The sequence below is a fragment of the Anabaena azotica SJ-1 genome (genome assembly GCF_047275885.1).
GTDB lineage: Bacteria > Cyanobacteriota > Cyanobacteriia > Cyanobacteriales > Nostocaceae > Trichormus_B > Trichormus_B azotica_A.
In genome coordinates this window covers 1728976-1844318 of the sequence record NZ_CP178454.1, presented here as the reverse complement: position 1 = coordinate 1844318, position 115343 = coordinate 1728976, and the positions used below count along the sequence as shown (strand labels likewise).

General features: G+C 39.3%; 126 protein-coding genes, 1 tRNA gene and 1 CRISPR repeat array (2 of these 128 only partly in view). Of the genes, 88 read left to right on the top strand and 39 right to left on the bottom strand.

Annotated features, from left to right (window positions below; genetic code table 11):
• From ACLLO5_RS08150 to ACLLO5_RS08120, 7 genes are all read left to right on the top strand, one after another.
• On the top strand, positions 1-1095 hold the 3' portion of the coding sequence (locus ACLLO5_RS08150) for a DNA cytosine methyltransferase (RefSeq protein ID WP_413174961.1). Its footprint begins 87 nt before the window's first position; the window shows 1095 of its 1182 coding nt (coding positions 88-1182); its start codon lies off the left edge, out of view; the stop codon is at positions 1093-1095.
• Between the two features lie 344 nt (positions 1096-1439).
• Complete coding sequence (deoC, locus tag ACLLO5_RS08145; RefSeq protein ID WP_413176035.1) at positions 1440-2120, top strand: deoxyribose-phosphate aldolase; 681 nt, start codon at positions 1440-1442, stop codon at positions 2118-2120.
• An 85-nt stretch (positions 2121-2205) separates the two neighbouring features.
• Positions 2206-3114, top strand: coding sequence for a DNA repair protein RecO (gene recO / locus ACLLO5_RS08140; protein ID WP_413174960.1), 909 nt, complete (start codon positions 2206-2208; stop codon positions 3112-3114).
• Complete coding sequence (locus ACLLO5_RS08135) at positions 3101-4744, top strand: MFS transporter (RefSeq protein ID WP_413176034.1); 1644 nt, start codon at positions 3101-3103, stop codon at positions 4742-4744. Before recO ends, ACLLO5_RS08135 begins: the two co-directional genes overlap by 14 nt.
• A 314-nt stretch (positions 4745-5058) precedes the next feature.
• Positions 5059-6207: a glycosyltransferase family 4 protein gene (locus ACLLO5_RS08130; RefSeq protein ID WP_413174959.1), complete on the top strand. Its 1149-nt coding sequence runs from the start codon at positions 5059-5061 to the stop codon at positions 6205-6207.
• Between the two features lie 490 nt (positions 6208-6697).
• The gene (locus ACLLO5_RS08125) at positions 6698-7666 is read left to right on the top strand and encodes an orange carotenoid protein N-terminal domain-containing protein (RefSeq protein WP_413174958.1); all 969 of its coding nucleotides are present in this window, start codon (positions 6698-6700) and stop codon (positions 7664-7666) included.
• A gap of 172 nt (positions 7667-7838) precedes the next feature.
• Positions 7839-8288 carry a DUF29 domain-containing protein gene (locus ACLLO5_RS08120; RefSeq protein ID WP_413174957.1) on the top strand — a complete coding sequence of 150 codons (450 nt, stop codon included), beginning with the start codon at positions 7839-7841 and terminating at the stop codon, positions 8286-8288.
• Positions 8289-8372: 84 nt separating this feature from the next.
• On the opposite strand, the gene ACLLO5_RS08115 is transcribed toward ACLLO5_RS08120, so the two are convergent.
• The 3 genes from ACLLO5_RS08115 to gpmI form a co-directional block, all read right to left on the bottom strand.
• Positions 8373-9167: a peptidase gene (locus ACLLO5_RS08115; RefSeq protein ID WP_413174956.1), complete on the bottom strand. Its 795-nt coding sequence runs from the start codon at positions 9165-9167 to the stop codon at positions 8373-8375.
• Positions 9168-9173: 6 nt separating this feature from the next.
• The gene (gene secG / locus ACLLO5_RS08110) at positions 9174-9407 is read right to left on the bottom strand and encodes a preprotein translocase subunit SecG (protein ID WP_413174955.1); all 234 of its coding nucleotides are present in this window, start codon (positions 9405-9407) and stop codon (positions 9174-9176) included.
• A gap of 234 nt (positions 9408-9641) precedes the next feature.
• On the bottom strand, positions 9642-11240 hold the full coding sequence (gpmI, locus tag ACLLO5_RS08105) for a 2,3-bisphosphoglycerate-independent phosphoglycerate mutase (RefSeq protein ID WP_413174954.1): 1599 nt from the start codon (positions 11238-11240) through the stop codon (positions 9642-9644).
• A gap of 329 nt (positions 11241-11569) precedes the next feature.
• On the opposite strand from gpmI, the gene ACLLO5_RS08100 reads away from it, so the two are divergent.
• Both ACLLO5_RS08100 and ACLLO5_RS08095 read left to right on the top strand, forming a co-directional pair.
• Positions 11570-11782 carry a type II toxin-antitoxin system RelE/ParE family toxin gene (locus ACLLO5_RS08100; RefSeq protein ID WP_413174953.1) on the top strand — a complete coding sequence of 71 codons (213 nt, stop codon included), beginning with the start codon at positions 11570-11572 and terminating at the stop codon, positions 11780-11782.
• Positions 11754-12035, top strand: coding sequence for a helix-turn-helix domain-containing protein (locus tag ACLLO5_RS08095; protein WP_413174952.1), 282 nt, complete (start codon positions 11754-11756; stop codon positions 12033-12035). Before ACLLO5_RS08100 ends, ACLLO5_RS08095 begins: the two co-directional genes overlap by 29 nt.
• 364 nt (positions 12036-12399) lie before the next feature.
• On the opposite strand, the gene ACLLO5_RS08090 is transcribed toward ACLLO5_RS08095, so the two are convergent.
• Positions 12400-14094, bottom strand: a complete 1695-nt coding sequence (locus ACLLO5_RS08090; RefSeq protein ID WP_413174951.1) for an ABC-F family ATP-binding cassette domain-containing protein — start codon at positions 14092-14094, stop codon at positions 12400-12402.
• 704 nt (positions 14095-14798) lie between these two features.
• Here ACLLO5_RS08090 and ACLLO5_RS08085 point away from each other — a divergent pair.
• From ACLLO5_RS08085 to ACLLO5_RS08075, 3 genes are read left to right on the top strand one after another with little or no spacing between them, the layout of a single operon-like run.
• Positions 14799-17042, top strand: a complete 2244-nt coding sequence (locus ACLLO5_RS08085) for a cation:proton antiporter (protein ID WP_413174950.1) — start codon at positions 14799-14801, stop codon at positions 17040-17042.
• Between the two features lie 7 nt (positions 17043-17049).
• Entirely contained in the window at positions 17050-17562 is a 513-nt protein-coding gene (locus ACLLO5_RS08080; RefSeq protein WP_413174949.1) for a hypothetical protein, read from the top strand.
• 5 nt (positions 17563-17567) lie between these two features.
• Positions 17568-18314 carry an AMIN domain-containing protein gene (locus ACLLO5_RS08075; RefSeq protein WP_413174948.1) on the top strand — a complete coding sequence of 249 codons (747 nt, stop codon included), beginning with the start codon at positions 17568-17570 and terminating at the stop codon, positions 18312-18314.
• Positions 18315-18403: 89 nt separating this feature from the next.
• Here the strand turns inward: ACLLO5_RS08075 and ACLLO5_RS08070 are convergent, their stop codons facing one another.
• Positions 18404-18946 carry a DUF3172 domain-containing protein gene (locus ACLLO5_RS08070; protein ID WP_413174947.1) on the bottom strand — a complete coding sequence of 181 codons (543 nt, stop codon included), beginning with the start codon at positions 18944-18946 and terminating at the stop codon, positions 18404-18406.
• Positions 18947-19084: 138 nt separating this feature from the next.
• Positions 19085-19234 carry a hypothetical protein gene (locus ACLLO5_RS08065; RefSeq protein ID WP_413174946.1) on the bottom strand — a complete coding sequence of 50 codons (150 nt, stop codon included), beginning with the start codon at positions 19232-19234 and terminating at the stop codon, positions 19085-19087.
• 63 nt (positions 19235-19297) lie between these two features.
• Between ACLLO5_RS08065 and ACLLO5_RS08060 the strand changes: the two genes are divergently transcribed.
• A complete protein-coding gene (locus tag ACLLO5_RS08060) occupies positions 19298-19756 on the top strand; it encodes a hypothetical protein (protein ID WP_413174945.1) in 459 nt (152 codons plus the stop codon).
• A gap of 69 nt (positions 19757-19825) precedes the next feature.
• Here the strand turns inward: ACLLO5_RS08060 and ACLLO5_RS08055 are convergent, their stop codons facing one another.
• Positions 19826-20302: an NAD(P)H-quinone oxidoreductase subunit N gene (locus ACLLO5_RS08055; protein WP_413174944.1), complete on the bottom strand. Its 477-nt coding sequence runs from the start codon at positions 20300-20302 to the stop codon at positions 19826-19828.
• An 857-nt stretch (positions 20303-21159) separates the two neighbouring features.
• On the opposite strand from ACLLO5_RS08055, the gene rplC reads away from it, so the two are divergent.
• The 34 genes from rplC to ACLLO5_RS07885 all read left to right on the top strand — a co-directional run bounded on the left by rplC (position 21160) and on the right by ACLLO5_RS07885 (position 44883).
• Positions 21160-21795 carry a 50S ribosomal protein L3 gene (gene rplC, locus ACLLO5_RS08050; protein WP_413174943.1) on the top strand — a complete coding sequence of 212 codons (636 nt, stop codon included), beginning with the start codon at positions 21160-21162 and terminating at the stop codon, positions 21793-21795.
• Positions 21796-21861: 66 nt separating this feature from the next.
• Positions 21862-22494 carry a 50S ribosomal protein L4 gene (gene rplD, locus ACLLO5_RS08045; protein WP_413174942.1) on the top strand — a complete coding sequence of 211 codons (633 nt, stop codon included), beginning with the start codon at positions 21862-21864 and terminating at the stop codon, positions 22492-22494.
• Positions 22487-22801 carry a 50S ribosomal protein L23 gene (locus ACLLO5_RS08040; protein ID WP_413174941.1) on the top strand — a complete coding sequence of 105 codons (315 nt, stop codon included), beginning with the start codon at positions 22487-22489 and terminating at the stop codon, positions 22799-22801. The genes rplD and ACLLO5_RS08040 overlap by 8 nt, the downstream gene beginning before the upstream one ends.
• A gap of 131 nt (positions 22802-22932) precedes the next feature.
• Positions 22933-23796, top strand: coding sequence for a 50S ribosomal protein L2 (rplB, locus tag ACLLO5_RS08035; RefSeq protein ID WP_413174940.1), 864 nt, complete (start codon positions 22933-22935; stop codon positions 23794-23796).
• Between the two features lie 142 nt (positions 23797-23938).
• Positions 23939-24217: a 30S ribosomal protein S19 gene (gene rpsS / locus ACLLO5_RS08030; protein ID WP_013191473.1), complete on the top strand. Its 279-nt coding sequence runs from the start codon at positions 23939-23941 to the stop codon at positions 24215-24217.
• 52 nt (positions 24218-24269) lie between these two features.
• Positions 24270-24629, top strand: a complete 360-nt coding sequence (rplV, locus tag ACLLO5_RS08025; protein WP_413176033.1) for a 50S ribosomal protein L22 — start codon at positions 24270-24272, stop codon at positions 24627-24629.
• A 55-nt stretch (positions 24630-24684) separates the two neighbouring features.
• Positions 24685-25440 carry a 30S ribosomal protein S3 gene (gene rpsC, locus ACLLO5_RS08020; protein WP_013191475.1) on the top strand — a complete coding sequence of 252 codons (756 nt, stop codon included), beginning with the start codon at positions 24685-24687 and terminating at the stop codon, positions 25438-25440.
• A gap of 86 nt (positions 25441-25526) precedes the next feature.
• Positions 25527-25952 (top strand): 50S ribosomal protein L16, encoded by a 426-nt coding sequence (gene rplP / locus ACLLO5_RS08015; protein WP_413174939.1) that lies wholly within the window; start codon positions 25527-25529, stop codon positions 25950-25952.
• Between the two features lie 3 nt (positions 25953-25955).
• On the top strand, positions 25956-26183 hold the full coding sequence (rpmC, locus tag ACLLO5_RS08010; protein WP_413174938.1) for a 50S ribosomal protein L29: 228 nt from the start codon (positions 25956-25958) through the stop codon (positions 26181-26183).
• Between the two features lie 6 nt (positions 26184-26189).
• The gene (gene rpsQ, locus ACLLO5_RS08005) at positions 26190-26441 is read left to right on the top strand and encodes a 30S ribosomal protein S17 (RefSeq protein ID WP_413174937.1); all 252 of its coding nucleotides are present in this window, start codon (positions 26190-26192) and stop codon (positions 26439-26441) included.
• 42 nt (positions 26442-26483) lie between these two features.
• Positions 26484-26852: a 50S ribosomal protein L14 gene (rplN, locus tag ACLLO5_RS08000; protein WP_413174936.1), complete on the top strand. Its 369-nt coding sequence runs from the start codon at positions 26484-26486 to the stop codon at positions 26850-26852.
• Positions 26852-27199 carry a 50S ribosomal protein L24 gene (gene rplX, locus ACLLO5_RS07995; RefSeq protein WP_413174935.1) on the top strand — a complete coding sequence of 116 codons (348 nt, stop codon included), beginning with the start codon at positions 26852-26854 and terminating at the stop codon, positions 27197-27199. The genes rplN and rplX overlap by 1 nt, the downstream gene beginning before the upstream one ends.
• A 123-nt stretch (positions 27200-27322) precedes the next feature.
• The gene (rplE, locus tag ACLLO5_RS07990; protein ID WP_413174934.1) at positions 27323-27871 is read left to right on the top strand and encodes a 50S ribosomal protein L5; all 549 of its coding nucleotides are present in this window, start codon (positions 27323-27325) and stop codon (positions 27869-27871) included.
• A gap of 20 nt (positions 27872-27891) precedes the next feature.
• Positions 27892-28293: a 30S ribosomal protein S8 gene (gene rpsH / locus ACLLO5_RS07985; protein ID WP_013191482.1), complete on the top strand. Its 402-nt coding sequence runs from the start codon at positions 27892-27894 to the stop codon at positions 28291-28293.
• 147 nt (positions 28294-28440) lie between these two features.
• Positions 28441-28989 carry a 50S ribosomal protein L6 gene (gene rplF / locus ACLLO5_RS07980; protein ID WP_413174933.1) on the top strand — a complete coding sequence of 183 codons (549 nt, stop codon included), beginning with the start codon at positions 28441-28443 and terminating at the stop codon, positions 28987-28989.
• A gap of 2 nt (positions 28990-28991) precedes the next feature.
• Positions 28992-29354 (top strand): 50S ribosomal protein L18, encoded by a 363-nt coding sequence (rplR, locus tag ACLLO5_RS07975; protein ID WP_413174932.1) that lies wholly within the window; start codon positions 28992-28994, stop codon positions 29352-29354.
• 119 nt (positions 29355-29473) lie between these two features.
• A complete protein-coding gene (gene rpsE, locus ACLLO5_RS07970) occupies positions 29474-29998 on the top strand; it encodes a 30S ribosomal protein S5 (protein ID WP_413174931.1) in 525 nt (174 codons plus the stop codon).
• Positions 29999-30047: 49 nt separating this feature from the next.
• Positions 30048-30491, top strand: a complete 444-nt coding sequence (gene rplO, locus ACLLO5_RS07965; protein WP_413174930.1) for a 50S ribosomal protein L15 — start codon at positions 30048-30050, stop codon at positions 30489-30491.
• A 115-nt stretch (positions 30492-30606) separates the two neighbouring features.
• Entirely contained in the window at positions 30607-31920 is a 1314-nt protein-coding gene (gene secY / locus ACLLO5_RS07960; protein WP_413174929.1) for a preprotein translocase subunit SecY, read from the top strand.
• The gene (locus tag ACLLO5_RS07955) at positions 31920-32474 is read left to right on the top strand and encodes an adenylate kinase (protein ID WP_413174928.1); all 555 of its coding nucleotides are present in this window, start codon (positions 31920-31922) and stop codon (positions 32472-32474) included. Before secY ends, ACLLO5_RS07955 begins: the two co-directional genes overlap by 1 nt.
• Positions 32475-32697: 223 nt before the next feature.
• Positions 32698-32922: a translation initiation factor IF-1 gene (gene infA, locus ACLLO5_RS07950; protein ID WP_006276978.1), complete on the top strand. Its 225-nt coding sequence runs from the start codon at positions 32698-32700 to the stop codon at positions 32920-32922.
• Positions 32923-33037: 115 nt separating this feature from the next.
• On the top strand, positions 33038-33151 hold the full coding sequence (gene rpmJ, locus ACLLO5_RS07945; RefSeq protein WP_013191489.1) for a 50S ribosomal protein L36: 114 nt from the start codon (positions 33038-33040) through the stop codon (positions 33149-33151).
• A gap of 111 nt (positions 33152-33262) precedes the next feature.
• Positions 33263-33643, top strand: a complete 381-nt coding sequence (rpsM, locus tag ACLLO5_RS07940) for a 30S ribosomal protein S13 (protein ID WP_413174927.1) — start codon at positions 33263-33265, stop codon at positions 33641-33643.
• A gap of 54 nt (positions 33644-33697) precedes the next feature.
• Positions 33698-34093 (top strand): 30S ribosomal protein S11, encoded by a 396-nt coding sequence (gene rpsK, locus ACLLO5_RS07935; protein ID WP_010998331.1) that lies wholly within the window; start codon positions 33698-33700, stop codon positions 34091-34093.
• Between the two features lie 349 nt (positions 34094-34442).
• Positions 34443-35387, top strand: a complete 945-nt coding sequence (locus tag ACLLO5_RS07930; RefSeq protein WP_013191492.1) for a DNA-directed RNA polymerase subunit alpha — start codon at positions 34443-34445, stop codon at positions 35385-35387.
• A 33-nt stretch (positions 35388-35420) separates the two neighbouring features.
• Positions 35421-35771, top strand: a complete 351-nt coding sequence (gene rplQ, locus ACLLO5_RS07925) for a 50S ribosomal protein L17 (protein WP_413174926.1) — start codon at positions 35421-35423, stop codon at positions 35769-35771.
• 102 nt (positions 35772-35873) lie between these two features.
• Positions 35874-36701 carry a tRNA pseudouridine(38-40) synthase TruA gene (truA, locus tag ACLLO5_RS07920; RefSeq protein WP_413174925.1) on the top strand — a complete coding sequence of 276 codons (828 nt, stop codon included), beginning with the start codon at positions 35874-35876 and terminating at the stop codon, positions 36699-36701.
• Between the two features lie 111 nt (positions 36702-36812).
• Positions 36813-37268: a 50S ribosomal protein L13 gene (gene rplM, locus ACLLO5_RS07915; RefSeq protein WP_413174924.1), complete on the top strand. Its 456-nt coding sequence runs from the start codon at positions 36813-36815 to the stop codon at positions 37266-37268.
• On the top strand, positions 37268-37684 hold the full coding sequence (gene rpsI / locus ACLLO5_RS07910; protein ID WP_413174923.1) for a 30S ribosomal protein S9: 417 nt from the start codon (positions 37268-37270) through the stop codon (positions 37682-37684). Before rplM ends, rpsI begins: the two co-directional genes overlap by 1 nt.
• A gap of 126 nt (positions 37685-37810) precedes the next feature.
• On the top strand, positions 37811-38044 hold the full coding sequence (rpmE, locus tag ACLLO5_RS07905) for a 50S ribosomal protein L31 (protein WP_413174922.1): 234 nt from the start codon (positions 37811-37813) through the stop codon (positions 38042-38044).
• A gap of 97 nt (positions 38045-38141) precedes the next feature.
• Positions 38142-39236, top strand: a complete 1095-nt coding sequence (prfA, locus tag ACLLO5_RS07900) for a peptide chain release factor 1 (RefSeq protein WP_413174921.1) — start codon at positions 38142-38144, stop codon at positions 39234-39236.
• 308 nt (positions 39237-39544) lie between these two features.
• Positions 39545-40990 carry a cytochrome ubiquinol oxidase subunit I gene (locus ACLLO5_RS07895; RefSeq protein WP_413174920.1) on the top strand — a complete coding sequence of 482 codons (1446 nt, stop codon included), beginning with the start codon at positions 39545-39547 and terminating at the stop codon, positions 40988-40990.
• A gap of 8 nt (positions 40991-40998) precedes the next feature.
• Positions 40999-42012, top strand: coding sequence for a cytochrome d ubiquinol oxidase subunit II (cydB, locus tag ACLLO5_RS07890; protein ID WP_413174919.1), 1014 nt, complete (start codon positions 40999-41001; stop codon positions 42010-42012).
• Positions 42013-42256: 244 nt separating this feature from the next.
• A CRISPR array of direct repeats spans positions 42257-44155; the repeat unit is 37 nt; unit sequence ATTGCAATTTCAACTAATCCCTATTAGGGATTGAAAC.
• Positions 44156-44415: 260 nt separating this feature from the next.
• Positions 44416-44883 (top strand): hypothetical protein, encoded by a 468-nt coding sequence (locus ACLLO5_RS07885; protein WP_413174918.1) that lies wholly within the window; start codon positions 44416-44418, stop codon positions 44881-44883.
• Here ACLLO5_RS07885 and ACLLO5_RS07880 read toward each other — a convergent pair.
• The gene (locus tag ACLLO5_RS07880; RefSeq protein WP_413174917.1) at positions 44880-45278 is read right to left on the bottom strand and encodes a nuclear transport factor 2 family protein; all 399 of its coding nucleotides are present in this window, start codon (positions 45276-45278) and stop codon (positions 44880-44882) included. The two genes, ACLLO5_RS07885 and ACLLO5_RS07880, sit on opposite strands and share 4 nt — an antisense overlap.
• Before the next feature lie 84 nt (positions 45279-45362).
• On the opposite strand from ACLLO5_RS07880, the gene pnuC reads away from it, so the two are divergent.
• The 3 genes from pnuC to ACLLO5_RS07865 all read left to right on the top strand — a co-directional run bounded on the left by pnuC (position 45363) and on the right by ACLLO5_RS07865 (position 48200).
• A complete protein-coding gene (pnuC, locus tag ACLLO5_RS07875; RefSeq protein WP_413174916.1) occupies positions 45363-45932 on the top strand; it encodes a nicotinamide riboside transporter PnuC in 570 nt (189 codons plus the stop codon).
• Positions 45896-46885, top strand: a complete 990-nt coding sequence (locus ACLLO5_RS07870) for an AAA family ATPase (RefSeq protein ID WP_413174915.1) — start codon at positions 45896-45898, stop codon at positions 46883-46885. Before pnuC ends, ACLLO5_RS07870 begins: the two co-directional genes overlap by 37 nt.
• 469 nt (positions 46886-47354) lie before the next feature.
• Entirely contained in the window at positions 47355-48200 is an 846-nt protein-coding gene (locus ACLLO5_RS07865; RefSeq protein ID WP_413174914.1) for a DUF4437 domain-containing protein, read from the top strand.
• A gap of 60 nt (positions 48201-48260) precedes the next feature.
• On the opposite strand, the gene hisS is transcribed toward ACLLO5_RS07865, so the two are convergent.
• Positions 48261-49649, bottom strand: a complete 1389-nt coding sequence (hisS, locus tag ACLLO5_RS07860) for a histidine--tRNA ligase (protein ID WP_413174913.1) — start codon at positions 49647-49649, stop codon at positions 48261-48263.
• A gap of 974 nt (positions 49650-50623) precedes the next feature.
• On the opposite strand from hisS, the gene ACLLO5_RS07855 reads away from it, so the two are divergent.
• Positions 50624-51394 (top strand): hypothetical protein, encoded by a 771-nt coding sequence (locus ACLLO5_RS07855; RefSeq protein ID WP_413174912.1) that lies wholly within the window; start codon positions 50624-50626, stop codon positions 51392-51394.
• Positions 51395-51535: 141 nt separating this feature from the next.
• On the opposite strand, the gene ACLLO5_RS07850 is transcribed toward ACLLO5_RS07855, so the two are convergent.
• The 3 genes from ACLLO5_RS07850 to ACLLO5_RS07840 all read right to left on the bottom strand — a co-directional run bounded on the left by ACLLO5_RS07850 (position 51536) and on the right by ACLLO5_RS07840 (position 54557).
• The gene (locus tag ACLLO5_RS07850) at positions 51536-51982 is read right to left on the bottom strand and encodes a DUF3598 family protein (protein ID WP_413174911.1); all 447 of its coding nucleotides are present in this window, start codon (positions 51980-51982) and stop codon (positions 51536-51538) included.
• Positions 51983-52056: 74 nt separating this feature from the next.
• Positions 52057-53478: an aldehyde dehydrogenase family protein gene (locus tag ACLLO5_RS07845; RefSeq protein WP_413174910.1), complete on the bottom strand. Its 1422-nt coding sequence runs from the start codon at positions 53476-53478 to the stop codon at positions 52057-52059.
• A gap of 38 nt (positions 53479-53516) precedes the next feature.
• Entirely contained in the window at positions 53517-54557 is a 1041-nt protein-coding gene (locus ACLLO5_RS07840) for a nitrilase-related carbon-nitrogen hydrolase (protein WP_413174909.1), read from the bottom strand.
• Positions 54558-54836: 279 nt separating this feature from the next.
• Here ACLLO5_RS07840 and ACLLO5_RS07835 point away from each other — a divergent pair, with 279 nt between their 5' ends.
• Complete coding sequence (locus ACLLO5_RS07835; RefSeq protein ID WP_413174908.1) at positions 54837-55805, top strand: DUF1152 domain-containing protein; 969 nt, start codon at positions 54837-54839, stop codon at positions 55803-55805.
• A gap of 11 nt (positions 55806-55816) precedes the next feature.
• The gene (locus ACLLO5_RS07830) at positions 55817-56680 is read left to right on the top strand and encodes an isocitrate lyase/PEP mutase family protein (protein WP_413174907.1); all 864 of its coding nucleotides are present in this window, start codon (positions 55817-55819) and stop codon (positions 56678-56680) included.
• A gap of 333 nt (positions 56681-57013) precedes the next feature.
• Here ACLLO5_RS07830 and ACLLO5_RS07825 read toward each other — a convergent pair whose 3' ends face one another.
• Positions 57014-57148, bottom strand: coding sequence for a hypothetical protein (locus ACLLO5_RS07825; protein ID WP_413174906.1), 135 nt, complete (start codon positions 57146-57148; stop codon positions 57014-57016).
• Between the two features lie 373 nt (positions 57149-57521).
• Here ACLLO5_RS07825 and ACLLO5_RS07820 point away from each other — a divergent pair, with 373 nt between their 5' ends.
• Together ACLLO5_RS07820 and ACLLO5_RS07815 are read left to right on the top strand one after the other, a co-directional pair.
• On the top strand, positions 57522-60752 hold the full coding sequence (locus ACLLO5_RS07820; RefSeq protein WP_413174905.1) for a glycoside hydrolase family 15 protein: 3231 nt from the start codon (positions 57522-57524) through the stop codon (positions 60750-60752).
• Positions 60736-60948, top strand: a complete 213-nt coding sequence (locus tag ACLLO5_RS07815) for a GxxExxY protein (RefSeq protein ID WP_413174904.1) — start codon at positions 60736-60738, stop codon at positions 60946-60948. Before ACLLO5_RS07820 ends, ACLLO5_RS07815 begins: the two co-directional genes overlap by 17 nt.
• A gap of 52 nt (positions 60949-61000) precedes the next feature.
• Here ACLLO5_RS07815 and ACLLO5_RS07810 read toward each other — a convergent pair whose 3' ends face one another.
• Positions 61001-61297 (bottom strand): YkvA family protein, encoded by a 297-nt coding sequence (locus ACLLO5_RS07810; protein WP_413174903.1) that lies wholly within the window; start codon positions 61295-61297, stop codon positions 61001-61003.
• 216 nt (positions 61298-61513) lie between these two features.
• Here ACLLO5_RS07810 and ACLLO5_RS07805 point away from each other — a divergent pair, with 216 nt between their 5' ends.
• From ACLLO5_RS07805 to ACLLO5_RS07795, 3 genes are all read left to right on the top strand, one after another.
• Positions 61514-62299, top strand: a complete 786-nt coding sequence (locus ACLLO5_RS07805) for a MotA/TolQ/ExbB proton channel family protein (protein ID WP_413174902.1) — start codon at positions 61514-61516, stop codon at positions 62297-62299.
• Complete coding sequence (locus ACLLO5_RS07800; RefSeq protein ID WP_413174901.1) at positions 62289-62945, top strand: biopolymer transporter ExbD; 657 nt, start codon at positions 62289-62291, stop codon at positions 62943-62945. The genes ACLLO5_RS07805 and ACLLO5_RS07800 overlap by 11 nt, the downstream gene beginning before the upstream one ends.
• Positions 62946-63363: 418 nt before the next feature.
• A complete protein-coding gene (locus ACLLO5_RS07795) occupies positions 63364-63726 on the top strand; it encodes a phage holin family protein (protein ID WP_413174900.1) in 363 nt (120 codons plus the stop codon).
• Positions 63727-63775: 49 nt separating this feature from the next.
• Here ACLLO5_RS07795 and psb29 read toward each other — a convergent pair whose 3' ends face one another.
• The 3 genes from psb29 to hemF form a co-directional block, all read right to left on the bottom strand.
• A complete protein-coding gene (psb29, locus tag ACLLO5_RS07790; protein WP_413174899.1) occupies positions 63776-64483 on the bottom strand; it encodes a photosystem II biogenesis protein Psp29 in 708 nt (235 codons plus the stop codon).
• Positions 64484-64704: 221 nt separating this feature from the next.
• Positions 64705-65133 (bottom strand): STAS domain-containing protein, encoded by a 429-nt coding sequence (locus tag ACLLO5_RS07785; protein ID WP_413174898.1) that lies wholly within the window; start codon positions 65131-65133, stop codon positions 64705-64707.
• Positions 65134-65502: 369 nt separating this feature from the next.
• Positions 65503-66549 (bottom strand): oxygen-dependent coproporphyrinogen oxidase, encoded by a 1047-nt coding sequence (gene hemF, locus ACLLO5_RS07780; protein ID WP_413174897.1) that lies wholly within the window; start codon positions 66547-66549, stop codon positions 65503-65505.
• A 362-nt stretch (positions 66550-66911) separates the two neighbouring features.
• Here hemF and ACLLO5_RS07775 point away from each other — a divergent pair, with 362 nt between their 5' ends.
• From ACLLO5_RS07775 to ACLLO5_RS07740, 8 genes are all read left to right on the top strand, one after another.
• On the top strand, positions 66912-67436 hold the full coding sequence (locus ACLLO5_RS07775) for an SRPBCC family protein (RefSeq protein WP_413174896.1): 525 nt from the start codon (positions 66912-66914) through the stop codon (positions 67434-67436).
• Positions 67437-67616: 180 nt separating this feature from the next.
• Positions 67617-68687 (top strand): Mrp/NBP35 family ATP-binding protein, encoded by a 1071-nt coding sequence (locus ACLLO5_RS07770; protein WP_413174895.1) that lies wholly within the window; start codon positions 67617-67619, stop codon positions 68685-68687.
• Positions 68688-68799: 112 nt separating this feature from the next.
• Positions 68800-70134, top strand: a complete 1335-nt coding sequence (rodA, locus tag ACLLO5_RS07765; protein WP_413176032.1) for a rod shape-determining protein RodA — start codon at positions 68800-68802, stop codon at positions 70132-70134.
• A gap of 126 nt (positions 70135-70260) precedes the next feature.
• Positions 70261-70455: an NAD(P)H dehydrogenase subunit NdhS gene (locus tag ACLLO5_RS07760; RefSeq protein WP_013191526.1), complete on the top strand. Its 195-nt coding sequence runs from the start codon at positions 70261-70263 to the stop codon at positions 70453-70455.
• A gap of 87 nt (positions 70456-70542) precedes the next feature.
• On the top strand, positions 70543-71199 hold the full coding sequence (locus ACLLO5_RS07755; protein ID WP_413174894.1) for an HAS-barrel domain-containing protein: 657 nt from the start codon (positions 70543-70545) through the stop codon (positions 71197-71199).
• A gap of 121 nt (positions 71200-71320) precedes the next feature.
• Positions 71321-73483 (top strand): cation:proton antiporter, encoded by a 2163-nt coding sequence (locus tag ACLLO5_RS07750; RefSeq protein ID WP_413176031.1) that lies wholly within the window; start codon positions 71321-71323, stop codon positions 73481-73483.
• A gap of 279 nt (positions 73484-73762) precedes the next feature.
• Positions 73763-74698, top strand: a complete 936-nt coding sequence (locus ACLLO5_RS07745; protein ID WP_413174893.1) for a UDP-glucuronic acid decarboxylase family protein — start codon at positions 73763-73765, stop codon at positions 74696-74698.
• Positions 74699-74779: 81 nt separating this feature from the next.
• Positions 74780-76171 carry a UDP-glucose dehydrogenase family protein gene (locus tag ACLLO5_RS07740; RefSeq protein ID WP_413174892.1) on the top strand — a complete coding sequence of 464 codons (1392 nt, stop codon included), beginning with the start codon at positions 74780-74782 and terminating at the stop codon, positions 76169-76171.
• Between the two features lie 145 nt (positions 76172-76316).
• Here the strand turns inward: ACLLO5_RS07740 and ACLLO5_RS07735 are convergent, their stop codons facing one another.
• Positions 76317-76643, bottom strand: a complete 327-nt coding sequence (locus ACLLO5_RS07735) for a rhodanese-like domain-containing protein (RefSeq protein ID WP_413174891.1) — start codon at positions 76641-76643, stop codon at positions 76317-76319.
• Between the two features lie 199 nt (positions 76644-76842).
• On the opposite strand from ACLLO5_RS07735, the gene mutL reads away from it, so the two are divergent.
• Positions 76843-78537: a DNA mismatch repair endonuclease MutL gene (gene mutL / locus ACLLO5_RS07730; protein WP_413176030.1), complete on the top strand. Its 1695-nt coding sequence runs from the start codon at positions 76843-76845 to the stop codon at positions 78535-78537.
• A 59-nt stretch (positions 78538-78596) separates the two neighbouring features.
• Positions 78597-79052, top strand: coding sequence for a DUF29 domain-containing protein (locus ACLLO5_RS07725; RefSeq protein ID WP_413174890.1), 456 nt, complete (start codon positions 78597-78599; stop codon positions 79050-79052).
• Between the two features lie 275 nt (positions 79053-79327).
• Here the strand turns inward: ACLLO5_RS07725 and ACLLO5_RS07720 are convergent, their stop codons facing one another.
• The 6 genes from ACLLO5_RS07720 to ACLLO5_RS07695 form a co-directional block, all read right to left on the bottom strand.
• Positions 79328-79801, bottom strand: a complete 474-nt coding sequence (locus tag ACLLO5_RS07720) for an ArsC/Spx/MgsR family protein (protein ID WP_413174889.1) — start codon at positions 79799-79801, stop codon at positions 79328-79330.
• Between the two features lie 120 nt (positions 79802-79921).
• Complete coding sequence (locus ACLLO5_RS07715; RefSeq protein WP_413174888.1) at positions 79922-80533, bottom strand: cupin; 612 nt, start codon at positions 80531-80533, stop codon at positions 79922-79924.
• A gap of 231 nt (positions 80534-80764) precedes the next feature.
• Entirely contained in the window at positions 80765-81250 is a 486-nt protein-coding gene (locus tag ACLLO5_RS07710; RefSeq protein WP_413174887.1) for a hypothetical protein, read from the bottom strand.
• Positions 81251-81529: 279 nt separating this feature from the next.
• Positions 81530-81946 carry a hypothetical protein gene (locus ACLLO5_RS07705; RefSeq protein ID WP_413174886.1) on the bottom strand — a complete coding sequence of 139 codons (417 nt, stop codon included), beginning with the start codon at positions 81944-81946 and terminating at the stop codon, positions 81530-81532.
• The gene (locus ACLLO5_RS07700) at positions 81930-82457 is read right to left on the bottom strand and encodes a hypothetical protein (RefSeq protein WP_413174885.1); all 528 of its coding nucleotides are present in this window, start codon (positions 82455-82457) and stop codon (positions 81930-81932) included. Before ACLLO5_RS07700 ends, ACLLO5_RS07705 begins: the two co-directional genes overlap by 17 nt.
• Positions 82458-82724: 267 nt before the next feature.
• On the bottom strand, positions 82725-83294 hold the full coding sequence (locus ACLLO5_RS07695; RefSeq protein WP_413174884.1) for a Uma2 family endonuclease: 570 nt from the start codon (positions 83292-83294) through the stop codon (positions 82725-82727).
• A 185-nt stretch (positions 83295-83479) separates the two neighbouring features.
• On the opposite strand from ACLLO5_RS07695, the gene ACLLO5_RS07690 reads away from it, so the two are divergent.
• Entirely contained in the window at positions 83480-84046 is a 567-nt protein-coding gene (locus tag ACLLO5_RS07690) for a Uma2 family endonuclease (protein WP_413174883.1), read from the top strand.
• A gap of 263 nt (positions 84047-84309) precedes the next feature.
• On the opposite strand, the gene ACLLO5_RS07685 is transcribed toward ACLLO5_RS07690, so the two are convergent.
• From ACLLO5_RS07685 to fdxB, 4 genes are all read right to left on the bottom strand, one after another.
• Complete coding sequence (locus ACLLO5_RS07685; protein WP_413174882.1) at positions 84310-84906, bottom strand: heme-copper oxidase subunit III; 597 nt, start codon at positions 84904-84906, stop codon at positions 84310-84312.
• A 131-nt stretch (positions 84907-85037) separates the two neighbouring features.
• The gene (gene ctaD, locus ACLLO5_RS07680) at positions 85038-86684 is read right to left on the bottom strand and encodes a cytochrome c oxidase subunit I (protein ID WP_413174881.1); all 1647 of its coding nucleotides are present in this window, start codon (positions 86682-86684) and stop codon (positions 85038-85040) included.
• Between the two features lie 42 nt (positions 86685-86726).
• On the bottom strand, positions 86727-87662 hold the full coding sequence (locus ACLLO5_RS07675) for a cytochrome c oxidase subunit II (protein ID WP_413174880.1): 936 nt from the start codon (positions 87660-87662) through the stop codon (positions 86727-86729).
• A 448-nt stretch (positions 87663-88110) separates the two neighbouring features.
• Positions 88111-88404 carry a ferredoxin III, nif-specific gene (gene fdxB / locus ACLLO5_RS07670; RefSeq protein WP_413174879.1) on the bottom strand — a complete coding sequence of 98 codons (294 nt, stop codon included), beginning with the start codon at positions 88402-88404 and terminating at the stop codon, positions 88111-88113.
• A 927-nt stretch (positions 88405-89331) separates the two neighbouring features.
• Here fdxB and ACLLO5_RS07665 point away from each other — a divergent pair.
• From ACLLO5_RS07665 to ACLLO5_RS07640, 6 genes are all read left to right on the top strand, one after another.
• Entirely contained in the window at positions 89332-90921 is a 1590-nt protein-coding gene (locus ACLLO5_RS07665) for a helix-turn-helix domain-containing protein (RefSeq protein WP_413174878.1), read from the top strand.
• Between the two features lie 208 nt (positions 90922-91129).
• Positions 91130-91405: a ribbon-helix-helix domain-containing protein gene (locus ACLLO5_RS07660; protein ID WP_413174877.1), complete on the top strand. Its 276-nt coding sequence runs from the start codon at positions 91130-91132 to the stop codon at positions 91403-91405.
• Positions 91402-91746, top strand: coding sequence for a type II toxin-antitoxin system PemK/MazF family toxin (locus ACLLO5_RS07655; protein ID WP_413174876.1), 345 nt, complete (start codon positions 91402-91404; stop codon positions 91744-91746). The genes ACLLO5_RS07660 and ACLLO5_RS07655 overlap by 4 nt, the downstream gene beginning before the upstream one ends.
• 189 nt (positions 91747-91935) lie before the next feature.
• Positions 91936-92883, top strand: a complete 948-nt coding sequence (dmeF, locus tag ACLLO5_RS07650) for a CDF family Co(II)/Ni(II) efflux transporter DmeF (RefSeq protein WP_413174875.1) — start codon at positions 91936-91938, stop codon at positions 92881-92883.
• A 55-nt stretch (positions 92884-92938) separates the two neighbouring features.
• Positions 92939-93550 (top strand): Uma2 family endonuclease, encoded by a 612-nt coding sequence (locus ACLLO5_RS07645; protein ID WP_413174874.1) that lies wholly within the window; start codon positions 92939-92941, stop codon positions 93548-93550.
• 336 nt (positions 93551-93886) lie between these two features.
• Complete coding sequence (locus ACLLO5_RS07640; protein WP_413174873.1) at positions 93887-94240, top strand: hypothetical protein; 354 nt, start codon at positions 93887-93889, stop codon at positions 94238-94240.
• A gap of 97 nt (positions 94241-94337) precedes the next feature.
• Here the strand turns inward: ACLLO5_RS07640 and ACLLO5_RS07635 are convergent, their stop codons facing one another.
• Positions 94338-95276, bottom strand: a complete 939-nt coding sequence (locus ACLLO5_RS07635) for a serine hydrolase (protein ID WP_413174872.1) — start codon at positions 95274-95276, stop codon at positions 94338-94340.
• A 113-nt stretch (positions 95277-95389) separates the two neighbouring features.
• On the opposite strand from ACLLO5_RS07635, the gene ACLLO5_RS07630 reads away from it, so the two are divergent.
• The 5 genes from ACLLO5_RS07630 (at position 95390) to ACLLO5_RS07610 (ending at position 103457) form a co-directional block, all read left to right on the top strand.
• A complete protein-coding gene (locus tag ACLLO5_RS07630; protein ID WP_413174871.1) occupies positions 95390-96694 on the top strand; it encodes a P-loop NTPase fold protein in 1305 nt (434 codons plus the stop codon).
• A 102-nt stretch (positions 96695-96796) separates the two neighbouring features.
• Positions 96797-100111: a hypothetical protein gene (locus tag ACLLO5_RS07625; RefSeq protein ID WP_413174870.1), complete on the top strand. Its 3315-nt coding sequence runs from the start codon at positions 96797-96799 to the stop codon at positions 100109-100111.
• 141 nt (positions 100112-100252) lie between these two features.
• The gene (locus tag ACLLO5_RS07620; RefSeq protein ID WP_413174869.1) at positions 100253-100972 is read left to right on the top strand and encodes an NlpC/P60 family protein; all 720 of its coding nucleotides are present in this window, start codon (positions 100253-100255) and stop codon (positions 100970-100972) included.
• 194 nt (positions 100973-101166) lie between these two features.
• A complete protein-coding gene (locus ACLLO5_RS07615) occupies positions 101167-102177 on the top strand; it encodes a glycosyltransferase family 2 protein (RefSeq protein ID WP_413176029.1) in 1011 nt (336 codons plus the stop codon).
• A gap of 47 nt (positions 102178-102224) precedes the next feature.
• On the top strand, positions 102225-103457 hold the full coding sequence (locus ACLLO5_RS07610; RefSeq protein ID WP_413174868.1) for an MFS transporter: 1233 nt from the start codon (positions 102225-102227) through the stop codon (positions 103455-103457).
• A gap of 211 nt (positions 103458-103668) precedes the next feature.
• Here the strand turns inward: ACLLO5_RS07610 and ACLLO5_RS07605 are convergent.
• Positions 103669-103742, bottom strand: a tRNA-Arg gene (locus ACLLO5_RS07605).
• A gap of 37 nt (positions 103743-103779) precedes the next feature.
• Between ACLLO5_RS07605 and moaC the strand changes: the two genes are divergently transcribed.
• Entirely contained in the window at positions 103780-104286 is a 507-nt protein-coding gene (gene moaC / locus ACLLO5_RS07600; protein ID WP_413174867.1) for a cyclic pyranopterin monophosphate synthase MoaC, read from the top strand.
• A 65-nt stretch (positions 104287-104351) separates the two neighbouring features.
• On the opposite strand, the gene ACLLO5_RS07595 is transcribed toward moaC, so the two are convergent.
• Complete coding sequence (locus tag ACLLO5_RS07595; RefSeq protein ID WP_413174866.1) at positions 104352-104549, bottom strand: DUF2795 domain-containing protein; 198 nt, start codon at positions 104547-104549, stop codon at positions 104352-104354.
• A gap of 371 nt (positions 104550-104920) precedes the next feature.
• Between ACLLO5_RS07595 and ACLLO5_RS07590 the strand changes: the two genes are divergently transcribed.
• From ACLLO5_RS07590 to ACLLO5_RS07570, 5 genes are all read left to right on the top strand, one after another.
• A complete protein-coding gene (locus ACLLO5_RS07590) occupies positions 104921-106111 on the top strand; it encodes a GAF domain-containing protein (protein ID WP_413174865.1) in 1191 nt (396 codons plus the stop codon).
• Positions 106112-106117: 6 nt separating this feature from the next.
• Positions 106118-106507, top strand: coding sequence for a response regulator (locus ACLLO5_RS07585; protein WP_413174864.1), 390 nt, complete (start codon positions 106118-106120; stop codon positions 106505-106507).
• A 169-nt stretch (positions 106508-106676) separates the two neighbouring features.
• Entirely contained in the window at positions 106677-106934 is a 258-nt protein-coding gene (locus tag ACLLO5_RS07580; RefSeq protein ID WP_413174863.1) for a hypothetical protein, read from the top strand.
• Between the two features lie 114 nt (positions 106935-107048).
• Complete coding sequence (locus ACLLO5_RS07575) at positions 107049-107357, top strand: DUF3181 family protein (protein WP_413174862.1); 309 nt, start codon at positions 107049-107051, stop codon at positions 107355-107357.
• 96 nt (positions 107358-107453) lie between these two features.
• Positions 107454-107672, top strand: a complete 219-nt coding sequence (locus ACLLO5_RS07570) for an acetyltransferase (RefSeq protein ID WP_413174861.1) — start codon at positions 107454-107456, stop codon at positions 107670-107672.
• 50 nt (positions 107673-107722) lie between these two features.
• Here ACLLO5_RS07570 and ACLLO5_RS07565 read toward each other — a convergent pair whose 3' ends face one another.
• From ACLLO5_RS07565 to ACLLO5_RS07545, 5 genes are all read right to left on the bottom strand, one after another.
• Complete coding sequence (locus ACLLO5_RS07565; RefSeq protein ID WP_413176028.1) at positions 107723-108187, bottom strand: ABA4-like family protein; 465 nt, start codon at positions 108185-108187, stop codon at positions 107723-107725.
• A 62-nt stretch (positions 108188-108249) separates the two neighbouring features.
• The gene (gene cobW / locus ACLLO5_RS07560; protein WP_413174860.1) at positions 108250-109299 is read right to left on the bottom strand and encodes a cobalamin biosynthesis protein CobW; all 1050 of its coding nucleotides are present in this window, start codon (positions 109297-109299) and stop codon (positions 108250-108252) included.
• A 123-nt stretch (positions 109300-109422) separates the two neighbouring features.
• A complete protein-coding gene (locus ACLLO5_RS07555; RefSeq protein WP_413174859.1) occupies positions 109423-109866 on the bottom strand; it encodes a type II toxin-antitoxin system VapC family toxin in 444 nt (147 codons plus the stop codon).
• Positions 109859-110113: a hypothetical protein gene (locus ACLLO5_RS07550; RefSeq protein ID WP_413174858.1), complete on the bottom strand. Its 255-nt coding sequence runs from the start codon at positions 110111-110113 to the stop codon at positions 109859-109861. Before ACLLO5_RS07550 ends, ACLLO5_RS07555 begins: the two co-directional genes overlap by 8 nt.
• Positions 110114-110225: 112 nt before the next feature.
• Positions 110226-111227 (bottom strand): pentapeptide repeat-containing protein, encoded by a 1002-nt coding sequence (locus ACLLO5_RS07545; protein ID WP_413174857.1) that lies wholly within the window; start codon positions 111225-111227, stop codon positions 110226-110228.
• A 187-nt stretch (positions 111228-111414) separates the two neighbouring features.
• Here ACLLO5_RS07545 and ACLLO5_RS07540 point away from each other — a divergent pair, with 187 nt between their 5' ends.
• The gene (locus ACLLO5_RS07540) at positions 111415-111633 is read left to right on the top strand and encodes a hypothetical protein (protein WP_413174856.1); all 219 of its coding nucleotides are present in this window, start codon (positions 111415-111417) and stop codon (positions 111631-111633) included.
• Positions 111634-111637: 4 nt separating this feature from the next.
• Here the strand turns inward: ACLLO5_RS07540 and ACLLO5_RS07535 are convergent, their stop codons facing one another.
• Positions 111638-111835 (bottom strand): hypothetical protein, encoded by a 198-nt coding sequence (locus tag ACLLO5_RS07535; protein ID WP_413174855.1) that lies wholly within the window; start codon positions 111833-111835, stop codon positions 111638-111640.
• 221 nt (positions 111836-112056) lie between these two features.
• On the opposite strand from ACLLO5_RS07535, the gene ACLLO5_RS07530 reads away from it, so the two are divergent.
• Positions 112057-112488: a hypothetical protein gene (locus tag ACLLO5_RS07530; protein ID WP_413174854.1), complete on the top strand. Its 432-nt coding sequence runs from the start codon at positions 112057-112059 to the stop codon at positions 112486-112488.
• A 49-nt stretch (positions 112489-112537) separates the two neighbouring features.
• Here the strand turns inward: ACLLO5_RS07530 and ACLLO5_RS07525 are convergent, their stop codons facing one another.
• Positions 112538-114139, bottom strand: coding sequence for a protein kinase domain-containing protein (locus ACLLO5_RS07525; protein WP_413174853.1), 1602 nt, complete (start codon positions 114137-114139; stop codon positions 112538-112540).
• Between the two features lie 409 nt (positions 114140-114548).
• Positions 114549-115343, bottom strand: the 3' portion of a protein-coding gene (gene hemL, locus ACLLO5_RS07520; RefSeq protein ID WP_413174852.1) for a glutamate-1-semialdehyde 2,1-aminomutase. It continues 504 nt past the right edge of the window; only the last 795 of its 1299 coding nucleotides appear in the window; the start codon falls outside the window, past its right edge; its stop codon occupies positions 114549-114551.

Here is a 115343-nt window from a genome sequence, read left to right as displayed (position 1 = left end):
GCTTATGTTAACGAAATCTTCCCCCCATTCATGTCTGCTTATCGCTATTCACGGGAAATACTCAACCTCCCACAACCGGAATATGGATATCATCAAGGAGAAGACGCAGACGTAAGCAAATTAATAGCAGGAACACCAGCACAAAGATTAAATGAATTAATCAAAGATTCCCGGAAATCAAATCATATAATTGGCTTTATTGGTGGTCCACCTTGTCCTGATTTTTCTGTCGGTGGCAAAAACAAAGGACATTTAGGTGATAATGGTAAACTCTCATCTGCTTATATAGAATTGATTTGTCAAAACTTACCCGATTTCTTTTTATTTGAAAATGTCAAAGGTTTGTGGAGAACAACAAAGCACCGTTTATTTTATGAATCATTGAAAATAAAATTACAACAAGCAGGTTATATTTTAACAGAACGGTTAATTAATGCTATTGAATATGGCGTACCTCAAGATAGAGATAGAATTATTTTAATTGGCTTTAAAAATAATTTTCTCAAAGATATAGGAATAAAAGATGATTTTGCATTTCCTTGGGGAAAATATATTTTATATCCTCAAGATAAAGTCTTTGCATATCCTTGGAATAAGTGCGAACCATTTAAAGAAGATTCTATAATTCTTTGTCCTGATTATATTCCTCAAGAATTAACCGTTGAATATTGGTTTAGAAAAAATGATGTTCTAAACCATCCCAACACAAAACATTATTTTCAACCCAGAGCAGGTATCACCAAATTTGCTACTATTGATGAAGGAGATGATTCAAAAAAGTCATTTAAACGTCTCCACCGGTGGCGTTATTCTCCTACCGCTTGTTATGGTAATAATGAAGTACATCTGCATCCTTATAAAATTCGACGTATTTCTGTCGCGGAAGCTTTAGCTATTCAATCTTTACCCGCTAATTTTTCACTTCCAGAACATATCTCACTTACGAATATGTTTAAAACTGTGGGTAATGGCGTTCCATACTTAGCAGCGAAAGCTTTAGCTCAAACTATTCTGGACTTTTTAGAACCTGGAGTTACAAACAATAAGATATCCAATTTTTTGGAAACAGAACTTACGCCACTGATACCTTGGTAAGGTGCGTCAGACTGGATAAATTTAGTAAATAAACAAATTTTTGATATCTGACGAACCCTACAATAAATTCTTGGTGTGACACTTGTGTGAGTCTTAAGAAAAATCAGGAAATCGAAATTGACAACGACAGGACTTCTATTTGATGATTTGATTTTTAAAATATAGTTAGGGTGGGTAATGTTCACCAAAATCCGCATAATCAACCATCAAGCGGCTTTCACTCCTGAATTCTCATCCCTGAATTCTCACTCCTGACTCCTGAATTCTGCTCTATATGATTTAATATATAAGAAACGTCTTACTTTTTCATAAAGATTAATAATCTATTACTGGTATAATAAATGATGGCAGCAGACTATCCAAACATTGATATTGCGCCATTTATAGATCACTCTCTGCTGTTACCAACTACTACTCCAGAGCAGGTTGAAAAATGGTGTGATGAAGCATACAGGTTTAATTTTGCAACGGTTTGTGTGCATCCCTGTTATGTCAAGCAAGCGGTTGAACTCCTCCACAATAAAAACCCCAAAGTCTGTACTGTCATTGGTTTTCCCACTGGTGGGACAACTTCATCAGTTAAGTTTTACGAAGCTCAAGAAGCGTTGGAAAATGGTGCTTCCGAGTTAGATGTGATGATTAATGTCGGATGGTTAAAAGCTGGAAAAACTGAGGAAGTTCATCGAGAAATTGCTACAATTTGTGAAGTAGCTGGGCAATGTGTCAAGGTGATTTTAGAAACTAGCCTACTCACAGACCCAGAGAAAAGAATAGCTGCGGAACTAGCTATGGATGCAGGTGCAGCATTCTTAAAAACCAGTACAGGTTGGAATGGTGGCGCTACTGTAGCGGATGTGTCCTTATTAAAGGAAATAGCACGGGAAAGGGTGGGAATCAAAGCATCAGGAGGGATTCGTACCCACAATGAAGCCTTAGATTTAATCATGGCTGGTGCTACTAGGTTAGGAACATCTCGCGGTATAGAATTGCTCCGTCAACGCAATAACCCGGAAAAAACAGAATAGTCATTTGTCATTTGTTCTGTGTCAGTTGTTTTGTTACTGACAACTGGCTAATAACCAATGATTAATAACTAATGGCTAATAACTAATGAGTAGAACTTATCAAGCAACTGGCATTAATCTCAAAACCCAGGCGTTGGGAGAGTCAGATAAGATAGTGACCATTTTAACTAAAGAATTCGGTTTGATTCGGGCGATCGCCACTGGGGCGCGTAAACACAACTCCAGCTTAGGCGGTAGAAGCGGAATGTTCGTAGTTAATCAATTACTAATTTCCCAAGGGCGATCCTCACAGTCTTCTACACCAACCCTCGATAGAATTACTCAAGCGGAAACTATAAAAACTTATCCAGGTCTAACCAAAGACTTGGGAAAATTAGCTGCTAGTCAGTATTTAGCCGAAATAGTCCTATGTCAAGCTTTAAGCGAACAACCCCAAGAAGAAATTTATGAATTACTCAATGAACATCTCCAGCGCCTAGAAGCCTTACCCAAAAGTCAGGGATTAGATGTAGTCGCACATCTGGCACATGGAGTCTTTCACTTCTTAGCTTTAGCAGGACTAACGCCTCAAGTCCAATTTTGTTGCTTAACCCAGCGTCTCCTCACACCAGACCTAACAAATCCCAACTGGAAAGTAGGATTTAGCATCTCTGCTGGCGGTACAATTTGCTTACAAGCGTGGGAACAGTTAAGAAAAGAAAAGGATAAACAAAGAAAGGAAGAAATTTCCTCAGCCCCCAATCCTCCCTATCAAACGGTTGTCCATCACCAAGACTTACCAAAAATTTCCCGTCGTCTGGGTGCAAAAGAACTAAATATGCTCCAACATTTGTCCCAACCAGAGATAATGCAAATAGATGCAGCCTCCGATTATGGCTGGTTATCTGTTGAGCAGATTTTGCGCCAGTACACCCAGTACCACCTTGGCCGCCCTATTCGCTCTGCTACCTTGATTGATTCTTATTTTGCCGCCAACCATGATGCAATCGTCTAATTTGGATAGAAAAATCCCGCCTCTATCTCCTAGCCAAGCTCAAAACAAGAATAGGGTATCAGAATCTACAAGACTTAATCATTTAAATTCTGTTTCCCCACCTCAGCCTGGCCAAATTAATCACCAGGAAACGTCTCTCCCAGATATTGCTGATGATCAAAAGGAGAAAACAGAAATTAACTTAACTGATATCCCTAAACCATCAGCACCACATTCTGATATCTCCGTACAAATAGCTGAAGAAAATAGTAAAGTTAATACATATCAAAAGACTTTGCCAGAAGCAATATCAACAGAAACATCACAATTAAATGGTTCAGGTTCGGGTGGAGAAACTGTATCAGGAGATGTAGATAAACAAGGGTTTTTTCCTGTCTTGAAAAATCCGAATTTTCTAGCTCTTTGGGGTGGTCAAATCTTCTGTCAACTGGCGGATAAAGTCTATCTGGTACTAATGATTGCTCTGATTAATAGCGAGTTTCAACAGGGCGGTCAAAGCATTAGTGGTTGGGTGTCGGCGTTAATGATGATTTTTACCATCCCCGCAGTGCTGTTTGGTTCTGTCGCTGGTGTGTTTGTAGATCGCTGGTCAAAAAAAGTTGTGCTGGTGGCATCAAATATTTGGCGCGGTATTCTAGTTTTAGCCATCCCTTTTTTACTTTGGTTAACCCATGATTGGCAACCAGTGGGAGTTTTGCCTGTGGGTTTTCTGATGATTTTGGCAGTGACTTTTTTGGTTTCCACATTAACACAGTTTTTTGCCCCAGCGGAACAAGCGGCTATTCCTTTGGTGGTGGAAGAACAGCATTTACTTTCGGCTAATTCCCTGTACACAACGACGATGATGGCCTCGGTAATTGTCGGTTTTGCTGTGGGAGAACCAGTTTTGGTATTAGCGGATGGAATTTGGGCAAAATTTGGTGGTAGTGGAGGACTGGGTAAGGAAATTTTGGTTGGTGGTAGTTATGCGATCGCCGGAATTATTTTATTACTGCTCAGAACTAACGAAAAACCCCACCCCCCAGAAACAGAATTCCCTCATGTTTTCTCTGACCTGCGCGACGGTTTGCGTTATCTCCAAGAAAATCAGCGTGTCCGTAATGCTTTATTACAACTAATTATCTTATTTTCTGTCTTTGCAGCCTTAACCGTACTCGCAGTTCGCATGGCGGAAATTATACCCAATCTCAAAGCTTCCCAATTTGGCTTTTTACTCGCATTTGGCGGTCTTGGTATCGCCGGTGGTGCAACCATTCTCGGTCAATTTGGACAACGTTTTTCCTATAGGCTACTTAGTCTGTGGGGTTGTCTCGGCATGGCAGCATCTTTATTCGGTCTTTCTATCTTCACCACCCAGCTAGGTGCAGTGCTACTCTTACTAGCTTTAGTTGGTGTATTTGGGGCTTTGGTGGGTATCCCAATGCAAACAGCTATTCAAACTGAAACACCCCCAGAAATGCGCGGCAAAGTGTTTGGGCTGCAAAATAATGTGATTAATATCGCCCTTACCCTACCCCTAGCATTAGCAGGTGTAGCCGAAACCTTTCTTGGCTTACAGTCCGTCTTTTTGGCATTAGCTATCATCGTTTTCTTGGGCGGGATCTTAACCTGGTACAATTCCCGTGGTTAGTGATTAACTTAGTGAAATCTTTGGTTTTCGTGCTAAACTTATTCCAGCCAAAATCCATCCCATACTTGCTGGGAATCAACCAAACATTATTCTGATTAAGTTGTAATTCAATTCATTAATTAACAACTTACAAACTGTAACACTACAACCATAAAATTTCTCGTTCAATAGGCTTAAATATAAGCTTATTAAACTAAATTAAATATGGACTTAGTTAAGCATGATCAAAAAATCAGCAAGTATAACAGGATAAAAACAGCTAAGTATAAAAAACAAATAATCTTAACCCGATTTTATTCATAGCTAATCAAAGAATGCGTATAGCCTGGATTGGAAAAAAATCGCCCTTTTGCGGCAATGTCACCTACAGTCGAGAAATTACCAATGCGTTGCTAGACCGGGGACATCAAGTTAGCTTTCTTCACTTTGCTCAAGAAGAATCCCAAGCAGATAACTGGCCTAATTTTCAGGAAGTTTCTTTACCCTTCATTTACAAATCTCAGGTTTACACCATTCCCACTTTTAAAGCGACTAAAGTTTTAACTGAGTCACTACGGGAAATCAAACCAGATATTGTTCATGCTTCCTTGACTCTATCAACTCTGGATTTTGTGTTACCAGAAATTTGTGAAGAATTAAATGTCCCTCTTATTGCCACTTTCCACACTCCATTTGCTGGTAAAGGGGCAAAATTAATTTCTGGTACGCAGCTTTTAGCATATCAACTATACGCACCTTTTTTAGATCACTATGATCGGGTCATAATTTTTTCCCAAATTCAAAGGGAATTATTGGCACGTATGGGAGTAAGGGAAGAAAAGATTGCTGTTATTCCTAACGGTGTTGATACTACTAAGTATTCTCCTGGGAGTTCTCAAATCAAAGCTGAATTTGATGCAGAACGCTTATTTGTCTACCAAGGTCGCATAGCTCCAGAAAAAAACGTTGAATCCATGTTACGCGCTTGGAAGCAGTCAGACATGGGGGCTGGTAGTAAGTTATTAATGGTTGGTGATGGCCCATTAAAATCTTCCTTAGAAACTTTTTATGGTGCAGAATACGGCATCCACTGGTTAGGATTTATAGCAGATGAAAACCGCCGTGTAGAAATATTACGCGGTGCAGATGTATTTATTTTACCTTCTTTGGTTGAAGGTCTATCTTTATCTCTTTTAGAAGCAATGTCCTGTGGTGTAGCTTGTTTAGCCACTGATGTGGGTGCAGATGGGGAAGTATTGGAAAAAGGTGCAGGTGTAGTTATTAGTACCAGTTCTGTGCGATCGCAACTCAGAACTCTTTTACCATTATTTCAAGACCATCCAGAGTTAACAACCCTGTTAGGGCAGAAAGCCAGAAAACGAGTATTAGAACGTTATACCCTCAATGATAATATCACCCAATTAGAAGAACTGTATAGCCAAGTTCTTGCACAACGACCTTTAACACTCAGTTGGGGTGTTTAGTTACAGAGGCAGGAGGACGAAGGCAGGAGGCAGGAGGTAATCCCCATAAATAAATTTAGGGGATTTAATCAGGACGTATTTTTCCTTGCGCTGCGCGTCTCGGAAAAAATATTTTTATTTTTTGCATAAATAAATTTAGGGGCTTTAAACCCTTTTGGCAGAGGACAAAAATTGTATTTTCTTCCTTCTGCCTCCTGCCCTCTGCCTTTCTTCGGTAAGTCTTTTCAGCATTGGCTATAACCAAACAATCTTTCTCTCTACTTCTAGAGGGGAAGATTTTTTGTATGTTTAATTACTATATATTAGCCTGTTATCACCGACCTTTTTGCAATTCATATTTAATACATTTTGTCAATTCGTAATTCCTATTCCTTTACAAAATTTTAAAATCTCGTTACATTACTTTACATGGAACTTAAGTTACCGATAAACATTTTTAACTTAATCTTTCAAAGCGACTAATTAACAAATAATCTTGGAGATTCCGACTGTGGCTTTAACTATCCAGTCTGCTCAAACTATTTTTTCTAATACTCAAGTTCCTAGTCCCATTCCCGCTACCATAGCTTTATTCGATCAACTTAACGTTGATGATCAATTAGCATATCTCTGGTATGCTTATACTGAAATGGGTAAAACCATTACGCCAGCAGCACCTGGAGCAGCACGCTTACAACTAGCCGAAGGTTTGCTAACCCAAATTAAGCAAATGTCTCCTGAAGAACAAACAAAAGTAATGCGGGATTTGGCCAGTCGTGCTGATACTCCTATTAGTCGTTCCTATGGATTCTTTAGTGTCAATACCAAACTAGCTTTCTGGTACGAGTTAGGAGAATTGATGAAACAGGGACTCATCACTCCCATCCCCGTTGGTTATCAAATGTCCCCTGGTGTAAAAGTAGTATTAGAAGCCACACAAAAACTTGATCAAGGTCAGCAAATTACCGTCCTGCGGAATACCGTAGTCGATATGGGGTTTGATACTTCTGAACTTGGCCCCAGTAGTTACCCCAAAGCAGATACAGAACCTGCTTTCCCACGCACAACACCAGTTATTTCCTCAGTTAAAATTGACGGTGTTACCGAACCCGCTGTTTTGGGCTACATTGAAGCTATGAATGCAGATAACTTTGATGCTGCTATTGCCCTATTTACTCCCGACGGTGCGCTACAACCACCATTCCAGAAGCCAATAGTAGGCCAAAAAGCGATCGCTAAATATATGCGTGAAGAAGCCCAAGGACTCAACATGATGCCAAAACAAGGCATTTGTGAAGTTCAACCAGATGGTTCTAAGCAACTGAAAATCACAGGAGTAGTGCAAACTCCTTGGTTTGGTGTTAACGTTGGTATGAATATTTCTTGGCGGTTTTTAATCAATCCTGAAGGAAAAATCTTCTTCGTAGCAATAGATATGCTTGCATCTCCTCAAGAACTCATGAACCTACGTCGAATTTAATCAAATCAGGAGGCTGTTTAAATTGAGCTATTTTTACAGCCTCTGTATCTATTCAATAATAGGGTAAAAGTTATTGACACCGACCGAAAAATTTGTTATCATAGACTCGATAAGGAAGAACTATTCTAATTTACTAAGAACAAGATAAATTATTAAACTAAATCAACAAATAATGAAAACAGCCATTGACATCAAGGAATTATATGAATCTAATTACCTACAATGGCTAGAAGAGACAATTAAATCTCTTAAGTCTCGTCAGTTAGGAGATATTGACTATGAAAATTTAATAGAAGAGTTAGAAGCATTGGCTAAAAACGAAAAAAGACGAGTAAGAAGTTTATTAGAACAGATTATTAGACACTTATTACTTTATCAAAATTGGCATATAGAAAAAGCCCGAAATGCTAACCATTGGGCAGCAGAAATTATTAGTTTTCGTAATCAAATAAATGAAGAATTAACCACTAACTTACGCAACCATTTAGAAGAAAACATTAATCTTATTTACGGCAATGCCTTAGATTATTTTAAAACCAAAACAAAACTAACCAATTTACCAGAACTATGTCCCTACACCTTAGATCAGATTTTAGATAAAAACTGGTTGCCTTCATCTTAAAATATTATTTTTGATTATTTTTGCATCTTTGCATGAGTTCAAAAAGGTGTGGACTTTAAACCCTACACCCTGGTTTTGGTAAATTCAATCTTTCTCTAAAACAGGCCACCCCAAACTTGTAGATTGTTCATAAACCTTTTTTAAAGTATTCACATCCCGCACAGAAATAGATGGTGGATTGAGAACTTGAGAAAAATAAAGCGCATCGGTTTGTAACTGACTATGACCCCAAATCCCTAAAGCGTGTCCGAGTTCATGACGTGCAGCGGATAGAACATAATCACCAGTTTGACTAGGACTCAGCAGAATTGTAAACCGATGAGAGAAAATATTATTTTTAGTATATAAATCATAAACAGTTAAAGCCGAACGCGCACGGGGAATTTTACTACCAGCTTCAATTTGTAAAGGTGGTGCTTTTCGGAAAATTTTAATATCTGCAATTTCAGCTTTTTCAACAACCTGCAAAGGTAAATAAACATTCCACTCTTGAACAGCTTGCAGAACACTATTAACCCATATTTGAGACTGTTTTTCACTTACTCCTGTTGGTGTTTCTATCTTCACCTTTACCGGAAAACTTGACCAAATGAAATAACCAACTTTAGTAGGTTTAATTTGATCAAAATAATCACCACTATCGGTTTTATCTTGCCACCTTTCCAAGGTAGCTGGTAAAGGATGGGGTTTTTGAGAAGTTTGGAGAGAAGTTGATAATTGGAAGTTTCTATCCTGTTCCCTGAAAACAGCATTAACTTGAAAGTTAGTAAAAACAACTAGCAGTCCTGTAATTATTACTAAAGACAGAACTGCTAATAAGTGTCGCCAAAATACTTTATTTCGGCGTTTGGATATCAGATTTTGGGTTTTTTTCCCCATTGTTAATTATTTAGGCAACCAGTTAGCACTTAAAACCACAGTTAAACCAAGAAACATTACTACTAATGCCCAAGTAACTCGATTTAATGTATTTTCTGCACTCTTGGTACTGCTGAACAATTGTGCTTGTCCACCGATCGCACCAATACCATCACCTTTAGGACTATGTAGTAATACAAGAATAATCAAACCTAAAGCGGAAAATGCCCAAATACCTTGCACGATGTTAGTAAGTGTCATAATTAATTCAAAATTCAAAATTCAAAATCAACAAAAATACAGCATATTGCAGGTAAATGAGGTGAAAATTTCAGAACAAAGCCTGATGCTAAGAGGCTTTCAACCATGTTCCCTGTTCCCTGCTGTAAATATAAATCGCGGCTACACAGGTTAAACCTTGATTTTTTTCAGTCCATGTATGTGGACTTTGTTTAGTATAGCCGCGATTTATAATTGCCAAGAATTGAATCTATTTTACAAACCTACTTGTGCAGGAGTGCGACTAGGTTTCAACTCATATTCTGATGCTTTCAGGAGCGATCGCCCGGTCATTTCTGGTGGCTGGGGTAGCTGTAAAATATCCAGAATAGTTGGGGCAATATCGGCTAACTTGCCATCATTTCTCAATTCCACATTAGTTCCATATCCAGGTATTTTGACTTTTTCGCCTTCTACCAGGATGAGGGGAACTGGGTTAGTGGTGTGAGCCGTCCAAGGATTACCCTCTTCATCTAGCATATACTCAGCGTTGCCGTGGTCAGCAGTAATAATTGCCGTACCCCCAACTTTGCCAATACAGCCGATGAGACGACCCAAACAGCGATCCACTGTTTCAATCGCTGTGACTGTGGCTTCTACTAGTCCCGTATGCCCTACCATGTCCGGGTTAGCATAGTTCATTACCACCAGAGAGTAGATGCCCTTTTCGATCGCAGCGATCGCCACATCAGTCACCGCTTTTGCTGACATTGCCGGTTCTTTGTCATAAGTAGCCACCATTGGACTACTGACCAGTTCCCGGTCTTCTCCCTCACAAGGTTCTTCTAGTCCCCCATTAAAGAAATAGGTGACGTGAGCATATTTTTCCGTTTCCGCAGTCCGGAATTGTTTTAAACCTTGATCAGCAATAACTTCACCCAGAATATTGCTTAGATTTTGAGGTGCAAAAGCTACAGAAACAGATAATTCTGGATCATACTGGGTGAAAGTTACAAAGGACAGCGGCTGAATTTGCTGTCTTTCAAAACCGTCAAACTTAGGACTAACAAAAGCTTGAGTTAATTGTCTGGCACGGTCTGGGCGGAAATTGAAAAATATTACCCCATCACCGGGTTCTACTGCGCCAGCAGTCAGTCGAACCGGGAGAACAAACTCGTCAGTGATACCTTCAGCGTAAGATGCTTGCAACACTCCTACCGCCGTCAGTCCATTGCCAGCACCATCTTGTGTCATAACATCGTAAGCCCGTTGGACTCGATCCCAACGGCGATCGCGATCCATTGCATAATAGCGTCCACTGACTGTTGCTATCTGCCCAATTCCGGTGCGATCTATGTAGTCTTGCAGATGTTGAATTGCTTTTATGCCTTCCATTGGTGGTGTATCACGTCCATCAGTAATGGCGTGAATCAACACTTGTGACAGTTGCTCTTTCTTGGCTAAGTCAAGTAGTCCAAATAGATGAGTTAGATGCGAATGTACCCCTCCATCAGAACAAAGCCCTACTAGATGCAACTTGCCATTGCGAGAGCGAACTTCTTGGCAAATTTTGACAAGTGCCGGGTTAGAGGCTAGAGAACCGTCTTCAACCGCATCTGAGATGCGTACTAGTTCTTGGGGAACCACACGCCCAGCGCCAATATTCAAATGACCAACTTCCGAGTTGCCCATTTGACCTTCTGGCAACCCTACAGCTTTTCCTGATGTGCGAATGAGGGTGTGGGGATAAGCTGCCCATAAACTATCCATGATTGGAGTTTTAGCAGCCGCGATCGCGTTTCCTCGCTTGTCCTCACAGTAGCCCCACCCATCTAAAATGACTAGCACCACAGGAGCAACAGGTGCTTTGGTCATAGTAAAATTGCCCTTTACTTTTTGTAATATCCGAATGATACCATTGCTAACCGCTAGTTGAAGCAAGAAGTTGAAGAAGATAGTATTTGCAGGAGTTATAGCTGTTAGAAGTCAGGAGTTAGGAGTTGGGGTTGAGAACTTGAGAATTATTATTAATATTTATTAATGGTCTGAATATCATTCCCAAGATTAGGAAGTCTAGAATTTGATGATGCTCATACTTCAGATGAAATTGGTATGCTAATGTAATTACTTTTTAAGAATTATTTTTTTCCTCTACAGAAATTATAGCACTTAGTGCTATAATTTAGTTAAAGGGTTTCCGTACATTGATTGCTACTAACAAGGAAGATAGCTGGTTTTTTGTGTTTGAGTTTCCAAAAAACGAGCGTAGCAATATTGATCAGGATGAAAAAGAAGCCTTGAAAAAACTGTCATCAGAACTGCTGTCTCTAACAGCAGAGGCTATTGAAACAGCAAAATTGAAAGATGAACTAATAGAGGTAATCTGTAATGAGGAAGAAGAAGTCAGCAATTCTTGAGGCTGTTCACGAAACAGCTATAGGACTATACAAGGCTGGTGTAATGAGTCAAGTTACGTTACGCGAATTTGATAGCTTGTGTTTACCTCCAATTGAACCGCTAGAACCTCAACAAATTAAGCAACTTCGTGAATCATTTAATGTAAGCCAATCTGTGTTTGCTGCTATTTTAAACATCAGTTCATCAACTGTTCAAAAATGGGAAATTGGGCAAAAAAACCTACAGGCGCGGCTCTTAAATTACTACATTTAGTCCGTAAAAAAGGTTTGGACAGTTTAATTTATTAATCTAACCTGATTGCCAAATAAGTAAGAAATTGCGGTTTTCAACTGCTGGAATAATCTGCTAATTTTAATCTTAGGACTTACGCAAAAGTAACAGAAAAATGAACCGCGTTCGCGCAGCGTCCCGATAGCTTGCGTAGCGACGTAGGAGCTATAGGGATAGACGCGTTCGCGGAGCGTGCCGTAGGTATTAGGACACGAAGGAAAGAGCGTTTAGAGAAATTCTGTGTAAGTCCTAAATCTATGCAGGTAGAAAGTGAAAGACCAAATCCCCAACTTCTTCAAGAAATTAGGGATTTGAACTTTTATATGAGTGATCAAAACTCAATATTTTACTTTCTCTTAGCGCCAGCCTTAGCAGCTTTAGCCGCTTTTTTAGCCGCTTTTTCTGCTTCTATGGCTGCTAACTTAGCTTGTTCTTTCTCTTCAGCAATCTTGTTGAGGTAGTAATGGTAATCTCCCAAATAAACCCGGAATTCCCCATCCCGAATTTCTACGATTTTGTTGGCCACTTGAGAGATAAAATAACGGTCGTGGGATACTACAATCGCTGTACCATCATAATTTTGCAAAGATTCTTCCAACATTTCTTTGGCTGGAATATCTAAGTGGTTTGTCGGCTCATCCAAAATGAGTAAATTCGCTGGACGTAAGAGCATTTTTGCTAATGCTAAACGGGCTTTTTCACCCCCGCTTAATGCCGCAACTTTCTTAAAGACAGTATCACCAGCAAATAAAAAACGTCCCAAAAGTGTGCGAACTTCTTCGTTTGTCCAGTCGGGAACTTCATCATGAATGGTTTCCATGACTGTTTTGTTCAAATCCAAAGCTTCTGCTTGGTTTTGCTCAAAGTAACCAGGAATGACGTTGTGATCACCCAGTTTAACAGTTCCTTCGGTGGGTGGTTCTGCACCCATAATAATTTTCAACAGTGTAGATTTACCCGCACCGTTGGGACCCAAGAAAGCGATTCTATCTCCCCGTTCAATCAGCAGGTTTGCACCTAGAAAGAGAATTTTATCGCCATAAACATGAGTTAATTCTTTAATTTCTACCACTTCCCGACCGCTGCGGGGTGCGGGTGGAAAACGAAAATGCAGTGTTCTGACTCCACCAGTGGGGGCTTCGATTCGTTCTATTTTGTCTAGTTGTTTTTCTCGGCTTTTTGCTTGGGTACTTCGGGTTGCACTAGCGCGAAATCTATCAACAAATGCTTGTTGCTTTTCTAATTCCTTTTGTTGACGTTCAAAGGCGCTCAATTGTGCTGATTGATTTTCAGCTTTTTGTTGCAGGTAAGATGAGTAATTACCAAGGTATGTACTAGAAACGCCACGTTCAGTTTCTACAATTTGGTTGCAGAGACGGTCAAGAAATTCCCGGTCATGGGAAACTATGACCATGGGGGTAATTAATCCTCTAAGGTAATTTTCTAACCACTCGATGGTTTCTAAGTCTAAGTGGTTTGTCGGTTCGTCCAGCAGTAACAAATCTGGCTTTTGCAGTAGGATTTTACCCAAACTCATCCGCATTTGCCAACCACCGGAGAAAGCACTCACCAAGCGATCGCCATCTTCTACCTGAAATCCCATCTCTGGTAAAATCTTACCAATGCGGGTATCTAAGCTGTAACCATCCAAAGCTTCAAATTTACGTTGCCAGCGATCCATCTGGTGAATCAGTTCATCTAGCTCTTCTGGCGTAGCGGTTTCCATATCTCGATGCACCTGAGCCAAAGCTAACTGCACTTGGTTAGCTTCTTTAAATACTGTCCAAAATTCTTCATTAACAGTGCGACTTGGATCTACTTCAAATTCTTGGTTGAGGTAGGCTATATGCAAACTGGAAGGGCGGATAATTTCTCCAGATGTGGGTTCCATTTCCCCAGAAATAATTTTCAATTGGGTGGATTTTCCCGCACCGTTAACGCCTACTAAGCCAATGCGATCGCCTGGTTTGACTTCCCAGTTGATATCTTTAAGAACTTCGCCAGTAGGATAAATTTTACTAATATGTTCGAGTCGCAGCATCCAGTATCTCTCAGGTAGGGGATTAGGAGGGGTAAAGCTAAAGCCATATTTAATCTTAACAAAATTTAATGACAAATTGATATCAATATCCCCATTCGAGATTTCAGTATAAAGAAATACCGCAATAAATCGAATTAATTAAAAATACCTATAATATAAACTGAATTAATGAGGATAAATGCACAAGCTGAATGTCTTATTGAGATATCCCCTAACTAATGCTATTTCGCACCGTAAATAGAGGGGAATAAATTGCTTAAATTCCTCTTTTTTAACGATAATTTAGAAGAATCTCAGATTTTGGATACCTCACATACAACTTATAAAAATAGCAAAAATGCCAGATTGTTTGGTCTGGCTGCAAAGCTATCACCTAATAGGATAACTGAGTTGAATATTATTCAATAGGATTTTAGAGATAATTTAATCAAACTCAAAATGTAAGTTACAGTTACATTATAGGTGTTAATTCCTTGCACTTGTACAAATGTCCAAGCCATTGATATATTATTTGCCAATTTATTAAAAAATGCTTTAATTATCTTCTAAATACTGATTAATTCATGGTTAAGGAAGCTAGATTTGTATTAAAAACTGTTAACAAATTACGGACAATTCAACTTTATTTTTGCTAAAAGGTTGACAATTCCGACAGTTGTAAAGAATCATCTTAGTGAAACCGGATAGTAAATAGTGAGGAAACTATGCACACAGTTATTCTCGTTCTGGTTGAAGTGTTAATTGTGATTGGACTGTCACGACTTGTAGGACTGGCCTTTAAATCAATAAAACAACCATTAGTAATTGGTGAGATTGTGGCCGGGATTATGCTCGGTCCATCTTTATTTGGTTTAATTACTCCCCACTTGGCAGTTACCCTGTTTCCACCAGAAACAATTCCTTTCCTGAATGTTCTATCTCAGGTAGGGCTAATATTTTTCATGTTTTTAATTGGTTTAGAGCTAAATCCCAAATATCTTAGCGGTAACTTGCAAGCAGCTATTCTGATTTCAAATGTCAGCATTATTGTTCCTTTTTCTCTCGCTGCTATTTTAGCTTTGCTGCTTTATCCTCTAGTTTCCAATGGTACTGTCTCTTTTACCGCCTTTGCCTTATTTTTGGGTGCAGCGATGTCAATTACAGCCTTTCCTGTGTTGGCACGAATTATCACTGAGAATAATTTACAAGGAACACGGTTAGGGACATTAGCCTTAACTTGTGCTGCGGTAGATGATGTAACAGCTTGGTGTTTATTAGCTCTAGCGATCGCAGTTGCTCGTCATGGTAGCATTGACCAACAAGCTATTCTCACAATTATTGAAAGCCTTGTCTACATAGGTTTTATGTTCACCGTCGGGCGTTGGTTTCTCAAACGTCTAACCACCCATTATCGCCGCGCTGGACGTTTGAGCCAATTTGTTCTGGCTTTAATTTATATGGGAGTTGTCGCTTCAGCCCTGATTACGGAATTAATTGGCATTCACCTGATTTTTGGGGCATTTTTATTAGGCGCAGCCATGCCAAAAAATGCAGAATTAGTCAGAGAATTAGCCATAAAAACTGAAGATTTTGTCTTAATTTTTCTGCTGCCAGTGTTTTTTGCCTACAGTGGTTTAAAAACACAAATTGGTTTACTCAACCGTCCGGAATTATGGTTGTTATGTGCCTTGATTTTAGGAGTTGCGATCGCAGGTAAATACATTGGTACTTATGTAGCAGCCCGTGTCAGTGGCATTAACAAACGAGAAGCTTCCGCACTTGGTTGGTTAATGAATACTCGTGGTTTAACAGAATTAATTGTTTTAAATATTGGTTTAGAGTTGGGCGTGATTTCACCCTTACTTTTTACCATGCTAGTCATTATGGCCTTGGTGACAACATTTATGACATCACCATTACTAGAATGGACATATCCAAAACGGTTAATCAAATTAGATGTAGTAGAACCAGAAGCAGAACAGGAAACAGATACAGAGGTGACAGAAAGCATAGAATCTTTCGTTACCCCCTACCGCATTTTAGTACCAGTAGCTAATCCCAGCACCCAAAAAGGTCTGTTACAGCTGGCAGTAGGTATAGCTTTTAACTATCGACAACCAGCTGTTATCAATCCTCTCAGCCTGATTGAATTAGAAGAAGACTATGGTTTTGAAAGCACCCCAACAGAAGCAAACCGATTAATTGCCGAACGTCGTCAAAAACTAGAAGAATTAATTAATACCTTAGAACCGCCAAACATCTACTCCCACATCCATCCCATCATTCGCATATCCAGCAATGTCGCTAGAGAAACAGCACAAATAGCCAAAATAGAACAACCAGATTTAATTCTTGTCGGATGGCACCGTCCAGCCTTTAGCAACAATCGTTTAGGTGGAAGAGTTGGACAAATTCTCACCACTGCCCCAGTAGATGTAGCAGTATTTGTAGATAAAGGTGGAGAACGTTTAGAAAGTTTGTTAGTTCCCTACTCTGCAAATATCCATGATGATTTAGCCTTGATTCTTGCCTTGCGATTACTTATTAACAGAGATACTTGTATGTTACAGATTTTACAAGTATTAACAGTAAATCAAGTCCAAGATGAATTAAGTTATGAATTACACGCCATGATCGAGAGATTACCAGTTAGTGTACGCGATCGCATAGAAATCAAAACCGTAGCCGCCCCAGAACCAATGGAAGCCGTAGTTACAGCCTCAGAAAATGTTGATCTAACCATTGCTGGTACCAGTCGTGCTTGGGGTATTGAAAGACAAACTCTAGGACGTTACACAGATGAACTAGCAATAAAATGCCGTTCCTCACTACTCATCACCCGTCGCTACAGTCAAATTACCTCACATCTAACTTCCCTGCTACCAGAAGTTACCAACCAAGAAATAATTCGTAATTCACAGCAGGGAATAGATAATTCTCCCCAATCACCAATCACCAACAATCACTAAATTACCCATGATCAGTAATTTCAATTTTAAATCCTTAGCCTTTTATGGAGTAGCGATCTCATCAGTTCTCATCTTATTCAAAACAGTCACCGCCTATGGTGAAAATCATCTCCACCCCACCTCCCCCATTAACAGCCGCTATAGTCTCACCCTGTCCAAAAATTTGCCAAACTGCAAACAAACAAACAAACTCATTCTCAATATTTTACAATCTGGTATTTACCTAAATGCCTCATTATCACCAGCAACCACCAATGCAGATACAGAACAACAACTTAATCTTACAGGCATCTTAAAAAATCAAAACCTAGATTTATCTGGCAAAATAGACATTGCCAATTTCTGTCAAGATCCTATTTCCCAAACCAAAGCAACTCAACCCATAGCCATTCAAATGTCACAAATCAATCAAAATAATGTTCCCGGTCAAATAAAACTTAATCAAAATTCCACAACTTTAGAATTTACCGCCGTACCCCAAACAGATCAACAAGCACAACCCAAATCAAATAGCCATTAACATACATGAAAATTAAACTCAGAAACCCGAAAATTTTCCCCTTATGTCCTTTTGTTAGCTTATTTAGCTTATGTGCAGTCGTGACCCTCAACAGTAGCAACATTCTTGCCGCTGCAACAGTCGCCAAACTCAACAAATGGTACTTTAACCCCAAATCACAGCAACTAGAAATCTCCCTTTCCTCAGCCACAACCCCTGAGTATTTCTACCTTGATCAACCACCGCGTTTAGTTGTAGATTTGCCTAACACCCAATTAGGCAATGTTGACACCCAAAAAAACTATCCTGGAACCATCCAAAGAATTCGCGTTTCCCAATATAGCCCTAATATCACCCGCATAGTCATAGATTTAGAACCAGGAAGTTTTATAGATGCCAACCAAGTGAAACTTCAGCCCCTTTCCCCAAAAAACCCTACTCGCTGGGTTTTACGCCCCATATTTTCCCATAATAACACTTCTCCAGCCAATCAACCATCCCCTGCCCCATTGATGACTCTCCCACCACCATCCACCAACCTGCCCTTGAACCAACAACCATTTGTAATTGTACCGCCCCTCAACACTCAAAACCCTTCTCAACTATCCAATTTAATGATCCTCCCAGCCAATTCTCCCAATTCCTCAGATCATGGGAATACCATTACCATCCCTAATTCTTCACCCAATGTTCCTAATTCCTACAACTATACAGATCAAATTATCAATATTCCCATCATTGAATTTGGTCAACCACTACCCACTACCAAATAAAAAGTCAAAAGTCAAAATAGCGAATAGGAAATAGGATATATTTATCTTTCTCCTGACTCCTGACTCCTGACTCCCGAATTCTTCCATTTTTAGAATCTTTCTGTATCCTGAGAAGGTCCAACTGCTCCCGGTTGAGATAAGAAAAAGTTTTGAGCAGATTCATTTTGATATATACACCTAATATCTGGCTTTTCACTGTCCAAGTTACCAGTAAAGCCAAAAGTATTCAGGCGATTTTTACATTCTCTTACCTGATCTGATGTGACAAGTTTTTTATTTTCTAAAATTGCCCAGTTATTCTGCCGGAGAACACATCCAGGACGGATATTCGGCTGGGCAACATAAACATTAAAAGGATTGAGAGTCACAAACAGTCTGGCATCCATCACCATCGCACTAGCGCCATACTGCACACAAATTTCAGGGTTTGGTGCCCTCGTATCAATAAATTCACGGGAAGCTACATTTTGAGGGCTTAATGTGCTTGTCGAACTAAACGCAATCCCAATCCCAATACCCAAAATCAACACCCCTCCCAAAATAGCAATGGTGGTGAAGTTAAATATAGGAGATTGGAAAAGCGAGGGTTTAGAAGCAGTAGCAGCTGATCTACCAGTAGATTTACGTCTCATTTTTGCTTGATCACCTTCACGCCAACTTGGGAGGGAGTAGTTGGTTCTCTCCCTACTTCAGTATGACGAGTCTTGAGGAAAATTGTCCCTTATTTTTAATCTAATTACCAAATTCTCAACTCAACCTACTGACTATACTCACCTGGTAAAGTGAAGGTAAAGTGCGATCGCTAACTTACCAACAGAGTCTTTTTCATAGCTGTCTACGAGAAAATGCACCTTTGCACCTTTGCGCGAAACAAAAACAAACCCATTCAACAGCAAGTGCAAATAAACAAAGTTTTCCAAACTTTATCTCCCACCTAGTCCACAAAGCGATAATCTGACTGCATAGTGGAGAAAAACTCAGTAATGACCCAGCTTTCTAATATCCGCCAACTGTTAACTGATACCAAACTAGGACTGCTACCATATCTAGATAACCGCCTCAATGAGATTGCCACATCCTGGCAGCAACTAGAAAATCTGCATTTAGAGCCTTATGATATTGAGTTGGGGGAATGCAACACCATAGCCGCAAACGAACCCAGACCTCTAATCACTCAATCAGTTTCCCTTAAATGCTTCATCACGGGTAGTAGCAAAGATAAATTAGAACTCTTACTCTTAGCATCAGAATTACAAAATTCCCTAGACGCAACCATCTTTGAATGGAGTAACCGAGAATGGTATCAATTCGAGAAACCCTTGCGGCGACCAGTAACACAAATTACAGGTGGTTTAGATTACGAACTGCTAGAAAAACCTGCTCATTCTTGCCGTCTGGGCATCTATCGAGAATTTGATTTAATCTACACCATCAGCTTTTGAAGCACAAATTAACTCATGAAAGTCAGCAGTCAGTTAAACAACAACTGACCACTGACCACTAACCAGTAATTAACTAGCTAACAGCGTCTTTTCTAGAGGAGTCCAGCGGAAAGAGCGATCGCCACCCCGTTCAATCACAACTTTTACCCGTGGTTCCAACTTCGGCAAATTAGCCAAATACTCAACTTCCTGATCAGAAAGAATATGTCCCTCAATAATCCATAGCAATAGACCCTTAGACTTAGGTGGTAGCTGTTCTAGATGAGAACTAATCATCGGTGGCAGATAATGCACTTCACCCACCGCTGCACCACTACCAGTGCTTTTTTTGCCCAAATGAGGAGGTCTAACTCCATGAACTCTTGTCAAATATGCAGCAACATCTCCTAATCCCCTGGCAGTAATGTGGAGACTAATATAGCCAGCAGCCCGCAATCGCCGACGATACCGACCTTCATAGCCTCCTTCCAGAGGAACATATACACCCAGAGCGCCAAATTTCTCCAAATCGCGGATTAAACCATTGCCAGTGGTAATTAGTGCCATAGATTTTCGTCTTATCCCACTTAGATATCTCTATTATTCACCCTTTGATGGTAGATTAAGTTAGATTAAGTGACAGAATTTTCGCAAGCAATATCAAACCTCAAGCGTAGGCAATGATCTACATTTCCCACGTTTATCTATCCCTCAACCAAAACCACCCCAAAAAATCACTAGACAAAAATAAATCAATGATTTATATTATTAGATTGTGACCAAATAGTAAAATTAAGCATAATTTCTTAATTTAGCACCCTCAAACAGTGAAAACATCGAATGATTTGATGACTTCACAATTTACCCAGATATAATCTGGTGGAAATGCACAAGAGACTGCTAAACTAGAAAAGCTTTCAGGTCAAACTCAGAAGCCAATGGCTGCCAACCCAAAGCCAAATAAAAGCTTCAGCCCATGTTCACTCCCGCAGCCCCTAAAAAAAGGCAAATCCTCAAACAATAGTTTAAGGTATTTAGAGAAGTAGAGCCTGAATAGCAATTTTCAGGAAACGGATACTGAGCGGAAAATCCCCACTTAAGTCCCACTACAATCGGAGAGTGCCAGAGCAATCGCTTGGACGAAAGCATTGCTGCACAAAGCGCAAAGCAATAACGTCTTGATTGATTTCAGAAGTAACACCTTTTCATAAAGAAGGTAATTATGACTGTTCTGGTGACCAAGTGAGTGAACAATAAACGGATTCACCAAACAGCAGAGTCGTAGTTTGTTACGTCACAAAAGATTTGGACTGGCATTAGACAGTGCAAATTTCGGAGGATAAAGCCTCCGTGATGACGTTATTCACACTTGTCTCTAAAAATCCGATTCCAAGGTCAGCAACTAGAAAGGAGAACCAGTTACTGTGTCTGTAGGTATTCTCGGCACCAAGCTGGGCATGACCCAAATATTTGACGAAGCAGGAGTAGCCATTCCTGTTACCGTAATTCAAGCCGGGCCATGCACTGTTACACAAGTTAAAACAAAACAGACCGACGGTTACTGTGCCATTCAAATTGGTTATGGCGTAGTTAAACCCAAGGCGTTAAACAGACCCCTGCTAGGCCACCTAGCTAAATCATCCGCTCCAGCATTGCGTCACTTGAACGAGTATCGCACTGATGCCTCCGGTGATTATGCTTTAGGTCAAGAACTTAAAGCAGATATTTTTAGTGCAGGTCAAATTGTCGATGTAATCGGTACAAGTATCGGTCGCGGTTTTGCCGGCAACCAGAAGCGTAATAACTTCGGTCGCGGTCCCATGTCACATGGTTCTAAAAACCACAGAGCGCCCGGTTCCATCGGTGCAGGTACAACCCCTGGTCGTGTTTATCCTGGAAAACGGATGGCAGGACGTTTGGGAGGTACTCGAGTCACAATTCGCAAACTGACCATAGTGCGAGTAGATGCAGATCGCAACTTAATCCTGATTAAGGGTGCTATCCCTGGTAAACCAGGTGCATTAGTGAATGTCGTACCCACAAATAAAGTCGGTAGATAGTAAATAGTTTTAGTTGTTTAGCTGTCAGCGTCAACTGACCACTGGCAACCGAGAAAGGACACAAAGATGGTTGAGAGTGTAGTTAAAAATTGGCAAGGAGAGCAAGTTGGCGAAACCAGCTTTGACTTGCGAGTTGCCAAAGAAGCAACAGCGGCGCATATAGTACATCGCGCCCTCGTCAGACAAATGACCAATTCTCGCCAAGGAACAGCCAGCACAAAAACTCGTTCCGAAGTGCGTGGTGGTGGTCGCAAACCTTGGCGGCAAAAAGGCACAGGCCGCGCCCGTGCTGGTTCTATCCGTTCACCTTTATGGCGTGGTGGTGGTGTCATCTTTGGACCAAAGCCCAGAGATTTCAACCTCAAGTTAAACCGTAAAGAGAGACGTTTAGCACTGCGGACAGCCTTCGTTAGTCGCGCCGAAGATTTAATTGTTGTAGAAGAATTTAGCAACGAACTACAACGACCCAAAACCAAGGACTTGGTAGCAGCATTAACCCGTTGGGGAGCAGCACCAGAACAAAAATCCTTGTTAATTTTGTCTGAAATAGCAGAAAACGTACTTTTATCAGCCCGCAACATAGAGAACTTAAAACTAATTGCAGCTGACCAGTTAAATGTTTACGATTTGCTCCACGCTGACAAAATCGTTGTGACACCAGCAGCTTTAGAAAAAATTCAGGAGGTCTACAGTGCCTAACTTTGACCCCCGCAACCTTGCTGACCTAGTGCGTCGCCCCATTCTGACAGAAAAGGCGACCATCCTTATGGAGCAAAATAAATACACATTTGAAGTAACTCCAAAATCGAGCAAGCCAGAAATTAAAGCCGCAATTGAAGACTTGTTTCAAGTCAAAGTTATAAAAATCAACACTGCCTTACCACCACGCAAACAGCGTCGCGTTGGTAAATTTATCGGTTACAAGCCTCAATACAAACGAGCTATTGTCACCGTTGCACCTGGAGACGAAGACAAAATCAGAAAACTTCTCTTCCCAGATGTCTAAGAATTTTAGATTTTAGATTTTAGATTTTAGATTGGGCTGGTAAATAATCACCAAAAAACAATTAAAAATCAGAAATCGAAATCAATAAAATTCTCAAGCCCAAATCGAAAATCCGAAATCAAAAATTACTTATGGGTACTCGTTCTTATCGCCCTTATACCCCTAGTACTCGCCAAGTTACAATCTCCGACTTTGCGGAAATCACCAAAACTGAGCCTGAAAAATCACTAACAGAATCAGTACATCGTCCCAAAGGTCGGAACAATCAAGGGCGGATAACCAGCCGTCGTCGGGGAGGCGGACACAAACAACTATACCGGATTATCGACTTTAAGAGAGATAAACGGGATATTGCTGCTACAGTCACAGCAATTGAATACGATCCTAACCGGAATGCGCGAATCGCCCTAGTTCAATATGAAGATGGCGAAAAGCGGTATATTTTACATCCCAATGGCTTGAAAGTCGGCGCAACAATTATTGCTGGCGTTGATGCTCCCTATGAAGATGGTAATGCCTTACCTTTATCTAAAATTCCTTTAGGTACCAACGTTCACAACGTAGAAATGACACCAGGCAAAGGCGGTCAAATTGTCCGTGCTGCTGGTGCAACAGCCCAAGTTGTGGCTAAAGAAGGTAATTATGTAACTCTCAAATTACCTTCTGGTGAAGTTCGCATGATTCGCCGTGAATGCTACGCCACCATTGGCCAAGTAGGCAACACTGATGCGAGAAACCTGAGTGCGGGTAAAGCCGGACGAAACCGCTGGAAAGGTCGTCGTCCCAAGGTTAGAGGTAGCGTCATGAACCCTGTGGATCACCCACATGGTGGTGGTGAAGGTAGAGCGCCCATCGGTAGATCAGGTCCTGTGACACCTTGGGGTAAACCAGCTTTAGGTGCGAAGACACGCAAGCGCAAAAAAGCAAGCACTAAATTAATTGTACGTCGCCGTCGTAAGTCTTCTAAACGCGGTCGCGGTGGTCGTCAGTCTTAGAATTTGAGATTTTAAATTTTGGATTTTAGATCGGGTCTACTTGTAGGCATCGAAAAATTGGGAAACCTCAATCAGAAACCTAAAAATCCAAAATCCAAAATCCGAAATTCTAAATCCAAAATCCAAAATCCAAAATCGAATTATGGGTCGTTCTTTAAAAAAAGGTCCTTTCATTGCTGATCACCTACTCAGCAAAATTGAAAAGCTGAACGCTAAAAACGAAAAACAAGTAATTAAAACTTGGTCGAGAGCTTCGACAATTTTGCCGATGATGGTAGGTCATACCATAGCAGTTCACAATGGTAGACAGCACGTTCCAGTGTTTGTCAATGAACAAATGGTAGGTCACAAGTTGGGAGAATTTGCCCCCACACGCACCTACAGAGGTCATGGGAAAAGTGACAAAAAATCAGGGAGATAGTCATTAGTCATTAGTTATTAGCTAAAGACAAATGGCAAAAACGGAGACAATTATGGCAATTGATACTACAGAAGTTAAGGCGATCGCTCGTTATATCCGCATTTCTCCCTACAAAGTGCGTCGCGTACTCGATCAAATCCGGGGAAGGTCATATCGAGAAGCACTGATCATCCTAGAATTCATGCCCTATCGCGCCTGTGAACCAGTATTAAAGGTACTAAGAAGCGCGGCTGCTAATGCAGAGCATAACGAAGGGTTAGACCGAGGCGAACTAGTTATTACTCAGGCCTATGCCGACCAAGGACCAGTTCTAAAAAGGTTTCAACCCAGAGCGCAGGGTAGAGCTTACCAAATTCGCAAACCAACGTGTCATATAACTGTTGCTGTTGGCGCTGGTAGCACTGGCAAATAACCAAGAGACAGACACAACTAATTGCGTACAGTAAGAAATTTTAGAGGAAGCATTTGTGGGACAGAAAATTCATCCAGTCGGTTTTCGTCTGGGTATTACTCAAGAACATCAATCTCGGTGGTTTGCCGTTCCTGATCGTTATCCAGAACTACTACAAGAAGACCACAAACTTCGTAAATACATAGACCAAAAACTGGGTAGATACGCTCAAAACAACGCTGGTATTTCCGAAGTACGTATTGAGCGCAAAGCTGACCAAATCGACCTAGAAGTCCGGACAGCTAGACCAGGTGTAGTAGTAGGTCGTGGTGGACAAGGTATAGAATCACTCCGTACCGGACTCCAAGAGCTTTTGGGCAGCAATCGCCAAATTCGCATTAACGTAGTTGAAGTTCAACGAGTTGATGCTGATGCTTACCTGATTGCTGAATATATTGCTCAACAATTAGAACGCCGCGTTTCTTTCCGTCGAGTAGTCCGTCAAGCTATTCAACGCGCTCAAAGAGCGGGTGTACAAGGAATAAAAGTTCAAGTCAGTGGTCGGCTCAACGGTGCGGAAATTGCCCGGACAGAGTGGACACGCGAAGGTAGAGTACCTCTGCATACATTACGGGCTGATATTGACTATTCTTACTGTACAGCGCAAACAATTTACGGCATTCTGGGCATCAAAGTTTGGGTCTTCAAGGGAGAAATTATCCCTGGACAGGAAGAAACACCAGCCCAACCAACAACTCGCGAACGCGAACCTCGTCGTCGTCAACAACAACGCCGTCGCCAGCAATTTGAAGATCGATCCAATGAAGCATAGTCGTTAGTCAGTAGTCATAGGTTAGTGGCACAAACTGACAACTGACAACTGACAACTGACAACTGACCACCGACAAATAGCAAACCATGTTAAGTCCTAGAAGAACTAAATTCCGCAAACAACAACGCGGACGAATGGAAGGGCTTGCTACCCGTGGTAGTACCCTGAACTTTGGGGATTTTGCCCTCCAAGCTCAAGAACCAGCTTGGATTACCTCTCGCCAAATAGAGGCTTCTCGTCGGGCAATGACCCGTTATATCCGCCGGGGTGGCAAAATCTGGATTCGCATTTTCCCCGACAAACCTGTCACCATGCGTCCAGCAGAAACCCGGATGGGTTCTGGTAAAGGTAATCCAGAATTTTGGGTAGCAGTAGTCAAACCTGGACGAATTTTATTTGAAATCGCTGGTGTTTCTGAAGAAATAGCTCGTGAAGCCATGCGATTAGCTGCCTATAAGCTACCAATTAAAACTAAGTTTATTGTCCGCTCTCAACCACAGGAGCAGGAGTAGGATATGGCTCTTTCCAAAATTTCAGAAGCTAGAGAATTAAGTGACGAGAAACTGGCTGAAGAAATTGTTGCTATTAAAAGACAACTATTTCAGCTGCGCTTGCAAAAAGCCACTCGACAACTAGAAAAACCCCACCAGTTCAGACACGCCCGCCATCGTTTAGCCCAACTATTAACAGTAGAGGGAGAACGCAGCCGGGTAGCAAGTCAATCGACTAAAGAAGAAAAGTAGGAGATTATGGCAGTCAAAGAACGAGTTGGCTTGGTAGTGAGCGACAAAATGCAAAAAACGGTCGTGGTGGCTGTAGAAAACCGCTCTCCTCACCCCAAGTACGGCAAAATTGTAGTTCGAACCCGGCGCTATAAGGCTCACGATGAAGATAATCACTGCAAAGTGGGCGACCGTGTGCGTATTCAGGAAACTCGACCCCTGAGCAAAACTAAGCGTTGGCAAGTCACAGAAATCCTCAACGCTAAAGCTACAACATAAATAGTTGTTATCAAATTAACAACTCTAACCGGGAGACTAATTGTGATTCAACCCCAGAGCTACCTAAATGTTGCCGATAATAGCGGAGCGCGTAAGTTAATGTGCATCCGTGTATTAGGCGCAGGAAACCGTCGTTATGGCGGTGTGGGCGATAAAATTATCGCCGTTGTTAAAGATGCTCAACCCAACATGGCTGTCAAAAAGTCTGATGTTGTCGAAGCTGTAATTGTTCGTACCAAGAAAAGCATTAATAGAGACAGCGGTATGAGCATTCGTTTTGATGATAACGCCGCAGTTATCATTAACAAAGATGGTAATCCCAGAGGTACACGGGTATTTGGCCCTGTAGCACGGGAATTACGCGATAAAAACTTTACCAAAATAGTTTCTCTCGCGCCGGAGGTGCTGTAATGGCAAAGCCAGAACCCAAAGTTTTTCATAAAATGCACGTCAAAACTGGCGATACTGTACAAGTAATTGCTGGTAAAGATAAAGGTAAAGTTGGTGAAGTAATCAAAGCACTACCCCAACTCAGCAAAGTGCTGGTCAAAGGTGTGAATATTAAAACTAAGCACGTTAAACCTCAGCAAGAAGGTGAATCTGGGAAAATCGTCTCTCAGGAGTTTCCCATTCATAGCTCTAACGTGATGCTCTATTCCACCAAGCAAAACGTCGCTAGTCGTGTTTGCTACACTTTCACAGCCGAAGGGAAGAAAGTGAGAATGCTCAAAAAAACAGGCGAGATTTTAGACAAATAACCCGTAAATAGGGTGAGATTTTAGATTTGAATAGATTTAGATATTTTTAATTCAAAATCCAAAATCTAAAATCCAAAATCTAAAATTCCCTGACCAAGACCAGGGATAATCAGGACAAAAACTATGGCGACAACCAGACTCAAAAATTTATACCAAGAGACAATTGTCCCCAAGCTAACGCAACAGTTTCAATATACCAACGTTCATCAAGTACCGAAGGTAATAAAAATAACTGTTAACCGGGGTTTGGGAGAAGCGGCTCAAAATGCGAAAGCATTAGAAGCTTCTTTAAACGAAATTGCACTGATTACTGGTCAAAAACCAGTAGTGACAAGGGCAAAAAAGGCGATCGCAGGCTTCAAAATTCGTCAAGGTATGCCAGTTGGCATCATGGTGACTCTCAGAGGCGAACGTATGTATGCCTTTCTCGACCGATTGGTTAGCCTGGCACTGCCCAGAATCCGCGATTTTCGCGGTGTTAGTCCCAAAAGCTTTGACGGGCGGGGTAACTACACTCTGGGTGTACGAGAACAGCTAATTTTTCCAGAAGTTGAGTACGACAGCATCGATCAAATCCGTGGTCTTGATATTTCAATTATCACCACAGCAAAAAATGACGAAGAGGGTCGTGCCTTACTAAAAGAAATGGGAATGCCCTTTCGCGATCAATAAGTTCATCTAAAGAGGGAACGATGGCGGCTAACGACACAATTGCAGATATGCTGACGCGCATCCGCAATGCTAATCTGGCAAGGCATCAAACTACACAAGTGCCAGCAACAAAAATGACTCGCAATATCGCTAAAGTCCTTCAGGATGAAGGCTTTATTGCTGAATTTTCCGAATCTGGAGAAGGGATTAAACAAAATCTGGTGATTTCCTTGAAATATAAGGGTAAAAATCGTCAGCCCCTGATCACAGCCTTGAAACGAGTGAGTAAACCTGGTTTGCGTGTTTACTCCAATCGCAAAGAATTACCAAGAGTGCTAGGTGGTATCGGTATTGCCATTATTTCTACATCCAGTGGAATCATGACTGACCGCGAAGCGCGTCGTCAGAATTTGGGTGGTGAAGTGCTTTGCTACGTTTGGTAAGAAATGGAGTATGGATGCGCCACGCTCCGCTATCAGGAGTTAAGGAGTTCAGGAGTATGGCTAACGCTACGCTATCAGAATTTTTAGGGGTTATTAACCAAAACTCATCACTCGCAACTCATAACTGACAAAGGACAAAATTAAGTCATGTCTCGTATTGGTAAACGTCCAATTACTGTTCCCGCTAAAGTACAAGTAGCGATTGATGGCACTAAGGTAGTAGTGAAAGGTCCTAAAGGAGAACTTTCTCGCAATCTACCTGCTCATGTCACAGTCTCCCAAGAAGGGGAAACATTACTGGTAACTCGTCGTGATGATACTCGTACTTCCAGGCAGATGCATGGTTTAAGCCGCACCTTAGTGGCCAACATGGTGGAAGGAGTTTCCCAAGGTTTTCAACGTCGTTTGGAAATTCAAGGGGTTGGTTATCGCGCCCAAGTTCAAGGCCGTAACCTAGTTTTGAATATGGGTTATAGCCATCAGGTGCAAATTGAGCCACCTGACGGAATTCAGTTTGCAGTGGAAGGTACTACTAATGTCATTGTCACTGGCTATGACAAAGAAATTGTAGGTAACACAGCAGCTAAAATTCGTGCCGTTCGTCCACCAGAACCTTATAAGGGTAAAGGTATTCGCTATGCCGGTGAAGTGGTCAGACGGAAAGCTGGTAAGACTGGTGGTAAAGGTAAGAAGTAAACATGAAACTTACTCGTAGAGAATCAAAAAATCGTCGTCATCGACGCGTGCGTGGTAAAGTCAGTGGTTCACCAGAACGCCCACGCCTAGCTGTATTCCGATCTAATGAGCATATTTATGCTCAGATTATTGACGATACGCAACATCAAACCCTCGTGGCAGCATCCACCGTAGAACCAGAGTTGAAATCTAATTTAGCTTCTGGGGCTAACTGTGATGCTTCAGCGCAAGTTGGTAAGTTGATCGCAGTGCGCTCATTAGAAAAAGGCATTACTAAAGTCGTATTCGATCGCGGTGGTAACCTCTATCATGGTCGCATTAAAGCACTAGCTGAAGCAGCACGCGAAGCTGGTTTAGATTTCTAAAGTCATCTGTCAGGGAACAGGGAACAGGGAACAGGGAACAGTAATCACTGAAAACTCGCAACTGGTAACTGGCAACTGACTAATGACTCGTGACAACTGACGTTGAGAGAACATTGATTATGGCAACGGGTCGTCGTAAAGCAAACCGAGCAAAGAAAGAAGAAACTAACTGGCAAGAGCGAGTAATCCAAATCCGCCGTGTTAGTAAAGTTGTTAAAGGTGGTAAAAAACTCAGCTTCCGGGCGATTGTGGTCGTTGGTAACGAACGCGGTCAAGTCGGTGTGGGAGTAGGTAAAGCCTCTGATGTCATTGGCGCAGTGAAAAAAGGTGTCGCTGACGGCAAAAAGCATCTCATTGATATTCCCATTACCAAATCCAATTCCATACCTCATCCCATTGATGGTATAGGTGGTGGTGCTAAGGTGATGATGCGACCAGCTGCACCAGGTACAGGGGTAATCGCTGGTGGCGCAGTTCGGACTGTATTAGAGTTGGCAGGAGTTCGTAACGTTCTCGCCAAGCAACTTGGATCTAATAATCCTCTGAATAATGCTAGAGCAGCAGTTAATGCCCTATCTACCCTGCGGACATTTGCTGAAGTAGCTGAAGATCGTGGCATTGCGATCGAGAAACTCTACATCTAGTAGATGAGATTCTTTTTAAGAATTAGTGTAAAAAACTACTAATCACAACATGAGACTCAACGATGTTAAGCCTCAAAAAGGCTCAAAAAAACGCCGCAAGCGTGTAGGTAGAGGTATTTCTGCCGGTCAAGGTGCTAGTGCTGGTTTAGGGATGCGGGGACAAAAATCCCGTTCTGGTAGCGGTACTAGACCTGGGTTTGAAGGTGGTCAACAGCCATTGTACCGCCGAGTACCGAAGTTGAAGGGTTTCCCCGTCGTTAATCGTAAAATTTACACTACGATTAATGTAGAGAAGCTAACCTCCTTACCAGCTAACACAGAAGTAACTTTAGCGTCTTTAAAAGAAGCAGGTATTCTTACTGCTGTTAAAGGTCCGTTGAAAGTTTTGGGCAATGGGGAATTGAATGTTCCTCTCAAGGTGCAAGCAGCAGCTTTCACTGGACAAGCTCGTATCAAAATTGAGGCGGCTGGTGGGAGTTGCGAAGTTCTATGAAGAATGAAGGATGAAGGATGAAGGATAAAAAATGAATAACTTAATACTTCAAATTTCACACTTCAGACTTCATATTCTTCACGATTCAGACTTCATACTTCAAAGGTAGAACTCTATGATCAGTCGAGACAAAGCCCCAACGGCTCAAGAAACTTTTATGCAGATGGCACAAGCAGCCGGACTCAGAGGTAGGTTGCTTGTTACAGTCGGTATTTTAATTTTGGTTCGCCTGGGTATATTTTTACCAGTCCCAGGAATTGACCGTGCGAGATTTGCCGAAGCTATATCGGGTAATAATTCCATATTCGGTTTATTGGATATATTTTCGGGACGGGGACTTTCTACTTTAGGCGTATTTGCCTTGGGGATTTTGCCGTTTATTAATGCGTCCATTATTATCCAATTGTTGACCGCTGCTATTCCTTCTTTAGAAAATTTACAGAAAAATGAAGGTGAAGCAGGTCGTCGCCAAATATCGCAAATTACCCGTTATGTGACTGTAGGCTGGGCAATTATTCAAAGTGTGGCTTTTTCGGCATTATTCCTCCAACAATTTGCTTTAAACCCAGGCCCAATATTTGTAGCGGAAACTGCGATCGCTCTTACTGCTGGTTCTATGTTTGTCATGTGGGCATCAGAACTAATCACAGAACGGGGTATTGGTAATGGTGCATCTTTGTTGATTTTTGTCAATATTGTGGCATCTCTACCAAAATCATTGGGTGACACCATCGACTTGGTACAAGTGGGCGGAAGAGAAATAGTTGGTCGCGTCATTGTCCTGGTATTGGTGTTCTTAGCAACCATTATTGGGATTGTGTTTGTTCAGGAAGGAATGCGCCGTATCCCTATTATTTCCGCTCGTCGTCAAGTTGGTCGGCGAGTTTTGGCAGAGCAACGCAGCTTTTTACCATTGCGGCTGAATCAAGGTGGCGTAATGCCTATTATTTTTGCTGCGGCTATCCTCAGTTTGCCACTACTAGTTGCCAATTTCACTAAAAATGCTGATTTGGCCAATATAGTTAACACTTACCTGAGTCCTAGCGGTTCTGGATCTTGGGTCTATGCTTTGGTATACATGATTTCTATTGTCTTCTTCAGCTACTTCTATTCTTCGTTGATTCTCAACCCGGTAGATGTAGCCCAGAATTTGAAGAAAATGGGTTCGAGTATTCCCGGTATTCGCCCTGGTAAGGCTACCAGTGAGTACATTGAGCGTGTCAGCAGCAGGCTAACTTTTTTAGGCGCACTCTTTTTGGGTTTAGTGGCAATTATACCTACTGCTGTAGAAAGCACTTTAAATGTACCAACTTTTAGAGGTTTGGGTGCAACCTCGTTATTAATTTTAGTTGGTGTGGCGATTGATACCGCAAGGCAAATCCAAACCTACGTTATCTCTCAACGCTATGAAGGAATGGTGAAACAATAGTGACGCGATTAATCTTCTTGGGACCGCCAGGTGCTGGTAAAGGAACTCAGGCTAAAACCTTGGCTGAATTTTTGCATATTCCCCATATTTCCACAGGTGATATTTTACGGCAAGCTATTAAAGACCAAACGCCTTTGGGTATCAAAGCACAAGGTTATATGGATAAGGGCGAGTTAGTTCCTGATCAACTTGTGGAAGATTTGGTTAAAGAACGTCTTAATCAATCAGATGCTCAAAATGGCTGGATTTTAGATGGCTTTCCTCGTAAAGTAACCCAAGCGGCTTTTTTGGAGGAATTATTGACCACCATAGGACAGGGTGGCGAAAAAGTAGTCAACTTGGATGCACCAGATGAAACTGTTATCTCTAGGTTGCTGGGACGCGGAAGGAAAGACGATAGCGAAGACGTGATTCGTCGTCGTTTAGAAGTCTACCGTGAAGAAACTGCACCCTTGATTGATTACTATGGCGATCGCCGTAAACTCCTGACAGTTAACGGTAATCAGTCTCCAGAAGAAGTCACCACCGAATTACAAAATCTCATAGCTTCTTAAGGGGACAGTAGGGGGAAGCAGAGGATCAATGGAGATAAGGCAAACAAAGGTAAATATTTATCTTTCTTTTACCAATCCCCAGTTCCCAGTCCCCAGTCCCCAGTCCTTAATCCCTTTTAGCTAAGATATATTAATAAACTGTTGATATATTTCGCAAATTGTGTTTTCGTGCCAATTGTATCTGTGGCAAGGGAACAATAAATTATTGAGTTGAGGAAAAAACTTGTCTAAACAAGATTTGATTGAAATGGAAGGAACTGTCACCGAATCATTGCCCAATGCGATGTTTCGAGTGGATCTGGACAACGGATTTAACGTCCTAGCACACATTTCCGGCAAAATTCGCCGTAATTACATCAAAATTTTACCTGGCGATCGCGTCAAAGTGGAGTTAACTCCCTACGACCTCACAAAAGGTAGAATTACCTACCGACTACGGAAGAAGTAAATTTATGTCCAAAATCCTACCATAAACCAGATTTTTTGGGGATTCCCCATTTACTTAACTGAATTATTTTCTCTAGAAATGCTATAATTTACTATTTGGAGTCAAGTAGAAAGGCATGAAAGTCAGAGCCTCAGTCAAGAAAATTTGTGAAAAATGTAACGTGATCAAACGCCGTGGTCGCGTCATGGTAATTTGTGAAAACCCCAAGCACAAGCAACGTCAGGGATAAATACTCTAACTACTACAGCTTGGTGCAGACTAATTCACCACCAGAAACCAAGGACGCGATTAATCACGTTTTGGCAATTGCGATTAAGAACAAAAGAGGGAGATATTCATTGTGGCACGGATTTCCGGAGTAGACCTTCCCCGCGATAAACGCATCGAGATTGGTCTAACTTACATTTACGGAATTGGGTTATCAAGGTCGCAAGAAATCCTAGCGGCAACAGGTGTGAACCCAGACACCCGCGTTAAAGACCTAAGTGATGCTGATATAGCTGCTCTGCGAGGAGAAATTGAAAGCAATTATCAAGTTGAAGGTGACTTGCGCCGCTTAGAGGCGATGAACATCAAGCGCCTCGTTGATATTGGCTGTTATCGAGGCCGTCGTCATCGTATGGGCTTACCCGTCAGAGGACAAAGAACCCGCACCAATGCTAGAACCCGACGTGGGAGAAGGCAGACAGTGGCAGGTAAGAAGAAAGCCCCTGGCAAATAAAGTTTTTTTGCTTGCTAATGTAAGCACTTTTTACCCCAAATTCACTAAACAAATATGGCGAGACAACCAACAAAAAAATCCGGGAGCAAAAAGCAAAAACGGAACGTACCTAACGGTATGGCCTACATTCAGTCTACTTTCAACAATAGCATTGTCACCATCACCGATCAAAATGGAGATGTCATCTCCTGGGCTAGTGCTGGTTCTAGCGGATTTAAAGGCGCAAAAAAAGGAACTCCCTTTGCCGCCCAAACTGCCGCTGAAAGTGCAGCCCGTCGAGCCATTGATCAAGGGATGCGTCAAATTGAAGTGATGGTTAGTGGTCCCGGTGCAGGAAGAGAAACTGCTATTCGCGCACTGCAAGGAGCAGGATTGGAAATTACCCTAATTCGGGATATTACCCCCATCCCTCACAATGGTTGCCGTCCACCTAAGCGTCGTCGCGTTTAGACAAAACCTGTTGAGCGATGAAAGTGGAAAATTAAAGCTAAGGTAAAACACCTGTAATGCCATCTAGGTCATATAAAATCTAAACTGCTTTTGCACGGTGAATGCTGGTAAACTTTAGAACCCTTGCGTGATGAAAAAACACGTCAGCTCTTCCCATCGGGAGGGCTGCTCAACCTTAGAAAATACTCCAAATTATCAGTGCCTGCGGTACTGAAATTCGGGATCTAAACTTTACCAACTTTAAAATATTGGCAGTTTGATCAACCTTAACAACAGATCAGGCAATAAAGTAAATTCGAGAGGCAATTTATTTGCCTGCTAGCAGCACCTTAACAAGGGAGGCTACTCCGTGGCGCAGTTTCAAATTGAATGTGTAGAGTCTAATACAGAGGAAAGTCGGAGTCATTACAGTAAATTTGTTCTTGAGCCTCTAGAACGTGGTCAAGGAATAACAGTAGGCAACGCGCTGCGGCGGGTTTTACTTTCTAATTTAGAGGGTACAGCAGTTACAGCAGTGCGTATTGACGGTGTTAGTCACGAATTTGCCACAGTTCCAGGTGTGCGAGAAGACGTGCTGGAAATCCTGATGCGAATGAAGGAAGTCATACTCAAAAACTATTCTTCTCAGCCTCAGATTGGTCGGTTACTCGTTAACGGACCAGTAACAGTCACTGCGGCACATTTTGATTTACCCAGTGAAGTAGAAGTCATTGACCCAACCCAGTATGTAGCTACCATAGCAGACGGCGGCAAACTGGAAATGGAATTTCGGATTGAGAGAGGTAAAGGATATCGCACTGTAGAGAGGGGAAGAGAAGAAGCTACATCTTTGGACTTTCTCCAGATCGACTCTGTGTTTATGCCAGTGCGAAAAGTCAACTATAGCGTTGAAGAAGCTCGTGGGGATGGATCGCTCAAAGATAGACTGCTGTTAGAAGTTTGGACTAATGGTAGTATTTCTCCTCAAGAAGCACTATCCTCAGCAGCTGGAATTTTGGTAGATTTATTCAACCCCTTGAAAGATATCTCCCTGGAACCAACAGATACAGGTTCAGATATTCCAGACGATCCAACTGCTCAAATTCCCATTGAAGAATTGCAACTTTCTGTCCGAGCTTATAACTGTCTCAAACGAGCGCAAGTTAACTCTGTGGCAGATTTGTTGGATTACACCCAAGAAGACCTCCTAGAAATTAAAAACTTTGGTCAAAAGTCAGCGGAAGAGGTAGTGGAAGCTTTACAGCGACGCTTAGGCATTACCCTACCGCAAGAAAGAGGTTCTGCTCCAACCTAAGCCACAATCGTTAACAACAAGTAGTCCATTATTATGCGTCACCGTTGTCGAGTCAAAAAACTCAGTAAACCAGCTGACCAGCGCCGCGCTCTATTGCGATCGCTAACCACAGAGCTAATCCGTCATGGTCGAATTACTACAACTTTAATTCGTGCTAAAGTGCTACGTAGTGAAGTTGATAAAATGATTACTCTAGCTAAAAACGGCTCCTTGCCAGCACGTCGGGCTGCACTAGGCTATATGTACGACAAAGCACTGGTTCATGCTCTATTTGAGCAAGCTCCCACTCGGTATGCTAACCGCCAAGGGGGTTATACTCGTATTTTGCATACAGTTCCACGTCGTGGCGACAACGCGGAAATGGCGATTATCGAACTAGTTTAAAGTCAAAAGGGAATAGGGAATAGGGAATAGGAAAGATATAAATTAAACATTATAGAACTATTGCCTTTTGCCTTTTGCCTCTTGCCTTTTATCAAACCCAGTATGTTAGAAAGCCGCCAGCCTACACCAACTTATCGAGTCGCCTTGGTTATTCAATACCAAGGAACTCATTTTCATGGCTGGCAACGGCAATCATCCCAGCGAACCGTCCAGGAAGAAATAGAAACAGCTATAGCTACTGTTCTGGGGTATCATGTCACACTCCATGGTGCAGGAAGAACCGATGCCGGAGTTCATGCAGCGGCTCAAATAGCTCATTTTGACGCTACCGGTTTTATTCCCGCACACAAGTGGGCAACAGTTCTAAACAGTTATCTACCGCCGGATATATTAATCCGAGCTTCTGCCGGTGTAAATGACCGTTGGCACGCTCGTTTTAGTGCAGTTTCTCGACGTTATCGCTACACAATATACACTGAAGCTTTACCGAACTTGTTCGTAAATCCCTTCAGTTGGCATTATTATTATGCGCCCTTGGATGAATCTGTAATCCAAGCTGCCCTTAAACCTCTGCTGGGAAAACATCATTTAGCTGCTTTTCATCGTGCAGGATCAGCCAGATCACATTCCTGGGTAGAAGTACAAGTGGCCGAGTGTCATCGTATTGGGCCATTTATCCATATTGAAATTCAGGCAAATGGATTTTTGTATGGGATGGTGCGGCTTTTAGTCGGGATGCTAGTACAGGTAGGTTCTGGACAAGTGACACTCGATAATTTCACTGAAATCTGGAAAGAAGAACGCCGGGAAAAAGTGAAATATGCCGCGCCTCCCCAAGGCTTATGCTTGTTGCGAGTAGAGTATCCAGATTTTCCTTTTCCCAAAGAAATTTGGTACGACACCCAACCATATTTAGTGTTTGGTCATTAGTAACAGGGAACAGGGAATAGGGAATAGGAAAAACATCAATTAAAAAATTCTTGCCTCTAGCCTCTAGTCTTCTTCTGATGACCAAGAAAAGAAAACAAAGGACAAATAACAATGAGTAGTAAAACTTACCTTCCTCCTCAAGCATCTCTTGAGCGTGACTGGTACGTAGTAGATGCCACCGATAAACGCCTTGGCCGCTTGGCCAGCGAAATTGCTATGGTTCTAAGGGGTAAAAGAAAAGCTGAATATACTCCCCACTTAGACACAGGTGATTTTGTTGTTGTCATCAACGCGGAAAAAGTAGCGGTGACAGGCAAAAAACGCACCCAAAAAGTTTACCGTCGCCATTCTGGTCGTCCTGGTGGGATGAAAACAGAGACCTTTGCTAAATTGCAACAGCGCCTACCAGAACGGATTTTAGAACACGCTGTTAAAGGTATGCTGCCCAAGAACAGCTTAGGTAAGCAATTATTTACCAAATTGAAAGTTTACGCTGGGCCTACTCATCCCCATGAGGCTCAAAAACCTAAAGAACTAATAGTTAATACAATTCCTGGAGAAAACTAATGCAAGTAGCAGAAGCTAATAGCGGTCGCGCCGTTTACTGGGGTACTGGTCGCCGTAAATCAGCAGTAGCACGGGTACGCCTGGTTCCCGGCGAAGGTAAGTTTGTGGTTAATGGCAAAGATGGAGAGTTATACTTCCAATTCAATGCTAATTACCTTGGAGCTATCAAAGCGCCCCTAGAAACTTTGGGACTGGAAAGCGAATATGACATTCTGGTGAAAGCAGAAGGTGGTGGTTTGACAGGACAAGCAGATTCTATTCGCTTGGGTGTAGCCCGTGCCTTGTGTCAACTAGATCCAGATAATCGTTCACCTTTGAAAATTGAAGGTTATCTGACTCGTGACCCACGAGCTAAAGAACGGAAAAAATACGGTTTACACAAAGCGCGGAAAGCACCTCAATACTCCAAGCGATAAGGCAGAAGGCAGGAGGCAGAAGGCAGGAGGCAGGAGTTATACCAGCTTTTACCCAGTCCCCAGTCCTCAGTCCTCAGTCGCCAATCCTAGTTATAATTTTGATAGAAAAACACCACAAAAGGAACAATGGCTAAACCTGATATTCATCCCCAGTGGTATCCAGAGGCTAAGGTCTACTGCAACGGTCAAGTTGTGATGACTATCGGCTCTACTAAACCCGAACTTCACGTAGATGTTTGGTCTGGAAACCACCCGTTTTACACTGGTACACAGAAAATTATTGATGCTGAGGGTCGAGTTGAACGCTTCCTCCGCAAATACGGTATGTCTGGCGAGCAGAGCAGCAAAAACAAAAAGTAGCCGGTTGGCTGTAGCTGTTAACGACGACCCTGCATTGATGTAGGGTCGATTGTCATTTAATGCTCGAGCCAACTTGTTATTTTAAGGGATTGTACTCATGGCTGAAACATACCTGCTGGAGAAACTTAAATCTGTTGAACAAACTTTTCATGAATTGACTCGTCGCCTGGCCGACCCTGATACGGCTAGAAATCCTGATGAGTATCAAAAAATTGCCAAGTCTCGTTCTTCGTTGGAAGAGGTAGTTAATACTTATGAAACTTGGAAAATTGCTCAGGAAGAATTAGTAGGGGCGCGTCAGGTACTGAAAGAGTCAAATAGCGATCCTGAGTTGCAAGAAATGGCAGCTTTGGAAGTTAAAGAATTGGAAGAAAAGCTGGACTATTTAGAAAGTCGCTTGAAGGTGTTGCTATTACCCCGTGATCCTAATGATGATAAAAACATCATGTTGGAAATTCGTGCTGGTACTGGTGGTGATGAAGCGAGTATTTGGGCTGGAGATTTGCTGCGGATGTATTCCCGCTATGCTGATACTCAGGGTTGGAAAGTGAAGCTAGTCAGCGAGTCTTTAGGTGAGATGGGCGGCTTCAAAGAGGTGATTTTAGAAATTCAAGGCGATAGTGTTTACAGTAAGCTGAAGTTTGAAGCGGGAGTACATCGTGTACAGCGCGTTCCAGCTACGGAAGCTGGGGGCAGGGTTCATACTTCTACAGCTACTATTGCTATTATGCCGGAAGTGGATGATGTAGAAATACATATTGACCCGAAAGATATTGAAATGAGTACAGCCCGTTCTGGTGGTGCTGGTGGACAAAACGTAAACAAAGTGGAAACGGCTGCTGATTTGTTCCACAAACCAACAGGAATAAGAATTTTTTGTACAGAAGAACGTAGCCAGTTGCAAAACAAAGAACGGGCTATGCAAATTTTGCGGGCTAAACTTTATGAAATTAAGTTACGGGAACAACAAGAGGCTGTTACTTCGATGAGGCGATCGCAAGTTGGTACAGGTTCCCGTTCTGAAAAGATTCGCACCTACAATTATAAAGATAGTCGGGTAACTGACCACCGTTTAGGTAACAACTTTACTCTTAACCCTGTCTTGGAAGGCGATTTGGAAACCATAATCCAATCTTGTATATCTCAAGATCAACAAGAGCGTTTAGCAGAATTAGCTACCTCTAACAACTAATTTGATTTTCACAAATCAAACTTTTAGATCCCTGATTTCTTAGAGAAGTCGGGGATCTTGTTATTTAAGAATAGGGAAGAGGTAACATTTTCTTGAGCTTCAATAGTTCAGTTTAATTTGCCATAATTGAGGTTTTATCATCATTATTCATCCAGAAAAGTGATGTAATTTTTGATTAAATCGCATATATTACAGTGCTGCAAAATAGATTTTTATAGTTTAATTAGTTGAAATGTAGACTTTAGAGGTATTCGCATCAGCAGCTAACCTTTATCCTAGAAAGGATAGCGAGCTAATGGAGAGAATTCGTGGAATTTTTATCCGATTCCGTTGTGTTATCACGGATGCAATTCGCACTCACTGCAATATTTCATATACTTTGGCCTGTCCTAACTACAGGTATGGGTATCTATCTGGTGATAGTTGAAGGATTATGGCTGAAAACTCGCAACCCAGATTATTACTTACACGCGCGTTTTTGGTCAAAGTTCTACGTTCTTAATTTTGGTATTGGTGTAGCTACTGGTATCCCAATGGAATTTCAATTTGGGACAAACTGGGCTCCTTTCTCGGAAGCTGTAGGTAACTTTTTTGGTAGTGTGATTGGCTTTGAAGCTTCTTGGGCATTTATGCTGGAAGCTGCTTTTTTAGGAATTATGTTATTTGGTTGGGAGCGTGTCAACCCAACGATTCATTATCTTTCAACAATTTTGGTAGCTGTTGGTGCAAACCTATCAACATTGTGGATTTTAACTGCTAATTCTTGGATGCAAACACCCGCAGGTGGAGAATTAGTTAATGGTAAATTTGTTGTCCATGATTATTTTCAAGCAATTTTAAATCCCTTCATGGTTAACAGTGTGCTGCATATGTTTTTTGCCACACTGGAAACATCTTTATTTGTGATTGGGGGAATTAGTGCTTGGTATATTTTACAAAGACGAAATACAGCTTTCTTTTCTAAGTCTTTAAAAATCACTTTAGCAGCTGCGATCGCAGTAGCTCCACTACAAATATATATCGGACACCTTAGTGGTGAACAAGTCTATCACTATCAACCCACCAAACTAGCCGCAATGGAAGCACAGTGGGAATCTTCACCAGCGGGAAAACCTGCTGATTGGAGTCTACTCGCCATTCCCAACGCAAAAGCCGAGAAAAACGACTGGGAAATTACTATTCCCAAGGCACTAGGTTACATTCTGGAATTTAAACAAAATCTTTCTCAACCGCTACGGGGTTTAAAAGAGTGGAAACCAGAAGATAGACCAAAAATGGTAGGTTTAATTTATTATGCCTTCCGTATCATGATTGGCATTGGCTTTTTCTTCGCTGGATTGATGTTATTAAGTACCCTGCAATGGTTACGGGGTAAACTTTCAGCCGAAAATATTAGTCAGCAACGTTGGTTAATGTGGGGTTGGGTTTTCGCTGCACCTTTAGGTTACATTGCTGTAGAGTCAGGTTGGATAGTCCGTTGTGTAGGAAGACAACCTTGGATATTGTATGGACAAATACGCACCGTAGACGCGGCTTCTCATTTACCTGCTAGTAATGTTGTAGTTTCCTTGTCTGCATTTGCTACAGTTTACAGCATTTTATTTATTGCAGCTTTGTATTTTGGTAGTCGCATTATTCGCAATGGACCAAATCTTGATTTACCAATTCCTGGTATAGAAATTACTAAACCCGCAGTAGATACCACACCAGCAGAATTTGTGCCAGATGAACGTCCTGTAGAAGCCCAACAGTAGGAAATTCTATGGAGACGCTAAATTATTTTCTACCTCAAGTTTGGTTTGTGATTTTAGGATTATTTCTCTTTCTCTACGTCATGCTAGATGGGTTTGACTTAGGAGTAGGAATACTATCTCTCACATCTTCTGATGAAGAACGTCGGGGAGTTTTGATGACGAGTTTAAGTAATATTTGGGATGCCAATGAAACTTGGTTAGTTCTCATGGCAGGAGGTTTATTTGGTGCATTTCCTCTTGCTTACGGCACAATTTTAAATGCTTTGTATATCCCGATTTTGGTAATGGTATTCGGCTTTATTTTTCGGGGTGTAGCGTTTGAATTTCGGGAATTATCCCAACGTAAAGTTTTTTGGAATTTGGCTTTTGGGGTGGGAAGTTTCACAGCTGCACTAGGTCAAGGTTTTGCATTGGGTGCAGTTTTAAAAGGTATCAAAGTTGATGCTGCTGGGCATTTTATTGGTAGCACTTGGGATTGGTTAAGTTTACCGTCTGTCTTGGTAGCATTAACTTTAATTCAAGGCTACGTTTTAATTGGTTCAACATATTTAGTTTGGAAAACTACGGGAGAATTACAAGATACTCACTATAAAACCGCGAAACTTGCAGCTTGGACAACTTTAATTGGTGCAGTTTTGATTACAATTACCACACCCATAATTTATGAAGGAGCGAGAATGCGGTTGTTTCAACAACCATTGGTTTATATCTTTGCTTTGATTCCAGTTTTGGGAGTGTGGTTAATTTGGCAACTTTTACAAAGTTTAAACCGAAAACAAGAACGCTCACCTTTTGTTTGGACTATTTTATTGTTTGTGCTTACATTTCTGGGTTTGGGTTTAATTGTTTTCCCCTACATTATCCCCAGGCAAATTTCAATTTATGAAGCTGCTGCTGATCCTAGTTCTTTGGTAATCATGATCATTTTTATCGGTTTCCTGATTCCGGTGATGTTGTTTTATAATCTGTATCAGTATATTGTCTTCCGAGGAAAGGTGACTGGTGGAGAGTATGGGGAATAGTTGATAACCAGCCTTTTTGCGCGGATGGGTGGGTGTTAAAAATCAAGAAGCTGAAAAAATGGCTGTATCCTTTGATAGGCTTGGTTTTGCGGCTGTTAATGTTAGTCACCCATCCGCGCACCTTACCCAGACTGGGTTTCAGCGTTTTTCGCCCTTGACACATTTTCTGGAATGGACTATGATAAGACCATCCGCGCAATCGAACCTTGAAAACTACATATATATAGGCTTTCAGCCTCCCGCTATTGCAATTTCAACTAATCCCTATTAGGGATTGAAACACCTAAGTTTAACCTGGTGGTAGCTGGTATTGACTGGGGGGATTGCAATTTCAACTAATCCCTATTAGGGATTGAAACCAAGCCCCCATCACTGGTAACTTCTTAGGAGCTAATTGCAATTTCAACTAATCCCTATTAGGGATTGAAACCTTGAATGCTGGATAGATTTCTTACAAGGTACTGCTCGTTATTGCAATTTCAACTAATCCCTATTAGGGATTGAAACCGACCTGCACCCATTCCCTCACACAATCTGCACCCTATTGCAATTTCAACTAATCCCTATTAGGGATTGAAACATGAATCTGAAGAAGATCCGGATGATTATAGTGAAATTGCAATTTCAACTAATCCCTATTAGGGATTGAAACCAGGACGACCATAAACAAGTGATATAGGCATATATTTAATATTAATTGCAATTTCAACTAATCCCTATTAGGGATTGAAACGCCTACGGGTGATTTGAATATTAATAAGCCCCTTAGATTGCAATTTCAACTAATCCCTATTAGGGATTGAAACAATTTACTCAAACTACAACTAAGTCAGGGGGCGTAATTGCAATTTCAACTAATCCCTATTAGGGATTGAAACAGGATGACCTGTACTTGGGTGGAATAAACCACCCAAGACAATTGCAATTTCAACTAATCCCTATTAGGGATTGAAACCCCCAATACTTCACGCTGGCAGCATTCATAACAAATTATTGCAATTTCAACTAATCCCTATTAGGGATTGAAACGTATTGAATCGGGGTCCACCGTTAGTCCCGAAAATTGCAATTTCAACTAATCCCTATTAGGGATTGAAACTTCTTCTGATAGAGCATTGATGAAAGCATTAGAAACTATTGCAATTTCAACTAATCCCTATTAGGGATTGAAACTCATATATGCGTTGAGCCACTTTAACGCAAATATTAAATATTGCAATTTCAACTAATCCCTATTAGGGATTGAAACAAAAAATCAGGGATTGATAAAATATTTATTCCTGATTCTGTATTGCAATTTCAACTAATCCCTATTAGGGATTGAAACATTGACTTATCCCCTGGCGTTGACAATACAGGTCTAGATTGCAATTTCAACTAATCCCTATTAGGGATTGAAACTGAATATCCATTTAGTCTCCGACCAAAGATTTTATTTGATATTGCAATTTCAACTAATCCCTATTAGGGATTGAAACGTTAAGGTCGCAGGAAGCAACAGATGTCTGAGCAAGTTGAAATTGCAATTTCAACTAATCCCTATTAGGGATTGAAACCGATATTCTTGGGGATATTGATTCACTTAAGGCAATTGCAATTTCAACTAATCCCTATTAGGGATTGAAACTAAATCAACGCCCAACAGTTGGGCGATCGCTTGAAATTGCAATTTCAACTAATCCCTATTAGGGATTGAAACCAGGGTTTACGCTATTTAACTCAGGTAATGCCTATTGCAATTTCAACTAATCCCTATTAGGGATTGAAACAACCCTAGAGGTATTAACTGTATTAGGAGATTACCAGCGGATTGCAATTTCAACTAATCCCTATTAGGGATTGAAACAATCCCTTAAATCATATTCACCAGTTAGTCCAAATTGCAATTTCAACTAATCCCTATTAGGGATTGAAACACATAATGCAAATTCTGCATAAAAGTACCATCACATTGCAATTTCAACTAATCCCTATTAGGGATTGAAACAAAAAAACAGAAATAATAATCCATAGTCTAACCGAGCATAATTGCAATTTCAACTAATCCCTATTAGGGATTGAAACATCAAAACCCGTGAATCTGAAGTGGTTATACATTGCAATTTCATTGCAATTTCAACTAATCCCTATTAGGGATTGAAACTTGATAATTGGTGCGTTACGACTAATTCTCACTTTCTCAAACTCCAAAATCTTTGCATAGTCGTAACACACCCTACTTTATAAATAGGCTTTTAGGATTTGTATTTTGCGTTACAAGCTAATCCTTTTAGTGCGTTGAGGTATAAGTATTATTTATATTTTCCCATTCCTGCTGTGAAGAAATTGGTGAAAATGACTTTAAAAGTGTAAAAATTAAGAGATGATGGAATTGAAAGTAATTCGAGGAAGATAATTTTCACCATGAATAAATCATTAGATGAATCATTGTCTCAGCAAGTTGCTGAAAGCATCAAAAGCAAAGCGAAAACCCCTTTTGAAAATGCTTATAAAGCGGCTTTAGCAACTGAGGGTGCAAGGTATGTTCAAGGTTTTGTGGTGTTTACTGGACAACCATACAAACCTGTTGAACACGCTTGGATTGAGTTAGAGGATGTGATTATTGATCCTACTTTTCCTTATCTCCAAAGAAATCCTCACAATATTTGGTATTTTCCCGCACAAAGTCTAACTGTTAAAAAGCTAAAAGCGATAATTGAAGAATCAAAAGAAGATTATCCTGAAGATGATCCTTTACCAGTTTATGGTGCAACACCTTATGAGTATTATGGTGATTTGATGTTAGGTGATCAGGAATATTTGACAGCTTACAAAGCGGCTGAGGTGAAATGTCAAGAAATTAATAATTTGGATTCTGGAGGAAACAACTAATAGGATTTACCATCACTACCAAAATATTCTCTATATCCATAAATTTTATCATCCCGTACATCAAAGGCAACAGCAACCCGATTTTTATAAGGTTGTCCAAATAATTTGCCTTCATCTCGAAATTCAAAAATAACGGTTTTTTCGTTGCTGGTAATGTTATCTAAAGAAGTAAGTTTGATTCCTGGTTGAAAAGCTTGGGAAACGTATTCAAAAAATTCTTTAGCTCGTTCTTTACCTGTATTTAAACCGTGAAATTCTCCCATGGGAAACCAAAAGGTAAAATCATCGGTTAGCATATCTAGAAAATTTTGCCAATTGCCAGTTTCTAGACCATTTGTAAAATACTCAAATGCTTGTTGAGCAATTTTTAAAGTGTTTTCTGATTTGGTTGGCATTGAAACTACCTGTTTATTATAAATTGAAATTTGTTACTGCTGATAGTTTACGCATTTTCTCACAAATATTGAAGCTAAAATTGCATGAGTGCTATTGAAATTATTGCAGCTATTTTCGGTCTGGTCAGTGTCTGGTTGACTGTTAAAGAAAATATCTGGTGCTGGCCTACGGGGTTGGTAATGGTATTTTTGTATATCTTTGTTTTCTATGAAGCACGTCTTTACTCAGATGTAATTCTTCAGGTGATTTATATTTTTTTACAAATTTATGGTTGGTATGCTTGGTTATATGGAGGTAAGGATGATACTCCACTTTCTGTGACTCGTATTTCTAAGCAGGGAATATTGGTTTGGTCTGGGGTAGCATTGATTGGCACTTTCACTTTAGGTTATATCATGAATGTTTATACAAATGCTGCTTTACCTTACCCTGATGCAAGTATTACTATTTTAAGTTTAATTGCCCAGTGGTTAATGGCTAAGAAAATTTTAGAATCTTGGATAATTTGGATTATGGTGGATGCGATCGCACTGGGAGTCTATACGGTTAAACATCTTTACCCAACAACGGGACTATATACGGTATTTCTAGTTTTAGCTGCATTGGGGTATAAAGAATGGCAAAAGGCTTACAGAAACCCACGACTGGGATGATTTTGGGCAAGTTTATGCCCCCGCATTTAGGACACCAATATCTTGTAGATTTTGCACGCAATTACGTTGATCATCTGACGGTTTTAGTTTGTTCTATTCAATCAGAACCGATTCCCGGAGATTTGCGTTATCAGTGGATGAGGGAAATGTTTCCTGATGTAAATGTTGTTCATGTCACGGATGAAAATCCCCAAGAACCAAAAGACCATCCCGATTTTTGGCAGATTTGGTATGACAGTATTCGTCGGGTATTACCAACTGGCCCAGATTACGTTTTTGCTTCGGAAAGTTATGGTTGGCAATTGGCAGAAATTTTGGGAGCTAGTTATATTCCTGTAGACCATGCACGCAGTTTAGTGCCTGTTTCCGGTACACAGGTGAGGCAAAATCCCCTTGTTAATTGGCATTATATCCCCCCTTGTGTGCGTCCTTATTTTGTGCGTCGTGTTTGCATTTTTGGGGCAGAATCTACAGGTAAATCGACACTGACGCAAAATTTAGCTAATCATTACAATACTGTTTATGTGAGTGAATATGCACGGGGATTGTTAGATTTTAAAGGTGGTCATTGTGATTTTACAGATATTCCCTTGATTGCTAAGGGACAAATGGCTGCTGAAGATGCTTTGGTACGACAGGCAAATAAAATTATATTTTGTGATACTGATTTAATTACAACGACGATTTGGAGTGATGTGCTGTTTGGCAAATGTCCGCAGTGGATTGAAGATGAAGGTAATCGCAGACAGTATGATTTATATTTGTTGCTGGATGTAGATGTACCTTGGGTAGATGATTCACAGCGTTTTTTGCATCACTATCGAGAAGAATTCCGCGATCGCTGTATTCAGGCACTAGAATCACGCCATCGACCTTATATTATCATTAATGGCGACTGGGAACAACGCTGGCAAAAGGCTTGTATGGCAATAGATCAGTTATTGGAGTCATAAAAGAAGCGATCGCAGTTCCGTTTTAGTTGTGCGATCGCCCTAATCAATTGATACCTAGCCAAAGGAATCAATCCTCAAGATTATATTTCTGATAGTGCTAATATTGGGTGCGGTGTTATGCCCATCAGGTGCCTCACCCCACATTGAAAATCTAACTAAAATTTAACAACTACTTAGCCACAATTTTCACCCATCAGGAGGTGTTGGACTGCATCAGGTATGGATTCTCAGCCCTGAAACTCTGTTGGGTTCACTGCGACTTTAATTTTCCCAGTGTAGAACAGATTAAGTAAGCGATCGCGTGCCTCTAGAATATATTCTTGATAATGTAACATCATGCAACCAAGCACAGAAGCAGCTTTCCAAAAAGTTCGTGATCAAACAAGGTATCACAATACAACCTGCAAATAAAAAGTCATATTTTTCTCATAACAATGTGAGTCTTTTACACACGAACACAGGTATTCAAGTGAAAAATAAAGCCTCCACAGGACGTAAACACGTGGAAACTGAAGAATCACTTAACTCAGTTCTCAACTTTCCACAAGTACCTTTTGAAGTAAACAACTTTATTACTGGTGAATTCGGTACTACTCAGATTCTATCCATCAACAAAAGTACAGGCGAATCTACACAGCGAGTAGTCCTGAAAAAAGGCTGGAACGCACCTATCGGTCATTTCACTACTGATGTGGAAATTTTCGTACTAACCGGCGTACTTTGCCAAGGTGGGTTTAAACTCCGCAATCTCAGCCACTCTTTCATCCCTGCTGGTATACCTACTGGCCCATGGAAAACCGAAGAAGATACCATTATCTTATGGATGCCAGATGCCACTCCCACTTACATAACAGAAGACTACACCAGCCTTGAGCAAACAAAAGAAAATTCTGTATATCATCCGAATATGCAGACCCATGAACGGATGACTGAGTATATTCCCTTGCAAGAACTTCACGCCATGAAATGGGAAAACACAACCTTCCTACCTCCTGGTTCAGCACGTAAAAGCCTGTACACCAATAAAAAAACCGGACGCGCCACATGGATTCTTGGTTTAGTACCCATGTGGTTAGAAGGTAACTTCTCTGAAAGTCATCCCACCACAGAGGAAGCATATCTGATTAGCGGAAATTTACAAGGATATTGGTCTATGAGTAATGACCCCTTCAATAAACGCTATGCAGAAATGTGTAAAGATGGCTATTGCTGGCGACCTGCACACATTCCCCACGGACCATTTTCGACAGAAAGCGGCGCACTACTTTTATTTCGTACTCTTGATCAGCTAAATTGTTACTGGACATTGACTTAAATTTAACACAATTTAACTCCCTACTGACCACAGAGAATACTCCCCTGATCCATACTGAATTTAAGCCAACCTTCTTTTAACTTCTTCCGCTAAATCTGCCAAAGCCACCTCTATTTGCTCACCTGATTTCAAATCCTTCAATGATGATTTTTGTGCTGCGGCTTCATCCGCACCAATAATTACACAAAATTGAATTCCTTGCTTATCTGCGGCTTGAAATTGTTTACCCAAAGGACGTTTTTCAAAATTAGTTACAACATTAATTCCCGCTTGTCTTAATTGCTGTGATACCTTTAAATAAACAGGCATCAAATCTTCCTGCATATTCACTACCACCACCTGGGTAGGGGTCGCAGATAAAGTATTCAGAATACCCGCTTTTAACAACCGACTAATTAAGCGAGTTAATCCAATAGAAATACCCACACCAGGCATTTTTTCACCTAAAAACATTCCCACTAATTCTTCATATCTACCCCCAGAACATATACTACCCAAGGCTTCATGTCCGATTAAAGTAGTTTCGTAAACTGTGCCAGTATAATAATTTAAACCACGAGCAATAGATAAATCAATACAAAACCGTTTGTCAGCAACCCCTAAATCTCTCACTCCATTAATTACAGCTTCTAATTCACTAACTCCCAAATTAAATTCCTCAGCTTCTGGGAAATTCTGCGCGAGGTGTTTGAGTTTATCTAAAACATCATCAACACTACCATCAATTTTAATAAATTCAATAATTTTCTCAGTTTGTTCTGTTGAAATACCTTCTTTTTCTAACTCTGATTTAACCTTAGCTTCTCCAATTTTTTCCAAATTATCAATAATGCCAATACAGGCTTTAATTTGGTTTTCCGCAACTCCCACAGACTGAAAAAACCCTGTCAGAATTTTCCGGTTATTGATACGAATGACAAAATCACCAATGTTAATAGCTTCAAATATCTCAGTGATAATTGCCGGCATTTGGGCATCATATAACAAACTCAGTTTACCACGAGCCACCACATCAATATCACATTGCCGAAATTGCCGAAACCTCCCATCTTTTGCCCGTTCACCGCGAAAAACCATATCCATTTGATAACGAGCAAAAGGAAAAGTCAACTCATTTAAATGACGTGCAATATAAGCCGCAAAAGGAACAGTTTGATCAAACTTTAAAGCCCTCGCTTCCGAACCAGTTTCGCCAGATTTATCCTTTTCTGCTTGGCGATTTGGTGGTAAAATCGGGTCAATACCATATATTATATTATCCCCCTGATTTCCCTTAGCTTGTAGCACTTCCAACCTTTCTACCGCGGGAGTTTCAATCGGTGTAAAGCCATAGCTTTCAAAAACACGACGTATTATATCTATTAAATATACTTCTAGACGCTTTTCGCTAGGCAGAAATTCGGGAAACCCGCTAGGGTTAGAAAAGTTAATTTTGTCACTTTTTGCCATGCCCATACCTGATCAAGTTGAAATTTCGGATATATTGTCATCCTACATTAAACAACTTGGGGAATTACAGGCAAGATTGATAGTGAGAATTGAAAGCAGGAGATATCCGACTTATTTATAAAGTTTGGGTAAAGTTATTGTTGGTTGCAACCTTAGGACTTACGCAAAACATAACGAAAGTAGGGGTAATTCATGAATTATCCCTACGCAATAATCAGGTTTTTGGTTACATTGTGTCTACAATGGCAATTATACTAAGATAGTAAAGATAAATACATAAAATCTAACTTGATATCATCAGCTTACTTAAACTTTCATGTTGATTCAGAACGAAAAGAATATAAGCAAATAGATGTCTGATAGTTGTGAAAGTGAGCAGTTTTGGATAATGTAAATACCTGGCAGAATCATTAGCACAGTTCGCACTTAGTAGATTCAGGTAACAGATCACTTAGATACTTAGTCTTTATTAAGACCATAAAAAATTCATATCAACAAGCAAGAGAAACAGTATTTTTACCCTATTAGCCGTTTATTACCAGTGTAATGTTCACTTAGGATTTGTAAAATTTATATGTGGAATCTTGACAAAATAAGTAGAAATAATTGATACTTAATAGATATCACTGATATCAGACAGCAACGCTAATATTGAACAATCGCTCAACCCATTCATGTTGTTTTTCTTTAAAAATCCTTTGGTGAGAATTACCTAAAACAAAAGGTATTTCCCATAGTTTTATTTAAACAGCACGCTTAAACGCTACTGTAACAGAAGAATCAACGTATCGTGCTTGGCTAAACTGAGTCAGCTTGCGAAGGGGTAACACATCTAACACTGTCATTAAAGTAAGAAGTGAAGTCTGGACTTGTACAGATTTTAGACAGCATAAACCCAGTTAGTTATATCAACTGATTTATTTCATTTACATAATTAATCAAGTTCTATACCAAATCACTCAGGAACACGACAAATGAGGCAAAATATTAAATCTGCTTTTCAAAACCTGGCTACAATCGCAATAACTCTATCTGGAGTTATGACTGCTGTCGGTATTACTCTGTCAGCACAATCAGCCCAAGCACTTAATTTTACACTTGCTCCTAGTGATTTTACCATTACACAAGGTATAGGTAATAACAGTGCGTCTTCAGCTATAGCAATCAACACATCTGCTCCGGCAAATGGATTCGGTAATATATTTAATAGCAATTTTCTGCTTTTAGGTGCGAATACTACTGACCCAAACATACCTAATGACTCGCTTAGAAATAATAATAGTGAAGCTACTTCAATTCCTTTTGTTATTACCTCAACTGATGCTGCTCAACCAATTACAATGACCTTTAATTGGGCATTTAATGGTAACTCCTTGGGAGGATTTAATGACAAGGATAACTTCAATATTGCGCTCATTAAAACTGACCTATCAGATGGCGCACAACTTTTTGAGAGAACTGTAGATACAAGTGACGCTATTCCTGGTTATGGTTTTGGAATTAACGACTTAGGAACTGTTATTACTGCAAACTCTTTATCAGCAGGAAATTATCAAATAGTTATCTCTTTGAATGAAAATGGCAATACAAGAAGTTCCGCAGCTGGTTTCAACAACATTATCCTTTCTACTCCTACTGTTCCCTTTGGATTTTCCACAAATGCGAGTTTGCTAGTATTTGGTGGTGTATTTTATGGTATGAATAAACTCAGAAAAAACATGGCAGTAAAAAAGTCTCAGGCGTAAAGATAGAAAACAATACTCCTGCATTTAGTTTTATCCCCCAACACTTCAATAAATTGGGGGATAGGTTCTCAATATTTTGTTGGCAAAATTTTTGATTTTACTCAGTAAAAGTCCTAGCCAATCTGGCTGGGAAATTTTATATTAACTTACCCGTTCTTCTTGAATGAGAGTGCGTTGGTAGACTTGATCATTTTTAAACCAATGCCAAGTGCGAGCGCGATAATTATTATCTGGACTAATTTGAATCATTTCATATAAATACATATCTGGAAATTGTTTATAACCGAACCACAAAATAACAGTGGAATCATCAACTTCCCAGGCTTTACCTTGAATACGTTCGGTGTCAAACCAAAGTTTTTTATCTTGATACGTACCTGGAAATTGATGTTCTTCCTGTTTACCATTAGCCCAGGTATAACGATTGATTTGATAGTAAGAATATTCGCTGTTTTCAGGAAACTGACAACTTAAATGAGATTGATGACTGTCAAGAACGTTTCCTGTTGTATCAACTAAGGTATAAGTTCCTTCCCATTCACCTTCATGACGGGCTAAAACAGGCATTTCTAGACGAATATTAGACATAATATATTTGGTAATTGGTAATCAGTAATCAGTAATTGGTAATTGGTAATTGGTGAAAACTCTTACCCAGTCCCCTATTCTCCATCATTAAACCACCAAGGGTTTTTATTAGTGTTAGTTTTAATTAAAAAAGCTTTTTTTCGCATAAAGCGTTTCAACCCGGCTGCACCCATGCGCGAACCTCCCAAACCAGAAAATTTAAAGGAGTTTTTCTCTCCCTCATGCATCATAGCAGTTAAACCAGCATCATTAATGCTAATAGCACCTACATCTATTTGCATACCAACTTCTAATGCTAACTCCTCTGATTCAGCAAATATAGCAGCACTCAATCCATAAATAGAATCATTGGCTAAATCTATTGCTTTTTCTACTGTAGAAAAAGGCATGACTGGCATAATAGGACCAAAAGTTTCTTCAGTCATCACTTTCATGGAATGGTCAACTTCAGTTAGAACTGTGGGACGACACCACCAACCTCCACCTAATTTTTCAACTTTACCACCACAATGAATTACTGCACCTTTTGATATGGCATCTTGCAGGTGTTCATTAATAATTGCTGCTTGATTTTCGGAAATTATTGGACCTAATTCTCCACTTTCAACAGCAGGATAAGCGAGTTGTACGCGAGAGGATTTAGCTACTAATTGATGATAAAATTCTGCAAATATAGATTCAGCCACATAGATTCTTTCAATTGATAAGCATGACTGTCCAGAGTTAACAACAGAAGCCCATAAAATTGCTGAAGTCGCTAAATCTAAATCTGCTGATTCTAAAACAATTGCTGGATCTTTTCCACCTAATTCTAAGAAAGCAGGAATAAAGTTTCTGGCTGCTGCTTCTGCAACTACACGACCTGTTTCTACACTGCCTGTAAAGCATACTAAATCTACATCTTCTATTAAAGCTGCACCTGTTTGTCCTGCACCTTCAACAAAATTTAAGACATCACGTAATTTAGGAATAGTATTTAATGTTGTTATTAAAGGTGCAACAAAACGAGGAGTTATTTCACTAGGTTTAACGATGACAGCACAACCTGCTAATAAAGCGGGAATTGTATCAATCGTAGATAACAATAGGGGAAAATTCCAAGGACTAATGACACCGACTAGGGGGTAAGGAACAGCAGTTTGTTGTAAAGCAATAAAGGGAATAGATGTATTTTTTGCAGTTTCTTGTAGTATTTGAGGTGCTAAATTACACCATCTATCAATACTATGTAAAAAAGAGTCTATTTCTAAGACTGATGTTGATAATCTACCAGTATCATTTACTAATGCGTCCGTTAGCTGTTGGCGATTAGCTAATATAGCTTGTTTCCACTGTTGTATGGCCTCAATTCTACCTTCTATACCGATTTCTTGCCAATGAATTTGTCCCCTGCGGAGACGGTGACATTGCTGTGAAAGCAACTTCGGGGGTGGAGGGATAATGACGTAATCAAATTTACCTGTGCGGGGGTTACGGACTTCTATTGGTTTTGTCATTAGGAACACTTAACTCTTGACAGGGAATTAGTTATGGTTCAAATTATCCCTAATTTTGTGAGTCGTTCAATAGTTTCTTGCTGTGTTTGGATGAAATGTTTACGGTCTATTGTCCCATTAAGCATAGTATTAGGGGGATAGAAATGTGATTGACTGTAACTTTCGGCGTAAAGTTCAAAGCGTTGACGGGAGAGTAGATTATTTAACCCTGGTCGAGTGCGATCGCTCCTTAATCCTGCTAAATTAATTTCAGTGAATGCTGCCATACTTTCACCTGCCCCTGTTTCTGTCAATACAATACCCCGATAATCAATCACTTTAGAACCACCATCTACAGAAGCCGCAGGGATAGAACTATTAACTATACCGGCTGTATTAGCTGAGATTACATAAACCATATTTTCTACAGCGCGAGTGATTTTAGCAGCATCTTTGGGTGTGAGATTTTTACTATAAACTTCTGATGTCGGATGTAATAAAATTTCTGCCCCACGCATGGCTAAACAACGGGCAACTTCTGGATATAAAATTTCTTCAGATGCTAAAGCCGCCAAATTGCCAATTTCTGTTTTAGCAACCGGAAAAACACCCTCTAACCCGTAGCAGTCAAGGTATTTATCCCAGACATCATGAGGTGTGGGGGCAAACATTGAATTTAACCGTCGATAGCGTAAAATAATAGATCCAGAAGGATCAATAATAAAACAAGCTTGAAAATATAAACCTGGAAAATTTGGATCTAATTCGTAAGCGTTACCCGCTAAAAATATTTTATGTTTTTGGGCAATTTTACCAAGTGCTTCATATTCAGCCCCTGACATTTCTAAACAAGCTTTTTGAGTCCATACTTCTATAGATTCTCCCATTGGAAAACCTGTGAGAAAATATTCAGGAAGAACAATTAAACGACAGTCAAAACCAATAAAAGCCAGACTAGCCGCAATTTGTTTTTCTAAGCGATGAATGGTATTTTGAATTATTAACCGGGCTTCAGTTGGACTTGCTTGATTGACTGCATGACAAGTTACTTGTAATGCTAAAGCGCGAAATGAATCGAGGGAATGGGTGTGATTTTCCATATACTTTGTGATGTTAAATTCTGAGGATATGGCAATCCATCAGAATTAATGTTGAAACTGCGATAAATTAGTAGCTTATTATAACTTTATGCAAAAGCTACTTTCAACCATTTTACCTCCTCACTTCTTCTTTCTATCTCCTGACTACTGAATTATTACTAACTTATTAATAGTTATTACAAATATTGCTCTGGAACATAATAATTTTGCCGCAAACGGCACCATGATCATAAAATTATTTTGTGATCATTGACAACTTGTTTCTATGGATAAGCAACCATGAATTTAAATTTACCTATCCTTAACCAACTCTCCAATTGCAAAAACTTACTCATAGCGGGAATGGGAGGTGGCTTTGATATTTTTTGTGGCTTACCCATTTACTTTGAGTTGCGACGGTTGGGACTAAAAGTACATCTTGCTAATCTTACTTTCTCTAATATTGTATTTTCAAAATCTGCCAAAATTGAACGGACGATACCATTAACAGAAACATTGGTAGGTATCACCTGTGAGACAGAGGAATTACCCGTTTATTTTCCTGAACTTTATTTAGCGCAGTGGTTTAAAAAAGAATTTGATGAAACAGTGACCTTATGGTGTTTCAAAAAAACAGGTGTGTTACCTTTGTTAGCTAACTATAACCAACTAATTGAACACCTATCTATTGATGGTATTTTGTTAATTGATGGTGGAGTTGATAGTTTAGCACGGGGTGATGAAGCCGAGATGGGAACTGTAACGGAAGATGCTGTTTCCATAGCAGCAGTGAGCAAACTAACTCAAGTACCTTTACGGTTAATAGGATGCTTAGGTATGGGTGCAGAAAGAGATATTAGTCATGCCCATATTTTAGAAAATATAGCGTTTTTAGCTAATTCAGGTGGTTTTTTGGGTTCATGTTCCCTACTAAAACAAATGCAATCTTATCAAAATTATGAAAAAGCTTTGTTATATGTTCAAAGTTTCCCACAGCAAGAACCTAGTATTATTAACTCATCTATTATATCCTCAGTCCAAGGAAATTTTGGAGATTATCACCTGACATCGAGAACCAAAGGTAGTAAACTATGGATTTCACCCTTGATGTCGATATATTGGTTTTTTGAATTATCTGTAGTTGCTGAACAAAATTTGTTTTTGTCTCAACTGTTTTTAACTGAGACATTAGCAGATGTACTTCAGGAAATGCTAAAAATAATGCAAAACAGACCGCGACGAATAGCTGATAAAATACCTTTATCTTAATTATTGTTTTTATGTCTACTTCCCAAAAATTGCGGGAATTACTCGCACGTCCTGAAATTATCGTTATACCGGGTGTTTATGACTGTTTGAGTGCAAAACTTGTAGAACAAGCAGGTTTTGATGTGGCTGCTACCAGTGGCTTTGGTATCGCTGCTTCTACCCTGGGTTTACCGGATTACGGTTTTCTCACGGCTACGGAAATGCTATACAGTGTGGGGCGGATAGCTCAATCAATAAATATACCCTTAATTGCCGATTGTGATACTGGTTACGGTAACGCTTTAAATGTCATGCGGACGGTAAAAGATGCGGTACAAATTGGGTTAGCGGGGATAATTTTGGAAGACCAAGAATGGCCGAAAAAGTGCGGACATTTTGAAGGGAAGCGAGTTATACACATGAATGAACACGCTGGTAAAATTCGTGCAGCGGTAGAAGCCCGTGGTGATAGTAGTTTAGTAATTATAGCTCGTACTGATGCCCGCGCACCTCTGGGTTTAGAAGAAGCTATTAGACGGGGACAAGCTTATATGAATGCGGGTGCAGATATGTTGTTTGTGGAAGCACCCCAATCTGTAGCAGAATTGCAAACGATAGCCGCAGCTTTTCCTAATATACCGTTGGTAGCAAATATTGTTGAAGGTGGGAAAACTCCCGCAATTTCTCCAGCAGAATTACAAAATTTGGGCTTTAAAATTGTTTTTTTCCCCCTCACCGCACTCATGGCTGTCACTGAGGTAATGAGTGCTTGTTTTCGTCATCTCAAAGAACAGGAAACTACCAATAATTTACCAAATTTGATGAGTTTTCAAGATTTTCAAGAACTCATGAAAGTTCCTCAATATCTGCAAATTGAACGCCAATATCAGAATTAAATTACTCTAGACACTCAGCTATTAGATGCCAATGGATGAGATATCTCCATCTTGCAAATATCTAAAAGATGTCTAATCAAAAACTGCCAATGACTATAGAGCAGATTGCACATCAATGAGGTATAGAATCTAAACTGAAACCTAGTAGTCTGTCAAGAACTCATTGACGCGTAAATGAATCTTGAACTTTTTCTTCTTCCTTCTTCCTTCGCGCTCTTTGCGTCCTATCCCTACGGGACACTACGTGAACGCGGTTCGTTTCTCTATCCGTCAAAATTAATTTGACAGACTACTAGACAGCAAGAGAGTTTCACTCCTGACTCCTGCTGTAAATTACCCGTGATAACGTTTAAGCGAACCATCAGCATATAGTTCTAGTGGCACTAACTCAGTTTTGCCATTAACTTTTACTTGAGAGTAAACTACTTTGATCAATGGAGCGTGATTTTCGTTGTAACGTAAAGACATAACACATCCTCGCTTTTAAGTTACAAATTTTACTGGCGATGAGAATTATTTGTATATATAATTTAAAAAATTTGATTTTGAGTGTATCACCTTGAAGAGTTGTTTTTTTCTTCTCCTGCTTTAGTAATAACAAAAAAAAGCTGAAGATAGGGTAAAATTTGTGCTAAACAGATGAAGATTTGAAGAAATAATTCAAGTAGATTTTGAGTAAATATTCTTAAATATAATTACTGAAGCCATATTTTAGTTGACATTTTAGTTGTAAATTAAAAAAATATAAACAAACACTAAAGCTGATGAGTAAATTCCTCATCCCTATCATTTGATTTTCTCCACCGCTACAGGGTTAAATTTGCCAATTTCCAACCAACTTATGAAAACACCCACAGTATTGAGAACTCGGCTGGATGTCTACTATCAGCAAATCAAGACAATTATTCTATCTCGCCAAAATCCTATCACTGGGTTGCTGCCAGCAAGTACAGCAGTTACCGCTCATGGTGATTATACAGATGCTTGGGTGCGAGATAATGTTTATAGTATTTTAGCAGTTTGGGGATTAGCTGTTGCCTATCGCAAGTTAGACAATGATGAGGGAAGAACTTACGAATTAGAACACAGCGTAGTCAAGTTGATGCGTGGCTTACTTTTTGCCATGATGCGACAGGCGCAGAAAGTAGAGACATTTAAGCATTCTCAATCTTTACTAGATGGGCTGCACGCCAAATACAACACAGCGACGGGTGATATTGTTGTTGGGGATGACGAATGGGGACATTTGCAAATTGATGCCACATCAATATTTTTATTGATGTTAGCGCAAATGACTGCTGGCGGTTTGTCAATTGTTTATACACTGGATGAAGTCAATTTCGTTCAAAATTTGGTTTATTATATTGGACGCGCCTATCGCACTCCTGATTTTGGTATATGGGAAAGAGGTAATAAAATTAATCATGGTAGTGCTGAATTAAATGCCAGTTCCATAGGTATGGCAAAAGCAGCTTTAGAAGCTATGAACGGGCTGAATTTATTTGGTATACATGGAAGTCAAAATTCCATCATTCATGTATTACCAGATGAAATCGCCAGGGCGAGAATTACATTAGAATCTTTATTACCAAGAGAATCAGGTTCTAAAGAAGTTGATGCAGCACTGTTGAGTATTATTAGTTATCCTGCGTTTGCAGTAGAAGATGTGAAGTTGAGAGAGTCTTCTGGGGAGACATTGCGCGATCGCACCTTCAACAAAATTATCACAAAACTGGCAGGTAAATACGGGTGTAAAAGATTTCTCCGCGATGGACACCAAACCGTTTTAGAAGATCCCCACCGCTTACATTACGAACCTGGAGAACTCAAGCAATTTGAGAACATCGAATGTGAATGGCCATTATTTTTCACCTATTTAGTTCTTGATGGACTATTTCGCGGTGAACAAGAACAAGTTAAAAAATATCAAACACTATTAGAATCCTTGCTAGTAGAAATTGATGGCATAAAATTATTACCAGAACTGTATTATGTCCCGGCTGAAAACGTCGAAGCCGAAAAACTAGCACCACAAACTCAAAACCGTTTACCTAACGAAAACATCCCCTTAGTGTGGGCGCAAAGTTTATATTTACTTGGTCAAATGTTGAGTGAAGGATTACTAGCCATTGGTGAAATTGATCCTTTAGGCAGACATTTATGCGTAAACAGAAAACGCAAATCATTAATACAAATTGCCTTATTAGCGGAAGATGAAGAATTACAAGCAAAACTAGAAGTTCACGGAATTGAAACTCAAACTCCTACCCAAATCGAACCAATTCAAGTTAGAAAAGCAGGCGATCTTTCCCAAATTTATACACAAATTGGTCGTAATGATAAATTGGGTTTAACAGGTCGTCCAATTCGGCGGTTAAGGAGTTTAACAACATCAAGAATTTTTAGAATTTGTGGTGAAACAGTCGTATTTTTGCCATCTTTTCTAGATTCACAGCAGTTTTACTTAACCCTAGATTACCATTTTCTAGTAGATCAACTCAGAAGTGAATTAGCCTATATCGAAAAATATTGGAGTGACTTAGGTCGTCCAACACTCACCTTAATGTTAACTCACACCATGTTAGAAATTGGTTCCCAGGCATTATTAGAATTGATGCAAGAACTGAAAGATGGGATTTGTAACGGTGTGCAAGTAAAACTAGGGCGACTAAATCAATTAATGCTAACAGCAGGAATTCAAACAATTGACTTTCTTCCCGATGGAGAATTTGCACAATCACCTGTTAAGGATGCTGGTATACGTTGCCATTACTTAGCTTATCATCCTGAAAAAAATTGGCGGTTAGGACATACCCAAGAATTCCAAATGGAATGTGAAACCAACTTGGGAGAATTACTCAGACATTTGCGGATATCAGAAAATATATATGAGCAAATTGAACTACTGCAAACCTTAAAAAGATTACAGGGATTAGAATTTGACACAGGATATGGAGGCCCAGGACATCCTGTAACAGTAGCAGACTTATTAGATGAAGTTTACACAAAAGCCGGGGATTTGGGTATTTGGGCAGTAGTGCGTCGCGCTGCTGGTTTACGCCAAATGGTGGATATTGGCTTATCTGATGCCATCACCAGTATAGTGGTACGAGGTAAACAGATTGCAGTGGGTAGAGCTTACAGTGAAGCTTCCCTGATTGTTTTACCCATGTCCCATAATGAAATTGCCGAAAAAATTAATAACTTCTGTCGTGAGGATATACGCGATCGCGTCTTGACACAAGAAATTTTAATTTATTTGGGAGTATTAATCAAATCAGAACCAGAATTATTTCAAGGATTACTAACCCTCAGAGTCGGCTATCTAATTCTATTAATTACCAGCGAACTAGCTCAAGAACTGCGCGTTACACAAGACGAAGCCTATGATTACTTAATGCAGCTTTCACCGTTTGAAGTCAAAAACCGCCTCCATCAAGTATTAACAGGATATACAGGAGTAAGTGGTTTATTACGTCAACAAGAATTACTGCACGTCAAGCAAAAAGAAAGTGATATTGCTTGGGTAGTGCTACCAGCAATTAACAAAGAAATTGAAACTCCTACTGAAAATTGGCGCAGATTCCGTCAAGCAGAAGGCGCACTCAACCGAGTTCCTAAAGACTTCTTTAAACAAGTTTGGCTACTAATGCAACATTGCAAAGGTCTAGTAATTGGCGATAAACTAGAAAGACGCAATCGCTTAGATAGTGAAATAATGCTCTCAGAAATGACAGCAGGAGAAAGAAACTTTGCCTTATTAGTAGAGCATTTGCTCAATAAAATTGAAGCGCCAGAATACCGCCAAGTTAACGTAGAAGCCTTAATGGAACTAGCAGCAATAGCCGCTAATAACCCCAACTTGCAAATTGAAGAGTATGTAGTTTTAGATGTATTAATCGGTCATGCTGTGCGGTTAAATTGGCTAGATAATCATCCCCATCGCATTCATAATTATGATGAAGATAAAGGTTTAGCATGGCCACATTTTTATAACACCTCCCCTCAAGATTCAGCTAACTATATTTTGAAAGCATTTAGATACTTGATAGAGTTTGGAGAAGAGGTTTAAACGCAGAGGAACACAGAGGTTAACGCGGAGGAACACAGAGAATGAGTTGACTGGGTTGATTATTGGTTCTTCGATGAGGATACACACTGCATTGGGACCAGGCTTGTTAGAGTCAGCCTATGAGGAATGTTTAGACTATGAACTCAAAAAAGCCAATCTCAAAGATGGCATTAAACGAGTAGCTAACAACCTCTAACTCCGCGTTCCTCCGCGTTAACCTCCGCGTTCCTCTGCGTTAAAAAAATTCTCTACTTCATAGAAACAGCATCAACATCAACAGTATTATCTGTAGAATCACTAACGCTAGGTTCTACATTACCTTTTTTCGCTTTCCAACCATCAATTACTAATCCAGAAACTTCCGAAACTAACAATGTCAAAAGCAAAAGATCATCAATTTGTCCAACCACTGGTATAAAATCTGGAGCAATATCAATGGGACTGAGAAGATAAGCTATTGTGCCAAGAATTACCCACCAACGGTATTTAGGATTACGCAGTACATTACGATACCAGGTGTACAGCGATTGAATTGAGAAGTTCATATTTTTAACCTCTAGTTAATTCTAATTTTGCCAAATCATCCTCTAAACTCCCGGTGGGAATAACCGTCCTATTGTGTATAGATGATGGTAATTGTCATGCTTGGTTAACTGTTGGTCTAGCGATAAAGTAAGTGAGTGTGGTAATGGTGCATTAATCTTTAGAATTAAAATGCTTTGCCATTGTTGCGCTAGTAATGGAGGGAGGAAACCTACACAGTGGATATTTTAGATTTGTTTCATAAGGGTGGCCCAGCAATGTGGCCTCTACTGGTGCTATCAGTCCTGTCTTTAAGTGTCATTTTTGAACGTCTTTGGTTTTGGTTGCGAATTTTAACGCAAGAAAAGGAAATAGTTGAGCGTGTCCTTGATGCTGCTAGTGAAGATTGGGACATAGCTACGGAAATAGCTCAAAAAGCTGTAGACCAACCGATTGGACGTTTTCTTTATGCTCCCCTACGTTTGCAAAAAAGCGACGCGGAAACCTTTAGACTAGCTCTGGAGTCAACAGCCGCTGAAGAGGTAGCGGGAATGCGACGGGGTGAAAAGCTTTTAGAACTAGTGATTGCTCTCTCTCCGCTATTAGGATTGTTGGGTACGGTTTTAGGTTTGATTCAGTCTTTGCGTTCAATTCGCATTGGTGATTTAGGTACTGAATCTACGGCAGGTGTGACTACTGGGATTGGAGAATCTCTAATTAGTACGGCTGCTGGTTTAATAGTTGCGATCGCTAGTTTAGTATTCTATCGTCTGTTTCAAGGTTTTGTTGTTAACCAAGTCAAAGTTTTTAATAAAGCCGGCAATGATTTAGAGTTACTTTACCGTCAGTCTCCACCTGACCCCAATAAAAGTACATCAACAACAAGGGAATATACCCCAGAAAGCTTTAGTTCACCCCGGAAACGCCGTAAAAATAACTTGAATACAACCCCAGAACCTTCTGTAGAGGAAACAGCCCCAAATCTCCATCCTAACTCGGCACAAGAGCTAGAAAATGAAAGTTAACCTACATACTCCCATTGAAGAAGTCCAAATTCAAATCATCCCCTTAATTGATGTCGTTTTTTGTATCCTGACTTTTTTTCTGTTAGCAGCGTTGCAATTTACTCGGCAACAAGCAATTAATGTTGATTTACCCAAAGCCAGCACAGGTACAACTTCTGCTGCTAGTTTACAGAAAGACATATTGCCTGTCACTATTGATGCTGTTGGTCAAATTTACATCGAAAAAGAACCTATCCAACGTGAGCAATTGGAAGCACGATTACAACAGTATGTCCAAGCAAATCCTAATGGGACTTTGGTGCTGAATGCATCACGGACATCAACTTATAACGATGTCATTCAAACCTTAGATCTACTCAGACAAGTAGGTGGAAATCGTGTGTCTTTGGGAATTATTCCCGGTCCATCTCAACCACTCACAAATTCTCCCAACTTTTCTACCACCCCGATTGCTCCCATACCTAATACTGTGCCAATTCCAGGGAGTGATCCACAAAATAATTTTAACCCTTCTCTACCCTCAGCCCCAAATCCATTTCCTGCTCCTGGGCAAGGTATCAATCCTAATTCACCAATCGTTCCCAATGACAGCTTAAATCCAGTTCCTGTAGCGCCAGAAAACAACAATTCCGCACCTAAAAGGTAAACCAAATTGTGTAAAATTTTATAGTTTAAAATTCCCCCAAACCTGTTTTCTGAACATCGGCAAGGGGGAATTTTATTTTTACTAATATCACGAAAAATTAGATAAACCTAAAGATATCTAAAATAAATGAAGGTTAGACAAAAAAACTCTGCTAATTTATAAATAATTGGTTAAGCTACAAAGATTTTTTGATCAACCTCCTTCGGGAAAGGCAAGAGGGGAGAGGCAACAGGCAATAGTTTAGATCCTTGGTTGAGTTCTGAGTGATTGACTCTTCCTACTTCTATTGCTGGCTGGCTTAAATTCCCCATCACACGCTTTCTAATATTGCCTTTCGCCTTTTTCCTTGAGCCTTTGCCTTATCAATAGACCAAGTAAATTATCGCCAATCGCCATTTACGTTTCAAGGGTTGCGGCAATGAATATTGTGACACTGTTAATTGTTTGGATAGTCACGTCTATCAGCTTGTGGATTATTAGTAAATTACCTTTGGGAGTTGAAATTGATACTCCAGGTAAAACAGTTTTTTCCGCAGCAGTGCTTGGTATTATCACAGCATTAGTTAGACCAATTTTAGGCTTCGTATTTACGATACCAAATTTAGTCACCTTTGACTTATTATCTGGTATCTTTACATTCATGATTGCTGTTGTTTGTTTTAGTATTGCTGCCTGGTTAGTAGAGGGTTTCCGCCTACGTTATGGTATTTGGAGTGCTGTTTTAGGAGCGTTTACACTCACTGTTATCAACAACTTAATCTACAAATTACTTGGTGTGTAAATAATTAGGAATTTATAATAGTGCATGAGGCACTATTACAAATTTCTAGTTATTCGTTGTTACTAGGAGGAGCTACTGGGGCAGTCGATTTTTGTTGACGCTGATCGCGTTTTTTCCGATCGGCTGCCAGCATATCTGCCATCACTATCAGTGCTTGTGCCATTTTATCTAGGTTAGAGCGATATAACTCTAAATCCTTGGTAAGTTTTTCTTCAGATAAATGTAAACCCAAAGCGATCGCTTTTAGTGCCTCATTACGTTGCTTCTCATCTTTGACAAGTTCAGGATCTACCATTTCTAATAATGAGAACAGACCAATGGCAAACAAGCGGCTGTATTTAAATTCACCATTGTTAGCGATCGCTTGCAGTTGTGCTTGCAAATCACCATCTTGATCTAAATGAGTAGTTTGACTCAACCACGAAATTAAATCTTTAGTTGGCAAACTTTGAGCTACAACTTGTAATCTAGCTGCATCTTGCCGATAGCGTTGTGGATCTTGCTCTACAGCCTGAATTATGGCGTTAAAAATAGATGCTTGATCTTGTTCTGGTTGATAGCCTTGCATAAAGCGGTCAAATGCTGTAACTACGCCTAATGCATAAATTGAATTGTAGCTAAAATCCACATTTACCGACAATAGGTGCATTTCCACCATCAACTCCTCCACTACCCGGCGGTAAATAGTGTTGATTGGGCGGGTATGAAGATTATAGAAAGTTCGCTTTGTATCAGAGACTGTACGGACGTTATTCACAAAGAAAATGTTAAGGGCGACGTATTCTTATTTTCTCGTTTAAAGGCTACTTTGCCAAGTTATGTTAAGAAGACAGCAGGCCAAATTCCCCACAAAAGAGGTAGGGTATAGGGTGGGAAGCATCAATAGCTTACAAAAAAATTGGTAATTCGTGATAGTGCCTCCGCTTCATCAAGCCCTAATTACTACCCTGTTAACTGTTCAGAGTTTGCTGTCACCGCTCACCTATCACCTGCTATAGTCTCTGGAGTATGTTGGTGAACTTGGTCGAAACTGTTATTTTCTCTAGTAACTGAATTGGGGAAAATAGCCTCTAATGCTTCTGTTTCAGTTTCAAAGATTTCAAATACTGTATCCATCATTGTCACTTCAAACACAAGTTTGGCATCTGGATGGACATTGCAAATGCGGAAACTACCCTTAGCTTTATCTGCATCACGCATTCCAGCGACCAAAGAGGTGAGACCAGAACTATCAATAAAATCTACTTCTCCCAAGTTCACCACTACATTACGACTCAATTTAGAAATAGACTCTTGTAACTTCAGACGAAATTGCCAAGCAGTGGTGATGTCTAGACGATCTGTTGGTTTCAAGACAATCACCGTATTACCGTCTTGGGTTGTATGGGTTTTTTGGTCTATATTCACTGTATTCTCCGTGATATTGCCCTGAAGATGAATCAGTGAGCTAAAAAACTTGCTGTTCTAGCAATCTTTACATTTCACCATTGCTGGTATTTTTTTCATCCATAATTCTGAAGAAGTTAATTCACTCACGAGTTAGTAGGATGTTTTTGATCTGACGCTGAAAATGAGCAAGCTCTAGCTACAGTTGCAAAAATTTTGCTAAATGTTTGTATTTTAGTAGTTTAACTCACTAAAACAGTGCTGAGTATCTAGATTCTGAGTGCTGAGTAAAGAAGAGGACAAAATAATGACTGGAGATGCCAACTTTTCACCACAAAACTCCTCATCTACTTCCTCTAAATAGAATTTTACTCAGCCTCAAATACTTGATTAATGTTGATTTATTTGCCAGTTGATCCAATCTTGAGGTTTAAGGAAAGTTTCATACAATTCAGATTCAGGAGTATTTGGTTCTGGTTTGTAGCCGTATTCCCAACGCACTAAAGGTGGTAGGGACATGAGAATTGATTCTGTCCGGCCATTTGTTTGCAGTCCAAAAATTGTACCCCGGTCATAAACCAAGTTAAATTCTACATATCGTCCTCGACGGTATAGTTGAAAATTCCGTTCGCGATCGCCATATTGTATCCCATGTCGCCGTTTGACAATGGGAACATAAGCTGGTACGAAAGCTCTGCCACAATCTTGAACCAAAGCAAACAACTCTTCCCAAGTGCGTGGTGCGATCGCTCCTACCTGGTTACTATAGGCAGCTGCTAACCCATTGGGATCTGGACCCCTATATATAGTCCCTTGACCATCTTGATAATCCAAAAATAGACCACCAACACCTCTAGTTTCATCCCGGTGCTTGAGGTAAAAATATTCATCACACCACCGTTTAAACACAGGATAATACTCTGGATGATGTTGATCACAAGCCTGTTTCAGAGTTTGATGGAAATGGGCTGCATCTTCAGCAAAGGGATAATAAGGTGTCAAATCAGCACCACCACCGAACCACCAAACTGGCCCTGCTTCAAAATAGCGGTAATTCAAGTGAACTGTAGGCACATAAGGATTACGAGGGTGTAACACCAGAGAAGTACCCGTGGCATAAAAACCGTGTCCCTTTGCTTCTGGGCGTTGGGCTAAAATCGACGGAGGGAGATGAGAACCCCACACCTCAGAAAAATTGACACCCGCTTGTTCAAAAATTGCGCCATCACGCAGTACACGCGATCGCCCCCCACCCCCTTCTGGACGCTGCCAACTATCTTCTTGAAACTTACCAACACCATCCAGTGCTTCCAAAGCCTGAGTAATTTCATCTTGCAGTTGCTGCATAAACTGACTGACTCTGGCTTGAGCATCAGGAGCCGGAAGAAAATTGGATGATTCTACTGCTAAAGTGGGGGTTTGCGAGTTGGTCAACATAGATTCCCGAACCTAAAATTACAATTTCTGTGAAAGCTACAAATTTTCATTTTAAAAATTTGTTGAAAATCAGCACCAAAAACTTGGATCGATTTACCAAAACTGCTTTTTCTTAGCGGTCAAAACCGATTGATTATCTTGACTAGAGTTTATTGTCCCTCAAATGCGTATAGACCTGTATATTCATTAAGTTTCTTTGCAATTATTGTGGAAACAATTCTGTAATGAATACCAGAACCTAGAGAATTAGTCTACAAAGCAGCCGATTTTCTGTATGGTATCTGTGGTGAGTAAAGAGGTCTATTACAATTTTCCCAGATGCCAGAGTAACCAGACAGATTGTAGCCAGGAGGATTAGGACAGTGCAAGGTTGGTTTTCCAAATTCATCAACCGCAAACGTCGTCGGTTTTGCGCCTCTCTAGTGCGGACGTATAGAGAAATCAGTTCTGCCTCTGTAGATGAACTGTGGCAAAAAGTAGTGGATTTAACAGATGTTTCCTGGCATCCACTACTTAAAAGTACCAATGTACCATTAGGATTAGTACCCAAGCCCGGATTGATTTTCCAAGCAGTAACACGCTTTTGGCCAATTCCCATCCAGATTTTTGTGGAAAAGGTAAATCCCAAAGAAATGCTGAGTATCCGTGTACTAGCAATTCCAGGCATTGAAGAGCGGGTCATTTACCAGGTGGAGTCAACGGTGTGTGGTAGTTATTTATCTTATTCTGTAACTTTACGTGGTTGGTTATCACCCCTAATTTGGTCATTATCTCGTCCCTATGCAGATCGGGTAGCACGTTCCCTCATTGAAGCCGTAGAAAAATCAGCATTACCGACAGTATCAGGAAAGAAAAAATCTTTGGATAATAGTTGTTTTGATTTTTAGGTCAATGATCAGGTGACAGGTGACAGGTGACAGTGAATAGGCAGGGGAGCAGGAAGAGATAAGAAGGTTAATAACCCAATGCCCAATGCCATATTTCTATGTCCCCAAGAAAGTTAAGATGCAAGTAGGTGAAAATGAAAATTTTTTAAGGTTTATTAAGGCGGCAACGGTATACACGCTATGTATCAAGTCCTAGATTCCCAGTCAGTTCTAGAAGTATTGCGACCAGTCGAAGATCCAGAGCTTCGCAAAAGTCTGGTAGAACTGAATATGATTCGCAATGTAAAAATTGACGGTGGCAAGGTTAGCTTTACTTTGGTGTTGACGACTCCCGCCTGTCCTTTACGGGAATTTATTGTTGAAGATTGTAAAAAAGCTGTTAACAAACTGCCAGGTGTGACAGATATCAGTGTAGAAGTAACAGCCGAAACACCCCAGCAAAAAAGCTTACCTGACCGCACAGGCGTTGATGGTGTAAAAAATATTATTGCTGTTTCCAGCGGCAAAGGTGGCGTTGGTAAAAGTACAGTAGCGGTAAATGTCGCTGTAGCTCTAGCACAAACAGGAGCAAAAGTAGGTTTGCTAGATGCTGATATTTACGGGCCTAATGATCCGACCATGCTAGGTTTAGCTAATGCTCAAATTACTGTTCGCTCCACAGATACAGGGGACATTCTCGAACCAGCATTTAATCATGGCGTTAAATTAGTTTCAATGGGCTTTTTGATTGACCGAGATCAGCCAGTTATTTGGCGCGGTCCCATGCTCAATGGCATAATCCGTCAGTTTTTGTATCAGGTGCAATGGGGAGAAATTGATTATTTAATTGTCGATATGCCACCAGGAACTGGAGATGCTCAGTTAACTTTAACCCAGGCTGTGCCAATGGCAGGGGCGGTAATTGTCACCACACCCCAAACTGTAGCCTTGTTGGACTCGCGCAAAGGTTTGCGGATGTTCCAGCAGCTAAATGTCCCAATATTGGGAATTGTGGAAAATATGAGCTATTTTATTCCTCCAGATCAACCAGATAAGCAATATGACATTTTTGGTTCCGGTGGAGGTTCAAAAACTGCCGCAGAATTAGGAGTACCACTATTAGGATGTGTACCTTTAGAAATTTCCACCAGAATTGGTGGTGATAGTGGTGTGCCAATAGTGGTTGCAGATCCAGATTCAGCTTCTGCCAAAGCCCTCCGTGCGATCGCTCTCGCTATTGCGGGTAAAGTATCAGTCGCTGCACTAACATAAGGGTTGGGTATTGGGTATTGGGTCTTGGGTCTTGGGAAAATTACTTCCCCATCCTCCCCATCCTCCCCATCCTCCCCAGTCCCCATTTAACGCTCAAGTTCCTCTTCGCACAATGTTGTTAAAATCTTCACTCCCCAAAATCCGCTGGCAATCTTGGGTTAAGCCGTGGCAGCAGGTAGACTGGATTTTATTTTGTCTGCCTGTTGCGGTCAGTATGTTTGGCGGTCTAATGATTCTGAGTACAGAACTCAAGCAACCAGTAACTGACTGGTGGTGGCACTGGCTGGTAGCTATCATTGGCTCAATCATCGCCCTGTTGTTAGCTCGTTATCACTACGAAAACCTGATGCGGTTTCACTGGATAACTTACGCGCTTACTAATTTCAGTTTGATGATTGTAATGATCGCTGGTACAAGTGCTAAAGGCGCACAGCGATGGATTAGTATTTTTGGCTTTAACGTCCAACCCTCGGAATTTGCCAAAATAGGTATGATCATTACCTTGGCAGCTTTGTTACATAGGCGAACTGCTTCTAGCTTAGAGAGCGTGTTCCGAGTCTTAGCTATCACTGCTATCCCTTGGGGATTAATATTTTTACAACCAGATTTGGCAACATCACTGGTATTTGGGGCGATCGTCTTAGGTATGCTTTTCTGGGCAAATGCTAATCCTGGCTGGTTGATTCTGTTGATTTCTCCCGTGGTCTCAGCCATTTTGTTTAGTATCCCTTGGCCTTTGTCAGAGCCAATAAAGTTGCTTAAAGAACTATCTTTTAGTCCCTTGGGTTTAGCTTGGGCTGGTGCGATGGGGATTGTGGGGTGGCAAACTCTACCTTGGCGACGATTTTATATTGGTGCGTTGCCTTTGTCCAGCGGAGCTATCGCCTCTTGGGCGCTGAATATGTTGGGTGGTGAATTAGGGGTTTTCGCGTGGAATCATGTATTAAAAGAATATCAAAAAGATAGGTTGAGTGTATTTATTAATCCAGAACATGATCCTCTAGGTGCTGGTTATCACCTGATTCAATCTCGCATTGCCATTGGTGCGGGAGAAGTTTGGGGATGGGGTTTGTTCAAAGGTCCGATGACTCAGTTAAATTTTGTACCTGAGCAGCATACGGATTTTATTTTCTCTGCTGTTGGTGAAGAATTCGGTTTTGTCGGTTGTTTAATAGTTTTATTTGTTTTCTGTTTGATTTGCTTCCGTCTACTGCACGTAGCTCAAACTGCCAAGGATAATTTTGGTTCACTGCTGGCTATTGGTGTTCTATCCATGATTGTGTTTCAACTTATTGTCAATGTGGGAATGACCGTTGGTTTAGCACCTGTGGCGGGTATACCGTTACCTTGGATGAGTTATGGTCGTTCTGCTATGCTGACTAACTTTATCTCTCTGGGAATAGTAGAATCTGTAGCCAACTTTCGGCAACGCCAGAAATACTATTAAGGGGTGTGGGGAAGCAGAGGGGATGGGGAGAATAATAAATTACTTCTTGCCTCCTGGCTATTCCCAATGCCCAATGCCTACTCACAAGCATTAAGCTATTAACAGGAACTAAATGAGGGTAAACAGATGATTCTGCCTGGAGCAACTGTTCGGGTCAAAAATCCCGCAGATACATATTATCGGTATGAAGGACTTGTTCAACGGGTCAGTGATGGCAAGGTAGCTGTGCTGTTTGAAGGTGGTAATTGGGATAAGATTATTACTTTCCGCTTGCCAGAATTAGAAGTCGTAGAAACCACAGCCAAGAAAAAAGGCAAATAATAATTTAATCAGTGGTCAGTTGTCATGAGTCAGTAGTTGATAGAAAACAACCGATCACTGTTAACTGATCACTGTTAATTGATTGCTATGCGTCTACCTTTACCACAGTTTTCTACAGGCGATCGCCATCCTCACCACATTGCGGAGGTGATTGAAACCACAACTACTGAATTTTTGGCACAGTGTTTAGAACCCGATGACTTGAGTTTTCCACCCATGCCACCTTTTGGTAGTTGGGTTTGTGCTGTGGATGAAGAATCTGGTAATCAAGTTTACGCAGTAGTATATTATGCTACGACTATGCCCATAGATTCCGTACACCGGGCTAGGGCGTTGGGGTTGTCTTTGCAAACTTTGCGCGAGGAACAACCTCAAATCTTTGCTATGCTCAGAACTGAATTTCGCGCAGCAATTGTGGGATTTGAGCAGCAGTCACAAAATCTAAGTTATAACCAAGAGGTGTATCAGTACCTCCCACCTCGTCCACCCCAGATACATCAGGCTGTTTATCGTTGTCAGCCAGAAGCAATTATCAAGTTCACTGAAAAATTAGATTTTTTGCGGACTCTGCTTTTGATTAACGGTGCGCCAGTAGAATCTTTGGCTGCATCTGCAATTCGTGAAGTTTATCAGTTACGCAACGCTGACCGAGAATGGCTGATTAAAGCCGGAAGAAATCTCAGTGTGTTGCTAAAAGATGATTATGACCGTCTAAGGTTTATTTTGAGTCAAATTCATCCTTAGTTGTCAATGATAAGAGTGTAGGGTTTAGGGTGTGTAAGTTTCTAATTACTAGACAGCAAGAGAGTTTTACTCCTGACTCCTGCTGTAACTGATAACTGATAACTGATAAGTGTTTTACATGATGCAACTTGAGTCACAAGTTCTCAATTTAGAAACCTCCCAAGTTCTTAGCCAGGAACCCATTATTCTCTTTGGGATTTTACTGTTAGTTATCTTAGTTGTACCTATTCTGTTTGAGAGGCTAAGATTGCCAGCTTTAGTGGGTTTGGTTTGTTCGGGAATTGTGCTTGGTCCATCTGGTTGGCATTTATTCAAGCCGGAATCATCAATGATGAGCTTGCTATCAGATGTTGGGTTATTTTACTTGATGTTTATAGCCGGATTGGAATTTAATCTCCAATTTTTTCGTCAACAACAAAGCCGTTCTTTAGTTTTTGGTAGCTTGACTTTCACTCTACCCTTGATATTGGGAACGTTAGGAGGAAGGTTTTTTGGTTTGGGTTGGTATGGTGCTATCTTAATTGGCTGTTTGTTAGCTTCCCATTCTCTTTTGGCATATCCAATTATTAGCCGTTTGGGAGTAGTTAATAACAAAGCGATCGCGATGACGATGGGAGCCACAGTTTTTTCTGATATCGGCTCATTATTAATATTATCTGTATGTCTATCTATTGTTGATCATGGCGCATTTAATCTGAGTCAAATTGTCAGGATATTTGGCTCAGTAATTATCTATTTTGTATTAGTCTTGGTGGGTTTTAATTGGGCAATTAAGGAATTTTTACGCCGTTCTGGAGATGATGAGGGAAACAAATTCTTATGTGTATTCATGTCTGTTTTTCTGTCAGTTGTCATTGCTCAATTAATGGAATTAGACACAATTGTGGGTTTCTTTCTATCAGGTCTGGCGGTAAATGAGGCTATAGGTGAAGGAGCAGTTAAAGAAAAATTGATATTTATAGGTAGTGTATTATTCATTCCTATTTTCTTTATTTATTTAGGCTTAAAAATTGATTTATATGCCTTGTTTAAGAGCTATAGCACAATCAAGTTATTATTAATCATTTTTGTGGTTTTAATTGCCAGCAAATTTATGGCTTCGGTGTTGGCAAAACTGTTTTATCGCTATAACTGGCAAGAAATTATAACAATTTGGTCGCTATCTATTCCCCTGGTGGGGACGACATTAGCGGTAGTATTAGCTGGATATCAGTCTAAGTTACTGTCCTCAGAAGTATTAAATAGTGTGATTGTTTTAGTGTTGATCACAGCAACTTTGGGGCCTTGGCTGACGAGGTTGGTGGCTGGGGATGGTGTTGGTTTGACTAGTTCAATAGCACCGGAAACATCAGCAATTAAATCGCCTTACCAGGAATCAGAGTCAGGAAATCCTAACTTGACGATAGTTGTACCAGTATATAATCCCCAGACTCAAAAACATTTAATTGAGATGGCGGCATTATTAGCTAATCAATCCCAAGGAAAAATCTTACCATTAGCGATCGCTCATGCTACTTCACAAATGGATGCACCCCAGTTAGAAGTTGCTTGGCAACGCAGTGAGAAGTTATTGGCTAAAGCCATAGCACAAAGTCAATTATTAGGAGCAAAGGCTGAACCATTACTCAGAATTGATGATGCTTTCGCTCCAGGAATCTGTAGGGCTGCTCGTGAACAAAAGGCGAATTTGATTATCATGGGTTGGGGTAAACGCACTGGTTGGAGAGCGCGTTTATTAGGGAATGTAATTGATAATGTGCTTTGGGCTTCCCATTGTCCTGTGGTCGTAGCGCGTCTGGTAGAATCGCCAAAAAGAATTCAGCGCATTCTTGTGCCAATAGAAAACATAGTCACCCCAACACTAACGGCAGTGCAATTTGCTCAGACTTTGGCAGATGCCAATCAAGCCCAAGTGACTGTATTGAATGTTTGTGTTAATGAAGCTAACCGCAGACAACGCCGCACCAGCGCCATTCAAGTTGCTGCTAGGCGATCGCAACTCTCTCAATTAGTCTCTAAATTAACTCTGGCAAATCCACCAGAAGTACAAGTCATTACTCATGAAGATGTTGCTCAAGCAATTTTGCAAGCAGCCAGATTATATGATTTAGTGGTATTACCTTTAACCCGTAATCGTACTACTCCTGGAGGATTAGCCATGAGCGATATCACCAACGAATTAGCTAGGCAACTTACTTGCTCCATCATCATTTTCGGAGAACCACAACAAAATCAGAAACTAGTTTTGGACAATAGTTTCCCCAACAAGACCATCACTGTGTAAAATACGGTTGTTAAAAATTTGATCTTTTTTTAAAGATTTGATGAACTGTAACTGAAAATTTACCAATTATTTAGAAGATATTTATTAAGTTTATCCAGTATTTGTAGGAAAATTACTTAACCCATAAATATAACAGTCCCAGAAAAATTGGGACATACACTGACGATGAAATACATTCTTTAGTGATTTTCGTTCATAATCTATTTTTGTAGCAAACTGGTTAATCTGACAGCGAAGGACTATACCCGTTGGCAATATCTGTAAAATAACTCGGAAATTATGAGAATTTTGGTAACTGGCGGTGCTGGGTTCATTGGTTCCCATCTAATCGACCGACTAATGGCTGATGGTCATGAAGTTATATGCTTGGATAACTTCTATACAGGTCATAAACGTAATATCCTCAAATGGTTTGATAATCCTTACTTTGAGATGATACGTCATGATATCACTGAGCCAATTCGCTTAGAAGTGGATCAAATCTATCATTTGGCTTGCCCTGCGTCTCCGGTACATTATCAGTACAACCCCATTAAAACCGTTAAAACTAACGTGATGGGAACACTGAATATGTTGGGATTGGCTAAACGAGTGAAAGCTAGGTTTTTGTTAGCTTCCACCAGTGAAGTCTATGGTGATCCAGAAGTCCATCCCCAAACAGAAGATTATCGTGGTAGCGTCAATCCCATTGGTATCCGTTCTTGCTACGACGAAGGCAAAAGAATAGCGGAAACTTTAGCCTTTGACTACTACCGAGAAAATAAAGTTGATATTCGGGTGGCGAGAATTTTTAATACCTATGGGCCACGAATGTTAGAAAACGATGGTCGGGTAGTCAGTAACTTTATAGTTCAAGCTTTACGGGGTAATCCTTTAACTGTGTATGGAGAAGGTCAACAAACTCGTAGTTTTTGTTATGTCTCTGACCTAGTTAGCGGCCTAATCAAGTTAATGAATGGTGACTACATTGGCCCTGTCAATTTGGGTAATCCTGATGAATACACCATTTTAGAACTGGCACAGGCCGTACAAAATATGGTGAACCCAGATGCAGAAATTAAGTTTGAACCGCTACCTTCTGATGACCCCCGTCGTCGTCGTCCTGATATTACCAGAGCAAAAACCTGGTTAAATTGGGAACCTACCATTCCGCTGCCAGAGGGGTTAAAACTGACAATAGAAGATTTCCGTCAACGTATCGACAGTAACAATTAGTTAGTTAGTGGTCATCAGTCATTTGTGAAATTAGTGACTCATGACCAATGAGCAATAACAAAAAATGAGGAGTTTAATAAAATGCGTGTTTGCGTAATTGGGACTGGTTATGTAGGTTTAGTTACAGGCGCTTGTTTAGCTCATATCGGTCATGATGTTATTTGCATAGATAACAACGAAGAAAAAGTAAAATTAATGAAGTCTGGCCAGTCGCCAATTTTCGAGCCGGGACTCTCGGAAATTATGCAATCTGCCATTAATAGTGGAAATATTCAATTCTCTTCGGATTTACCTGCGGGAGTGGCACACGGAGAAATTCTGTTTATTGCTGTGGGAACTCCTCCTTTGCCTAATGGTGAAAGTGATACTCGATATGTTGAAGCGGTAGCTCGTGGTATTGGGGAAAATCTCAATGGTGGTTATAAGGTAATTGTCAATAAATCTACTGTACCTATCGGTTCTGGTGACTGGGTGCGAATGATTGTTTTAGATGGTATTGCTGAACGCCAAAAAACATTGATACCAGCCGGTGGATCATCCGTTGAAGAAAAACTACCTGAAATTTCGGCTCAGTTTGATGTTGTGAGCAATCCAGAGTTTTTGCGGGAAGGTTCGGCTGTTTACGATACTTTTAATCCTGATCGGATTGTCTTGGGAGGTAATAGTCTACAAGCGATTGGGATGATGAAAGACCTCTATGCACCCATTGTAGAACGCAAGTTTGCGGCTGATCAGTCTTTACCTCCTGTACCAGTTTTGGTGACTGACTTGAGTTCAGCGGAGATGATTAAATACGCTGCTAATGCTTTTTTGGCGACTAAAATTAGTTTTATTAATGAAGTTGCGAATATTTGCGATCGCGTCGGTGCTGATGTCACCCAAGTAGCAAAAGGTATTGGTCTAGATTCCCGGATTGGTAACAAATTCCTACAAGCTGGGATTGGTTGGGGTGGTTCTTGTTTCCCCAAAGATGTTTCTGCACTGATTCATACTGCTGATGATTATGGCTATGAAGCCCAACTCATGAAAGCTGCTGTGAGTGTGAATGAACGTCAACGTTTAATCGCTCTGGAAAAACTCCAACAAGCTCTGAAAATCCTCAAAGGTAAAACTGTGGGATTACTGGGTTTAACCTTCAAGCCTGATACAGATGATTTGCGCGATGCACCAGCACTGATCCTGATTGAGCAACTTAACCGACTCGGTGCTAAAGTCAAAGCCTACGACCCAATTATTTCTCAAACCGGGATGCGTCATGGTCTTTCGGGAGTGTTAGTAGAAACTGATGCTGAAAGATTAGCAGATAGCTGTGATGCTTTGGTACTTGTAACCGAATGGCAGCAATTCAGCACTTTAGATTATGGGAAAATGGCAAAATTGATGAATCACGCTGTAATGATTGACGGTCGTAACTTTTTAGACCCTGAAGTGATGGTAAGGGCTGGTTTCCAATATGTAGGTGTAGGCAGATAAGAGGATATCTGGGAAGTATTTAGTGAAACGCTAAAACAATCCAAACCTATCCCCTACCCTCCTTTCCTACCTCTCCCCCTTTTAGTGGGATTGAAAGTAGAGACGTTGCATGCAACGTCTCTACATCCTTTCTTGGAGATGTGTATTAGATACCTTCTGTAGCGCCACCAACCGTTTTCCAAGCGTTAAGACCACCTTGGATTTCGGATACATCAATAAAGCCAGCTGCTCTCAATGTCTCGGCTGCATGAGCTGTATGTGCATCATGTTCCCCATAAACATAGATATGGCGTTCTTTATGTAGAGCAGATTTAGCACGATCAGCTAAGTCATCCAAGGGGATGGAAATTGCCCCACTGATATGGCCGTGATTGTAGGTATGGCGATCGCGTACATCAATAATTGTAAAAGCGGGTTGCCCCCATTCCAGACGCGATTTCAAATCATGAACATCAGCAACTAAATTACTCATAAGCTTTTTTTGCTTATAACCTCACCAGCAATTTATCAAATATATTGCGTTAATTCGGCTTTCTTTACAATTAATCAAAAATCATGTGGAGATATGAATCACAAAGAGTCAAAAGTTAGAACTCAGAAGTCATAATAATGTAGGCTAATGTCAAGTTTTAACTTTTAATTGTTAATTATTAATTTTTAATTCGATTATGGTGGCATCTACTATTCAAGCTTTACCGACAGAAGTTGTATATCTAATTACGGCTGGAGAGGTAATTGATTCTTTAGCTTCTGTAGTGCGGGAATTGGTGGAAAATTCTCTTGATGCTGGTGCAACGCGGATTGTGGTTTATATAAATCCCCAACAGTGGCGAGTGCGTGTAGCAGATAACGGTTGGGGAATGAATTTTGATGATCTACAACAAGCTGCAACAGCACACAGCACCAGTAAAATTCACTCTCCTGCTGATTTGTGGAACATTACTAGTCTGGGCTTTCGTGGGGAAGCGTTACATAGTTTAACAACTTTGGCAGATTTAGAAATTCTTAGTCGTCCTGTGGGAGGAACTGAAGGATGGCGCTTTGTTTATGGTGATGGTGGAAAAGTTTTAGAGATGAACGTAACTGCGATCGCTCCCGGTACAGTAGTTACAGTTGATAATTTATTTGCTCATTGTCTGCCACGTCGTCAAGGTTTACCCACCCCAACACAGCAAATCAAAGCTATACAAAGTGTAATTCAACATATTGCTTTGTGCCATCCCCAGGTTACTTACCAAGTTTGGCAAAATGACCGAGAATGGTTCACTATTTATCCTGGATCAAGTGTGGAAAAAATTATTCCACAAATTTTGCCTCAAGTGCGACAAAATGATTTAAAAGAGGTACAATTAAAAGTACCCAATTCCCAATCCCCAGTTCCCAGTAGAGACGTTGCTTGCAGCGTCTCTACTCCCCTATCTACATTAGTGATAGGTTTACCGGATAGGTGCCATCGTCACCGTCCTGACTGGGTAAAAGTAGCGATTAATGGCAGAATTATCAAATCGCCGGAATTAGAACAAACAATTTTTTCAGCATTTAATAGAACATTACCACGCGATCGCTATCCCGTGTGTTTTTTGCATCTGGCCGTTTCTCCCGACCAAATCAACTGGAATCGCCACCCCGCTAAAGCAGAAATATATCTGAATGAAATCAGTTATTGGCAAGAACAAATCACTCAAGCCATTAACCAAGCTTTGCTTATTTCTGAAGCCAATCTCAAAGAATCAGTCCACACAACCAGAGTTAGTAAATTACTGCAAGTAGCAGAAGAAAAAGGCAGTTATAACTTTAATTCTAAAAATACAGATAGCAACAACCAAAATCTATTAAAAGCCGTCGCCCAAGTTAGTAATACTTATATCGTAGCTGAACATTCAGGGGGAATGTGGTTAGTAGAACAACACATAGCCCATGAGCGAGTTTTGTATGAGCAATTATGTGATAATTGGCAAATTGTCCCCGTAGAAACTCCAATAATTCTTTATCAATTATCTTCAGCCCAAGTTACTCAATTACAAAATATAGGTTTAGATATTGAACCATTTGGAGAACAACTTTGGGCTGTCCGTAATATTCCCACCATGTTGCAAAACCGAGAAGATAGATCCGAAGCACTTTTAGAATTAAGTTGGGGAGGAGACTTACAAACAGCCCAGGTTGCTGTTGCTTGTCGCAGTGCTATTCGTAATGGTACACCTATGAATTTACCAGAAATGCAACAATTATTAAATGATTGGCAACGCACACGCAACCCCCGCACCTGTCCACATGGTAGACCTATTTATTTATCATTAGAAGAGTCGGCTTTGTCTCGTTTTTTCCGTCGTCATTGGGTAATTGGGAAAAGTCATGGAATTTAAGGAATTCCCAATTTGTATTATAATGTAATCAATATTTTATCGAGTCAGGAGAAAATTTTATGCTGACCACTGATACTAATAAAACATTATATGAACAAGATTTTTACTTATGGATACAAACTACAGTTCAAGTTTTGAAAGAAGGAAAACTAGAACAATTAGATATTGATAATTTGATTGAAGAAATTGATAGTATGGGACGGAGTGAAAAGAAAGAACTAAAAACTCGGTTAATAGTTTTAATTGAACATTTATTAAAACTGCAATATTGGACAGAAAAAAAAGATGATAATGCCAGAGGTTGGCGGAATACAGTTGTTGAACAAAGACGACAAATAACTTATACGCTTGCAGATAGTCCCAGTTTGAAATCTATTTTAAATGATATATTTCCAGATTGTTATCAAGATGCGAGAAATGACACCCTCAGAAAATATCAACTTCCCTCAGAATTATTCCCCGAAGAGTCACCCTTCTCTTTAGTTCAGGTTCTCAATTTAGATTTTATACCCTAAATCCCCCAGGACTTACGCAAGTGTCATACCAAAAATCTATTGTAGGGTGCGTCAGATATCAAAAATCTGTTTATTGACTAGTGGTCTGTCAATAACTAATTGACGGGTAAATAACTCTTCCTTCTTCCTTCGCGTTCTTCGCGGTTCGTTTCTTCTTTATTCGTCAAAATGTATTTGACAGACTATTAGCTAGATTTATGCCGTCTAACGCACCCTACCAATGTGCCAGTTACGTAAGTCCTAACAAATATTCTGACTCCTGACTTCTTTCTTTTCTAGTGATGTTTACAACCGCCTTCACCATGATGATGGTGTTCGTGATTCTTTCCATGAGCGCAGCCTTGCAGGTCTTGCTGCATGAGGTTTTCACTCATTTCTTTAAAAGAGTCATCCACGGGTTTTAAACCTATCCATGCGTCAATTTTTTCGGTATCAAAGCCTATTTCCCGTTGATCACCTACTTCCAATAAAGGACGACGAATCAATAGGGGATCTCTAAGCATCATGACCAAAGCCGTATCAGCGTCAATGTTGTCAGGGTTCACCTCTCCAGATTTTATCCGGGGTGCGGCTTTATTGAACCATTCGATGACGGGGCGATCGCCAAAAAATGATTTTAACCTTTCCACTGTCCAAGGTTCTGTTAATAGGCTATATGCAACAACTTGATGACCTGCAGCTGTGAGTAATACTTTTTGTCTGGTATTGTTTTTACAGCCTGGTTTTTCATAGAAAATTACTCTGGCCATTGCTATTTCTCCTATTAATTTCTAGATCGAAAATAATTAAACGCGGATAAACGCAGATGAACGCAGATATTATTATATGTTAGCATAATAATCTGTTGTTGATGTTTTTTACAACTACATTTAGAATTTTTTAGCAATATGGTTAATTACCTCAAATTCAAATCTTTTTTTGGGGTCTGTTTCTCCATAAATATTAAATGTAACTGTTGGTTCTTCACCAACTGCTTGAACTTGGTGTATTGTTTCAGATGTAAAACTGATTAAGTCTCCTGGATATAAATCAATTTCTCCTACTTTTTCAATTTGATCTGGAAATTCTGAGGTAGAATTTCTTCGCCAAAATGTATTCTTTTCCTGACCTTTTAAAATTGCGACTATTCCCCAAGTTCCATGATTATGAATATTGGAAGTTGTTCCTAATGCAAATGTGACTGTTTGCACAGTTAAAGGAAACCCTAATTCATCATATAACAATAAAACCGAATTTCCTGTTTTTGGGTCAGGTTGTAAAAATTGGCTTTGTACCCAATAGGAATTAATAATTAATCGTCTAACTAACATTCTCAGTTCTGGAAGACGAGTTGATTCATCTTCCACATCCTTGAGAACATCTTCTACTTCTGTGAGAAACCGATAAAGACGATAATTATCACGCAATAAATCCCACTCTCTTGCTGATTTACAGACTTGATGCTGTCCATTTTCAGCAACAAACCAATCCTTACCTTGCATAATATTTAAAGTATCGACTGTGAATAAATAGGTAAGAAAAGCATCGGAGGAGATGTTTGAGGCATTTTAGTTATAGGAGTCATTGGAGATTCAGGTGCAGGAGGTAAGAGAACATTATTATTAGTAGAAAGCGAGAAGAATTGATAAGAAGTTGGGTTGATAGATAACCAATTATTCATGATTCGTAATTAGTAAATTATCCGTTGTGTTCACTATATCCACAGTCTGCATTTAATCATCTTCTTCTGGTGGACGGGTCAAAATATCAAGAAGAATACCCGCACCAAAATCATTTTTATCATCAATACCTTTGATTCTGGCACTGATTTCTTTAGCTTGCTCTATTTTTCCTAGTTTAGCTAATACCAAACCAGAAGCAGCATAAGTATTTAGGAACAATCTGATTTGGGGTTCTTCCTGTCGCTGAACCAAGATAGGTTTAAGTGCTTCCCAATTATCTGGTAGATTTTCCTCTTTTTTAATTTTAGCGGTTATTTTTTCTGTTGTTGTCAGTGCTAGAACATAATTATTTTTGTAATAAAAATATCTATAAGCTGCAACTAAAACATCTGTGTTATCTTCTGTTTTAGCTAAAGCTTGCTGCATATATTTTGCAGATTCTTCTGTATTTTCCCACGTTTTGGCGGCTAATATTAATAGTTCTTTGACATCACCAGATACATCAAACCATGAAAATCTATTTGTATCAATTTGCATAATAGGTAATTAATCCCATTTGATATGGAATATTTGGGATTTCCTATATCTACTATTTAACAGTTTAAATCGTAGTTAGTTAGATAAATTTAATTATTTTATCACTTTGGTAAACTGAGAGAAAATGAAGTTTGTCCAGAAGGTGTAGGATCTAAAGTTAATTTTTCTCCATGAGCGAGAACTATTTCTCATGCTAAACTTAGTCCTAAAGCTGTACCTTCCACTGTTCTGTTACGACATGGATCTCCGCGATAAAAACGAGCAAGAATACTTGTATCGTTATTGCTGGAGGGGAACATATTCATTTTCATCATTAAGATAACCAATTTTAATTATTATTTTAGTACCCATTTCTTCGCTAAATTTCATAAAATGAGAATAAATCTTAGAATGAATCTTGTTAACTGGATAGTCAATATCGTAGTCTCGAAGTACAAACACTAGATCAATTCTAGTCTGGCTATCATTTTCAGTATTTTGGTTCAATCTTAATAAAAATCTATCAATTTTCATCATTGTTTTTGTAATTTGATGCCGATAACTTAGTACTTTGATTTCAACTGCTACTTTTTCTGAACCATTTAAGGCATAAAAATCACAGCTAGTACCGGATAACAATTTTTCTGAAATAACGTTGTATCCAGACTTCATATAATATTCAGCAATAGCTTTTTCTGATTTAAGATAATATTCCATAGGGGAATTTGATTGATAAGAGTGAATTCTCTTCATCCTCATAATCTTCAATTTTCTTAAATAATTCATCATGGATTGTATCTTTTGACCATTCCATTCCTACATTAATCAACATAAATTTACTGATTAATTTCCTCATCAAGTTTTCAACTTCGTTTATTAATGGATAAGCTTTTTCTGCATATATTCTTCCTACATCATCCCAAAGTGTATTTATTTTCGTCGAACCCGGACAGATTCGTAAAGATATAGTCTTGATTTTTTCTCCAAGTTCTGAAAACTCATCAATTAGATTTTTATTCTTGCACGTAAGTACGATCAAAAAATAACGTTCTCGTTTTGATTCAACTATACCAGTTTCTACATGAAAATTAGCATGAACAAGCTCATTTCCATTAGGATCTCTTCGATATGTTATCTTTTGACCAATTACAGATATTAATGAGTCTATTTTCAGAAAATCAATAAAAGCCTCTTTAGTATTACAAAAAGACTCGTCTTCTGTAACCACAATCAAATACTCAAGCTTCAATTATATACTCCTTGCATTCTTAGTATAGATATGTATAATTGTAAGCTTTATTATACACTTAGTAAATTGCATAATACTTGTAATATCAACTATTTTTTTAATTATTAAATCGTACATCATAGCGTAAGGGCAAAAAACAAATTTTTATATAAAAAAAGATTAACCAAACTAAAATTATCTTCCCAACTACTTTTTTCTTTATCCCAACGATAAATATTTACGATATAAGAAAAAATAGAATATTGTTTACTCAAAAACAACAACGCGATAAATTTCTGCTATTGGTAATTCAACCCCAATTGACTCCAAAGAAATAGATTTTTCTAAATTATTAAAATCACTTAATAACCAACCTTGAGATTGTTTACTATATTTTTCTATAAAAAATTCATCTTGCTCAACTAATAAATATTCACAGAAACTGCTAATTGAACGATAGATTCTAAACTTGCTTTTGCGGTCATAATCTGCTGTAGAAGGGGATAATACTTCTATAATTAAGGTAGGGTTTAAAACTTCATCATTGCGATTTTCATTGAGTTGCGGTTCACCTGCAAAAACCATCACATCGGGATATACGGCGCGTTTATATTCAGAAATCCATAGCCGCAAATCACTATTAATTGGTTCAAATTGACTATCACGCAGAAGAAATTTTAGAAATACAAAAATATTACCACCGATACGGCTGTGGTTGAGTGATACTCCTGGCATTGGTATAATTTCTCCATCATGATATTCATTGCGCCCTTCAGTTTTTTCTTCAATGGCGCGATATTCATCTAAACTATAACAATGCTCAACTGTGGTAATCATTATGCTGTCACCGATTACATTGAAGTGATGATAATTATAGCAAAATTGCGGATATAAGTAATGATGGAGTTTGTCAGAATCAGCATATCCAGGATTTAAGGATTTACAGGATGTGATTGGATGATTGTTTTAATACTTATAAATAATGTTAAAATTAAACCATCAGTAATCATGGAGTAATTGTCATGGTACAAACTAATCATAGATTTGCAAGTTTTGAAGAATATTTATCTTATGATGATGGCACTGATAACTTGTATGAATTGTTTAATGGGGAGTTAGTGGAAATGCCACCAGAATCAGGAATTAATGTGCAAATTGCTAATCGTCTTTTCCTCATGTTTGCATTGTTAATAGGGATTGATCGAGTGCGGGGACATGGTTTGGAATTGGAAGTAAGAGGAGAACCGAGAAATCGTTATCCTGATTTAACTATTATTCGAGAAGAGCATATTCAACAATTAGCAAACCGTAACACGATTCGCCTCTTAATGTCACCACCTTTATTGGTTGTTGAAGTTGTTAGTCCTGGGGAATTACAAAGAGATAGAGATTTCATCGCCAAGCGTCTACAGTATCAAGATTGTGGTATTCCTGAATATTGGATTATTGACCCCCAAAGCAAAAGTATATTAGTTTTAGAATTAGTTGATAAAATTTATAATGAAGTTGGGATTTTTTCTGGTGATAATTTAGTTATTTCTCCACAATTTAATGAACTCAAATTACAAGCATCACAGGTTTTTGATTAAGGTTAAAATATAGGACTTACGCAAGTGTCACACCAAACATCTATTTCATGGTGCGTCAGATATCAAATATATGTTTATTTGCAGGATTTATGAAGTCTGACGCACCCTACTAATATGCGAGTTGCGTAAGTCCTGAAATAAACAAAATAGTCCTGTAAATCTTGATATAGATTTTGCTACGCTATCAGAAATATACATTTTAGTCATAACAGGTAATAGGTAAAAGGTTTATAATTGCCAATTATCCATTACCCATTACCAAATTAAAAAGCGTTAAGGATGTAAACTAAAGTGAAGAGAACAATCCAAATGATATCAACGAAGTGCCAGTAAATTTCCGCCATTTCAATACCAGTGTGTTTGGTATCAGAATAATGACCACGACGCAAAGAACGCCATAAAACACCCAAAATTAACAACAGTCCGATAAAGACGTGCAAACCGTGAAACCCGGTCATGATATAAAAGCAATTAGCGAAAAGATTGGTGGTTAAACCATACCCTAGATTCTGGTATTCATAAACCTGACCGGCTAAGAATACAGCACCCATAACTGCGGTAATAAAATACCAAAACCGCATCCAACCTACACTATTTCTTTTAATTGCCATATCACCAAAGTGAATGACAAAACTGCTAGAAACCAGAATGATAGTGTTAATTGTAGGGATGAATAATTCTACATCAGTTCCTTCTGGTGGCCAAACTGCGGTAGTACCTTTAAAAAATAAATAGGTGGCGAAAAATCCGCCAAACATCAAAGATTCAGAAACCAAAAAAGTCAACAGTCCCCAAACTCTTAAATCTGGATGTGCTTCGTGTCCACTTTCGTGATGTTCATTGGTTATAATTGCAGTCATGCTATTTTCCTAGTAAATGATGAATAGATGTAGGTTGGGTTAAGCGACAGCGCAACCCAACAAACCCGCAAAATGTTGGGTTTTCTTATATTCCCAAATGTTGGGTTTCCTTACGTCAACCCAACCTACATTTAACTTACAACTTCTGTCACTGATGAAGATTGATCATGAATCTGACCGTAGTCATAGGGTCCATGAGTGACAACGGGTAATACTTCCCAGTTTTCAATAATTGGAGGAGAACTAGTTGTCCATTCCAAAGTTAAGCTTTCCCAAGGATTATCACCTGCAAATTCGCCGTTTCTCCAACTATTAATGGCGTTGTAAGCGAAGGGAATTACAGAAATACCCAAAATGAATGCGCCAATGGTGCAAAGCTGGTTTAAGCTAATAAATTGGGGGTCATACATGGCAACTCGGCGAGGCATTCCTTGTAAACCGAGTTCGTGCATGGGTAGGAATGTTAAGTTAGTCCCAATTAAAGTGAGAACAAAGTGAACTCTTCCCCAGGTTTCGTTCATCATTCTGCCGGTCATTTTGGGGAACCAATGATAGATACCTGCGTAAATACCAAATACAGAACCACCAAATAAAACGTAGTGGAAATGTGCGACTACATAATATGTGTCGTGGACGTGAACATCAAAGGGTGCTGTTCCCATGGTTACACCGCTTAAACCACCCATGACGAACATGGAAAGTAAGCCGATCGCAAATAACATGGCGCTGGTAAAGCGGATCTTGCCACCCCAAAGGGTTGCAACCCAACCGAAGATTTTTACACCGGTGGGAACCGCAACTATGAGGGTAGAAATGGTGAAGAACATCCGCATCCATCCGGGTGTTCCGCTGGTGAACATATGGTGTACCCAGACGAATAAACCGACGACGCAAATAGCGACGCTGGAATAGGCGATCGCTTTATAACCAAAAATCGGCTTCCGTGCATGGGTGGGAATGACTTCTGACATAATCCCGAAAATCGGCAGAATCATTAAATAAACCGCCGGATGGGAATAAAACCAGAATAAATGCTGGTAAATAACGACGTTACCACCTGCATCTGGTTTGAAGAAGGAAGTCCCAAAGTTAATATCAAATAACAGCAGAATTAAACCTGCTGCTAATACTGGGGTAGATAAAAGTGCGAGGATGGAAGTTGCCAAAATTGCCCAGCAAAATAAGGGAACTTGATCCCATTTCATGCTAGGAACTTTCATCATCAAAATGGTGATGACAAAGTTTAGTGAACCCAAAATTGAAGAAGTTCCCACCAATACAATCGCCAAAATCCACATTGTTTGCGCGGTGTTGGCGGTGATTAAACTTAAAGGTGGGTAAGCTGTCCAACCAGATTGAGAACCACCAAAAATGAAACTTAGTAACAGTAATAATCCTGCGGGTGGATTTAACCAAAAAGCGATCGCATTTAATTTGGGAAACGCCATATCTCTAGCACCCACCATCAAGGGAACTAGATAATTACCAAATCCCCCAATTGCGCTGGGAACAATCCAGAGGAAAATCATGATTGTTCCATGATTGGTCATGAAAGCGTTGTACAGGTTCGGATCAAGAAAATCGGAATCTGGGGTGGCTAACTCAGTGCGGAGTGCGATCGCCATCAACCCACCAATCAAATAAAATGCAAACGCCGTCACCAAATATTGAATTCCAATTACTTTGTGATCAATATTAAAGGTGAAATAGTCCTTCAATTTCCACGCCTTATGCTCTGAAGTGTGTGGCGTATTTAGTGGAACTTCTAACTGTGTCATAAGCTATGAGTGCGAATTTGTTCAGCCGTTAACTGAACACTGCTATTTTTCAATTTGAGATAGAGTTGCGGCACTTACTCCCATATCATTTATGTATGGAGTAAGAAATTCAGAAGTAGATAAACTAGCGGGATTAACAGCTACAACTTGAGCTTTTCCTTGCTGTTGTGCTAACTGATTCTCAGTTAACCAGCTATCATAATCTTCTTGACTGTGGACAATTACTTGTGTCCGCATAGAACCGTGATAACCACCACACAATTCTGCACAAACTACCGGATAAGTACCTGGTTTTGTAGCCACGAATCTCAGTTCAGTTGGTACACCAGGAATCGCATCTTGTTTCAAGCGAAATTGGGGAACCCAGAAGGAATGAATAACATCATCTGCTGATAAATTCAATTGCACATCAGCACCGACAGGAACGTGCAGTTCTCCAGCCGCAATACCAGTTTCCGGATAGTTAAACAACCATGCAAACTGAATCCCTTTGACATCAACTACCAAATCTGCTGGTTTACCTTGAGTTTGGGGACTTCCACCAATACCAATATTGGCATTAGAACCATCATTCATACTAGCAGCCATCGCCACATGGCCATGAGGATGACTACCCGGTTCTAAACCTCCCATTTGGTTATAAATATTGACGCTGTAAATACCCAAAATAACCACAATTACAGTTGGTACTGCTGTCCAAAAAATTTCTAAGGCTAAGTTACCTTCTATGGGTGTACCATCACTATTGTCACCTGGACGGCGACGATAGATAAACAAGAAAATTAAAATCGTTCCTTCTACTACTAAAAATAGAGCGATCGCAATGGTAAACATGATATTAAAAAATTCGTCTACCAGAGGTGCTTGTTGCGATGCTTGTACTGGAAGTAGGTGATGATTTTGACCAATCCAAATGCTAATAGGGGAAATTATCATCCCAGCTAAAAGCGTCCACAACGATACAGGAACTTTTTGCATACTACCTGCTCTCTATCAGTTATCAGTTATCAGTGACCAGTTATCAATCTGTTAATTTTTCACTGATTTAGTGCATCCCATCCTGCTGTTGATATTTACCCCTAGCCAAATACAAATAATATAAATATTATATTCATGGCTAATAGGTTGAACAATTTCAGGGGTATTTTTGATTTTCACTTATTAAAGTTCTAACTTGCACCTTACCGAAAATGGGTGAAACTTCCAGATTTTTTCATAACCTTACCTCTGAAAATGTTCAAATCCCTGACTTTTAAAAAAATCAGGAATCTAATAACTTATTTCTGTCTAAAAATAACAATTTATAATTTATGTTTTTGTTTATTATGAACTTTTATCCACTGATCATAAGAATGAAGTATTCCCCTCTAATTACCTTCTTGAGCGTATTTACGGAATTAAACAATGTAGCTAATTCCCAAAAATCTTAGTTATCTGATGTTGTATGAGAATAACAGTTTTTGGGACAAATTCTAGAACAAGCTTCACAACCAATACAGTTTTCTGGATGTGCAACCGTCATGACTTTACGTTCAATTTCTTCATCATCTTCATCTTCTACAAATTCACCTTCTTCATTCAATGCCATCAATCCTAATACGTTGTGACCGCATACTTTAATACATCTGCCACAACCAATACATTTATCTTTATCAATTGCTTGGGCAAATTTAGGTGTCCAAGTCTTACCGCCAAATGTTACGCCTGTTAATGTTGCCATGAATCTATCCTCAGCAATTTCGCTTACAAATTAGTTGGTGATTTAATCTTAATACTAGCCTAATATTTGGGGATTTTGATGATAAAAATTAACTTTTTTATCAAATTTTGCTGACTTGCTAAATAGTGTCAATTGCTTCAGGATTCTGGAAAGAAATAAATGCTATTTATTGTTATTAAATATAATTGAAATACATCTTTGTAATCGGCTCTACATAAGACATTAGCTCAACAATTTAGTTAATTAAACAATAAATTCTAACTTGATATAATTTTGCAAATAAAATATTTAAAATCTAGATAAAAAATCTACTTTAACCGTATTTGCCGATACAAACTAAGTTTTAGTTATCTTTTATGCAAGCATCTATACAAATGCCATTAGAAGAAAAGTTATATTTTGGCATTAACTCAGTGTAGGACAAATAGCTTAATTTTGAAAAAAAATGTAACTTTTATAACGAGACACAAATTTATATCAATTGTCAAGAGAATGAAATACTAAATTAGAACATTTTGACATTAATTAGATGTTATCTGAAAACACTTTTATCCAATATTTTCGGTCAATAAACAACACAAATATTAAGAAATTGTCCTAAGCTCATTCTGAACAAACTTAGCGAAATCTTTATGAAATGTATAGTTAATGAAGAAGCAATGAAGCCCTAATTTCCAGGATCTGAAATCAGTGACAGATAATACAACAGAATCGAGAATTCAGAAGTCAGTGAGCAGGAAACTCCAACGCAGAAGTTAGGAGAAAAAAACTATAGGACTCCTATAGCTACAACTGATAACTGGTAAGTGAGGCGAGAAAAAATTTTCTTGTCATGGAGATAATTTGGTAGCAAGTTATGAATCAAGAGGAGACATCGAGGGGAGACTTGAGCCAAACATCTCAGCAATTAGAGTAGGAAGAAGCCTTATGCCTTATACAATTCCTAACAAAAATTGCGATGGATGTGATAACTGCCGCTCCCAATGTCCTACGGGTGCAATCAAAATAGAAAATGATGAATATTGGATTGATCCTTGTCTGTGTAACAATTGTGAGGGTTATTATCCAGAACCGCAATGTGTAATTGCTTGTCCAATAAATTCTCCTATACCTTGGCAAGCTAAAAAAGGCAGATGCAAAGTTGAAGCACGAGAACCTACCAGTCCTGATTTATTTTCTAATGGCAAGAATAATCCTTTTGCTTCGGCAATAGTTATCTGGGAAGCTTGCAATCTATTAGCACAACGTAAATCATTAAATTGGGAGACAGACGCAGAAGGTAATTTACATTATAGCCGACAAGTTAATCAAGGTCGGGGTGCAATTTCTTTTCACATCCAAGACCCATTTCAAGTTAGTAACCTGGCAAAAGATTTACAAGCTATCGAAAGTCTCGATATTCGAGCCGCTTGTATTCATTTGATTTTTGCCGCCCATGCTACAACCTTAGAGCAACCTTGGGAACAGGAATTTGCGATTGATGAACGCCAAATTGAAAAATATTTGGGGTTAGAAAAACGCAAGGATCTCAATAAAATTGCCAAGCTATGTCTGATTAAAAACATCGTTCAGCAAGCTTGTTCACTGATTGTTTCTATTGACTGGCCTCAAAGGGGTAGAGTTCCCGGATTTTCTGTTTTAGATAGTCGTTTGTGGCATTTAACAGATATCCAGCACCATTTTCAAGAAGATGATCAGGGGTGTAAATATCTGATTGGCCTGACATTTAAAATTAAAGCCGGCATCTGGGCGCAACATTTCTTAAATAAACAAGGCTGTAAAGATCGCAGCGGATTCTATCAATATGGTAGTCTTCCAAGAACGCTGTTAACTACAGTTATGAGTCTTTGGCAGCAACATGAAGGTGCAGTCAGACTGATGTTATGGTTATTATTTAAAACCAAAATGGGTAGAGAACAACGCATCACAGTTCCTACCTTATTGCGTGTTGCTTATGGTGAAGAAAAAATTCACTTAGCTGCTAGACAAAGAGATGAACGTAAGCGCCTGTTGAGAACATTTGAAAATGATTTGGAAGTTCTCAATCATTATGGAGTCAAAGCAATTTTTGACCCAATTACCTACCCGCCAGAAATTCAACCTTTGTGGGCTAAATTAGTCGATATTCCCGAAGATCCAGATGAAGCTTTGGAATTTTGGATTAATGATGGTAGTGGCGATACTCGACTTACAGATAGCGGACCTCGTGGTAAATGGAATTTGCTGATGAATGCGCGGATTTTATCTTTTGAACTGCCTCCAGAATGGGAACAACAAAGTTCAGAAGCAGAGAAAAAAAAGCGGCGTGCCATTAGAAGTAAAAAAATCACCAAAAGCACGGATGATTTATTAGCAGAACAGGTGGTGCAAGCAAGAAAAAGTATAAATATTTCCCAAAGAGAACTAGCAAAACTTACTGGTAAAAGCCAAAGCTGGATTCGTGATGTGGAAAATGGTCGTCTTAAACCCAAACTAGAAGACCAAACATTATTGAGGAAAGTGCTGAATATTCTTTAATGGGTAATTGGTAATTGGTAATTGATAATTGGTAATTGGTAATTGGTAATTGGTAAATTTCTTGCTGTCACCTGTCACCTGTCACCTGTCACCTATCATCTGTTACCTGTCACCTGTATTTCTTCAGCGTTCATCTTTTACTTACTATTTTATGCCTGAAACGATATCATATAAGTCATCACTTCAGACATCACACGATGAACGCGCTATGAAGGCAGAAACCATTCGCACGACGCTAACTATCCCGAAAGAACTGCTGGAAGCTACAGATAAGGCAGTGCTGGAAGGAAAAGCCAAGAATAGAAATGATTTTGTTGTCCAGGCTTTAAAGCGTGAGTTAGCAGCCCAAAAAAGAGCCGAAATAGATGCTGCTTTGGCAGAAATGACAAGAGATCCAGATTATCAAGCAGAAGTCTTAAAAATGGAGTCTGAATTTGCGCCAGCGCAATGGGAGGCGTTGCAGTTAGGGGAAATTCCAAGATGAGGCGGGGTGAAGTGTATGATGCGCGTCTGGAGATGACTGAAGGTTCAGAACAGGGAGGAACTCGCCCCGTAATTATTGTCAGTCGTGACGTGATTAATGTATCTAGCCCGGTTGTTTTAGCAGTACCTTGTACCACTTATCAAGACGGGAAACGAGTTTACCCGACTCAGGTTTTAATTCTAGCACCAGATGGTGGACTCAAGAAAGACTCGATCGCAATGGCAGATCAGGTGCGGGTATTGTCTAAAACCCGCTTTTTGCGTTTGAGAGGGGTGCTTTCTGAAGCTGTGTTGACACATTTGGCGCAGGCTTTGTTGATTGCTTTGGATTTACCAGGGTGATGAGAATAGCTTTGATGTTTGTAGGTAATGGGTTTGGTTCTTTTACCCATCCTACAAGCTGGGCGATCGCATTTATAATTAACATTATGCAGATTTTTATACCGGCTGTTAGCTAGAAAAATTAAGCACAAAATCTGAAAAAATCGCTGTAATCTTGAATATATTGACCAAAGGAGTGGAAAAAGTTCCGTGCATATCCATACGCTAGAACAATGGCAGCATTCTCACGACTTTTCTGTTAACCAAAATCATGCAGAAAGAAATACCAAAATAGTCATGCTGCTAACAGCATTAACGATGGTTGCAGAAATTGTCGCTGGCACAATTTTTGGTTCAATGGCTTTGCTTGCTGATGGTTGGCACATGACAACCCATGTTGCAGCGTTTGGAATTACGATTTTTGCCTATCAATATGCACGAAGTAACGCCAGTAATCCTAAATATACCTTTGGTACAGGAAAAGTTAGCGTATTGGGAGGTTTTACTAGTGCTGTAGCACTTGCTGTCATCGCTTTTGTGATGGGAATTGAATCACTAGGTCGTTTTTTTCAGCCGCAAACTATTCAGTTTAATGAAGCAATTGGTGTTGCTATTATTGGTTTAGTTGTTAATATAACCAGTGCTTTTTTATTGCAAGATCATCATCACCATGAACATGAAGATGATCATAATCATCACGACCATCATGACCATAATCTTCGTGCTGCTTACGTCCACGTTTTAGCAGATGCACTAACTTCTATTTTTGCCATTATTGCTTTATTTGCTGGTAAGTTTTTGGGCTGGGTTTGGATGGATGCGGCTATGGGATTTGTTGGTGCTGCTGTAATTGCCAAATGGTCTTATGGTTTGGTGCGTGATACTAGTACAATTTTGCTAGATGGCGCAATTGATAAACAAACAAAGTTAGCTGTTGTCAACGCCATTGAAGAAGACGCTGATAATCGAGTTACAGATTTGCATATTTGGTATGTTGGTCAGCATCATTTGGCAGCTACAATTTCCCTAGTTACTCATTACCCACAAACACCAGAATATTATAAAAACCTATTAAAAGATATTCCATCTCTTGCTCATATATCTGTGGAAGTTAATCATTGCCACGGTGAACCTTGTGTAGATATTCACGCCGTTTAAAATGCTGTAAGCCATAATAGTTTCAAGTCTACATTTTTTTAGGAGATGCGATCGCATGGTTATCGCTCAAAGCAACCCACCAAACCTTACCCCAGAAGCAGCAACAACTCATTTCACCCCAGATGAGTATCGAGCAATGGAGGAAACCGCCCAAGAACGCCACGAATACCGTAATGGAGAGATTCTTGTTATGCCGGGAGGTTCAGAAGTTCATAGCCGTATTACCGTAAATATTACTACTTTGCTCAATTTAGCTCTTAGAGATACTAACTTTCAAACTTATAATGGAGACTTAAGAATCTGGATTCCTGATTTTAATCATGGAACTTATGCTGATGTTCTGGTAATTAATGGTGAACCGGAATTTAACGGCAATCGTACTGATGAAATTCTCAATCCTTTACTGATTATTGAAGTTCTTTCTCCTTCTACAGAAGGTTATGACAGAGGAGAGAAATTCAGGAAATATCGCTCTCTTTCTAGCTTTTGTGAATATGTGCTTATCAGTCAAACTGAACCTTATATTGAGCAGTATTATAAACAAGAAGACCAAAATAATAATCTTTGGCAATTGCAAGTTTATGATCAGATTGAAAAGTCAGTTCGTCTGCACAGTTTAAATGTAGAACTTCCTCTGAATGAAATCTATCGCCGAATTAAATTTTAAGGTTCTTCGGTACTTGTTATGGAGAACCCAGTTCAAAATCATTGAAAGCCTTATTGTGTCGGCATTTCATTGAAAATATGGGCATTATAGTTCATAACCTTTGCCCCGTAGGGGTTTTGTGATAATCAATCCTCAACCACCATAAAACAGACGGAAGAGCCAATTTTAAAAGCGATATTTTAACAAGTGAGCATCGCCTGAACTACTTAGTACAAAACTTATACTTCTAAAAATAGTGTTTCTAGCTGTTTGGAATAATTATCTACTTGTAGATTTTTGGATAACTAGCTATACTGCTATTTGTCTTTATTCTACATTTATACAAAGAAAATTAATATGACAGAAAAGATTGTAAGCACTGTTTACTATAATCTCTTGTTGTTGGCTAATCTTGAAAATGAACCAGAAGGAGGCGGATGCTTGACTATTGATACATATACTTTTGATCCAGGACTTGCAAAAGGAGATGAAATTCAAGTTCAAGACTTTAAGGTAGGAGTAGTTACAAATACTGATACTTCCAATAAGACATTCTCGTTTTCAGCAACAGTTATGGACATTCAGAAAGTTGCTATCCGTCATCAATCCTTTAACGTAAACATTATTCTAGAGTCCCCTGAAAAAGAAACTATGGCTCAAATTAGAGAAGCGTTAAGAGCAAGAAATTCAGAGCAATTTCCTAATAAGTAATTAAGTTTTGCAGCAGTTAAAGATTAAAGTATCTCTGATGAAATTGCTAATCTGGTAGAGTGCGTTAAACTCTGTTAACGCACAATTTATATCATGTTTATAAATTGCTAACAGCTTCCGCAATTTTTCCCGAAACAAAAGGTAAAATTTCCCGACTCTTGGCTTGTTCTTTCCCTTCTGTAAATACAACTAACAAATAAGGACGCTGGTCTGGTAATTCAATATAAGCCGCATCATGGCGCACGGAACTTGTCCAACCAGCTTTTGACCAAATTTGACTATTTTCTGGTAAACCGCCCCCTAGAAAGCCTGTAACCTGGTCTTCTTCCACATCTTTGGGTAACTCATTAGGGTTAATACTACGTTTGAGTAAAGACATCATGGATTGCGATCGCCCACTCGACACAGCCACCCCACCCACGATACTATGCAATAACCTAGCCGTAGCATTGGCAGTCAGCATATTTCGATTTTCAAACATCTCTCCATAAAACGCCCTTTCCCTTCCATAGGGACCATCACCCCAAGTTTTTTGACAGACGTTAATAGTCCCCATTTCTTCCCAACCCAAGGACTGATAATAGCGGTTAATAATATTACGTTGATATTTCCAAGTTTCAAAAGGGCCAGTGGGTAACTCTGGACCAGAAGTAGTACCGCTGAGAATATCAACAATTAAACTGGTAGCATCATTACTAGAATCAACAATCATATCACCCAAGGCTCGTTCTAATTCCTTGGAAGTATTACTCATGCCTTTTTCTAGCCATTCGTGAACCGTGACTAAATAAAACAACTTCACTACGCTAGCGGGATAGATGCGTTCTACACCACGATAACTAAATCCTCGCACAGGATGATTCCAAAAAGCATCAGGAGTCAACGCACCACCTGTATTTACAGGAACAGGAGGATCATACACAACCCATGTTAAAGCAATTTGGTTACGGGCTAAACTTGCAAATTTAGACCAAGTAGCCTCTAAAATTTGATTACCGAGATGTTCTAGTTGTTCGTTTTTATTAAAAAAAACCATTTGTCAACAATATCCTTATGGTATCAGGAGTCTCATTTCTCGCTTAATCCTATCATTGCCTGTATAATTACGGAGATAGTAACTATGATTAGGCTGATTTCAGGTAATGTATCATGACTTTTGATTTAACAAGATTTTATCAAGCTTGCAACCCTAATAAAACTCTTGATAAAAGCAAAGCTGAAGATAGACAATACTATATTGATTTTTCCGAGGTGCGGGGTGCAGAAATAATTAGAGAATTAAAACGAACTATTACCCTACTTTCTCCAGAAGAACCGACTTGTCAATTATTTACAGGACATATTGGTTGCGGTAAGTCCACAGAGTTGCTGCGGTTGAAAGCAGAATTACAAGAACAGGGATTCCATGTAGTGTATTTTGAGTCTAGCCAAAGTTTAGATTTAGCTGATATAGATATTACAGATATTTTACTTGCGATCGCCCGCGAAGTTAGTCAAAGTTTAGAATCTGCACAAATCAAACTCAAACCAGGATATTTTCAAAACCTCTTCACAGAAATAGCTGAACTTTTACAAACTCCCCTTGATATTGGCGTTGAAGCGGAATTATCTGTCGGTATTGGCAAAATTACCGCCAAAACTAAAGATAGTCCCAAACTGCGTAGTCAACTACGACAATATTTAGAACCCCGCACCAATGGAATTTTAGAATCAATTAACAAAGAATTACTCATACCAGCCAAAGAAAGACTGAAAAAACAAGGTAAATCAGGTTTAGTTGTCATCATTGATAACCTCGACAGAGTAGATAATGCACTCAAACCAAATGGTCAATATCAACCAGAATATTTATTTGTAGAACGAGGTGAACAGTTAAACAAATTAAACTGTCATGTCGTTTATACAATTCCCCTAGTTCTTGTATTTTCTAACGCTTTAGGCAGATTGACAAATCGGTTTGGAGTAGATCCAAAAGTATTACCAATGGTGGCAATTAAACAAAGAAATGGTGCAGATTACCAAGAAGGAATTACACTTTTACAAGAAATGGTAATGAAGAGAGCTTTTCCTGGTGTAAGTGATGAAGAAGCTAAAAGTTTAATTACAAAAGTTTTTGATAGTCCTGAAACATTAAAACGACTTTGTAAAGTTAGCGGTGGTCATTTGCGTAACCTATTAATGTTATTATTTCGCTGTTTGCAAATAGAAGATGTACCAATTTCTCGCAAATGTGTAGAAACCGTCATCAAAAAACGGTGTAATGAGTTAAATTTAGCAATTACAGATGATGAATGGGAGTTACTAAAAGAAGTGCAGAAAACAAAAACCTATAGAGGTGAAGATAAATATGATATTTTACTCCGTAGTATGTTTGTATTTGAATATCGAGATGAAGAAGGTTCTTGGTTTGATATTAATCCAATTTTGATAGATTCCAAGGAATTAATGTCATGAATAATCAAATTGCGTATCCAGTTCCCCTCCTCGCTTGCGGGGAGGGGTTAGGGGTGGGGTGTTAGGGTAGATTAAAACATTTTCAAATCAGCATTTAACATCATGAATAATCAAGAAAGTCCTCCTGAAAACAATGATAATTCTCTTAGAACCATATTAAGAGCAATTAATTTTTCCCAAGATCAATTATCACTGATTTTTCTGCGCTGCAATTATGCAAAATTACGCCAGCAGATAGCAGCACAACTTAAAGAAATTTCTTCTATACCAATTAGAGAAATTACATTACCAGAATCAGCTAAAAGTCTCTACAATAATATCTCCCAAGAATTGGGAAATGAACAACCACAAGCTTTGATGATTTCTGGTTTAGACTCTGTTAAAAACATTGACGGAATTTTGAGTTTATCTAACCAAATTCGCGAAGAGTTTAGAAAAAACTTTCCCTTTCCTATTCTGATTTGGATAGATGATCAAATTCTCAGGAAAATTATTAGAATCGCACCAGATTTAGAAAACTGGGGGAGTATTATTGACTTTGAAAATGATACTGATGATTTAATTGGTTTTCTGCAAGAAACAAGCGAGAAAATATTTACTAATGATGTTATTCCTTCTCCCCAAGTTTACAAAGAAATAGAATCTGCGCGTCAAGATTTACAAAACAGAGGAGAAGAAATAGACCCAGAAATACAAGCTGGTTTAGATTTGGCTTTTGGTTTACGGGAATATCAACAAGATCATCTAGATAATGCTTTAATTTATTATCAGCGAAGTCGAGAATTTTGGAAAGCGAATAATAATTTAAAATGTCACGGTATAACATTGGTAAAAATGTCCTTAGCTTATACGCGAAAAGCTGAAATCAGTAATACACAAAATCAGGAAGATTGGCAAAATGCAAGAGATTATTTACAGCAAGCTTTAGAGATTTTTGAACAAGCAAAAAGATTAGATTTAGTTTTTGAATATATCAATCGTTTGGGGGAAATATTACGACATTTAAAAGCATGGACTGAGTTAGAAACTCTCGCTCAAAAATCGCTTAAATTATATGAAAACCATTCTTTTAATAATGTAAATAAATTACAAAATGTAGAAACGTTATATGCAAAGTCTTTACAGCGTATGCAAAGGCGATTATGCAAGGCTCAAAATTATGGTTTTCTTGCAGAAGTAGCTTTAGAAAATCAAGAATGGCAAAAAGGAAATCAATACGCACAAGAAGCACTCGCTATTTTAACTAATATTCCTAATTTATTATCTCAGGAATATAGCTTGTATCGCTTATTACTTGCAGATTCTCAAGTAGGTTTAGGAGAAATTTTAGCAGCAATTGAAACTTTAGAAACTGCTAAAAATGAAAGTCATCCTCAATATAATCCTAAACTTTTTATTGCTATTTTAAAGAAATTAAGTTTATTACGTTTTCAAGAAAAACAATATTTAGAAGCTTTTAATCTAAAACAAGAACAACTACAAATTGAACAACAATATGGTTTTCGGGCTTTTGTTGGTGCATCTTATTTAAACCCACAGCGTAAAGTTGTTAATCCCACAATGCCAGAAGTTGAAAATACAGGCACAATTGCTCAAGAAATTTCCGCTTCTGGGAGAGGAGAAGATGTAAAGCGGTTGCGAGAAAGAATTGCAGGAAATGAACATAAATTAACTGTAATCCATGGACCATCTGGAGTTGGTAAAAGTTCAATTTTACAAGGCGGATTAATTCCTGCACTGCAACAAGAGCCTATTGGAGAACGTGATGTTTTACCGATTCTTTTACGAGTTTATACAAATTGGTTAGAAACGTTAGGACAACATTTACAAATTAATGAATATTCAACAACTGTAATTATTCAAAAATTACGAAAAAATGCTGAAAGAAATTTATTAACAGTTTTAATATTTGACCAATTTGAAGAATTTTTCTTTGTCTATACTGGACAAAAGAAAAGAAGATTATTCTATGATTTTTTACGAGTCTGTTTAGATATTCCTTTTGTTAAGATTGTGTTTTCCTTACGGGAAGATTATTTACATTATTTATTAGAATTAGACCGATTAGTTAATTTAACAGTTACTAATAATAATATCCTTGATAAAAATATTCGCTATTATTTAGGTAACTTTTCTACTGTAGATGCTAAAGCAATTCTTCAAAGTTTAACTACAAAAACCAGATTTTATTTACAAACTGAATTAATTGATGAATTAGTTAAAGACTTAGCAGGAGATATTGGGGAAGTTAAACCAATAGAATTACAAATTGTTGGCACACAATTGCAATCAGAACAAATTACAAATTTATATCATTATCAAAAATTTGGTAATAAAGAAAAATTAGTTGAGAAGTTTTTAGAAGATGTTATTCAAGACTGTGGGGGAGAAAATAAAAAAAATGCTCGAATAGTTTTATATTTACTGACAGATGAAAACTTTACACGACCTTTAAAGACTCGCGCTGAATTAGCAGAACAATTTCCTGAAGGAAGTGAAAATCTGGATTTAATTTTAAATATTTTCGTTGCGTCTGGTTTGGTGTTATTCTTACCAGAATCACCTGCGGATAGATATCAATTAGTACATGATTATTTAGTTGAGTTTATTCGTCGTCAACAGGGAAATGAGTTATCAGCAGAACTAAACAAGACAAAGGTAGAATTAAAACAGCAGCAACAAGCAACAAAAATATTAGCTGATGCAAAACGTCAAGCTGATGAACAAATTGCCAATGGACAAAAAAGGTTAAAGCTAAGTTCTGGTTTAGCTGTGGGTTTCGTAGTAATTGCGGGTATGGCTTCTGTTTATTCTGTTAATCAAGTAAGAGAACCTGATATTGCCAAACCAATTACGAACCCTGAACAATGTAAAGTTAATGGTGTAAAGACTATCCCCGACGATATCAAAGAACGTAAACAGCTTACAGGGCATCGGGCAGCTGTCAATAGTGTGGGTTTCAGCCCGGACTGTCAAACTATTGCTACTGCTTCATCGGACGGAACAGTGCGGTTGTGGAACTTAAAGGGGCAACTGCTGCAAGAATTTATTGGTGGAGATAATTTTGCTGTCTATAGTGTGAGTTTCAGTCCGGACGGTAAAACCATTGCTACTGCTTCTCATGACAATACAGCGCGGTTGTGGAATTTGAAGGGGCAACTGCTGCAAGAATTTCAGGGGCATCAGGGTTCTGTCTTAAGTGTGAGTTTCAGCCAGGATGGACAAACCATTGCTACTGCTTCATCGGACGGAACAGCGCGGTTGTGGAACTTAAAGGGGCAACTGCTGCAAGAATTTCAGGGGCATCAAGATTCTGTCAGGGATGTGAGTTTCAGCCCGGACGGAAAAACCATTGCTACTGCCTCATCTGACAGAACAGCACGGTTGTGGCCTGTGCAGAATGCGGACTTTAGATAGGGCATTAAAGGATGGTTGTGCTTGGTTGAAAGATTATTTAAAAAATCCGAATGTGGGTTTGAGTGATGATGTGAAATAGTCTGATTCAGACAATAATGAAATATAGCAATCCTGTAAATCCTAATTCAAATAATATTAATCATGTCAATAAACCTACCAATTCCCCATTCCTCCACAAAAGAATATCAGTGTAACATTGACCTAAATATCTATGATTCTCCTGAATGTGTCCGGTTAGCAACTCAAGCTGCAACAGGACGACATTTGAAAATCACATCCAATCATCAAAATACAGCAGTTGAAGTTTGTTTATGTGAAGATGACTATCCAGGATGGTTATCTGTTGAAGATTTGCAATTTCTCCAACCAACAGCAACAATATATCAACCCCAATTTATATCAGCCGCAGAAATTCAACAACGCATACCAGAAATTATCGCTTTTACTCAAGCTGCAAAACAAGAAGATAATTATTACTTGTGGGGTGGAACTGTTGCACCAAATTATGATTGTTCTGGTTTAATGCAAGCTGCTTTTAAATCTGTGGGTGTGTGGCTACCAAGAGATGCCTATCAACAAGAAGCTTTTACCCAACCAATTGATATTAATGAACTAGAACCAGGTGATTTAATCTTTTTTGGTACTCCCCAAAAAGCAACTCATGTAGGTTTATATTTAGGTGATGGTTGCTATATCCACAGTTCAGGAAAAGAACAAGGACGCAACGGAATTGGTATTGATGAACTTTCAGAAAAAGGTGATACAGTTAGTCAGACTTACTATAAACAATTGCGCGGTGCTGGTAGAGTTGTGAAAAGTTACAGCAGCAGTCAGGAGTCAGGAGTCAGGAGTCAGAAGTAAAACTTTCTTTCTGTCTAAGTTTAAAGTTCCTCGTTCCCATACTCTGTATAGGAATGAATTCTCAAGGCTCTGCTTTTAATAAAACTAGAGGTAGAACCTCTATGATAGAATTCCCAGTCAGAGACGGGGAACTAGATGATGTAAAATTAACCATTAGCGATCGCCAATCAGCAATCAGCAATCAGCAATCAGCAATGACCAATTACCAACTACCAATCACCAATCACCCATTACCAATCACTAATAAACAATTACCAGATGTATCCGTAGTTGTACCAATTAAGGATGAAGTGGAAAGCTTACCTTTATTGCTAGAAGCCATTTCTTCTATTTTGGTCGCTAGTGAGGTGAGTTATGAAATTATCTGTGTTGATGATGGTTCTACTGATGGTTCGCCGGAGTTTCTCAAGGAACAAGCACAACTTCGCACTGATTTAAAAGCGGTAATTTTGCGGCGTAATTACGGTCAAACTGCGGCCATGTCCGCTGGTTTTAATTATGCCACTGGTAAAGCAATTGTGACTTTAGACGCAGATTTGCAAAATGACCCGGCTGATATCCCCATGTTATTAGCAAAATTGGATGAGGGTTATGATTTGGTGAGTGGTTGGCGGCAAAATCGTCAAGATGGGGCGGTAAATCGTCTGCTACCTTCAAAAATTGCTAATTGGTTAATTCGTCGCACTACTAGCGTTTATATTCATGATTATGGTTGTTCTCTCAAAGCCTATCGTGCCGAATTAGTTGCTGATATGAATCTTTACGGAGAACTACACCGTTTTTTACCAGCTTTAGCTTATATCGAAGGTGCGAGAATTACAGAATTGCCTGTGCGTCATCATGCACGACGCTTTGGCAAAAGTAAATATGGTATTTCTCGGACTTTCCGGGTGTTGATGGATTTGTTAACTATTCTATTTATGAAAAAGTTTCTCACCCGTCCTATGCACGTTTTTGGTTTGTTAGGCTTGCTGTCTATGGTTTCTGGGGGAGGAATAGGAATTTATTTAACTTTCGTGAAGTTGTTTTTCCATACGGATATCGGTAATCGTCCTTTACTAATTTTGGCAGTTTTGTTGCTTGTAACTGGTGTGCAGTTATTCTGCTTCGGTCTTTTGGCAGAATTGCTAATGCGTACTTATCATGAATCTCAGGGAAGACCGATATATCGGGTGCGGGAAGTAGTGGCAAAAAATGTTAAGTAACGTAACAATAGAAAGACAAATTACTTAACACTACAACTGCATCTGCCGTGAAAGCTTTTGATACTTTTGACGCTAATCTGCGGCGCAACCTGCTGATATTATTTGCAGCGGGTTTATTATTCTGGTCAAGTTTAGCTTCGTTGTTGCCGACTTTACCTTTATATATTGAATCTCTTGGGGCAAGCAAGCAACAAATTGGTATTGTCATGGGTAGCTTTGCCATTGGGATGTTAATATTTCGTCCCCAAGTGGGAATGTTAGCAGACCGTCGGGGTAGAAAGATTGTGTTGGTGATTGGAATGGCAGTCGCTGCGATCGCACCCTTGGGCTATTTAGTAGTAAAATCACTTCTAGCTTTAATGGTAATTCGTGCCTTTCATGGCATCAGTATTGCCGCCTTTGGTACAGCTTACATCGCCTTGGTGGGAGATTTATCACCAGAACACCGTCGAGGTGAAGTCATTGGCTATATGAGTTTAGTTAATCCTATCGGTGTGGCAATAGGCCCAGCTTTAGGTGGATATTTACAAGCAGTCGCTGGTTACACACCATTATTTATTGCCTCTGCTGTTTTAGGTAGTTTAGGCTTAATCTGTATCCTGCCCATAGTCAATCCACCAGTAGTTGAAAAACCTCTCAACACCACAGATGACGGATTTTGGCAATTACTCTTCAGTCCCCGCGTGCGTGTACCTGCAATTGTGCTACTACTGATTGGTTTATCATTAGGTACAGTACATACTTTTATCGCCTTGTATATTAAATCAACCGGAATAGATTTAAATGCCGGGTTGTTTTTTACCGCAGCTGCTATATCTAGTTTTAGTATTAGATTGTTTGCTGGTAAAGCTTCTGATAAATATGGACGCGGTTTATTTATAACTTTCAGCCTGGTTGCTTATACTCTGGCATTGGTATTTATTTGGCAGGCAAACAGCGCCTTTATTTTCTTAATAGGAGCCGTTATTGAAGGTGCAGCTTCTGGTACTGCTATTCCCATGATTTCTACAATGATGACAGATAGAGCCTTACCCCACGAACGGGGGCGGATATTTGGTGTATCTTTAATGGGATTTGATGTTGGACTGACTATAGCCGGACCAGTTGTTGGTTTTGTTGCTGAACATATCGGCTATCGCAGTACCTTTGGTTTTACCACCGGTTTAACTGTTCTGGGAATTCTGATTTTTGTCACCCAGTCGAGTCAAAATATCTCCAAGTCTCTCCGCTTTGCCTTTGGTCGTGGTGAAGATGCCTATGCGTTGAAAAGCAAGGTGTAGGGTCAGAAAATTTTAGATTTTAGATTGGTGTTGACAAAAACAATCCCTCCGGCACACTTCGCGTTAAGCGCAGCTACGCTACTTGCTCTACTTGGGGAGACCCCAAAACCGCACTGCTTCACCAAAATCCAAAATTAAGAACTTCTGCCTCCTTTCCAAAAACAAAATGCACAAACCCGATAACAGAGTTTGTGCAATTATTGTTATTTAACGGGCGAGGAGGGATTCGAACCCCCGACACCGTGGTCCGTAGCCACGTGCTCTAGTCCACTGAGCTACACGCCCTTAACCAACGAATCTGATAATAACACATACTTCCCAAATGACGCAAGACATTTTTTCAAATTCTTCTCAACTGACTCATCTCGACTCCCAGGGAGAGGCGCAAATGGTTGATGTGTCTGGCAAAGTTGCCACTGTACGGGAAGCTGTAGCCACTGCTAGAGTGCGGATGCTTCTAGAAACCTTTGCGGCTATTGAAGCGGGAAATGCTCCTAAAGGGGATGTTTTGGCAACTGCTAGGTTAGCGGGGATTATGGCTGCTAAACAAACATCAAATTTAATTCCCCTTTGTCATCCCTTACCTTTGCAAAAAATTACAGTCGATATTAAACCAGATGAGCAACTACCTGGGTATCAAATTTATGCCACAGTTAAAACTAAGGCGGAAACTGGTGTGGAAATGGAAGCTTTAACAGCGGTTTCTGTTGCGGCTCTGACTTTATACGATATGGCCAAAGCCTTAGAAAAGTCGATTCAAATTGAATCAATTAGTTTAGTCAGCAAAACTGGTGGAAAATCTGGAGATTATCAAAATTTTGGATTTTAGATTTTGGATTTTAGATTGGGTAATTGGTGATTGTTGAAGAAAAAAACCATTACCCATTACCTCACTTACTGAATTTCACCTATAGCTTTGTTAAGTTCCGCGGGATTTTCATATTCCTCATCTTCTGGTAATTGTTCTAGTAAGGAGAGAAGCTGTTTATCTGCCCCTTGTTCTGTAGCTATTTCAATCAATTCTTCCTTGGTGGCAGGATAATCAACACCCTTTAAGTGTTTTTGAAGTTCAACTGGATTTGCTTTAGTCATTTTATTCACCGCTCAAGTTCATTACCATCTTCACAAGTGGATTGATTAACTCCCTCTATCAAAAAGATGAATAAATCTTAATTAAAGATCATAAAAATTCATCCACTTGATTGATGTCAAAGTTTGTGGGTGAAATCTGATATTTTTTCTTTTTCTTGGCTTTTTTGGCGAGATATTAAAAATTTATCGCTCATTAACCAGGATTGTCATAGTTGTTGAGGCATGATAAAAACAATTGAGAATATTTTAGGAATAAAACGAAAATGATAAATGACAGTATTCACATACCAAGATTATTTGTTTTGACAGGGGGTGGTGAAAAGAGTGGGTTAGTATCTAATTAATATTTTCAACCACGAGATGTTAAAGTTATGTACCATCCGGAAAATAATGCTGTAGAAGCAGGACGTATATATACGGCAACAGGTGGAATTTGTGCTGAGATGTTGCGCTCAGAAATCTATCGTGCTTGGGAAAGATCGCATTTACAAGGGGCTAATAACCTCGCGCTTCAAGCTGAGAAACTATCCAGGTTAGAGACTGAACGTTTAGTAGAGCAACATAGTAATTTGATTAATGTAGCGGCTCCTTACTTCCGAACATTATCACAGGCAGCTGGAAATGATCGTCATGCAGTGATGTTGAGCGATCGCCAAGCTATTCTACTAGATGTGGTAGGTGACAAGGAAACCGTACAAGCTTCCGAATCATTTCCTAGTGCAGGTTCCTTGTTATCAGAAGCTGTCGCAGGTGCCAATGGTATCGGTACTTCCTTAGCTGAAGAAGATTATGTAGAAATTGTAGCCGCAGAGCATTTTATTCAAGGATTTCATCCCTTCACTTGTCAGGGAATTCCCCTGCGGAACGAAAACCGGGAAATTGTAGGTATATTAAGTATCTCCGTCCGTCGTCCTGATGCTGGACAAAGGTTAAAAGAAATATTATTGTGTGCATCTGGCGGTATTGAAGCAGAATTATTGATTGGAAATTTAGAAAAACAGATTCGCCGTGTGTTAACATCAAGTCCTGATGACTATCAACCATTAGAAGAACTACGTCAAGATATTATCCAAGGGCATCAAGCCGCACGTTTAAAATTGGAAATTAGCTCCCGAATGGTAGCTGTTAACCGATTGGATTATGCATTGAAATTACTACAACAAGCAGAAAAATCCATTCAAATATTCCGACATCGTGCTACAATTTGGCGCAATTTAGCATCATTGGAAATCGGTTCAATTCAACCTCTATCACTTACTGATAGTTTGCTCGATTTGGTAGACCTATTAGCAACTGAGGCTACTATTCGCAAGGTAGAAATCCTCACTTATTGGCCAGATAAAATTTCAGTCTTGGCAGATATCAGAACTCTGTTACGTAAGCTGCTACGCTGTTTTATCAACTCTTTTGAAAGAGCAGGTAAAGGTGGAACAGTAAAAGTTACAGTTGAAAAAATGCCCTATTCTGAATTTGCACAAGTCAGTTTTACATCTATTCCCGGATTAAATACTTCTAAATCAGAACCAAGCACTGAAATTTTTTCTCTACCCATAACCAAGTAACTATTTATGAATAATCAAGATTTAAAAAAGCGTCAAGTGGTAATTGCAGATGATGATGATGATAGTCGAGAAATGCTTTCCTTTTTGCTGCACGAAGAAGGCTGGGATGTCATAGAAGCAAAAGATGGTAAAGAAGCCTTAGAAAAAGTAGTTAAGTATCAACCAGATTTATTAATTTTAGATAATAGAATGCCAGAAATCACAGGAATTGAAGTTTATCAATACCTTCAAACAAAAGGCATTAATTTAGCTATTGTATTCGCTACTGCTTATGGAGAACCAGAAGAATTAGTTTCATCTTTGGGTATTTCCCATTGGGTAACGAAACCATACGACATTTTAAAGTTACTGGACACAATAGAATCAGCCTATGCTAATTTCTTTGCTTCCCATTAGGTAGGTGAAAGATGTTTAGGTTTCAAGACAACACAAGTAAATACGCTATAAACCTGCAATACGCTGTAATTACAAATTATTTTAATTCCCCGTAGGAGTTGACCCAAAAAACCTTAAAATAGGTAAAGTGTATTAACATCTGTAACAAATTCACAAATATTAATTATTTATGCCTCCTCGTTGGCCTCGCAAACCAGATCGCAAAGATCCAGATTTCCGCAAATTAGATGACCGCATGAATTTTGCCTTCCATGTAGCAGTTGCAGCTACGGTCAATTCTGGGTTATGGTTTTTCCACATCTTGAAAACCACATCTTGGGAATGGTTAACACCATTAACTCTAGGCTGGGTAGGAGTAATATTGTTGCATCTAATATATATTAGTGCGATCGCTAATTACGACCAAACACCACCTAAATCCACCTGAAGAGAGATTACTAAAGCTAGGGCATTGTAACCTGTGGGAGTAGAGACAAATTACCCAATTAACAGATAAAATGGAATCAGCAAAAAGTTCCATTCTTACTTAAAATATAGGGTTATGGCTAAAACTAATACCACAGAATTACTAGAAGCCCTAGCATCAGAAATTGGCGAAAATATCTATATAGATATAGCTAAGTGGCATTTATATCTAGCTGATGCCAAACTACATAATCTAGTAGCAGAAAAATTGTATCCTTTAATTACCGAAAAAAACGTCAACGAAAACCGAGTCATTCAGATATTAGAATCTATCCCCGTTAAAATTGGTGGTGGTAGAAAAGAACTAGCATTAATTGATTTACTACCTCTGCAATGCCAAGTCAACCTCATAGATATTCTCGAAAAATACCAAAAAGAAATCTAACTCCTCCTCCCTCTTCCTCTGCGTTTACCTCCGCGTACCTCTGCGTTTAAAAAACACATCAACACCAGACCAAATAATAAATAGAGGGTTTTGTATATGTTTTTACAACTCAAAAACAGCAGCGATTTAGTGAAAATTATGGATCTCCAAGAATTGATAGATCCAAATCGAGACATTATCCACGCCAAAGACCAAGAAGGAGAAGAAGAACAGGAAACAGACCTCTACAAAAAAGCAGAATTAGTATTTCCATCCGGTGAAGAATTACCACGCTGCTGGGTAGATGCCAATTATAGAATAGCCCAAATGGCATAAATCATTAGATATTTTAGGGGTAAAGCGCAATGCTAAACCCCCATCTAAATTTAATTAACAGCAGCTTTTTCTTCTGCTATCACACCTTCATAACCTTTAGAAAAGGCTTTAGAAATCCAAGAGGTGAAAATATGAGAAAGTACACCTATTGGACCAGCAAATAAACACAAAGCTAAAGAGTGAATTGTCCAAATCCCTGTTTTTTGACCTTCCCAATAAATCCATCTACCAACAAATAAATCCATCACTAAAAAGTGAATCCAACCTGTAGCAGCGGCTGTTTCATCACTAAAAAACCTGGCTATATCTGCTAATTGAGGATTTGATAAAGCTGCGGCGTTTTCTGGAGTAATGCTGGTGACAAATAAATACACATAAGCACCAGCTAAAACCACAAAAGGAAGATATGATTCCATTACCTTGCGGGTGACATTCCAATTGGGTAATAAAATCATTAAAGCCCAAAAAGGTAAAACAAACAAATTGGCAACATTAAATAAATCTGTGATATTCATCATATTAGGTGACAGTAATGAGATAAGAGGAAAAATTCATCAAGCTGAAAGATGACTACTACTTACAAAGCAACAAGTTGAGATTCTATTTCTGAAGATTGTAAATCACGACCGATAAAAACTAAACTGGTTTGTTTTGCTTCTTCTGGCTTCCAAGGACGGTCATAAAATTTATCAAATCTTGTCCCTACACCTTGCATAACTAAACGCATGGGTTTATTAGCAACAGCCACAAAACCTTTAATGCGGTAAATTTCTTGTTCTTGTGCCAGTTTTTCTAATCTTGCTTGTAGCTTCTCTGGGTCAAACGTGCGGTCTAAAATGACGTGAGTTGAGTTAATTTCATCATCATGATCATGATCTTCTTCTGTGTCATGATGACTAGGACGAGAATCTAAATTATCTTCAACTGCGGACTCAAATCCTAATAATATGGATGCGTCTAGTTTACCATAATCACTAGAGACAATTTTCACTTCTCTAGGTAATTCATTTTTCACTAATTCTATTACTTGTGATTTTTGCTGATCATCAACTAAATCAGTTTTATTCAAAATCACTAAATCTGCACAAGCAAGTTGGTCTTCAAATAATTCTTGCAATGGTGTTTCATGTTCTAGACTATCATCTTCTTGTCTTTGGGCAGCTATAGCATCTAAATCACTGGCAAATGTTCCCGCAGCCACCGCAGCACAATCTACCACTGTAATTACTGCATCTACTGTAGCAGCATTGCGGATTTCTTGCCAACGAAAAGCTTTAACTAAAGGTTTTGGTAAAGCTAAACCAGAGGTTTCAATAATAATACAATCTATACTATCTCGGCGTTTAATTAACTCCCGCATTGTGGGGTAAAATTCCTCTTGGACGGTGCAGCATAAACAGCCATTTGTCAGTTCAAATATGTTATTTTCTTGATTTTCCTGTACTTCATCTTCGGGGCAAATTTGACAAGATTTTAATAATTCTCCATCTATTCCTAGTTCTCCAAATTCGTTAACTAATACTGCTATACGTCGTCCTTGGTTGTTTTGGAGTAGGTGACGGATAATGCTGGTTTTACCGCTTCCTAAGAAGCCTGTGATGACGGTAACGGGGATTTTTGTAGCCATGTTTTGTGTGTTGTTTTGTTATTTTATTTTACCATATATTGAATAACCCCTCAGAATACCGACTTATCAAAAAATTCGGGGATATAAACTTGTTAAGGTGTTAGGTGTAGAATCAGATTTAGGTTAAGTGTGAGAAATAAAGCGTACCCAGTTTAAAGATGATTTAACACTATTATATAAACGTTTATCTGCGGTATAAAATTCCGCATTTAATAGCTTTGATAATGCTAGGTAATGAGCATCATAAGCAGCAGATAGTTTGAGCGTTTTTGCTAGAGTTAGTGCCATTTCGTGAAGTTGGGAAAATTGAGAACTTCCATAAAGAACTATCCCTAAATTTAACGCATCTTCCAGAGCCTTTTCTGTCTCTTCAATGGTTAATAAATTTGCTTGATTCATGCGATGTAAAGCATTAGTGATTTCATAATAAAATAATGTGGGAGCAATAATAGTAACAGAATTTTGTTGCCAATTTTCCCATAGTTTGATAAATGGTGAATCCATAGATTTACTATTAATTAAGTTAATGGTAAAACTGGCATCTACACAAATTAGATAATTATTCATGGACTTTCAATGAATTGATTAATTCCTCACATCTTTCTTCTCTCATTTCTGAGATAATATTAGTAATTGTATCTTGTAAAGATTGATTGTTAAGTCTTTGGTTAAGTGTTTCTCCTCTTTGAATGATGCTTTTTTTGATAATATTCCAATCAGGTTTAATTTGTAATTCTGTTTCTAATAATTGTTTCTCTTCTGGGGATAAACAATGAATAATTTCAACTAATTTTTTCACTAATTCCCTGTTCATAGTTGTGATTATTGGTAAAGAATAATTGTTGATATTTATTTGATTATAACGTAAGTTGCTTGATTTAACCCGCGTTACCCATAAAAGTTAGGGATATTAATTTTACTTGATTTTAAGAATATCCAATATCTATCATCTTGAAAAATTCCTGGACTACTTCATCAGGGTTGTTATAACATCTTTCAGAATCAAATCTTTCTACAACTTTAATACCGTTTTTCTTGAAAATTCGTTCTCTTTCTTGTTCCTCAACTCTGCGTTCTGCCGTGTGAAAGGGTCCATCAACTTCTAAAACTCCCCATTTACCGTTATAACAAATGAGAAAATCTGCTTCTTTATTTTCTCTACCTTTGGGTGTGGTGAGTCGTGCTAAGGAGTTGGGTACAAATAAAACTCCAGTTCTATCTAATGCTTCAGCTATTTTAATTTCTGTTTTTGAGCGAAAGCGTAGTCTTTCCCAAGTATGAATTTTTCGATCTGAACGAAATTGAACTCCCTGGTTATTAGGAGTATTATCTACATCAATATTTTTTTCTGACTTATTAACAGTATTATCATTTTCAAGAGTTTTGCTTATAATTAAATCTGTATTTTCTATAATTTTTTTATATAAACTGGCAAATTCTCCAGGTGCAAAGTTACCGTTGATAGGTCGTCTTTCTGTGTTGTTAAAATCAAGATAATAATCTTGAATTATGAGATCAAGATATACATATTCACAAATTACTTTATCCAAGTTTGTTTTAATATTAATCTGCCAATCTTTTATACAAGAACCTGTTAAGGTTGCATTGTGAAAATTTGTACCAACTACTTGGGATGTGGTTAAATTAGCCCTACTTAGGTCAGCCCAACTCAGGTCAGCCCAACGCAGATCAGCCCCATTCAAGTCAATCTCAATTAGGTTAGCCTCAAACAGACCAGCGCAAATCAGGTTAGCTTTACTCAGGTCAGCCCCATTCAGGTAAGTTCCAGTCAGGTTAGCTCCACTCAGGTCAGCATCACTCAGATTAGACCTACTCAGATCAGGTATTATATCTGAATTTTCATCTCTCCACTTATTCCAATATCCTACCCCTTGCTTCAGGATTGCTAAATGCTCTGGATTTGCCATAATCTAGTGTTTATACCTAAAATTGCCAATATTCGGATTTTAACCTAATTTCATTAATATCAAACTAAGCTCGTTAAAATTTACCGCTAAAAAATCAATTTCTGGCAACCACTAGCTAAATATAGCTTTAACTGAATGTGGGTTATATTATAATTGAAAGTAATACCAACTATTTCAGTTTACTCCTATGAGTACCCTTCCAAATCTTCGACAAGTAGTATTAGAAGAAATCAATCAAATTCCTGATGAACAACTTAGTCAGGTATTACAGTTTCTTCATGTTCTCATATCTAATTCTCAGACAAAGAAGGATGAAGACTTGATCAATGATCCACTAGCTGAGTTTATTGGTGCAGTTGAACATGGGAGTTTAGCCCAAAATATAGATCAAGAATTGTATGAATAGTCAATTATTTATTGATACTTGGGGTTGGTTGACACTTTATGATCGTCGAGAAACTGCTCATCAAGAAGCCGTTGACTGTTATCAAAATATAATCAGTCATGCTAACTGCATATTTTTCACCATTAACAAATTGTTCTCTAATTTCTGGAGGAAGTTCTAAATTTCCTTCTGGTGTGAAAGTAATAGTAATTGTTTGTTCCATAATTACCTCCTTTACTTACTTTTCAAAACCAAATAATACTATAGCTTTTTCAGCAAACCCTAATTAATTGCTTTGTTCCCACTAAAAGCATCTAAAATAAAGTAAAATATTGAGCCTATAAGTTTGCATTTTATTGCGTATATTTAAGGTTTATTAAAATGACTCTATTCTAGAATAATGCAGATAAAATCATAGGATATTCACAAGGGTAGTAATCAATTATGAAAATTAGAGGAATAAGCATCGCTTTATTTTTTGGTCTTTCTATGCCCATGATCACAGATATTGCTGTCCAGAGTCAAGCTGTGGCTAATCTGGCTTTTCCAGAGGGAGAATATTTTAATGGGCAGGTTCAATCAAATAATTGGAGTTTAACTCTTTGGCAGGACAAAGGTAAGTATTACTATAAAAACTTAAACCTGAAAACAGGGAAAAAAATTTGTTTAGTTGGTGCCAAAGCATCTGGTACTAAAACTCGTCCTGTCTTCACATGGACTAATGCTAAATATAAATATCGAGTTTCCTGGCAAACTGTCGAACCTAATGTGGTTCGATTACAGGTAATAAATCCTTCAGAACAGTTGATTTTAAATGAACTTCTGATTCGTCAACCTGGTGAATTTGAAGATCCCAATGCAACTCAATGCAAATAAATGTGAGAACATCAATCAGATTTGTTCAAAATCACCAAGTCAGCCAGTTTTATAAAAACCCGCGTTTGCCATTGGGACGCACTGTTAGCCAATTAACCTTTGCTAATGCCAGTTGTTCGTCAGTAACTTTTGCTCCCGTCAGATTAGCACCACATAAATTAGCTCCCCGGAGATTAGCCTGACTCATATAGGCATAACTGAGATCAGCCCCTCTTAAGTCCGCTCCTTCTAAATCAGCATGGCTTAAGTAAGCTTTAGTTAAATTAGCATCTCTTAAGTTTGCTTGCATTAAACTAGCTCTACCAAAGTCTGTATTTTGAAGATTAGCACTTTGGAGGTTGGTTTTTCTTAATTGAGCGGAGTGGAAATTAGTTCCTGATAAATCTGCTCCTTCTAAGTTCAAAAGACTGATATTGAAAGAAGCAAAATCTCTTCTACCTTTTAAGTATGCTTTGAGGAGAGTTTCGGAATTTAATCGGCGATTAATTTGAGAACCATTGAGATCGCTATTAGCCGCACTGGATGGTTTAGATATCAACTGCTTGTTTTGGGTTCGTCCAGCCCGCAATCCAGATGTGTCTGGTGATTTAGCCCTTCTAGCACGAATGGCTGCTGCTACCTGTGCCACACCATCATTGCTACCGGAAGTAGGATTACTCGACAAATTACCAGAATTTTCTGATCGATTCTGGATTTTATCTCTACTATCCGTGTCAGTTTTGACAATTAATCCTTTGGCTAAACTGTCTAGATATGGTTCCATATCCATCGCCCTGAGTACATCTGAAGCTGACTGGTAACGATTGCGAACGGAAACCTCCAACATTTTTTTTAAGACAGTGGTTAAATGGTCGCTCATATCTACCAGCTGTTCCCACATCATTTCACCTGTTGTGGGATTGTAGGGAATGTCTTTGGGGGTTTTCCCTGTCAGTAGATAAATACAAGTCACGCCTAGTGCGTAGATATCACTAGAGTAAACTGGACGCATGGCCATTTGCTCTGGAGGAGCAAAACCAGGAGTACCAATCGCGTAAGCTGTTAATGCCGTTTGTCCCGATTGGCTAGGCGCAATTTGGCTGACTTGGTTTTTGACAGCGCCAAAATCAATTAATACTAGTCTGGCATCTTGAGTACGGCGAATTAAGTTAGCTGGTTTGATATCACGATGAATTACTTTGAGGTCATGGATGTATTGCAGTAATGGCAAAATCTCTGTCAAGAACTGTTTGACTCCAGCTTCGCTATAGAATCCGGTTTTTTTCACTTCTTGTTGGAGAGTAGCACCACTGATATATTCCTGAACTAAATAAAATTGTGTTTCTTCTTCAAAATAGTCTAATAGCCTTGGAATTTGGGGATGATTACCAATCTTGCCTAGTGTTTTCGCTTCTCTCTCAAACAGATCCCGTGCCATTTGTAATATGTGAGGGGCTGTTCCTGACGGACGGAGTTGCTTGATTACACAACATGGTTCACCTGGTAAGACTTCATCTACGGCTACAAAGGTGGCTCCAAAGCCCCCTTGACCTAACGGTTTAATAATCCGATAGCGATCGCGCAATAATAATGGTGAGCCACAAGAATGACACCTCTGGCTAGATGACAAATTTTTGGGATGGGCACAGGTAGGATTGAAGCAGTAGCTCATGCACTGTTAACTCGCTGCACGAAGGATAAGGGAAAAATTAGACTCTCATTACATTATTGAGAGTAAATCCTAACTTTGTCAGGCAATTTTTGCGGGAATGTTCTTAAAGAGTTTCTAAAGTTATACGGATGCTAATTCAAGTTATAGTAAACCCAACGAAATTAACTTCGCTGTGAAGCAAAGTTTTTATCTTGACTATTATCTCATTAAAATCATGCTGTAGTAGCTGCTTTTTTTATGTAAAATTGCTGAAAAAATAAAATTTATTTTATACGAAGTAATTTAGAGGATTAGGATGACTATCACTTAAGTATCTCATACTACGATGAATGATCGGGCGGTGAGGAGTCTCACCCCGACCAATAACGACTGTCACTAATCTGTCAGACTTTTTCTGAGTGGAAAAAAGTTACAGACCCGAAAGCACATCTTTTGCAGCGGCTAAAGTTTTGTCAATATCTTCATCTGTGTGAGCTAAAGAAGTAAACCCAGCCTCAAACTGAGACGGTGCTAAGTAGATACCACGTTCTAACATCCCACGATGGAAACGCCCAAATTTTGCTGTATCACACTTTTTCGCATCTTCATAGTTATGGACTGGCCCGGCAGTGAAAAATAAGCCAAACATGGCGCTGATATGACCACCACAAGCGGCATGACCAGTTTCTTGAGTAATTTTGAGCAACCCATCGGCTAGTTGCTTGGTAATGCGTTCTAGGTACTCGTAACTACCTGGTTTTTGAAGTAATTCTAGTGTTTTAATTCCCGCAGTCATCGCCAGGGGATTACCAGAAAGAGTCCCAGCCTGATATACAGAACCAGCAGGAGCAACCATTGACATGATATCGCGGCGACCACCATAAGCTCCTACTGGCAAGCCACCACCGATAATTTTACCGAGTGTTGTTAAATCTGGTGTAATGCCAAATTTTTCTTGAGCGCCACCGTAGGCAATACGGAAGCCAGTCATTACTTCATCAAATACTAGTAATGCGCCATGTTCGTGAGTAAGTTCTCGTAATCCTTCCAAGAAACCAGCATCGGGAGTAATAAAGCCAGCATTACCAACTACTGGTTCGAGAATTACACCAGCAATTTGATCCTTGTTTTCTTCAAACAAAGCTTTGACAGCTTCTAAATCATTATAAGGTGCTGTTAATGTGTCACTGGTTGCTGCTTTGGGAACTCCTGGGGAATCGGGTAA

Coding starts and splice junctions, on each gene's coding strand:
- deoC (WP_413176035.1), top strand. CDS start 1,440: ATGGCAGCAGACTATCCAAACATTGATATTGCGCCATTTATAGATCAC.
- recO (WP_413174960.1), top strand. CDS start 2,206: ATGAGTAGAACTTATCAAGCAACTGGCATTAATCTCAAAACCCAGGCG.
- ACLLO5_RS08135 (WP_413176034.1), top strand. CDS start 3,101: ATGCAATCGTCTAATTTGGATAGAAAAATCCCGCCTCTATCTCCTAGC.
- ACLLO5_RS08130 (WP_413174959.1), top strand. CDS start 5,059: ATGCGTATAGCCTGGATTGGAAAAAAATCGCCCTTTTGCGGCAATGTC.
- ACLLO5_RS08120 (WP_413174957.1), top strand. CDS start 7,839: ATGAAAACAGCCATTGACATCAAGGAATTATATGAATCTAATTACCTA.
- ACLLO5_RS08115 (WP_413174956.1), bottom strand. CDS start 9,167: ATGGGGAAAAAAACCCAAAATCTGATATCCAAACGCCGAAATAAAGTA.
- secG (WP_413174955.1), bottom strand. CDS start 9,407: ATGACACTTACTAACATCGTGCAAGGTATTTGGGCATTTTCCGCTTTA.
- gpmI (WP_413174954.1), bottom strand. CDS start 11,240: ATGACCAAAGCACCTGTTGCTCCTGTGGTGCTAGTCATTTTAGATGGG.
- ACLLO5_RS08095 (WP_413174952.1), top strand. CDS start 11,754: ATGAGGAAGAAGAAGTCAGCAATTCTTGAGGCTGTTCACGAAACAGCT.
- ACLLO5_RS08090 (WP_413174951.1), bottom strand. CDS start 14,094: ATGCTGCGACTCGAACATATTAGTAAAATTTATCCTACTGGCGAAGTT.
- ACLLO5_RS08085 (WP_413174950.1), top strand. CDS start 14,799: ATGCACACAGTTATTCTCGTTCTGGTTGAAGTGTTAATTGTGATTGGA.
- ACLLO5_RS08080 (WP_413174949.1), top strand. CDS start 17,050: ATGATCAGTAATTTCAATTTTAAATCCTTAGCCTTTTATGGAGTAGCG.
- ACLLO5_RS08075 (WP_413174948.1), top strand. CDS start 17,568: ATGAAAATTAAACTCAGAAACCCGAAAATTTTCCCCTTATGTCCTTTT.
- ACLLO5_RS08070 (WP_413174947.1), bottom strand. CDS start 18,946: ATGAGACGTAAATCTACTGGTAGATCAGCTGCTACTGCTTCTAAACCC.
- ACLLO5_RS08060 (WP_413174945.1), top strand. CDS start 19,298: ATGACCCAGCTTTCTAATATCCGCCAACTGTTAACTGATACCAAACTA.
- ACLLO5_RS08055 (WP_413174944.1), bottom strand. CDS start 20,302: ATGGCACTAATTACCACTGGCAATGGTTTAATCCGCGATTTGGAGAAA.
- rplD (WP_413174942.1), top strand. CDS start 21,862: ATGGTTGAGAGTGTAGTTAAAAATTGGCAAGGAGAGCAAGTTGGCGAA.
- rplB (WP_413174940.1), top strand. CDS start 22,933: ATGGGTACTCGTTCTTATCGCCCTTATACCCCTAGTACTCGCCAAGTT.
- rpsS (WP_013191473.1), top strand. CDS start 23,939: ATGGGTCGTTCTTTAAAAAAAGGTCCTTTCATTGCTGATCACCTACTC.
- rplV (WP_413176033.1), top strand. CDS start 24,270: ATGGCAATTGATACTACAGAAGTTAAGGCGATCGCTCGTTATATCCGC.
- rplP (WP_413174939.1), top strand. CDS start 25,527: ATGTTAAGTCCTAGAAGAACTAAATTCCGCAAACAACAACGCGGACGA.
- rpmC (WP_413174938.1), top strand. CDS start 25,956: ATGGCTCTTTCCAAAATTTCAGAAGCTAGAGAATTAAGTGACGAGAAA.
- rpsQ (WP_413174937.1), top strand. CDS start 26,190: ATGGCAGTCAAAGAACGAGTTGGCTTGGTAGTGAGCGACAAAATGCAA.
- rplX (WP_413174935.1), top strand. CDS start 26,852: ATGGCAAAGCCAGAACCCAAAGTTTTTCATAAAATGCACGTCAAAACT.
- rplE (WP_413174934.1), top strand. CDS start 27,323: ATGGCGACAACCAGACTCAAAAATTTATACCAAGAGACAATTGTCCCC.
- rpsH (WP_013191482.1), top strand. CDS start 27,892: ATGGCGGCTAACGACACAATTGCAGATATGCTGACGCGCATCCGCAAT.
- rplF (WP_413174933.1), top strand. CDS start 28,441: ATGTCTCGTATTGGTAAACGTCCAATTACTGTTCCCGCTAAAGTACAA.
- rplR (WP_413174932.1), top strand. CDS start 28,992: ATGAAACTTACTCGTAGAGAATCAAAAAATCGTCGTCATCGACGCGTG.
- rpsE (WP_413174931.1), top strand. CDS start 29,474: ATGGCAACGGGTCGTCGTAAAGCAAACCGAGCAAAGAAAGAAGAAACT.
- rplO (WP_413174930.1), top strand. CDS start 30,048: ATGAGACTCAACGATGTTAAGCCTCAAAAAGGCTCAAAAAAACGCCGC.
- secY (WP_413174929.1), top strand. CDS start 30,607: ATGATCAGTCGAGACAAAGCCCCAACGGCTCAAGAAACTTTTATGCAG.
- rpmJ (WP_013191489.1), top strand. CDS start 33,038: ATGAAAGTCAGAGCCTCAGTCAAGAAAATTTGTGAAAAATGTAACGTG.
- rpsK (WP_010998331.1), top strand. CDS start 33,698: ATGGCGAGACAACCAACAAAAAAATCCGGGAGCAAAAAGCAAAAACGG.
- rplQ (WP_413174926.1), top strand. CDS start 35,421: ATGCGTCACCGTTGTCGAGTCAAAAAACTCAGTAAACCAGCTGACCAG.
- truA (WP_413174925.1), top strand. CDS start 35,874: ATGTTAGAAAGCCGCCAGCCTACACCAACTTATCGAGTCGCCTTGGTT.
- rplM (WP_413174924.1), top strand. CDS start 36,813: ATGAGTAGTAAAACTTACCTTCCTCCTCAAGCATCTCTTGAGCGTGAC.
- rpsI (WP_413174923.1), top strand. CDS start 37,268: ATGCAAGTAGCAGAAGCTAATAGCGGTCGCGCCGTTTACTGGGGTACT.
- rpmE (WP_413174922.1), top strand. CDS start 37,811: ATGGCTAAACCTGATATTCATCCCCAGTGGTATCCAGAGGCTAAGGTC.
- prfA (WP_413174921.1), top strand. CDS start 38,142: ATGGCTGAAACATACCTGCTGGAGAAACTTAAATCTGTTGAACAAACT.
- cydB (WP_413174919.1), top strand. CDS start 40,999: ATGGAGACGCTAAATTATTTTCTACCTCAAGTTTGGTTTGTGATTTTA.
- ACLLO5_RS07885 (WP_413174918.1), top strand. CDS start 44,416: ATGAATAAATCATTAGATGAATCATTGTCTCAGCAAGTTGCTGAAAGC.
- ACLLO5_RS07880 (WP_413174917.1), bottom strand. CDS start 45,278: ATGCCAACCAAATCAGAAAACACTTTAAAAATTGCTCAACAAGCATTT.
- pnuC (WP_413174916.1), top strand. CDS start 45,363: ATGAGTGCTATTGAAATTATTGCAGCTATTTTCGGTCTGGTCAGTGTC.
- ACLLO5_RS07870 (WP_413174915.1), top strand. CDS start 45,896: ATGGCAAAAGGCTTACAGAAACCCACGACTGGGATGATTTTGGGCAAG.
- hisS (WP_413174913.1), bottom strand. CDS start 49,649: ATGGCAAAAAGTGACAAAATTAACTTTTCTAACCCTAGCGGGTTTCCC.
- ACLLO5_RS07855 (WP_413174912.1), top strand. CDS start 50,624: ATGAGGCAAAATATTAAATCTGCTTTTCAAAACCTGGCTACAATCGCA.
- ACLLO5_RS07850 (WP_413174911.1), bottom strand. CDS start 51,982: ATGTCTAATATTCGTCTAGAAATGCCTGTTTTAGCCCGTCATGAAGGT.
- ACLLO5_RS07845 (WP_413174910.1), bottom strand. CDS start 53,478: ATGACAAAACCAATAGAAGTCCGTAACCCCCGCACAGGTAAATTTGAT.
- ACLLO5_RS07840 (WP_413174909.1), bottom strand. CDS start 54,557: ATGGAAAATCACACCCATTCCCTCGATTCATTTCGCGCTTTAGCATTA.
- ACLLO5_RS07835 (WP_413174908.1), top strand. CDS start 54,837: ATGAATTTAAATTTACCTATCCTTAACCAACTCTCCAATTGCAAAAAC.
- ACLLO5_RS07830 (WP_413174907.1), top strand. CDS start 55,817: ATGTCTACTTCCCAAAAATTGCGGGAATTACTCGCACGTCCTGAAATT.
- ACLLO5_RS07825 (WP_413174906.1), bottom strand. CDS start 57,148: ATGTCTTTACGTTACAACGAAAATCACGCTCCATTGATCAAAGTAGTT.
- ACLLO5_RS07820 (WP_413174905.1), top strand. CDS start 57,522: ATGAAAACACCCACAGTATTGAGAACTCGGCTGGATGTCTACTATCAG.
- ACLLO5_RS07810 (WP_413174903.1), bottom strand. CDS start 61,297: ATGAACTTCTCAATTCAATCGCTGTACACCTGGTATCGTAATGTACTG.
- ACLLO5_RS07800 (WP_413174901.1), top strand. CDS start 62,289: ATGAAAGTTAACCTACATACTCCCATTGAAGAAGTCCAAATTCAAATC.
- ACLLO5_RS07795 (WP_413174900.1), top strand. CDS start 63,364: ATGAATATTGTGACACTGTTAATTGTTTGGATAGTCACGTCTATCAGC.
- hemF (WP_413174897.1), bottom strand. CDS start 66,549: ATGTTGACCAACTCGCAAACCCCCACTTTAGCAGTAGAATCATCCAAT.
- ACLLO5_RS07770 (WP_413174895.1), top strand. CDS start 67,617: ATGTATCAAGTCCTAGATTCCCAGTCAGTTCTAGAAGTATTGCGACCA.
- rodA (WP_413176032.1), top strand. CDS start 68,800: ATGTTGTTAAAATCTTCACTCCCCAAAATCCGCTGGCAATCTTGGGTT.
- ACLLO5_RS07760 (WP_013191526.1), top strand. CDS start 70,261: ATGATTCTGCCTGGAGCAACTGTTCGGGTCAAAAATCCCGCAGATACA.
- ACLLO5_RS07755 (WP_413174894.1), top strand. CDS start 70,543: ATGCGTCTACCTTTACCACAGTTTTCTACAGGCGATCGCCATCCTCAC.
- ACLLO5_RS07750 (WP_413176031.1), top strand. CDS start 71,321: ATGCAACTTGAGTCACAAGTTCTCAATTTAGAAACCTCCCAAGTTCTT.
- ACLLO5_RS07745 (WP_413174893.1), top strand. CDS start 73,763: ATGAGAATTTTGGTAACTGGCGGTGCTGGGTTCATTGGTTCCCATCTA.
- ACLLO5_RS07740 (WP_413174892.1), top strand. CDS start 74,780: ATGCGTGTTTGCGTAATTGGGACTGGTTATGTAGGTTTAGTTACAGGC.
- ACLLO5_RS07735 (WP_413174891.1), bottom strand. CDS start 76,643: ATGAGTAATTTAGTTGCTGATGTTCATGATTTGAAATCGCGTCTGGAA.
- ACLLO5_RS07725 (WP_413174890.1), top strand. CDS start 78,597: ATGCTGACCACTGATACTAATAAAACATTATATGAACAAGATTTTTAC.
- ACLLO5_RS07720 (WP_413174889.1), bottom strand. CDS start 79,801: ATGGCCAGAGTAATTTTCTATGAAAAACCAGGCTGTAAAAACAATACC.
- ACLLO5_RS07715 (WP_413174888.1), bottom strand. CDS start 80,533: ATGCAAGGTAAGGATTGGTTTGTTGCTGAAAATGGACAGCATCAAGTC.
- ACLLO5_RS07710 (WP_413174887.1), bottom strand. CDS start 81,250: ATGCAAATTGATACAAATAGATTTTCATGGTTTGATGTATCTGGTGAT.
- ACLLO5_RS07705 (WP_413174886.1), bottom strand. CDS start 81,946: ATGGAATATTATCTTAAATCAGAAAAAGCTATTGCTGAATATTATATG.
- ACLLO5_RS07695 (WP_413174884.1), bottom strand. CDS start 83,294: ATGATTACCACAGTTGAGCATTGTTATAGTTTAGATGAATATCGCGCC.
- ACLLO5_RS07690 (WP_413174883.1), top strand. CDS start 83,480: ATGGTACAAACTAATCATAGATTTGCAAGTTTTGAAGAATATTTATCT.
- ACLLO5_RS07685 (WP_413174882.1), bottom strand. CDS start 84,906: ATGACTGCAATTATAACCAATGAACATCACGAAAGTGGACACGAAGCA.
- ctaD (WP_413174881.1), bottom strand. CDS start 86,684: ATGACACAGTTAGAAGTTCCACTAAATACGCCACACACTTCAGAGCAT.
- ACLLO5_RS07675 (WP_413174880.1), bottom strand. CDS start 87,662: ATGCAAAAAGTTCCTGTATCGTTGTGGACGCTTTTAGCTGGGATGATA.
- fdxB (WP_413174879.1), bottom strand. CDS start 88,404: ATGGCAACATTAACAGGCGTAACATTTGGCGGTAAGACTTGGACACCT.
- ACLLO5_RS07665 (WP_413174878.1), top strand. CDS start 89,332: ATGCCTTATACAATTCCTAACAAAAATTGCGATGGATGTGATAACTGC.
- ACLLO5_RS07660 (WP_413174877.1), top strand. CDS start 91,130: ATGAAGGCAGAAACCATTCGCACGACGCTAACTATCCCGAAAGAACTG.
- ACLLO5_RS07655 (WP_413174876.1), top strand. CDS start 91,402: ATGAGGCGGGGTGAAGTGTATGATGCGCGTCTGGAGATGACTGAAGGT.
- ACLLO5_RS07645 (WP_413174874.1), top strand. CDS start 92,939: ATGGTTATCGCTCAAAGCAACCCACCAAACCTTACCCCAGAAGCAGCA.
- ACLLO5_RS07640 (WP_413174873.1), top strand. CDS start 93,887: ATGACAGAAAAGATTGTAAGCACTGTTTACTATAATCTCTTGTTGTTG.
- ACLLO5_RS07635 (WP_413174872.1), bottom strand. CDS start 95,276: ATGGTTTTTTTTAATAAAAACGAACAACTAGAACATCTCGGTAATCAA.
- ACLLO5_RS07630 (WP_413174871.1), top strand. CDS start 95,390: ATGACTTTTGATTTAACAAGATTTTATCAAGCTTGCAACCCTAATAAA.
- ACLLO5_RS07625 (WP_413174870.1), top strand. CDS start 96,797: ATGAATAATCAAGAAAGTCCTCCTGAAAACAATGATAATTCTCTTAGA.
- ACLLO5_RS07620 (WP_413174869.1), top strand. CDS start 100,253: ATGTCAATAAACCTACCAATTCCCCATTCCTCCACAAAAGAATATCAG.
- ACLLO5_RS07615 (WP_413176029.1), top strand. CDS start 101,167: ATGACCAATTACCAACTACCAATCACCAATCACCCATTACCAATCACT.
- moaC (WP_413174867.1), top strand. CDS start 103,780: ATGACGCAAGACATTTTTTCAAATTCTTCTCAACTGACTCATCTCGAC.
- ACLLO5_RS07595 (WP_413174866.1), bottom strand. CDS start 104,549: ATGACTAAAGCAAATCCAGTTGAACTTCAAAAACACTTAAAGGGTGTT.
- ACLLO5_RS07590 (WP_413174865.1), top strand. CDS start 104,921: ATGTACCATCCGGAAAATAATGCTGTAGAAGCAGGACGTATATATACG.
- ACLLO5_RS07585 (WP_413174864.1), top strand. CDS start 106,118: ATGAATAATCAAGATTTAAAAAAGCGTCAAGTGGTAATTGCAGATGAT.
- ACLLO5_RS07580 (WP_413174863.1), top strand. CDS start 106,677: ATGCCTCCTCGTTGGCCTCGCAAACCAGATCGCAAAGATCCAGATTTC.
- ACLLO5_RS07575 (WP_413174862.1), top strand. CDS start 107,049: ATGGCTAAAACTAATACCACAGAATTACTAGAAGCCCTAGCATCAGAA.
- ACLLO5_RS07570 (WP_413174861.1), top strand. CDS start 107,454: ATGTTTTTACAACTCAAAAACAGCAGCGATTTAGTGAAAATTATGGAT.
- ACLLO5_RS07565 (WP_413176028.1), bottom strand. CDS start 108,187: ATGAATATCACAGATTTATTTAATGTTGCCAATTTGTTTGTTTTACCT.
- cobW (WP_413174860.1), bottom strand. CDS start 109,299: ATGGCTACAAAAATCCCCGTTACCGTCATCACAGGCTTCTTAGGAAGC.
- ACLLO5_RS07555 (WP_413174859.1), bottom strand. CDS start 109,866: ATGAATAATTATCTAATTTGTGTAGATGCCAGTTTTACCATTAACTTA.
- ACLLO5_RS07550 (WP_413174858.1), bottom strand. CDS start 110,113: ATGAACAGGGAATTAGTGAAAAAATTAGTTGAAATTATTCATTGTTTA.
- ACLLO5_RS07545 (WP_413174857.1), bottom strand. CDS start 111,227: ATGGCAAATCCAGAGCATTTAGCAATCCTGAAGCAAGGGGTAGGATAT.
- ACLLO5_RS07540 (WP_413174856.1), top strand. CDS start 111,415: ATGAGTACCCTTCCAAATCTTCGACAAGTAGTATTAGAAGAAATCAAT.
- ACLLO5_RS07535 (WP_413174855.1), bottom strand. CDS start 111,835: ATGGAACAAACAATTACTATTACTTTCACACCAGAAGGAAATTTAGAA.
- ACLLO5_RS07530 (WP_413174854.1), top strand. CDS start 112,057: ATGAAAATTAGAGGAATAAGCATCGCTTTATTTTTTGGTCTTTCTATG.
- ACLLO5_RS07525 (WP_413174853.1), bottom strand. CDS start 114,139: ATGAGCTACTGCTTCAATCCTACCTGTGCCCATCCCAAAAATTTGTCA.